Here is a 95665-nt window from a genome sequence, read left to right as displayed (position 1 = left end):
CCGATCGCGAGTTGTTCACGCTGTTCTGCCAGGGCGGCGCCGGTGACGCCATCGAAGTTAACGGCGAATACTGACACCCCCGGGAGGGTATCGAGTAGATTTAACTCGGGTATTTCCTCCCGACAGGGAGTGCACCAGATCGCCCAGTAGTTGACCAGACGCCATTCTCCCGGGTTGGGGATCGGGGAGACATCAGCACCGCACCCCATGAAAACCGTGAGCACCGCTGTCAGTACTGCCCATCTGTGGTGGGAGCGGCGGGCTTGGAAGCTCCCGGTCACGATTTGATTGAAAACAAATCATGCAGGCTGATGTTAAGCGTTTCCTGCTGGTCGTTTCGCTGCTCCCGAAGCAAATCATAGGCACGCTCCTGCCAGGGCGCGACAGGACTGTTTTCCGCGGCCACCAGGTCCAACTCGGTATCGATCATTTCCTTGAGTCGAAACAGGGGAACTTCATGAAGATCCCGCGCCAGCAAATACCGTCCCCGACTGTTTTGGGTGATAAGCTTGCGAGTCATCAGTCGGTCCCGGATGGTGCGCCAACTTTCACTGTCAAGGCCACCCACAACCACATCCCGATTTCGCATCAACTGGAGTTCGCTCATGGCCTGCCCCCTTCGCTGGGCGCGCCAGAGTAAAAACAGCACATCCAGGGACTTGAGCAATAAAGGTCGTCCCGCCTGTTCTTCGCTTTGGTAGGCGGACAGGCTGTGCACGACGATTCCCCCCATGAGCACAATATTCCAGGTGACATAAAGCCAAAGCAGGAAAAGCGGAACGGCGGCAAAGGCACCGTAGACCAGCGTGTAGCTCGAGTTGGCCATGACCGTCGTGAACAACACGCGGGCCACGGAAAACGCGCCGGCGGCGAATACCCCTCCCACGAGGGCGTGTTTAAAAGGAACCTGTGAATTGGGCACGGCAAGATAAAGCAAACTGAGCCCAAGGGTGCTGAGCGAAAACGGTACCAGTGGCAACAGCAGTCGTGAAACACCGAGCACATCGAAATCGGCGAGGGACTTGGCGGCGGCGAACAGGAACGCATGGACACCGAATACGAGCCCCATCATTACCGGGGCCATACTCAGCACGGCCCAGTAGAGCAGAAAGCTCGAAATGGCGCCGCGGTTTTCGCTGTTGCGCCAGATATTATTCAGCGCGCGCTCGATGTTACGCAGCATCAGTACGGCAGTGACGAACAGTATGCCAATGCCGACGCCTGTCAGGTTCTTCGCCTGGCTGGAAAAATCGGTGAGATAATCGGCGACTTCGGTAGAACTTTCGGGCACCAGTTTTTCGACCAGAAAATCCTGTATCTGGTTTTCCGCACCGCTGAAGGTCGGAATGGCGGAGGCGACTGAAAAAAGCACCGTCAACAGCGGCACCAGCGCGAACAAGCTCATGTAAACCAGCGCGGCGGCAATCTCTGAACAGCGATCGTCGCGATATCTTGCCGCCAGATACTGCGCGCCTCGCTGCGCTTTCTGTATCATCAGGTTGAATTGTGTCATCCGTTGGCCTTTGCTGTGGGGCAACCGGGGGTTGTCTTCCCGAGTTTAGTGCACAAGAGCGCCAATCACATCCCGGACTTTATCTGATGAGAGCCGTTTAAATGAACGACATGCCGTATGTACTCGTACTTTATTACAGCCGAACCGGTGCCACCGCGGCCATGGCGTCACAGATAGCGCGAGGAGTCCAGCTGGAGTCCGGTGTCGAGGCGCGAGTCCGTACGGTCCCCGCGGTAACCGCTGAAACTGTGACACCGGCTGAGGATATTCCGGCCGAAGGGCCGCTGTATTGCGACGAGGAAGACCTGCGCCGCTGCTCGGGACTGGTCCTGGGCAGCCCGACCCGTTTTGGCAATATGGCGGCGCCTATGAAGCATTTTATCGACCAGACTTCGGGCCTTTGGCTCTCCGGGGCACTGGTTGACAAGCCCGCCGCTGTTTTTACCTCGACCAGTTCGCTGCATGGCGGGCAGGAGTCGACCCTGCTGACCATGGCGTTGCCGCTACTGCACCACGGCATGATTCTGATGGGTTTGCCCTACAGCGAAAAAGGGCTAACCGCTACAACCAGTGGCGGTACGCCCTATGGTGCGAGCCATTGGGCTGGCGAAGGCGGTGACCGACCTGTTGACGCCACCGAGTCCGAATTGTGCCGGGCCCTCGGCAAGCGCGTTGCCCGTTGGGTGAAGCGCGATGTCTGAGTATCGTCGCGGCAAACTCACCGCCTCGCTATGGGCGCTGTTGTGGGTGCTCTGGTTATTGTTAGCACTCCAGCAGGTCTGGGATGTCGCCCGTTTTGACGCGCCCTGGCCCCTGTGGGTGTTGCGTCTACTACCCTTGGTGCTGTTTATGCCGGGGGTGGGGCGGGACAGCCTGAGATCCGTGGTCTGGTTGAGTTTCGTGCTGCTGTTCTACTTTGTCTCAGCGGTGGAGAGCATCTTTGCTCAACCCAAAGCGCCCACGGCGATCCTTGGTATCACCACGGTGGTACTGCTGTTCTGCGTGGCAACGCTATACATTCGCTTTCGCGGACGCGAAAAGCGAGCTTTGGATCAAGACAATGCCGAAGGGCAGGGGCACGATTAGATGGGACTATTTCGTAGCATCGGTAGGGGATTCGGTTGGCTCTGGCGCCTCATTTCAGGGTTTAGCCGCTTTATCGCCGTCATGGTGCCGCTGGTTACGCTGGGCGCGCTCATTTATATGCTCAGTATTGTCTTCGACCAGGCCAGGCCGATGCCGATTGAGGACAACAGTGTGCTTTTGCTGCAACCGGTGGGTGTTGTGGTGGAGGATCTGGATCCGCTCGAGCCCTTACAGGCCCTGCTTCAGCAGGATGTCGCCTCCGAGGTGTTGTTGTCCGACCTCGTGGACGCCATTGATGCGGCGAGCGAGGATCCGAGAATCAGCGCAATGGTGATAGACCTCGCCGATACCGTTGGCCCGGGACTCAGCCAGACCCTGGACCTGATCACTGCGATTGATCGCTTCAAGGCCCGGGGTAAGCCCGTGATCGCCGTCGGTGATTTTTACACCCAGGGCCATTACCTCGTAGCCTCTCAGGCAGACGAAGTCCTGCTGCACCCCAAGGGTTCCTTGTCCCTCACGGGTTTTGGTGCCTACAACTACTACCTGGTCCGATTGCTCGACAAGATCAAACTCACCGTGCATGTGTTTCGTGCCGGCGACAATAAGTCGGCGGTAGAGCCTTTTTTACGCGACGACATGTCGTCGACGGAACGCCGCGTAGTGGCCCGGTGGCTGGGCAGTCTCTGGCAGGATTATACGGCGGTGATCGAACGAGGCCGGGGACTGCCGTCCGGATCGATCGATCGTATGATTGCTGACTTTCCGGCGCTACTCGGGCAGTACGGGGGCGATGTTGCCCAGATGTCATTGGCCCTCGGTCTCATCGATGGTCTCGCCAATGATGCGGCGATGGAGGCGCGGATAGCCGAGGTGGCGGGTGCGGGACGCGATGAGGTCGCGGGCGTATTTTATGACGATTACCTCAATACGCTGGCCGTGGAGGCGATGGGTAAGCTACCCGTGGCTGGTGCGGATCAGCCAGCCCTTGTCGCGGTGGTCCCTATTGAGGGTGAGCTGGTGCCGGGCGAAAGTATTGACGGTTTTGCGGGTAGTGAGACCGTACTCGAGCGCTTGCGGCGCACGGCAGAGCTGCCCGGGCTCGAAGCGGTAGTGCTGAGAATTAATACACCCGGTGGCAGCGTTTTTGCGGCCGATGTCATTCGGGAAGGCGTTCAGGAATTGAGAGCACAGGGACTGACCGTGGTGGTATCGATGGCGGCCTTGGCGACCTCGGGAGGCTACTATATTGCAGCCGAAACAGACCATATTGTGGCGCAGCCGACAACACTGACCGGCAGTATCGGTGTATTTGCCGCGTTCCCTACGTTTGAGCGGCTGTTCGATTACGCGGGTGTCTCTGTCGACGGTGTCGGTACCACGGCCATGGCCGATGCATTTCGCGCTGATCGGCCCCTCAGTGAGGGAAGCGCTTCGGTGATCCGGCAGGTGATAGCGGGCACCTACGTGGATTTTCTGCATATCGTCGCCGAGGGCCGTGGCATGAACGTTGAGCAGGTAGCACCGATCGCCGAGGGCATAGTGTGGACCGGAAGCGATGCGCTGGAGATCGGTCTGGTCGACTCCATGGGCGGCCTCGAAGAGGCGATTAACATTGCTGCCGGTTTGGCTGGTCTTGATCGCTGGGAGGTGCAGCGCATGGGTACTGCAATGTCGCCAGAGCAGCGTCTGTTGCAGCATATTGGTCGAAGCATTGGTATGGCAGGGGTATTTAGCGCGGGCCCGATTGCCGATATGGTTGATGCTCTGCGACCACCGTTGCGCCTGGTGGAAAGTTTCAAGGATCCTCAGGGGGTGTATATGCGCTGTATCTCCTGTGCCAATGTACTGTAAGGACAAGCAATGCTCGAGTTTCAGGATAAGGTAGCGACGCCGCTCCCCGCTGCAACGGTGATTTTGTGTCGCGACACCAGTGCTGGCCTTGAAACCCTGCTCCTGCAGCGTAACCCCGAGATCAAAAATATGGGTGGTACCTGGGTTTTTCCCGGCGGAAAGGTCGAGGCGAGTGACCCGGGTGAAACAGAGGTCGCCCGTGCCCGATTAGCGGCTGTGCGCGAAACCGAGGAAGAGACGGGACTTTCCCTGACGCCCGAGGCTTTGCAGGAATTCTCCCACTGGCTGACACCCGAGGTCATCAAGCGTCGTTTCAGCACCTGGTTTTTTCTGGTGACCGACCCTGTTGATGAGCCGGTGCGGGTGGATGGTAGTGAGATTGTGGATCATCGTTGGGTGCGCCCCCACAAGGCGCTTGCGGAACAGGAGGCAGGGAGGCTCAAGCTGCCGCCACCGACACTGGTCAGCCTGCACGATTTGAATCGCTTCTCCGGGGGGGGCAGTCTGCGGGAAACTATCTCCCGGCGTACACCGCCCCGATTTTTCCCCCGCATCGTCCGGCGCACCGATGAAATGGTGATGTTATACCCCGATGATGTGGGCTACGACACGGCCGACCCGGACCGCCCGGGACCCATGCATCGAACCTACAATCGGAATAACCGTTTTTACTACGTGGACACCCGCGGCCAGTAAATGGGGCCCTAGCGCCAGCGCGCTCCGGGTAATAACGGCTTGGTTTTTGATACCGCCTCGGCATAAATCGACGCAATGGGGCGCTGGCTTCCTGCCTCCCAGCGTTTCGAGATCATGGTGACAGGGTAGAGAAAAATCTCCCGGTCACGATAGCGCAGGGCTCTCGACCGGCCCGCACGGTCCCGGTAAACCACCCAGTCCATGTCCAGGGTTGACCCGAGCAGGTCGCCCAGCACAATACCCATCGCTTGCAGCGTCAGGGTATCGTCCCTGGCGACGAGGCCACGGTCCAGGATGGCTTGCAGGGTATCGATATCCCGGTCAGGATCGCCGGTAAGTTGACGACCCTGTTGGTTCGCCAATGCTTCTATAGTCTGGCGCTGCCCTGCCATGAACTGTCGATCAATCGCCGAAAGGGGGTCGATTCGCCGCTCTATCTTGGAACCCTGAGCCGCTGTTGGCATAGAAACCATCATCAGCACACACATCAACGGCAGTGAAACTTTCGACCATAATGGAACTAGCGGTTGTTTCTGCGGGCGCGAAGTGGATAATTGCGCGATCATGACGACCTACCTCCCTAAACCTGTTTACCCTCTCGGAGAGCACTGATGATAACCGGAAGCATTGTCGCACTGGTGACGCCTATGCAGCCCGACGGTAGCATCGATTGGACGGCTCTCGAGCGACTGCTCGAGCACCATGTTGCCGCGGGGACCAAAGCGCTGGGCGTCACCGGGACCACCGGTGAGAGCGCCACGCTTACGGTGCCCGAACATTGCGATGTTATTCGCTTTTCTGTCGCGCAGGCGGCCGGTCGCATACCGGTAATCGCGGGAACCGGTTCGAATTCGACCCACGAGGCCATCGAGCTCACCGTTGCTGCTGCTGAGGCGGGGGCCGATGCCTCGCTGCTGGTCACCCCTTACTACAATCGACCAACGCAGGAAGGGCTCTACCAGCACTTCGTCACGGTTGCTGCGGCCGTCAACCTGCCCATTATCCTTTACAACGTACCCGGTCGGACCGCGGTGGATTTATCCAACGACACTGTGCTTCGTCTCACCGACGTCGACAATATTGTTGGCCTGAAAGATGCCACAGGCAATGTGGAGCGTGGCGCTGACCTGATCGCTCGTGCCCCGGACAGTTTCGCTGTCTATTCCGGCGATGACCCGACCGCGCTTGAGCTGATGAAGCGCGGAGGTAAAGGCAATGTGTCGGTAACCGCCAATGTGGCGGCTGAGGTGATGGCAAAAATGTGCGATCTTGCTCTGGCTGGCGATTTTGACGCCGCTACAGCGCTGGATGAGCGGATGAGGGCCTTGCATCAGGCTTTGTTTGTGGAAGCAAACCCTATCCCGGTGAAGTGGGCGCTGCTGGAACAGGGGCTGATCAGCAGTGGCATTCGCCTACCGTTGGTGCCATTGTCCGAGGAATACCATGACGCCGTCAGAGACGCGCTGGAGAAACTTAACGCGTGAAGCCATTATTCGTAGCCTCCTTACTCTGCCTATCACTGTCCGGCTGTAGCTGGTTGTTCGGCGAGGATGGGTTGTTTCCAGACAATTCAGGTCGCTATCAGTCAGCGAGTGAAATGGAAAACCTGACGCTGCCCGAAGGCCTCCAGTCCGAGTCCATTCAGCCCATGTATCCGATTCCCCCGATTGCCAATCGCGTGGCTCTCGAGACCGAATTTGAAGTACCCCGGCCAACGCCACTGACCGCGGGTTCGCAGATGGACCAGGTGCGTATCCAGCGCCTCGGTGATGCCAGTTGGGCACTCGTGGCAGTAGCGCCAGGCCAGCTCTGGCCTCAGGTCAGGGCGTTTTTGTCCCAGTCGGGAATGGGGCTGGCAGCGACCAATGCCGAAGCGGGGATGATTGACACGCAATGGCTTGAGTTATTGGATTCCCCGCTACCCTCGCGCTTTCGTTTCCGGGTAGACAGCGGCATTCAGCGCAACACGGCGGAGCTGCATGTATTGCAACAGACCAAGGGTGCCAAGCTTGAGCCCTGGCCCGCGCAATCCGACGATCTGGAGCTAGAGCGCGATATGTTACGAAACGTGGCGCAGTTCATTGCCAATAATGCGGACGCCGCACCGGTCTCCATGATCGCTGACCGTTCCATCGGTGATAGTGGTCGAATTGTCATCGAGGACGGCGACGTTGATACCCGCCTGCGGCTCAGTCTTCCTTTTGATCGATCCTGGGCTTCGACCGGAAAGGCGCTGGATGTTTCAGGATTCAAAATTGACGATCGAAACCGCAGTGAGGGTATTTACTACGTGACCTTTATCGGACCACAGTCCGAGGACGATTCGGGCTTTTTCGACTGGCTGTGGGGCGGTGAAGAGGAGCATCCACTCAAGGGTACCAAGCTTCGCGTTCTCGTCGAATCGATCGAGGAAGAGCTGGTCTATATCCGTGTGGTTTCCGAGGATGGCAGCGCGCTTGAGCGTCGCGATCAGCAGGGACTCCTGACCCTCCTCAAGGGCAATATCAGTTGATCAAAACGCGCCGGTGTTGCCGGTGCCGAGCCATCTATTGGGGAGGCGCATGCGCCTGAGTTCGCTGGGCAGTGGCAGTAAAGGCAATGGCACCCTGGTGGCCAGCGACTCCACGACTTTGCTCATCGACTGTGGCTTTCCCCGACGCGAGGCGGAACGGCGCATCGCGCGTCGAGGGATTGCTCCCTCGAATATCGACGCCATCCTGGTGACCCATGAGCACGCGGATCATGCGGCAGGTGTGGCCGCAATCTCGCGCGCTCACGGCATTCCCGTTTATTTAACCCATGGCACCGCTGCCACCGGTCGGATCACAGGCGCCCACCGGCTGCATCGGTTCAATTCGGATGACTCATTTGTCGTTGGCGATATCGCGGTCACTTCGGTAACCGTGCCCCACGATGCCAGGGAGCCGGTCCAGTATCGGTTGGCGTCGGGAGATTGTGGTGTCGGCGTTCTCACCGACCTGGGAAGCAGTACCAGCCACGTCGTTGACGCGTTTTCCGGCTGTTCAGCACTGCTGCTTGAATTCAATCACGAACTCGCTCTATTGCAGTCCGGCCCCTATCCAGCGAGCTTGAAGCGACGTGTCGCCGGTGACTTTGGTCACCTCAATAACCAGCAGGCACTGGATTTACTGGAAGCGCTGGATTCGCCTCGTCTGCAAGACGTTATCGTGGCGCACATCAGCGAACAAAATAATTCTATGGAGCGCGTCACCGCTGCCCTTTCCGCGTTTCGTGGGCACGCTGCGGTTCGGTTTGCGTGTCAGTCCGAGGGCTTTGACTGGATTTCAGTCGCTGCCAGTACCTCGCCGCCTGAATCGTTATCCGCCTCCGCCTGAGGCGGGTCTAGCTTCCAGCGGCGATTGCTCCACAGGTAGCTGGAGGGGTCAGCTTTGACGGCCAGCTCAGCAAGTCGGACGTATCGTTCTATGATGTCGTCTTCGGAGGCTTTTTTGGGCTCGGCGCTTACTTCGTGAAAGGTGAGGGTGTAGAAGCCGCGGCGCTGCCTTTCGCATTGGGCGAAGATCACAGGAAATCCCGTGAGTCGCGCAATAGCGGCCGCGCCGGTGAAAAACGCGGTGGGCTGGTTTAAAAAGTCGGTCCAATAAGCCCGCTCTCGCTGCCCCGGCGACTGGTCCGCGACCATGATGAAAACGCGCGGTGTGCGTCGATGTTTCAGTATATTTCTTGCAGCATCGGCCATTAACACAGGGGTTGCGCCAAACTGGCTTCGCGACTCGAGCGCAAAACGGTCTGCGCCAGGGCTGTGAAGCCTTTTGTAGACGGGCGCCATGTCATAGCCGAAGTGTGCAGTGGCGCTATGCAGCATCCACTCCCAGTTACCCTGGTGAATAGTCATGACGATCGCGGATTGAGAGCCACCGGCGGTTGCCCTCTCCATAACCTCGGGATTGGCTATAACCATCCGTTTCTCAAATTGCGCCAGCGACATGCGTCTGCTGTGGATGATCTCCATCGCCGTTTGCGCCAGCTGGTTGTAAAAGGCCTTGATAGTCTGTCGATGCCACCCTTCGGATTGATCGGGAAAGCTTGCCCGGATATTGCGTTCTACCGTGGCGCGTCGATACCGGAACAGATGGAATAGTAACCAGGCGCCAGCGCTCGCCAATGCGTATTTCACCCTGAGCGGCAGCGTAGCAACGAGGCAGTAGAGGCGATAAATCATGGTGTTGTGCAGTGCGCCGGCAGCGTGACTTCAACACCCGGCGGGAACAGCGATTGCTCCGGACATTGCAGCGAATCATTGCCCCGCAAATCAAGCGTTTGCAAACGCTTCAGTGCGCGCAGGGGTACCGGGTCAACCACTTGATTATTGTCCAGCCACAGGTGGGTCAGTAGGGTGAGTCGCTCGAGTTCGACCAGATTACGTAATGGGTTGTCGCTCAATTTGACCGCTTGCAGTCCCGAAAACAGGCGCAGCCCATCGAGCTTCATCACTCCGGCGTTACTGCAGTTCAATTGGGTCAGCTGCTCAATGCGAGTGACGTTTTGATCGCTGATGGCTTGGGCGACGCACTCGCTGAGTGCGATATCACTGATGTCATAGTCTGCAAACAGCTTGTCCGGTTCATAGACCATCGTGTCGTTAATACTGACGTCGTACTGGCTGCAACCTCCCAGGAACGAGAGTAACAGCAGGATACCAATGCGCCGAACCATACATCTCCCAGGGCTTAGCCGTAGTATACTGTGGCCCCAACGTGTCAGGGGGCTCGCATGCAGACAACCGATCAGGACCCCTTCTCCGGGGCGGTGACCGATACCCGACATGGAGCACTGTCGGGGGTCGCCGCGGCGCGTCTGCAAAATCTTGAAACGACACTGCGTAAGCAGTGGCGTCTGGGTCAGAATATCATTCTCTGTTGGGCGCCTGATCCGCGCGGGTTGTTGACCATCGCTGTGCCGCATTACTTCCTCGGCAACTTTACCGCAGAAGCCGGAGCGGAGGGAGACCGGGAGGAGTTCATCCGAACCATCATCAGCGCGCCCAGCTTATCTTCCAGTGCGGAGATATCCGAAGTTGCGGAGCAGCTTGGCGTTTCAACCAGCTTTATACGGCTTGATGAGTCAATTATTGGCGACAAGGCGCAACTTGATGCTGTTGGTGCCATTATTGCCCGATACGGAATCGGCTTCGTTAACCGACGTGCCGTACTGCTGTTTGATATTGCCAATTTTTCGCTATTCACGCCCTTTGAGCAGGCGAGCCAGCTCAACAGTCTCTCTTACTCCATGAATTCGGCGTACATCAAGCTACAAAGGCAGGGTGTCGACGTAAATTTCGCGCGCACCACGACCGGGGATGGTTACTACGTATGGAATCGGGATATCGGCGCGTATCCCGATCTCGATTTGTTGTCGTTTCTCCTGCTGGTGCTCATTGACAATGCGGTGGCGCAGGAGCAGGCCAGCGGCAATACGGTACCTGTCATTCGCTCCGCATTTCACGTGGGAAGCCATTACGAATTATTTCAGGCGGAGGGGGTCAACCCCACGGTGCTGTCCTATATCGTTGGCGATGTGACCATTAAGTTGGCGCGAATGTTGGCTTCTGCCGATGCCGGTCAGGTATTGATTGGTGATTTCGCAGCCCCTTTACCGAATTCTGAAGGCGTGGTCGACGGATCCGCCTATCTTCAGCGCGCTCTCGAGGAACTTCGGGATTTGACCGACTTGAAGGTCGCAGGCCAGACACTGGAAAGTATTGTCTGCAATCGGGGAAGCTGCGGTGGTCGGGATCCTGCTGTTCTTACGATTACGGATAAGCATGGTCTGACGCAGCGGGCAATGAATACACACTTGCAGGTCGTTTTGGGAGGCAAAACGCTGTCACTGGGTCTTCCGGTCGCGTGACCGCGGCCTGCGCTGTGCTCGCCGCCAGCCCGGAAAGCCAGGGCCGAGCAGCGATGGTGGCGGAGGCGCTGGGCTTACCGCAGGTCAATACGGCGGCGGACGGTGCTTATCCGGTCGCGCTGGTCGTTGACGCTGATGACCAGTGGCTTCAACTCATCGGTCGCGGCGTGCCGGGTCCGGTGCGGGTCGACTTCGGTGATCCAGCGATGCGTCATCGTCGCAAGGGTGGCCACAATGAGCTTCTGGGCCGGGCGGTGGGTATCAAGGGCGACAAGCGCCCCTCGGTTTTTGATGCCACAGCAGGTCTCGGTCGCGATGCGTTTGTGCTTGCCGATCTGGGCTGCAGGGTAACCTTGTGCGAGCGATCGCTGGTGTTGCACTGGCTGTTGCAGGCTGCCGTCAATGCTGCGAGTTACTGTCGCTTCGATGAGGTCAGGGCGGCGTCTTCAAAAATGAAGGTCATCGGTGGCGATTGCCTGGAACACGAGGTAACGGACTCACAAGTCATTTATCTGGATCCCATGTTTCCTGAGCGACGATCTCGCGCGGCGGTAAAAAAGGAACTCTCCCTGCTGCAGGTCTTACTGGCGCATGATCCCCCCGTGCCCGATGACGCACTCCTCGACTGGGCCATGACCCGGGGGGCGGATCGAGTAGTGGTCAAGCGACCACTCAAGGCGCGACAGCTGGCGCTTCGTACACCTTCGTACGCACTGAAAGGTAAAGCCGTGCGTTTTGATGTTTATATCTGCTGACGGGAGTTTTTATGATTACCGCATTGATCTCCGACGTCTCGGGTGATCAGGGGCTGAGTTGGTGCGAGGCGCTGGCTTCGGTATGCGATCGGATCATTGTCATTGTGCTGGGTCCGGAGGTCGGCACTCGACTACCTGAACTCAAGAAACTGGAAGCGCAGGCCGAGTTAATCAGCGTCGATGCAGATCTGGCAACCGTCGAGGGTCAGGCGCGAGTTGCGGACTGTATTCGGCAAATGGGCCCATTGACGTTTCTTGTCCACAACCCGTCACGTTCCTCCCTGTTCACCGATCAACCACCTGGTCTCGATAGTGAGCTCGGCTTTATCCGCTTTCAGATCGACGGCTTGCTTACCCTGGTAAGGGCGGCAACCGCAGGAATGCAGGAACGGGGTGTCGGTTATGTGGTGGTCGGGCCGCTACTCGACGGCGTCGATAGGGCGCCCCATGTGGCGGGCAGCCGCGCTTTTGTCGAAGCCTATCTGGATTCGCTGTCGACGATGGTAGCCGACTCCGGTATCGGGATCGTGTCGGCCGCGGCACCCATGCCCTCCGCCGAGCTGGCCCGCTGGGCGGATACCGCTAAGCGGCGAGCAAGCGCACCATAATACCGTGGTAGATCTTGGTCAGGCGCGCGATGTCGGCCACGTTGACATGCTCATTGACCTGGTGGATCGACCGGTTAACGGGCCCCAGTTCCACGATCTGGGTACCGAGGGCGGCGATGAAGCGGCCATCAGACGTCCCACCGGAGGTGGATAGCGTTGGCGTTTCTCCCGTGATCTCGGCCACGCTGGCGCTTGTGGCATCAACCAGAACCCCCGGTTCAGTAAGAAACGGTTGGCCGCTCAATGTCCACTCGATGTCAAATTTGAGATTGTGCCGGCCGAGTATTTCTTCGCATCGATGTCGCAGGTAGATATCGGTGACCTCGGTACTGAAGCGGATGTTGAACTGGGCGGTCAGGTCACCCGGTATGACATTGGTGGCACCGGTGCCTGATTGCAGATTGGAAAACTGAAGTGACGTTGGCATAAAAAACTCATTGCCGTCATCCCAGTGTTCTTTTGTGAGGGCGTCAAACGCCGCAAACGCTGCGTGCATCGGGTTGTCTGCCAGGTGGGGGTAGGCGATGTGTCCCTGAATACCGTGTACCGTGACCACCGCCCCCAGCGAACCTCGGCGACCATTTTTTATGGTATCTCCGAGTCGTTCACTGCTTGAGGGCTCGCCGACAATACACCAGTCGATGGTTTCATTGCGCGCCTGCAGCGCCTCAACCACCCTGACCGTGCCATCGGTCGCAGGGCCCTCTTCATCAGAGGTGATAAGAAAGGCCAAACGCCCTCGATGTTCGGGATGCTCGGCTATGAAAGCTTCGCCGGCAACCACCATCGCCGCGAGGCTGGCCTTCATATCCGCTGCACCTCGGCCGAATAGTTCACCGTCGATCTCGGTGGGCGCAAACGGCGGCGTATGCCAGTTATCCAGTTGCCCCACAGGGACCACATCCGTGTGGCCGGCGAAGGCCAGCGTCGGACCCTGGTCCCCGCGAGTGGCCCAGAAGTTGCTCACGCCGTTGGCATCGAATATCTCAAATGTGAACCCCAGGGCTTCCAGTCGGCTCATCATCAGCGCCTGGCAGCCGGCGTCCTCGGGAGTCACCGATTCCCGCTGGATGAGTTGCCGACACAGGTCGACAGCCGCTTTTCCGTACTTAGTTGTTGGCATGCAGGCTCTCGTTAAGCTCAATCGCCGAGCGATTGGTCAGGCATTCCACCGTACCCGAGGTCGAATTTCTTCGAAACAGCATGTCAGAGCGGTTGGCGAGGTCCTTAGCTGACACGGTTTCAACCGGCTTTCGGGCACCGTCGAGCATGGTTACCTTGGTTCCAGCGGTAATAAACAGCCCCGCTTCGATGGTGCAGCGATCGCCCAGTGGTATCCCCACTCCGGCGTTGGCGCCAATAAGACACTCTTTGCCCACTGAAATAATGATATTGCCACCGCCCGAAAGTGTGCCCATTGTTGAACAGCCGCCGCCGAGATCGGAGCCGGACCCGACCCACACTCCCGCGGAGATACGGCCTTCCACCATGCCGGGGCCTTCGGTACCCGCATTGAAGTTGATGAACCCCTCATGCATTACCGTAGTGCCTTCTCCGAGATAGGCGCCCAGGCGAACACGTGCGGTGTGCGCAATACGAACCCCCTGCGGGACCACGTAATTCGTCATCTTGGGGAACTTATCGACACTGGAAACCTCGAGCACGCGACCCTTTAGTCGCGCGTCGAGCTGACGCCCTGGAAGTTCATCCAGATCGACGGCACCCTCATCGGTCCAGGCCACATTGGGCAGCAGCGCGAACAGGCCTTCGAGATTGGTCGCATGGGGCTTGATCAGACGATGCGAGAGGAGATGCAGTTTCAGGTAGGCATCGGCGACACTTTCCGGTGCGCTGTCTGCCTCTTTACAGACGGCCACAACCGGCTTTTCGGCATCGGCCAATTGCAGTGCCACGGCAGCCTGTTTATTCGCGCCTACGCGCTCCAGATCCGCCGCGAGCGATTTCAATGTGGCGGCGTCCATTTCACCGCTAACGCCTTTGACAGCGGCGGCGAGGTCGCCGCTCAAGTTGGATAGTGGACGTGGAAAAAACGCGTCCAGCGCCTCGTTTTTTTGATTCGATGTGACAATGCCGAGACCAAAACTGTGGATTGCGCTCATTGTGTACTCTCCTTTTTTAGACGCCGAACTCGGCGGCATAGTCTGCGGTCTTGAATCCAACCAACAGGGTTGTGTTTGTTATTAGCACCGGTCGTTTTATCAGTGTGGGCTGTCGCTGTAGGACCGCTGCTGCATTGCCGCTTTCGATAAGCTCACGTTCACCGGCATCCAGCTGCTTCCAGGTGGTACTGCGCCGATTAATTACGCGGTCGGAACCCGCACGATCAAGCCACTCTTCAATCATCGCGGTATCGGGAGCGCTGCTCTTGAAGTCAATAAACTGATACGCAATGTCATGCTGTGACAGCCACTGACGTGCTTTACGCACCGTGTCGCAGTTGGGTATGCCATAGAGAACGGGGGTCATCGTACTTCACCTCGAATTGACAAGACATGCTAACAAAAACAGCGCGGAGATTACGCTTTGTGGAGCCGTTTTGGATGTTTCCGATTGGGGTAGCAGGTACGGCATATCTCGCAGACCCTGCCGTCGCACCCGCGGGCCGTGCAGAACTCCCTGCCATAATAAATTATTTGCAGGTGTAAATCGTTCCACCGGTGTATCGGGAATGCGCGCTTGAGATCCCGCTCGGTCTCGGTCACGTTTCGCCCCCGGGTCAAACCCCAGCGCTGGGCAAGGCGATGGATGTGTGTATCCACGGGAAATGTCGGGACACCAAACGCCTGCGCCATCACGACGCTGGCGGTCTTGTGCCCCACACCGGGCAGGGCCTCAAGGTGCTCAAAATCTCGCGGTACCGCGCCCTGATGCTGCTCCAGCAGGATTTCACTGAGTCGATGAATGGCCTTGGATTTTTGCGGTGACAGACCGCAGGGACGGATAATCTGGCGGATATCTTCAGGGCTGAGCGTCACCATGGCCGAGGGGGTGCTGGCCAGAGCGAATAGCTCGGGTGTTACCTGATTCACCCTTTCATCGGTGCATTGGGCGCTGAGCAGCACGGCGATCAGCAGCGTATAGGGATCGATGTGGTTGAGCGGAATGGGCGGAGTACCGTAGAGCGCCTCGAGTCGTTGGTCGATAAAAGCGATGCGCTCCGCTTTGCCAAGTGCGGTTGGAGCCACGGTCACCCCCGACACAGGCAGTCTGCGATGCGGTGGGCGGCTTCAACACACTGCTCGAGTTCGGCGACCAACGCCAGCCGCGCGCGACCGGCCCCTGGATTGACTCCATCGACGTCGCGACCCAGATAACGCCCCGGCAACACTGAAACATTGCACTGCTCGAGTAAATGAACCGCAAAGGCCTCGTCGTCACCCGCGGTTTCTGGCCACAGGTAAAATCCTGCCTCTGGCCGCGCTACCGCCAGCACCGGCTCGAGAATCGGTAGTACCCGATCAAATTTTTCTCGATACAGCGCACGATTTGCCACGACATGGGTCTCATCCGACCAGGCATGGATGCTGGCTACCTGATGATGCGGTGGCATGGCACAGCCATGGTAGGTGCGATAGCGAAGAAACTGTTTCAGTACATCGGCATCACCGGCGACAAAGCCCGAGCGCAGACCGGGCAAGCTGGATCGTTTCGACAGACTATGAAACGCGAGGCAGTGTTTGAAATCGGTGTTACCCATCGCGTGTGCGGCCTGAAGAATGCCCACCGGTGGTTGGGCCTCGTCGGGATAGATCTCGCTGTAACACTCGTCGCTGGCGATCATGAAATCGTACTCTTCCGCCAGTCGGATCAACGCTTGCAGTTGGGCCTCGGGTATTACGGCGCCCGCGGGGTTGCCGGGCGTACAGAGGTAGAGTAACTCGCATGCCTGCCAGTCGTCGGCGGTCAGTGCGGAGAAATCCGGTAGGAAACCGTTTTCAGCCGATACCCCGACGAACCGTGGTTTGGTGCCTGCAAGAAGCGCTGCACCTTCATAAATTTGATAAAACGGATTGGGCGCGATGACCTGCCCCGGCGACCCCGGGCTGACCAGTACCTGAGCAATGGCAAATAATGCTTCGCGAGTGCCATTCACCGGTAAAACCTGCGCGCTGGAGTCGACATGCTCCAGCCCGAAGCGCGCTTCCAGCCACCGGGCGATCGCGCCCCGTAACGCATCACTCGACGCGGTAAGGGGGTAACGACTCACGCCATCCAGCGCCCGCGATAGCGCTTCGATGACGTCAGGTGGTGGTGCGTGCTGCGGCTCGCCGATCGTCAGTGTTAACGGTGAGACGTCTGCGCGGCTGACGTTTGCAGTCAATGCGCGAAGGCGTTCAAACGGGTAGGGTTGTAATGCGGCGAGACCTGGATTCATTGTTGCTTCATCTCGCCATCGAGTGTCTCACGGATCGCTGTCTGCAAATGCTCGAGCGTCGTGTTGTTGGTCAGCGCCCGACCCTGCATGTCAGTCACAAAGAACACATCCTCGACGCGCTCGCCCAGGGTTTGGATTTTTGCACTCTGCAAGGCCACACCGTGGTCGATGAAAAGAGCGCCCAGCCGCGCGAGTAACCCGGGCCTGTCCGGTGTGGCCACTTCAAGTATGGTCCAGCCACGATCAAGATCCTGACGAATATGGGTCTCGGTGGGCATGACGAAGGACTTTAGTTGTCGCGGGGTACGCCGGGTGCTCGACCGGGATTTATTACTCGCGAGCCCCGTCTCGATTGAGCTGCGGATATAGTCAAGATTCGCCTCGTCGCTGGCGATCGGTGATCCGTCGGAATTCAGTACGTAAAACGTGTTGAGAGTTGCGCCGTCGGTGCCCGTGTAGATGCGTGCGTCATGGATGCTGAGATGCAGGAGCTCGAGCTCTATACAGATTCGAACCAATAACTCGGGCTTGTCCTGAGCATGGACGAAAATTTGCGTGGTGTTGGCAACGGGCGAATCAAGGGGGTGGCGCACCAGTACCAGGGGTGCCTCAATATTCTCATGATCGGCGATCGCCTCGGTATGCCAGGCGATATCCTCGGCACGCTCGCGAAGAAAATAGTCTTCGCCCCTAAGCTCCCAGATGGCCTCGAGATCGTCACCAAAAAAGCCGCGATATTCGAGTAGTTTGGCGGCTTCGCGCTTGGTTTGCTCGATCACCTGGTTGCGTCCGAGGGGATTGGAAAGCCCGCGGTCGAGTGCTCGTCGGGTTTCGGTGTAGAGCTGTCGCAGCAGTGAGCCCCGCCAGGCATTCCAAAGCTCGGGGTTGGTACCGTTAATGTCGGCCACGGTCAGAGTATATAAATAGTCCAGCCGTTCTTCACTGCCACAGAATTCAGCAAACCGCTGTATTTCCTCGGGATCCGAGATGTCTTTGCGCTGTGCCACACTGCTCATTAGCAGGTGGTTTTTAACCAGCCAGACGATGAGTTCAGTATCGTGCTCGTTAATGCTGTGGCGTTCACAAAAGTCCCGCGCATCCACTGCTCCCAGTTCGGAGTGATCGCCGCCTCGACCTTTGCCGATATCGTGGTAGAGCGCGGCAATATACAAAAGTGCGGGTCGTCGCAGTCGTTGGGCGATGCGGGTTGATACCGGGAATTTATCGGTAAAATCGGCGCGATAAAATCGGCGGGTGTAGGCGAGCACCTCCAGTGTGTGCGCATCGACGGTGTAGGTGTGGAAGAGGTCGAACTGCATCTGGCCGATAACCTTGCCGAATTCGGGAGATATCTTCCAAGGACGTCATTGCGCGCCATGGTTCTGAGATGGCGAGTCAGCCCGTAGGGAGACTCCAGCAGTTGCATGAAAGCGCTCTATTTCCGGGTCTTCGCGGAAGCGATCATCGATAAGATGGTCGAGTCCCGGAGCAGGCGCTGGGTCTCGGCGTCCAGTCGAATGATGTCCTCGTGCGTCGCGAGGAGGACAAAGGCGCGCAGTAAATTGCCGGGCGAGCGCTCAAAAACTTTGTCGTTAAGCGCTGTGAGGTGTCCGCCGCAGACCTCGAAATCGTCGTCCAGCGTTGTGCGTTGCGCGCTTTCTTCGGTGGCCAGGATGCTACGTTCAAAGATCTGCATCAGGTGATCATTGAGCTGGGACAGTGATTGTGCCCAGCGATAATAGACCTGCATAAATTGCTCTACGGCCAGTTTGTCACCGTCTTCGAAACCCCACTCTGCCGCTAGTTTGCGCTGGAAATCAAACAGCAAACGATTTTCATCCCGTCCGGATAGTACATGCAGAGCAAAACGGACCTGACCAATAAAGTTGCGCCCGTTGTCGAGCATCTCCTGCTCGGCGTCATTGAGAAACGCTTCATCGCGTAAATGCTCTATGGCACTTCCGTAGTGGCGGTGGGCCACCCAGCCGATGAGCTGGATATCACGCAGGCCACCGGGTGATGTTTTGACGTTGGGCTCGAGCCGATATTCTGAATTCGCGTATTTGGTATGGCGTGCCCGCTGTTCGTCTAGTTTGGCCGCAAAAAATTGATCGGAAGGCCACATATTTTCGGGCGCGATGAGTGCGGCGAGCTGAGGTGCAAGGTTCGCATTACCAGCGATGGTACGGGCCTCCATCATGGTGGTGATAATGGTCAGGTCGTCCCGGGCCAACGATTCACACTCTTTAAGAGTGCGCACACTGTGACCGACCTGCAACCCAATATCCCAGGCCAGGGTGATCAGTTCTGAGATGGCGCTGCAAAAGTCCTCTGACGGCTGAGCCTCCAGGAGAATGAGCAGATCGATATCGGAGGCTGGGTACAGCTCACCACGACCGTATCCACCCACGGCAAGCAGCGCAGCGCCCGGGGCATCGGGCATAAAGGCCTGCCACAGTTTCCCCATCACGGTATCGATTGCCTGGGAGCGACCGTGGAGCAGGGGGTTTATCTGGATTAATGGCGTGAACGCCGCTTTCAGCCCCGCATCCACCCGTTCAAGGTACTCGATAGCATCATTCTTAAGCGCCCCGGTATCGTTCCAGCTTTCGATGAGCGTGGTGAGATCGGAGTCAGCGGGGCCTTCAGACAGCATTGGTCAGATCACTCCGTCGGGGAAGATTTCGTTGGAGCGACGGGTGAACACCTCACAGCCATTGTCGGTGACGGCGAGCGTATGTTCCCATTGCGCGGAAAGTCGTCCGTCCCGCGTGGTGACCGTCCAGCCGTCTTTGGCATTGAGTTTGGTGTGCCGCCTGCCGGCGTTGATCATGGGTTCGATGGTAAATGTCATGCCGGGCTCGAGAACGAGTCCTGTTCCTGGTTTCCCGTAGTGCAGGACCTGCGGTTCTTCGTGAAATACTTTGCCGATGCCATGGCCACAATACTCGCGAACCACCGAGTAATAATTGCCCTCGGCGTGCTCCTGAATCACGTGCCCGATATCGCCGAGAGTGGCGCCGGGCTTTACCAGGGCAAGTGCCCGGTAGAGACACTCCTGGGTAATCTGCACCAGGCGTTCGGCGTGGGGGGCGATGTCGCCAACCCCGACCATGATGCTCGTATCGCCATGCCAGCCGTCTTTGATGACCGTGACGTCAATATTGATGATGTCACCGTTTTTCAGTCTTTTCCGCTCAGAGGGAATGCCATGGCAGATAACATCGTTGACTGACGTGCAGATCGATTTCGGGAATCCGTTGTAATTGAGGGGCGCTGGAATCGCGTTTTGGACGTTGACGATGTGGTCGTGGCAGATCGCGTCAAGGTCGGCTGTGGTCATTCCCGCCTCGACTTTGGGTTCGATCATCTCCAGAACCTCGGCTGCCAGCCGGCCTGCGATGCGCATCCCCTCCAGATCTTCCGGGGTTTTGGGTGTTACCGGCATGGGAAATATCCGTGTGTATTGAAATCAGGCGGCAGATTCTACAGGTTTTGGTGATCTTATGCGCCTTTGCTTCATATTTGGGTGTCGCTGTGGTATAACGCGCGCCTCGCGAGCTGAGAGCTCACGAGGCAGTTGCCGCCGGCAGCTCGCACTTAATGACACACGTGCATCGATAACCCTGAGCCGGGTGCTGGATTTTCCAGTTGGTCTCGCGGGATGTGCGGAGGAAAAACCCAAACAGGAAATGATTATGTCGCAAGTAAGCATGCGCGATCTGCTTCAGGCAGGCGCACACTTCGGTCACCAGACCCGCTTCTGGAATCCAAAGATGGATCAATACATCTTTGGAGCACGCAACAAGATCCACATTATCAACCTCGAGCACACGGTTCCCGCGTTTAACGATGCGCTTAACCACGTAAAAAAGCTCGCGGGTAACAAGAATCAGATTCTTTTTGTCGGCACCAAGCGCGCTGCCGGAAAGATTATCGAAGAGAACGCCACCCGTTGCGGTATGCCTTATGTCAGCCATCGTTGGTTGGGGGGAATGCTCACCAACTACAAGACCATCCGTTCCTCCATCAAGCGTTACCGCGATCTTGAAGAGCAGGAAAAGGATGGCACGCTTGAGAAGCTGACCAAGAAAGAAGCGCTGATGCGCACCCGGACCAAGGACAAGCTCGAGCGTTCTATTGGCGGTATCAAGGACATGGGCGGACTCCCGGATGCGCTGTTCGTGATTGACGTGGACCATGAGCGTATTGCCATTACCGAAGCCAACAAGCTCGGTATTCCCGTCATTGGCATCGTTGACACCAACAGCAACCCCGATGGCGTCGATTACGTCATCCCCGGTAACGATGACGCCATTCGCGCCATCAAGCTGTACGTCAAAGCGGTCGCCGATGCCGTGATTGAGGGTAAAGGCGAGTCTGGCGAAGCGGCTCCCGTGGTCGATGAGTTTGTCGAGGTATCCGAGGCCGAAGAGGCAGCGGTCGAAGCGCCCGCGGCGCCTGCGGCGGCCGATCCTGCCTGATCCTTGCGGCCCTGGGTTAGGGCCGTTCATTTTTCCCGGTTGTGCGCTGGATCCTGGCATCCGGCGAACGCCATTATTGATTACGACCTCGCAGGGCCGGGGTCAACAACGAGGTAGAGAATCATGTCTGCATCACAGGTAAAAGAACTGCGAGAGCGCACCGGACTGGGTCTGCTCGAGTGCAAAAAGGCACTCACTGCAGCCAATGGTGATATCGACGCGGCGATTGAAGAACTGCGCAAATCCAGTGGTATGAAAGCGGCCAAAAAGGCGGGCCGCACAGCTGCAGACGGTGTGGTTGCTACCCGCATTGCTGACGATGGCAGTTACGGCGTTATCGTTGAGGTCAACAGCGAAACCGATTTTGTTGCTCGCGATGACAGCTTTCTGGCGTTTGTAGGGCAAGTAGTCGAGAAGTCTTTTTCGCAGAAGCTCGACGACGTCGAGGCGCTTGCCGGCGGTGAGATCGAGGAGACGCGTCAGGCGCTGGTCCAGAAAATTGGCGAAAATATCAGTGTGCGACGGGCGGCGCTGGTGTCAGGCGACGCCGGGGTCATTGGCGGGTACGTGCACGGTAACAACCGAATCGCTGTTCTGGTCGAGCTCAAGGGCGGTGATCAGGATTTAGCTCGTGATGTAGCCATGCATGTGGCTGCGGTCAGCCCGCAGGTCGTTTCCCCGGAGCAGATGCCCGAGGACGTGGTTGCCAAAGAACGCGAAATCTTTGCCGCTCAAGCCGCGGAGTCGGGCAAGCCACCGGAGATCATCGAGAAGATGATCGATGGTCGTATTCGGAAGTTCCTGGCAGAAAACAGCCTGACCGAGCAGCCCTTCGTCAAGGATCCCGACACCACCGTTGGCAAGTTGGTCAAAGCGGCGGGCGCTGAAGTGGCGTCATTTACCCGTTTTGAGGTCGGCGAAGGGATTGAGGTTGAAAAGGTCGATTTTGCCGATGAGGTCGCGGCGCAGCTTAACGGTTAAATCGCCACCGAGCGGAGACAGTATGCAATAGCGGGGCTTTAGGCCCCGTTTTTGTTTCTGATGCCGCTATCGAGCCAATATTTACATCCCCGTGTCCTGCCTTCGGCCGCGGATCTCCGGTAAGATACCGCGTCGGGCGATAAAGGGTGCAGTGGTGGCGAAGGAAAAAGTCTACAAGCGGATTTTGCTGAAGCTGTCCGGTGAGGCACTGACCGGGCAGGAAGCGTTTGGTATTGACCCCAGGGTGCTCGATCATTTGGCGTTGGAAATAGGCCAGTTGGTGGGTATCGGCGTGCAAATAGGCTTGGTCGTTGGCGGCGGTAACTTGTTCCGCGGTGCTGCCCTGCAAACCGCAGGCCTCGATAGGGTGACCGGCGACCACATGGGCATGTTGGCAACGGTTATGAACGCGCTTGCGTTGCGCGATGCGCTTGAGCGCTCCAATATTGCGACACAGGTGATGTCATCCATTCCAATGAGTGGTGTCGTCGACCACTATGACCGTCGCAAGGCGATTCGTGCTCTCAGTAATGGCGATGTCGTCATCTTTTCTGCGGGCACTGGGAATCCTTTTTTCACCACCGACTCCTCGGCATGCCTGCGCGGGATCGAAGTTGATGCCGACGTCGTACTCAAGGCAACCAAGGTTGATGGTGTCTACGATACCGACCCCATGAAAAACCCGGAGGCGATCAAGTTTGACCAGCTTACCTACGACGAAGTCCTCGACAAAAAGCTGGAAGTCATGGATCTGACCGCCATCTGTCTCTGCCGCGATCACGACATGCCGGTACGGGTGTTTGATATGGCAGAGCGGGGTGCGCTGTTGAGTATTGTCCGCGGTGGCACCGAGGGCACTCTGATTCAATGAGAACGATCGACGCCGTGACGCCCACCCCATTTAACGCATTTTTCGGAGATGATTCTCATGCTTGACGATATTCAAAGCGACGCCGAAGAGCGCATGGAAAAGTCGCTGGAGGCCCTCGACCATAATTTCAACAAGATCCGGACGGGCCGCGCGCATCCGAGTCTGCTCGACAGCATCCGGATTGAGTATTACGGCGCAGATACACCGTTGATTCAGTTGGCTAACATCAATGTTGAGGATGCACGAACGCTTACCGTTGTCGCCTTTGACAAGTCGACCACGCCAGATATTGAGAAAGCGATCATGCGCTCGGATCTTGGTCTCAATCCGTCGTCGGCGGGGGATGTGATTCGTATTCCCATGCCAATGCTGACCGAGGAGACCCGTAGGGGCTACATCAAACAGGCTCGCAGCGAGGCAGAGTCTGCCCGGGTTTCCGTGCGCAATGCCCGTCGCGACGCCATGGCAATGCTCAAGGAGCTCGAGAAGGAAAAGGAAATTTCTGAGGATGAGCAACGCCGCGGCGAAGAGCAGATCCAGAAGCTGACCGACGGTTTTGTCGCCAAAATTGAGAAAAAACTGTCCGAGAAAGAATCGGATCTCATGGAAATCTGAGGCGGCAGGCTGCCCAGAGACCTCTTTAGCGTGAATTCCCCCATACAGGCTCCCTCGATCCCCAGGCATATTGCCATCATTATGGATGGCAATAACCGTTGGGCGGTCCGTCAGGGAATTGCCGGTCATCTCGGCCATCGCGCTGGTGTCGAAGTCGTGCGCGCGGTAATGGAGGCCTGCGAGAAGAAAGGCGTGGAGGTGTTGACACTGTTCGCCTTCAGTAGCGAGAACTGGGGCCGGCCGGAGGCCGAGGTCAGGGCGCTAATGGCGCTGCTCTATCGTTACCTGCGCTCGGAGTTGGAGAAACTTCAGCGCGATGGTATCCGACTGCGTATTGTGGGTCGTCGAGACCGTTTTAGCCCGCGTTTGCGACGTCTTTTTGAGGTGACTGAGGCGGCGACCGCCGACAATACCAATGCGACGTTGGTGCTGGCACTGGATTATGGCGGCCGCTGGGATATTGCCAGTGCCGCCCGCCAGCTCGCTGAGAGTGTTCAGGCAGGGAGCCTGCAGCCCGACCAGATCAACGAGGAAACGCTGGAGTCCCAGTTGTCCCTGTCCGATCTGCCACCGCCGGATCTATGCATCAGAACCGCCGGTGAGCAGCGAATGTCGAACTTCCTGCTGTGGCATCTGGCCTATTCCGAATTCTTTTTCACCGATACGCTGTGGCCAGATTTTGATGAAACAACCCTCGACGCGGCGATCGCCGATTACCAGCGTCGCGAGCGTCGTTTTGGGGTGCGAAAGAACGCTGATGGTCACGATGGGCGTCGACTGGGAGATAGCCACCGTGCTTAGGAAACGCGTACTCACTGCGCTGGTGCTGGTAGCCCTTTTTCTCTCAGCCGTCATCTATTTGCCGCTGCCATTGCTGGCGCTCTTCTTCGCACTGGTCGCGGCAGCCGGCGCCTGGGAGTGGGCGGCCCTGGCCGGCTGGACCCGTCCGATGTTGCGCACGTTTTATAGTGTATTGCTGCTCATGCTGACCGTGAGCCTTTGGTTTTGGGTCGATCTCGGTGGGAAACCCACGGCCAGCGATGTGCAGCCCTTCCTCGGGAGCGCGGGGCTGATGTGGTGTGTTTATCTGCTGTTCGTCGAGAGTTTTCCTGGAACCGCACGCTTCTGGCGGCACCCGGCTGTTCGGACGTTGATGGGGTGGGCGGTACTGGGCTTCGCGTGGCTGGCCGTCGTCTATTTAATGACGCTTCAACACGGGGCGATTTTGCTCGTGCTAATGGTCATTGTCGTTGCCTCGGCGGATATAGGCGCCTTTTTTACAGGCCGATCATTTGGCAAGCACAAGCTGGCACCGTCGGTGAGTCCCGGCAAAACCTGGGAAGGCCTCTGGGGAGGGCTTGCCTGCGTGATTGTGGTGGCCGTCGTCGTCGCGCTGAACCTGCCCAAGGCGTATACCCATATCGGTATCGAATCGATCATTATTATTGGATTGGCCACCGCAGGAGCCTCAGTATTAGGTGATCTGACGGTCAGTATGGTGAAACGCGAATGCGCGGTGAAGGACTCCGGAACCCTGCTCCCCGGTCACGGTGGGCTGCTCGATCGCCTCGACAGCATTTGCGGGGCCGCCCCGATATTTGCGCTCTCGCTGGTTCTTGTGGGCTTTTAGATGGTGCAAAACGTCGTTCTTTTGGGAGCAACAGGCTCCATCGGTTCCAGCACCCTCGACGTTCTGGGCAGGCATCCTGACCGCTATCGTCTGTATGCAGTGACGGCCAATACCTCGGTCGAGGCCATGATCGGTATCTGTACGCAGTACGAGCCGCGCTTTGCGGTTATGGCCGACAGTGACTCCGCCTCAAGGCTGCAGACGGCCTTGCATGGCGTGAGTGATACCACGGTGTATGCCGGCATCGAGGCGATGGTAACGCTGTGCGCCGACCCCGAAGTGGACTCGGTCATGGCAGCGATTGTCGGCTTCTCGGGTCTCAGGCCTGCACTTGCCGCGGCGCGAGCGGGTAAACGTTTACTGCTGGCGAATAAAGAGGCGCTGGTTGCTGCCGGTGCCGTGTTCATGCGCGCCGTGCGGGATGGGGGCGCTGCGCTGCTGCCTATCGACAGTGAGCATAACGCCATGTTCCAGTGTTTGCCCGCGGATCCCCTGGCCCGGACCAATGTGCAATCGGTGGAAAAGATACTGCTGACCGCGTCGGGTGGTCCCTTCCGTGGTTGGTCTCGTGAGCAATTAACCAGCGTCACTCCCGATCAGGCCTGCGCCCATCCCAACTGGTCGATGGGTCGAAAGATTTCGGTGGATTCTGCAACGCTGATGAATAAGGGGCTGGAACTGGCGGAAGCCTGTTGGCTTTTTGATCGTTCGCCCGAGCAAATCGAGGTCGTGGTGCACCCCCAGAGCGTGATTCACTCGCTGATTCGCTATCGCGATGGATCAGTGCTGGCGCAATTGGGTAATCCTGACATGCGAACACCCATCGCCTACGGTTTGTCCTGGCCGGACCGGATCGACGCGGGGGTTCAGTCCCTGGATCTTGTGTCCGTAGGCCAGCTTGACTTTGAGGCGCCCGATACCTCTGCTTTCCCCTGCCTGCGCCTGGCTCAGGAGGCCATTAAGGTACCGGGGGGAATGTGCGTGCTCAACGCGGCCAACGAGGTGGCGGTAAGTTCGTTCCTGGAGGGAGGGATTCGTTTTACTGACATCGACCGGGTAATCGAGGTCTGTCTCGAGGCCATCACGGCGGACGAGCCCGATTCGCTTGATGCGGTCGAGGTCCTGAATGGACGTGCGAGAGACGCGGCTTCGGATGTAGTGGGTGAGATGCTCGCGAGAACCGATCGTCGAGCGGCGGGACGTTGATGGAACTGTTACAGACAATCGCCATTGCACTGGTGACCCTCGGCGTTCTGGTGTCTTTCCACGAGTTCGGCCACTTTTGGGTGGCTCGCCGCTGCGGTGTTCGTGTCCTTCGCTTCTCCGTGGGATTTGGTTTCCCGTTATTCAAAACCCGTGATGCCAGTGGTACCGAGTACACACTCAGCGTGATTCCACTCGGTGGCTATGTGCGCATGCTCGATGAACGGGAGGGTGACGTACCCGCTGATCAGTTGAGCGAAGCGTTCAACCGCCAGTCGGTCTGGGCGCGCATCGCTATTGTTGCCGCGGGCCCTATTGCCAATTTTTTACTCGCTATCGCGGTGTTCTGGTTTCTGTTTCTGCGCGGCGAAACTGGCCTGGTGCCGCTTATCGCCGACGTCGAGCCCGACTCGCCTGCGTTTTATGCGGGAGTCGAAGTGGGCCAGGAGATTGTTGCGATTGATGGGCGCGAAACCCCAACCGCCGCTGCGCTTACGATGCGGCTTCTCGATCGACTGGGGGATTCCGGAGATATACGGATTGCCGCGAAGTACCCCGATTCGGATGTGGTTTATGAATCCTCGGCTGAGCTGGACCGTTGGCTCGTCGGTAGCGAGGCGCCCGACCCGGTTGCCGGACTGGGCTTAACCCTGGCGCGGCCCACCGTGGTGCCATTGATCGATGAGGTGATTGTGGGGGGCGCTGCCGAGACCGCGGGATTCATCTCCGGCGATCTCGTGATTCGTGCCGACGGCACTCCCATGCCGACCTGGTCTGAATGGGTCGATTATGTTCGCAGCAGGCCCGGCGAACGAATAGCGGTTGATGTCATCCGCGAGGGTATTGAAGTTGCTGTGGTTGTGACGCCCGAAACCAAGCAGGTCGATGGGCAGACGATGGGCTCTGTAGGTATGTCGGTGGTGGTCCCGACGCTTCCGGAATCGATGGTGCGGGTCTTTGATCGCGGCCCGATAGAGGCCCTCTGGGCGGCACTGGGTCGGACTTCGGATCTGACCCTTTTTACCTTTGAGTCCATTGGAAAAATGCTTCAGGGTTTGATTTCACCCAAGAACCTGTCGGGGCCCATTACCATTGCCCAGGTCGCCGCAAGCACCGCCGAATCGGGCCTGGATTCCTGGCTGGGGTTTCTGGCGTTGTTGTCTATTTCCCTGGGAGCACTGAACTTGCTGCCGATCCCGGTGCTTGATGGCGGGCATTTGCTTTTTTATGGCATCGAGGCGTTACTGGGCCGACCGGTTCCCGAGCGTATTCAGGCGGCGGGCTATCAGGTGGGACTGGCAATGGTGCTGAGCCTGATGGTGTTTGCGTTGTATAATGACGTGGTGCGGTTATGAGGCACTCTGTGACCCGGGTCGAGGCCCTCCGCCCATTACTCTGGTGTCGGTGCGACTTGCCCTCAGCGCCGGTAAACCGAGACCACCCAATGACGGCTCGCTTGTCCTGCGGAGATTATTTCTGATCATGCGAATGGCACCTATAAAAGGCGTATCGGTTTGTTCAACGGTGTTTACGCTGCTGTTATTGGCACTACTGACCGTCCTGTCTCCCGGAGCGCGTGCCCAGGCTTCACCGTTTACGGTCGCGGATATTCGCGTTGAGGGTTTGCAGCGTATATCCCCGGGGAGTGTCTTCGCTGTGCTGCCGGTGGGCGTGGGGGATGTTGTTGATGGTCTGGCGGTCCGCGCAGCCGCCAAAAATCTGTTTGCTACCGGTAACTTCGATGACATCAGTATCGGACGTGATGGTGATGTTTTGGTGGTCTCCGTTGTGGAGCGGCCCAGCATCAGCGAAATCAATATCGATGGGAACAAGGCCATTGAGACCGAGGCGCTGCTCGATGGCCTCAAAGGCGCGGGCTTGGCCATTGGCCAGGTGTTCCAGCGCTCAACCCTTGAGGGTATGCAGTTAGAATTGCAGCGGCAGTACGTGCTGCAGGGGCGTTACGACGCCACCATCGACACCGAAGTGATTCCGGAGCCGAGGAACCGCGTTTCCATCGCTATCGATGTGAACGAGGGCACGGTGGCGTCAATCAGCCATATTAATGTGGTCGGTAATTCGATCTTCGATGATGAGGAACTCGCGGAGATTTTTGTTCTGAAGACGACCGGCTGGCTGTCGTTTTTCACCAGCGATGATAAATATTCCAAGGAAAAGTTGACCTCTGACCTGGAGGCACTCACTTCGTATTATCTCGACCGGGGCTATCTGGAGTTCAGCATCGATTCGACTCAGGTGGCCGTATCGCCCAATAAGGAAGAGGTCTTTATTACGGCCAACATCAGCGAAGGTGAGCAGTTTACGATTACGGATGTGGGCTTATCCGGCGATCTGGTGTTGCCAGAGGAGGATCTGCGTCGTTACCTGCTGATTCGTGAAGGCATGATTTATTCCCAGGCATTGGTAACCACCACAGAAGATTATTTGACCCGCAGGTTGGGTAATGAGGGCTATAACTTTGCCAAGGTGACCGGTATTCCCGAAATCGGCGAAGAAGGGTCCACAGTGGCTATTAAATTTTTCGTGGACCCCGGTAAGCGCACCTACGTTCGCCGTATTAATTTCACCGGAAATATGCGCACCGCCGACGATGTCCTGCGACGTGAAATGCGTCAGATGGAGGCGTCTCCCGCGTCAGCGGCTGACATAGAACAGTCGCGGATCCGACTCGAACGACTCGGCTTTTTCAAGACGGCTACGGTTGAAACCAAGGAAGTACCCGGTACCGATGACTTGATTGATGTCGATTTTACAGTGGAGGAACAGTCTTTCGGGAGCATTGGCGGTAGTGTTGGTTTCGCCCAGGACGCGGGTCTGATTCTTGGTTTGAACCTCACGCAGAATAATTTTTTGGGTTCCGGCCGGCGCGTGGGTGTGAATATCAACTCCTCTCGATTTCAGGACTCGGCCTCGTTTAATTACACCAATCCCTACTTTACCGAAGACGGGGTAAGCCGCGGTTTCAGTGTGTTCTTTCGCAAGACGGACCTGTCTGAAATCAATGTCGCGAGCTACACCACCGATACCTTCGGCGCGTCTCTGAACTTTGGTTATCCGATCAGCGAGACACAGCGTCTCGGCTTCTCCTTCGGCGCATCGGACACCAAGATCACGACCGGTGACTTCGCCGTACAGGAGATTCGAGCAAGCCCAAGGCTGCAGGACGGGGTGTTCGATTTCTACGAGTCACAGCGGCTTGCGGACGGTACCTATTCGGCAGCGGAGTTCCTGTTGCCACTGGAGGAACTCTCTCCGTCCGCGTTGTCGCCGCCCCCGGAGCCCGGCTTCCTCGATGAAAACGGAGACCAATTCCTCAACTGGACGGCGACAGGCTCCTGGCTGCAGTCAACACTGAACCGCGGTCAGCTTGCGACGCGAGGCGCCTCCCAGTCGTTGGCTCTGGAGGTTTCAGTGCCCGCGTTGTCAGATCTGGAGTTTTTCAAGCTGACTTACCGGGGGGAGGTTTATTTCCCGATCTACGGTCCCTTTACCCTTCATCTGAGAACGGAGTTGGGTTACGGCGATGGCTATGGCGACACCACGACACTGCCGTTCTTCCAGCACTTCTTCGCCGGTGGGTTTGGTTCGGTGAGGGGGTTTGAGGTCAATACGCTTGGTCCGAGGAGCACGCCGCCGATCAACTATATTGTTGATCGACCGATCACTGAAATTGATGAAAATGGAGTGCCCCTTGAGCAGGGAGGGCCCAACGGTGATCAGTTCGGTTACGTGGTTGATCCCGAAACCGGCAAGATCGTGGTGCAGGAAGTCAACCAGCGCAGACCGCAGCCCTTCGGCGGTAACGTGCTGATGGAGGGTAGTGCTGAGATTCTGTTCCCATTACCGTTTATCAAGGATCAGCGGTCGCTCCGCTCCGCCTTGTTCCTCGATGCCGGTAACGTGTTCAACACCAATTGCACTGTGAATCAAGTTAACTGTTTCGATGTAGATGTGGCTGAGCTGCGTTACTCTGTCGGTATTGGTGTGACCTGGCTATCAGGCTTTGGGCCCATGACATTTAGTCTGGCCAAGCCGCTCAATGCCAGTGAGATTGACCGGCGTGAGACATTTCAGTTTACGCTCGGACGTGGATTTTAAAATCATATAACTGGGAGGTTATTGTGAAGACGATGAACAAACTGGCGGCCGCCGCCTTACTGTGTTGCCTGCCCGTGATTGCTGTAGCGCAGGGAAAAGTGGCCGTGGTCAACCTCGAAGAGGCCATTTTGCAGACGGATTATGCGCAGCAGCGGCTAGCCGAGTTTGAAAGTAATGAGGACTTCATGTCGGACAAGCAGGAGTTTGATTCGCTGAAGAAGGAGCTCGATGAATTGGTCGCAAACTTCCAGCGCGATCAGGAGGCGATGAGTGAGGACCAGCGGGTGGCTGCACGGCAGAAACTGGCGAGCAAGCAATCGGACATCGAATATGTGGCCAAGAAGCTGCAGGCCATGCAGCAGCAAAATGCCCAGCGCGTGTTTCAGGAATTGGCGCCGAGTGCTCGCGAGGTACTGCGCACCATTATCGAGACCGAGCAGATCGGACTCCTGCTTCAGCAGCAGACGGTAATCCACGCTGACCTCAGTTACAGCATCACGGCCAAGGTAACCGATAAGCTCAACCAGTTACCGCCCCAGTAGGCGTGACAGCTCTGCGCGACATCGCGGCGCGGCTCGAGCTCGACTTCAGGGGAGACGCCGATCGAGAAATTGACGGATTGGCCCCTCTGGATCGTGCGGGACCCCGCCACATCAGTTTTGTTGCGCAAAAGAAGTTTCTGGACCAGCTGAATACCACCGAGGCCGGGGTTGTGATTATTCATCCGGACTGGCTCGATGCCTGGTCGGGCGATGCGGTGCTCAGCGATAATCCTTACCTGAGTTTTTCCCGCGCCAGCTGGCTCTTTGATAATCGTCCCGTACCGTCAGGCGATATTGATCCCGGTGCCACGGTCTCATCCTCGGCGACGCTGGGTCGCAATGTGACCATCGATGCCGGCAGCGTGATTGATGCCGATGTGCAATTGGGTGACGACGTATGGATAGGTGCCAATTGCGTGGTGGGTCCGGGGGTGACTCTGGGTGCGGGTACCCAGCTGCGTCCCGGTGTCGTGCTGCATCATCACGTCACCATTGGCGAATGTTGCCTTGTACAGTCCAACGCCGTTATCGGATCCGATGGATTCGGCTTTGCCCCCAGTCCGGATGGCTGGCAGAAGATTCTGCAGTTGGCCTCGGTTCGGATCGGCGATCGCGTTGAAATAGGTGCCTGTACCGCGATCGATCGCGGTGCCTTACACGACACGGAGATCGCCGATGGGGTCATTATTGACAACCAGGTACATATCGCCCACGGCGTGCGGATTGGCAGGAATACGGCGATTGCCGCCTGCGTGGGTATTGCCGGCAGTACGGTTATCGGCGAAAACTGCACCCTGGCGGGGCAGGTTGGGGTCGGAGATCACGTAGAGCTAGTCGACAATGTGCATATCGGGGGCCAGGGTCGGGTGACCCGATCGGTAACGGAGCCTGGGCATTACGGCTCCGGAACGAGTTTGCAGCCCCTGAAACAATGGTCGAGAAGTGCGCTTCGCCTTGAGCAGCTCGACGCACTCGCAAAGCGCGTGGCGGAGCTTGAAAAGTTGGTTCCGTTACAAGAGCCCCCGTGTAAAAAATCCAAGGAGTGAGATCGATGATCATGGACATAGGCGAAATTCGGGAGCATCTGCCGCATCGATACCCCTTCCTTTTGGTTGACAGAGTAGTCGCTCTGGAACCGGGAGTATCGATCGAAGCCTATAAGAATTTGTCGATCAATGAGCCCTTTTTCGACGGGCACTTCCCGGATGAGCCGGTCTTCCCGGGCGTTTTACTCGTCGAGGCGATGGCGCAGGCGGCGGGTATTCTGGGTTTCAAAACCATGGGTAAAACCCCTGCGGACGGCTCCATCTACTATTTTGTCGGCGCGGATAAACTTCGCTTCAAGCGCCCCTGTGTTCCCGGGGACAGGGTGCATCTGTTTGCCAAGGTTCTGGGTGAGCGCCGGGGGATTTGGAAGTTCGAAGTGGAATCGCGGGTCGACGGCGCGCTGTGCGCGTCGGCAACCATTTTATGCGCGGACCGCTGATCGGTGATTCACCCGACCGCCATTGTCGATCCTACCGCGGAGATCGCTGACTCGGTTGAGGTGGGCCCCTGGAGCTTTATCGGCCCCGGGGTGATCATCGACGAGGGCACGATTATAGAGCCCCATGTGGTGGTGCGCGGTCCCACGCGAATCGGCAAGCGCAACCATATTTACCAGTTCTCCACTGTGGGTGAGGCCACCCCTGATCTCAAGTATCGCAACGAGCCTACTGAACTGCATATTGGTGATGACAATGTCATCCGCGAGAACGTCACCATTCACCGCGGTACGGTGCAGGATAAATCGCTAACCCTGATCGGTAATAAAAACCTGATTATGGCCTACGTCCATATCGGCCATGACAGTGTGGTGGGCGACAATACCATTCTCGTCAACAACGCGGCGCTGGCCGGGCATGTCGTGGTCGGCGATTGGGCGATCCTGAGCGGCTACACCCTGGTGCACCAGTTCTGCAAGCTGGGAGCCCATAGTTTCAGTGGCATGGGTACCGCTATTGGTAAGGATGTTCCCGCTTACGTGACGGTTGCCGGTAGTCCTGCACAAGCCAAGACCATAAATCTGGAGGGTTTGCGCCGGCGCGGGTTTGGCAGTCATGCCATCAATGAAATTCGCCGCGCCTACAAGATTATCTATCGTCAGGGCCTCACACTGGACGTGGCTATTGAGCGGCTGGAAAACATGGTCTCCCAGACGCCCGAGATACAGTTGCTTATCGATTCTCTGCGCAACTCAGAGCGCGGCATCGTTCGCTAGTGCCGGAGGGGGCACTCAATATCGGCGTGCTGGCCGGTGAAGCCTCAGGCGACATTCTCGGTGCCGCCGTCTTGCAGGAACTGGCGCAGCGACATACTCAGATGGCAGTGAGCGGTATTGGCGGAGATTTAATGGCGGCCCAGGGGCTTCATTCGCTGGTGCCCATGGATCGTCTGTCGGTGATGGGTCTGATAGAGCCACTCAAACGTCTACCTGAACTGTTGCGCATCCGTCAGGCCGTCTACAACCAGCAAATTGCCCTCCGGCCCGATCTGTTTTTGGGTATCGATAGCCCGGATTTCAATCTAACTCTCGAGCGCAAATTGCGTCGATCCGGGATGACTACCGCCCATCTGGTCAGCCCGTCGGTGTGGGCGTGGCGCCCGGGGCGGATTCGGCGTATCGCGGAAGCCGTCGATCTGATGCTGTGCCTTCTCCCCTTTGAGGTCCCCATTTACGAGCAGGCCGGTATCCCTGCAGTCTGTGTGGGTCATCCACTGATTGAGGAACTCCCGCTATTACCCGATAAGGCGACCGCCCGAATTCGTCTCGGTTTTGCCGATAACGATACGGTAGTTGCGGTGATGCCCGGCAGCCGCGCCGCCGAGGTGCGAATGCTCATGCCCTTGTTTAAAGAGGCCATGCTGCGCCTGGTACAGGTCAATCCTGCGCTTCGCTTCGTCATTCCAGCGGCGAGCCCCCATCGGCGCGAGCAGATCATGGCGGTGCTGGAAGGTGTTGATCTTCCTGTAGAGGTCATTGAAGCCCAGGGTCGACTGGCGATGGTGGCTGCCGATTCGGTGCTGCTGGCGTCGGGGACGGCAACACTCGAGGCCATGCTGCTTCGACGACCCATGGTGATTGCCTATCGATTAGGTGCGGTGTCCTGGCAGGTCTTGTCCCGTATGGCGATTACTCGATTTGTTGGCTTGCCGAATATTCTTGCCGACCGGGAAATCGTCCCTGAGTTATTACAGGATGCGGCGACGCCGTCGGCGATAGCGGACGCCATCATGGGTATTCTGGCGGAGGGCGACCAAACCCAGGTGCCTGTTTTTGAGGAGCTGGCAGAGCGGATTGGCGCTGATTTTGCGCCTCGTGCCGCCGATGCTCTGGAGGGTTTGCTGAGTCGATGAAGGTTGCGAACCTGTTTGATGAGCGATCGGGGCAGAGGGTGGCCGGTGTTGATGAGGTGGGTCGAGGTCCACTGGCGGGCGATGTTGTCGCGGCAGCCGTGATTCTGGGTGATGTATCCCCGGCAGGCATTACCGATTCAAAAAAACTGTCCCCTAAACGTCGGGCACAACTGGCTGTACAGATCAAAGCTGAAGCCTGTTGCTGGAGTATCGGTCGTGCCTCTGTCGACGAAATTGACCGGCTGAATATTCTCGAGGCATCCCTGTTGGCGATGACTCGAGCCGTCGAGGGTTTGTCGCTGAGGCCTGATTTTATTCTGGTTGATGGTAACCGGCTTCCACGCTGGGACTATCGATCCGAACCCGTGGTGGGTGGCGATGGTATTGAGCCCGCCATCGGGGCTGCCTCGATTATTGCCAAAGTACAGCGGGATGAGGAGTTGATCGCGCTGGATGAGCAGTATCCGGGCTATGGTTTCGCGCAGCACAAGGGGTATCCCACTCGCGCCCACCTCGAGGCTCTGGCGAGCTTGGGGGTAACGCCCATCCATCGCCGTAGCTTTGCGCCGGTGCGGCGCTTGCTCGACCTGTCCGCAGACGCTAGCGTATAACCATGACGTCGTTTGTTCACCTCAGGTTGCACACCGAGTATTCGCTGGTCGATGGTCTTGTAAAAATCAAGCCATTAATGAGTGCGCTGGCCGCCGCTAAAATGCCTGCGGTCGCGATAACTGATCTCACTAATTTCTATGGGCTAATAAAAGCCTATAAGGCGGCGGCCAGCGCCGGTATAAAATTGATAGTCGGCGCGGATTTTTGGGTTGTTGATCCGGATGATCCCGATCGACACCACAGTCTCTGCTTACTCGCGCAGGATGAGACCGGCTATCAAAACCTGACGACCCTGATTACCCGGGCGTGGCGCGATGGGCAGCATCATGGTCGGGCTTCGGTACAGCGCGCCTGGTTGGGTGATCACGCCGAGGGCCTGATCGCGCTGTCAGGAGGGCGGCTGGGCCATGTCGGGCAGTTGCTACTGCTTCAGCATCCCGAAGAAGCCCGGCAGGCGCTGATCGATTATCAGCGCGACTTTCCTGATCGGTTCTATATCGAACTGCAGCGTACGGGAAGACCTGGAGAGGAGGATTATATCCATGCGGCGGTAGCGCTCGCCGCCGAGCTGGACTGCCCCGTGGTGGCAACCAACGACGTTCGCTTCCTGACGCCTTCTGAGTTCGAGGCCCATGAAGCGCGGGTGTGCATTGGCGAGGGGCGAACTCTCGACGATCCCCGGCGTCCTCGTGACTACTCCGAAAAGCAGTTTTTACGCAGCGCCGAGGAAATGGCGGCGCTGTTCTCTGATATTCCGGAAGCCATTGAGAATACGGTAGAGATTGCACGCCGTTGCTCGGTGAGTATCCGCCTGGGAGAGCCGTTTCTACCCAATTTCCCGGTTCCGGAAGAACACTCCACCGAGAGTTTTCTCGCCCACCTCGCTAACGAAGGTCTGGCGGTACGGCTTCGCGCCCTGGGCAACCCGGATCCGGCACCCTATCAGGAGCGGCTCGATTTTGAGCTCAAGATCATCAATGAGATGGGTTTCCCCGGTTATTTCCTGGTGGTGATGGATTTTATTCGTTGGGCCAAGCAGCAGGGGATTCCCGTGGGCCCGGGTCGAGGATCGGGCGCCGGGTCGCTGGTGGCCTATGCACTGGAGATTACCGATCTTGATCCACTGACCTATGATTTACTGTTTGAGCGCTTTCTGAACCCGCAGCGGGTATCCATGCCCGACTTCGATGTTGATTTCTGCATGGACCGCCGGGATGAGGTGATCGATTACGTCGCGGATATGTACGGTCGCGAAGCGGTTTCCCAGATCATCACATTTGGCACCATGGCCGCCAAGGCGGTCGTTCGAGACGTGGCTCGCGTGCAGGATAAGCCTTTTGGTCTCGCTGACAAGATGTCCAAGCTCATCCCCTTTGAGGTGGGCATGACGCTGGAAAAGGCGTTGCGGCAGGAAGATGCCATAAAGGATCTGCTTCGTGAGGATAGCGCCGCCCAGGAAATCTGGGACATGGCCGTGCAACTCGAGGGGGCGACCCGCAACGTCGGTAAGCACGCCGGTGGTGTAGTCATCGCCCCATCGCGGTTGACCGACTTCTCTCCGCTGTACTGCGATGAGGAGGGCGGCGGAGTCGTTACCCAATACGACAAGAATGACGTCGAAGAGGCGGGCCTGGTGAAGTTTGACTTCCTCGGCCTGCGGACGCTGACCATCATCGACTGGGCCGTCCGCATGATCGATGAGCGGCGGGCGCGCGAGGGTGAAGCCAAGCTTGATATTTCGACCCTGCCACTAGATGACCCCGCGGTTTTCAAGGTCCTGCAACAGGCTGAAACCACCGCGGTATTTCAATTGGAAAGTCGCGGTATGAAGGAGCTGATCAAGCGCCTGAAACCCGATTGTTTCGAAGACATCATTGCGCTGGTGGCGCTGTTTCGTCCGGGGCCCCTGCAATCGGGCATGGTCGATAATTTTATTGATCGCAAGCACGGGCGCGAACAGGTGTCTTACCCTGACGCGCAATACCAGCACCCGGTGTTGCAGCCGATACTGGAACCCACGTACGGCATTATTCTGTATCAGGAACAGGTCATGCAGATCGCCCAGGAGCTGGCCGGGTATACGCTGGGCGGCGCTGACCTGCTTCGACGCGCGATGGGTAAGAAAAAGCTCGAGGAGATGGCGAAGCAGCGATCGGTCTTCGCCGAGGGAGCCAGCCGAAAGGGTATTGACCCTGATCTGGCGACACGCATCTTTGATCTGGTAGAAAAGTTTGCGGGCTATGGATTCAACAAGTCCCACTCAGCGGCATATGCGTTGGTGTCCTATCAAACCGCCTGGCTCAAAGCCCATTATCCCGCGGAATTCATGGCAGCGGTTATGAGTTCCGAGCTTGATAATACAGACAAGCTGATTACGCTCCGGGACGAATGTAAGCAGTTGGGCATTACCGTTCGCCCCCCCGATGCGAATGAAGGTGAGTACGCTTTTTCCGTCAACGACCGCGGAGAAATCATTTACGGTCTCGGTGCCATCAAGGGGCTGGGCGAGGGCCCCGTAGAGAGCATTCTTGCGGCGCGTAACGCGGGCCCCTTTGTTGACCTGTTTGAATTTTGCGACCGCACTGACCCACGCAAAGTCAATCGACGCGCCATCGAAGCGCTGATTAACAGTGGCGCACTCGATGGGTTAGGGGTCGAGCGCTGGATAATGATGTCTGCGGTCGAGGACGCCCTGCGAGCGGCCGAGCAGGCGGCGAATAATACCGCGGCGGGTATGGGTGATTTGTTCGGCGATGTACTCGCTGCAGGCCATCGACACGATCCCTACGAGCACCATCGCAATGCCCGTCCGTGGTCATCCAAACGACTACTGAACGGTGAAAAAGAAAGTATTGGCAGCTTTCTAAGCGGGCACCCTATGGAGGAATACGAGGCCGAGGTGCGAAAATTTGCCAGTCGCCGTATTCGTGATTTACAGGCGGATAACAGCGCCACGGTGGCAGGGCTTATTGTTTCGGTGCGTACGATCCGCACCCAGCGGGGGGTTTTGGCTGTACTGGGGATCGACGATGGATCAGGGCAGATCGAAGCCACCGTTTTTGCCGATATTTACAGCGAAAATCGCGAATTGCTTGAGAAGGATCGAATTGTCCTGCTGGAGGGGCGCCTGCAGACCGATGAGTTCAGTGGTGGTCTCAATTTGCGCGTGAAATCGGTTCGATCGTTGGAGCAGGCCCGAGAGGGGCGTATCACTGCCATGCTGGTTCGAATGGATCGGGCGCAGCTCGACAGCGGTTTGCGTCAGTCGCTGAGAGAGCTACTGCTCAAATACAGAGGCGGTGAGTGTCCGATTTGCATCGACTATCAGCAACCCCTGGGGCAGGCCCGAATTCGACTCGGTTCTCAATGGCAGGTCACTCCCACCGATTCATTACTCGATGATTTGCGGGGAACGCTGGGTAACGACAATGTAGAATTACTCTATGAGAACTAGCCTTTTGGTGCTGCTGGCCCTGTTAATGGTGGGTTGTACATCAATGCCGCCCTGCCACTTTTCGGGAAAAGCCAACGCGGCGCCCAGTGCCGGATGCCTCGTGGTCGCCGAGCAGGGTGTGCTATTGATCTCAAGTAAGAATGTGGGTTTTGGTCCTCCGGGGGGGAGCGTCGATCCCGGTGAGTCGGCCCAGTGTGGTGCTGAGCGCGAAACCTGGGAGGAGGCCGGTATCGAGGTCGTCGCGGGCGAACTGAGCCAGCGCTTCGATAATGGCTTTCACCTGTACTGGTGCGATCCCATCGATGAGCAAAATGCAACACCGAAGGTGCTGCGTGCGCAGGAAATAGACAGTGCGGGCTGGTATTCGCCGCATCAATTCAGTGATCTGGCCTGGCGTTTTCCGGGGCAGGAGAAGATCATTGAACAATTGATAGCCGAGCGCTATCCAGACCGTACAGAGGAGATCGACAATGAGTGATCAACAGGCTATCGAAGCACAGGTTTTTCGGCGTTTGCTCGACCATTTGGACAGTCGAAAGGACGTACAGAATATCGACCTAATGAATCTGGCCGGATTCTGCCGCAACTGCCTGTCTAAATGGTATGTGGCCGCTGCCGAAGAGCACGGCCAGTCGGTGACTTACGACGACGCCCGAGAACGGGTTTATGGAATGCCTTACGAGGAATGGAAGGCCAAATACCAGACCGAGGCGACGCCGGAGCAACAAGCGGCTTTCGAGCAATCGAAGCACTGACTGTTCCGGCGCGGGAGCTCCAGCCCGGTCCACTGCGGGCAGTGGCTCAGGCGGCCGATTGCCGCAGCGCAGCCAGCGCTTCCAGCGTTTTTGACAGGGATAGCACGTCGGCGTATTTCGCATTCATGTCGTAGAGATTAGCCGCATGGGCGTCAGGATTCCGGTCGCCCACCGCCTCCTCGGGGACAACAACGCGATAATTGTTTTGCAGCCCGTCGACGACGGTGGCGCGAACACAGCCACTGGTCGTCAGTCCTGTGACCACCAGTGAGTCGACGCCCCGGGCGCGCAGCTGCTTATCCAGATCGGTGCCATGGAATCCGCTGGCGTGCACTTTTTCTATCGAGATGTCGGTTTCGGCAATCGGTAATCGAGGATCGTATTCAACCCAATGCGAGTCGGGAGTCAGGCACTCCAGAGCGGGTAGTCGCGCCCTGAAGACCTGTGCCTGGTCGGGACTTCGGTAAATAACGGTGGTGAGAAAGACCGGCAAGTTGGCATCGTGGAAGGCGTTCATCAATGCCACATTGGCGTCGACGACCGTATCCGCCTTCGCGCCCAGGGGGCATTGTTCATCGGTAAAGCCATTCACCACGTCGATCACCACCAGCGCCGGTTTGGCACCCAATCCCTGATCACTTCGCTCCAGCGTTCTCATAAAATGCGACCCCTCTTCGAATCCAAAGGTCGATAGTAGGCATATCAAGCGATGAATACTACGTAAGCGCGGTCGCCACGAATCGCTTTTCAAATGGAAAAACCGACGGTCTCCCATACGACTGTTGCCGGACTCAAGGCACTTCAATGATTAAGGGCATACACCACATTAACCTGCTGGTCCGCGACCTGGATGACGCGGTTGCGCGGTATCGGGCACAGCTTGGACTGCCAGAGCCCGAATACGAACGCCTTCCGGGAAGAGGCGTTGAAACGGCGCGTTTCCGAATCGGTGAATCCTATCTGGTGCTGGTAATGCCCACCGCCGAAGGCGAGCCTGCGCGGGTTTTGGCCGAGCAGGGCGAGGGGCTGTTCCTGTTATCGTTGACGACCGATGACATCGAGGAGTCCATGAAGCAGGTGGTCAGCGGTGGCGGCGCGCTGACCTCTGAGGCGCCACGCGCGGGCGTCTCCGATTGGCGAATTATCGATCTCGAGCCCGAAAAAATCGCCGGTGGACGCATTCAGCTGGCCAATTCCCGCGCTTAAACACGACTTCAATCATGAATTTTTCAATAGTTCATCGGGTACACTATGGCTCGTTTTTTGCCAAGCAATCCGGCGTAGTGTCCCTTTAGGGCCCCGGGAGGAATGTATGACTGAGCGGATTATTATCAAGGAAGTGTCGGCCAGAGACGGGCTTCAGGCGCAGCCCAAGCACCTGAGCGTTGAGCAGCGGCAGCGGCTGATTGCGTCGTTGGTCAAGACCGGTGTCCCCGAGATCGAAATCGGGAGCTTTGTTTCACCCAAGGCGGTGCCGCAGATGGCCGGGACCGATCAGATCGCTGCAGCGCTTCCAGAGACGGCCGCCGAGTACTCAGCGCTGGTGCCCAACATGAAGGGGTATGAGCTGGCCCTCAAGGCCGGTATACGAACCCATGCGATTGCTATTTCTGCTACCGAGCAGATGAACCAGAACAACATCCGCAAAAGTCTCGCCGAGACCTTCACCATGGCGGAGGATATTTTGGTTCGCGCCCGCGAGGATGGCGTTGCCATCCATGTCTATCTCGCGGTCGCTTTTGAATGCCCCTACGAGGGCAAGGTATCACCGGCAACGGTGCTGGAGCAGGCAGCCCAGTTGATGCGCAATGAACCGGCGCGGCTCGTGATCGCCGATACCATCGGTGCCGCGGATCCGGCGTCGGTACGCAGTCTGATGAATGAATGTGTGGCGCAGTTTGGCACGGATGTTCTGGGTTGCCATTTTCACGATACCCGCGCCATGGCGCTGGCAAATGTTTATGCGGGGATCGAGAGCGGTATCCGCCAGTTCGACAGCTCCGCCGGTGGACTCGGCGGCTGCCCCTTTGCCCCGGGAGCGAAGGGCAATGTGGCCACTGAAGACGTGGTTTCCATGTGCGAGCAAATGGGTCTCGATACCGGTGTGGATATCCCCGCCTTGCTGGAGTCGGTGAAGGTACTCAGTGAGCTGATGGAGTCGCCACAGGGTGGTCGATCTCATTATTGGCTCAACAACAATTGGCAGAAAATCAGTCGCGACCACGCGGCCTAGCAGGAGACAGGAAATGAGTTATCGATTGGGTGTGGACGTCGGCGGTACGTTTACCGACTTTTTGTTGTTGAACGAACAAAGCGGCGAGACGTTTACCGCCAAGGTGCCGTCAACACCCGAGGACCAGTCGATAGGTGTTCTCAACGGTGTGGCTCGTGTCTGCGAGCAGACGGGTATTACCCCCAGTGACATCAAGCTGGTCATGCACGGCACGACCGTTGCAACCAATGCGGTGTTGACGGGTCGCGGTGCGACGGTGGGTCTGATTACCACGGCGGGTTACGAGGATACGCTGCAGGTAGCGCGCTCGTTCTGCCCGGGTGGTTTGGGTGGCTGGGTGAGCTATGTCAAGAAGCCGCTGCTGGCGCCGCTGGAGCTGACCATTGGCGCAACCGAGCGCCTTGCGGCCGACGGCTCGGTGGTGACTCCGCTTGACGAAGATGCCCTGCGTCGTGATCTGAAGGAACTGCGCGCCAAGGGCGGCATCCAGGCGCTGACCATCTGCTTTATCAATGCGTACATGAACGGCGAGCACGAAGCCCGCGCCCGTGATATCGCCCTCGAGATTTTTGACGACGTACCGATTTCGATCTCCAGCGAAGTCGTCCCCGAGATGCAGGAATACGAGCGTACCGAGACCACGGTGGTGAACTCCTACGTGCGTCCGGAAGTGCAGATTTATGTGGATAACCTGCAGAACGCCCTGGAAGAGCGCCTGGGCAAGGACACGCATCTGTCGATTCTGCGTTCCGATGGCGGTCTGGCGTCCAGCCGTGCCGCAGCGGACTCACCGGTTAACCTGTTGATGTCAGGCCCCGCCGGTGGCGTGACTGGCGCGCTGTTCTTCTGCGAGCAGGCCGGGTTCAGAAATATTCTGACTTTTGATATGGGTGGCACTTCGACCGACGTGGCACTGATCCAGAACGCGCGGGCTCGAGTCCGGCGTGAGACCTTTGTCGGTGATGTGCGCGTGCGTGCGCCATCGGTAGACGTGCGCACCGTAGGTGCGGGCGGCGGCTCGATTGCCTTTGTTCCCGAACTGACCAAAGCGCTGCGCGTAGGTCCTGAATCCGCAGGCGCCGTCCCCGGTCCTGCCTGTTACATGAAGGGCGGTGAAGAGCCGACGGTGTGTGACGCTAACGTGGTACTGGGTTACCTGCCCTCCGACGTACAGCTCGGCGGCGCGATGGAGATCAACCGCGATGCCTCCGAGAAGGCCGTGCAGAAAGTGGCGGACGCCATGGGTATCTCAGTCATGGAGGCTGCTGAAGGTATTGTAAAGATCGCCAACGAGGCGATGTTCGGTGCGCTGCGCCTGGTGTCGGTGGAGCAGGGCTATGACCCTCGCGACTTCGCCCTGGTCGGATTCGGCGGAGCCGGTCCCCTGCACGCCAACGCCCTGGGCAGGCTCAGTGGCGCCTGGCCGGTGATTGTACCGCCGGGCCCCGGCGTACTGTGTGCCTACGGTGATGCCACGACCCGGGTACAGGATGAAGCGACCCGTACCTACATCACGATGGCCGAAGCCATCAGTACCGATCAGCTCGAAGCGGACCTCAAGGAACTCAAGGCACGCGCCAGCGAATCCTTGATGGCGGATGGCATTGATCCTGAGCGTCTGGAAACAACGTACCAGGCGGATCTGCGCTATCAGGGTCAGGCGTTCCAGATCACGGTGGAGTTCACCGCCGAAGAGCTGCACGAGAAAGGCCTGGCGTTGATTACCGACCAGTTCGATGACGAGCACGAGCAGCTGTTTACGTTCAAGCTCGGCGACGGTCACGAGATTCTGATGATCCGCGCGGTGGTCTCCGCCCGCAGCAGCCTCGAAGCCGATGTCACGATTGCCGAGGCGCAGGGTGACATCGCCGATGCCAAGATCCACGACACCCGATTTTACGCCGAGGGCGAGTGGTACGACGCGAAGATCTACGATCGCGGCCGACTCGGTGCGGGCCACGTCGTGCCCGGCCCATCGATTGTCAGTGAGATGGATTCAACCACCGTCATCCTGCCGGGCTACGCGGGCAGGGTCGATAAAGTGGGCAATCTGCTCATAGAACCGGTTTGAGGAGTTAATGATGAGCGCGCGAATTATTGAAACGAACCACGAGCCCCTCAACACGATTGATGTGGACGGTATTACCGTTGACCTCATTGAGAACGCGCTGCGCAACGCGCGTGAGGAAATGGATGCGGTACTGTTCCGCACAGCGATGTCACCGGGTATTCGGGAGCAGGGTGACTGCTTCCCGATGATTGCGAACAAGGACGGCAAGATGGTGGTGGGGCAGTTTGGCTCCTTCATCGGTCCGTTCCTGAGCGCCTATGACGCGGATATCGAAGAAGGCGACATTATTATCACCAACGATCCGTACATGTGTAACGGTGCGGTGTCGCACCTGCCCGATTGGGTCGTGCTGGTGCCCATCTTCCGCAACGGTCGGCACATCGCCTGGTCGGCGATGTTCGGTCACATGTCCGATAACGGCGGCATGGTGCCTGGCTCGATTCCGATTGAGGCGACCACGATCTACCAGGAAGGCATTCGCATCCCGCCGACCAAGCTGTACAAGAAGGGCGTGCTGCAGGAAGACTTGCTGGAGCTGATCCTGCACAACGTGCGCACCCCCCAGTGGAACCGCTTTGACCTCAATGCTCTGGTCGCCGCGTGCAACACCGCATCGCGCCGGGTAGTGGAGCTCGCCGAGCGCTTTGATGACGACACCCTGACCTCAACCATGGGCATCATGCTGGAGCGTAACCTCAGTGCCATGAAGCACGTCATTGAGATGATTATCCCGGAAGAGCCCCGGGTGTTCGAGGACTATCTGTGTGATGACGGCATGGGCATGGGTCCCTACAAGATGCGCTGCAAGATGTGGCGCGAGGGCTCCAAGGCGATCTTTGATTTTGACGGCACCGATCCGCAGGCCCAGAGCTCGGTGAATTTCTTCCTCAACGAGAACATGTTCAAGATGTTCTTCGGTTCCTTCACCATCAACGTGGTCGATCCGCAGATTGTGTTCAATGACGGATTCTACGACCTGGTCGATGTGCGTATCCCCGAGGGTACGCTGTTAAAGCCCAAGTTCCCGGCGGCGCTATCGGGTCGCACCCACGCCCTGGGCCGGCTGTTCGATATTCTCGGTGCGCTGATTGGTATGGGTGCACCGGAGCAGATGCTGAGTGCCGCCGGGTTCTCGGATTCACCGCACCTGTTCTACAGCGGCTATGACAAGAACAACGAATGGTTCCAGCTGTTCCAGATCGGCTTTGGCGGCATTCCCGGGCGTCCGGTCGGTGACGGCCCCGATGGCCACAGCCTGTGGCCGGGCTTTACCAATGTGCCCAACGAGTTTATCGAGTCCTACTTCCCGCTGCGCATTGAGCGCTACGAGACCATTCCGGATTCCGGCGGTGCCGGGCTGCACCGCGGGGGTAACGGCCTGAGTGTGGCGTATCGGTTCCTCGCCGACGGCGAGATCGGTATTCACGACGATCGCTGGCTGATTCACCCCTGGGGTGTCCTCGGCGGTGAAACCGGCACCCGTTCCACCAAGCGCATGGTGCGCACCGACGGTTCTGAGGAATGGTTGGGGTCCAAGGTGGAAGGGATCAAGGTCAAGGCCGGCGATGTGCTCTACTTCAACACCTGGGGTGGCGGTGGCTGGGGTGATCCCTACGACCGCGATCCGGAGCTGGTGCGTACCGATATCAACCGGCGCCTGGTCACGGTTGAGGGTGCGCGTCGCTACGGTGTGGTCATGGCCGACGACGGTACGGTCGACACTGCAGCCACCGAGGCGCTGCGCGCCGAGCTGCGTGCTACCCGGGGCGAGATCACGGAGGTGTTCAACCACGGTGGCAGCATTGACGAGCTCAAGGCCCGCTGTCTCGAAGATACCGGGCTCGAACCCCCCGTATCGCCGAGTTTCCAGAAATCGGCGTAGTTTTCTTGCGCACTAACAAAAGCCACCCATGGGGTGGCTTTTTTTTGGGTTCAACGCGGGTTAGCGGGATCAAGGCGTGCACTGCGCCGGCCAGGTACCACATCAGGCACGACGTTGTACGCAAAGTACATGCGGGGTCATAGGCGATCCCTAAATACGCAAGGAACCTCTTTTAGCGGGCCGCAAACCGGCTATTGGTCTCTCAGGCGGTGACACCCGAAGCCTTGAGTTCGGCGAGTTCGTCTGCCGATAAGTTCAACAGGTCGCCAAGCACTTCGTCGTTGTGACTGCCAATGCGTCCGCCAGGCCATTGGGTAGCCCCCGGTGTTTGCGATAGCTTCGGCATGATTGCCGGAATTTTCAGTGGCTTTCCGTCAATCTCGACGGACTCGAACATGCCCCTGGCCTGATAGTGCGGATCGTCCATCATGTCGGCGACGCTGTAGATGGGACCGACGGGCACCCGAACGTCTTCGAGGCGTTGGATAACCTCGGTCGAGTCGATACCGGCGCACCAGTCAGCCAAGGCCTGATCGAGACGGTCCTGGTGCACCACCCGACCGGCATTGTGTTCGAGCTCTGGGTCTTCGGCCATATCGGGCCTGCCCACTTCAATCATCAGTCGCTTGAAAATGGAGTCGCCATTGCCGCCAATGATCACATACTTGCCGTCTTTACACAGATAGGTGTTGGTGGGCACGATGCCGGTGATGGTTGTCCCTGAAGGCTCCCGCACCACGTTGGCACCGTCGTACTCAGGGACGATTCCCTCGAGCAGATTAAAGATCGATTCGTAAAGCGCCACGTCAACGACCTGTCCAGCGCCCGATTTGCTCCGCTCGATGACCGCGAGGGCGACACCGAGCGCGGCATGGATTGCTGACAGGGTGTCGCCGATGGATATGTTGGGTCTGACCGGTGTTTTACCGGGCTCACCATTGATGTAACGCAATCCACCATAGCCCTCGGTCACCGATGCGTAGCCCGGTTTCGCGGCAAAGGGTCCGTCCTGGCCGTAGCCCGATATGCGGGTATAAATGATACCCGGGTTTTCTGGCTTTATGTCGTCGGGACCGAGCCCCCAGCTCTCCATCGCGCCCGGCCGAAAGTTCTCGACCACGATATCGGCCATGAGCAGGAGTTGCTTGGCAAGTTCGCGCCCACGATCGGTCTTGAGATCCAGGGTGACGCTTTTTTTATTGCGACCCAACGAGTGATACCAGAGCGAGGTGCCGTTTCGCACTTCTCGCCAGCCGCGAATCGGATCGCCGGTTGGTGGCTCGACCTTGATCACCTCGGCACCGAAATAGCCGAGAATCGTACCGGTAAATGGTCCCGCCAGTAGTTGCCCCATCTCGATAACGCGGAGCCCTTCCAGTGGACGCGATTGACTCATGATAATGCCCTCACCCTGTGAGCCGTGAGTATACTTCAGAGATTCATATCCGAGTCTGTGTTGCTACGAATACGGTCACTGTCTGTGGGCGCACGATCAGGCTGTGGCGTGTTTCGTTATCACGGGCCGTTGTTTGCGTAGTGCATTGGCCAAGGTCCAGCGACCAGAATGTCTGGTGTGGGAGTTTTAGAAAAAGCGATGCGTTTGCCGCCGACGTTCAAGCCGTCTACCGACCTTGCACAGTACTGACCGAGGTACGTATAGAGCGCCCTTGGTAGCATAAGATCAGCTTGTGCTCGAGCCGTTCGTTCCGGAGGTCATATCGAAATCCCGATTTTACTCAGTAGCACTTTCTTCCTGCCAGACCTCCATGCCGGGGCAGGCACAGAACAGGTTGCGGTCGCCGTAGACGTTATCCACCCGGGAAACCGGTGCCCAGTATTTGTCCTGTCGTAACGACGCCACCGGATAGGCCGCCTGCTGACGGGTGTAGCTGTGGGGCCAGTTATCTGAAGTCACCAGTGAGAGGGTGTGTGGCGCATTCTTCAGTGGATTATCCTCCGCATCGAGGGCGCCACTTTCGACTCGTCGGATCTCTTCACGGATGGCAATCATGGCGTCGCAGAAGCGGTCGAGTTCGGCGAGTGATTCCGATTCGGTGGGCTCGATCATGAGCGTTCCTGCCACAGGGAAGGACATGGTGGGGGCGTGGAAGCCGAAGTCCACCAGGCGTTTGGCGACGTCCTCTTCGGAAATGCCGGTAGCGGCTTTAAGAGGGCGGATGTCGACGATGCATTCGTGTGCCACGGTGCCCGCACTGCCGGTGTAGAGAATATCGAAATGCCGCTGCAGGCGATGCGCCACATAGTTGGCATTCAATATCGCGACCTCGCTCGCCCGGGTAAGGCCCTCGGCCCCCATCAGGGCGATATACGTCCAGGAGATGGGCAGTATCGAGGCGCTTCCGTAGGGTGCCGAGGAGACCGTATCATTTTCCGCGGGCAGTCCCGGTATTGGCGCAACCGTTGAGTTGGGCAGGTAGTCGGCGAGATGCCCGCGAACACCGATGGGGCCCATGCCGGGACCACCACCCCCGTGAGGGATACAGAATGTTTTGTGCAGATTGAGGTGTGAAACATCGGCGCCAAAATGGCCCGGTGCCGCGAGTCCAATCAGCGCATTGAGGTTGGCACCGTCGACATACACCTGCCCGCCGTGGTCGTGAATCAAGGCGCAGAGATCGACAATGGATTCTTCGAACACGCCGTGGGTCGATGGGTAAGTCACCATAATCGCGGCGAGGCGTTCGCTGTGCTGGGTGACCTTGTCCCTTAAGTCGCTCATATCGACGTTGCCCTGGGTATCGCAGGCGACAATGACCACCTGCATCCCGGCCATGACCGCGCTGGCGGGATTGGTTCCGTGGGCCGATGAGGGAATCAGGCAGATATCCCGCTGGTGATCGCCCCGGGCCTGGTGATAACGACGAATCGCCAGCAGCCCGGCGTACTCACCCTGGGAGCCGGCATTGGGCTGCAGCGACATAGCGTCATAGCCGGTGCATTCGCACAGCCACGCCTCGAGTTCCTTGAACAGGGCCTGATAACCCCGACACTGGTCCATGGGTGCGAAGGGGTGAAGGCGTGCGAATTCAGGCCAGGTAACCGGTAGCATCTCGGTGGTGGCATTGAGCTTCATGGTGCAGCTGCCCAATGGAATCATTGCCCGGGTCAGCGAAATATCCTTGTTTTCCAGACGTTTGAGGTAGCGCAGCATCGCCGTCTCAGAATGAAAATCGTTGAATAGGGGATGCTGCAGGTAGTCGACCTCCCGCCGGAGGGCTTCGGGGATTCCTGATGGGGCCAGTTGTTCGTCTACCGCCGATGGCGGGATATCGGCACCCAGCAGCGTGGCTAACTGGGCGACTTCCGAAAACGTGGTCGTCTCATCGAGGGCGATACCGACGGCGTCGTGGCCGACCACCCGTAGATTGAAACCCGAATCGAGTGCTGCCTCGATCAATGTGGATTGCGCCTCACCGACCTCGACCGTCAGCGTGTCAAACCAGTGCTCGTTGCGCACCGTGATACCGGCATCAGCCAGTGCCTGTCGCAGTAGGGACGTCAGTCCATGAACACGCTCGCCGATTCGGCGCAGACCCCGGGGCCCGTGGTACATCGCGTAGAGCGCGGCCATAATGGCCAGTAGCGCCTGGGCAGTGCAAATATTACTCGTCGCTTTTTCACGTCGGATATGTTGCTCGCGGGTTTGCATGGCCATACGCAGAGCGCTGTTGCCGTGACGGTCCACCGATACGCCGATGATGCGTCCGGGGGTGGACCGTTTGTACGCCTCTCGGGTGGCGAAGAAGGCGGCGTGGGGCCCGCCAAAACCCATCGGCACGCCGAAGCGCTGGGTATTGCCGACAACGACATCCACACCCTGCGCGCCGGGGGATTCCAGTAGGGTGAGTGCCAGCAGGTCGCTGGCCGCGACCACCAGGGTATTGCGCGCATGGCCTGCTTCCGTGATGGCTTTGAGATCAACGACGTTGCCGTAGGTGCCCGGGTATTGAACCAGCAGGCCGAAGGCCTCCCCGGGATCCAGCAGTTCGTCGGGGTTTGCGACATCAACCATAAGACCCAGCGGCTCCGCCCGAGAGCGGAGCAGGGCAATGGTTTGGGGGTGGCAGTCACCGGCAACCACAAAACGCTTGCTCCGGTTCTTCTTGTTCACCCGCTGCACCAGCGTCATGGCTTCCGCCGCCGCCGTTCCCTCATCGAGTAGCGAGGCATTGGCGAGGTCCATGCCAGTGAGGTCCATGACCATCTGCTGAAAAGTGAGCAGGACTTCGAGTCGGCCCTGGGAAATTTCAGGTTGATAGGGCGTGTAAGCCGTGTACCAACCGGGGTTTTCCAATACGTTGCGTTGAATGACAGCGGGGGTGAAGGTGTCGTGGTAGCCCATGCCAATGACGCTGCGTTTCACGACATTTTGATCCGCGTAGTGTTGCAAATACTCCAGCACCTGTTGCTCGCTGCGGGGCCCCTCAAGGTTCATGGGCGCGGCGCGCCGAATCTGCTCGGGCAGTGTGGCGTCGATGAGGGCCTCGAGTGACGGATAGCCAATAGCCTGGGCCATCTCCGCTTGTTGGGTGGGTGTAGGACCAATGTGACGTGGCAGGAATGCCTTGTCGTCGGTCAGTTGCGCGAGGGAGGTGGCGCACTCGGGGTTTGTCATTGCGGTTCCGGCTGGGGCCCTGGCAGGCAGAGATGTGGTGACAGAAGGCATGCTAACAATCGCCGCTCCCGGCAACAATCCAGGAGGGTGTTGGAATCGGCAAATTCCCTTGCTTTGACGTGGTAATTGGCGATAAATTTTCACTCATATCACTTGCAAATGATAATGGTTCGCATTATTGTTTTCGCTGAAGTGTTTGAAGTTCGAAGATTGGAGCCGTTTGTTATGTCATCACTGTTTACTCCTGCGCCGCTTGCCGTTTCCCTGGCCGCTGTGCTGGCTGCGCCGGTTATTGCCGACGAAGCCTCGGTGGGTCTCCTTGAAGAAATGACCATTATTGGTTCTCGCGATAACGTCCGTGATCTTGCAGGAACCGGTGCGTTGATTGACTCGCAACAGTTGTCGATCGAGGTGGCTACCGATATCAACCAGCTGTTGCGCACGGTCCCGGGGCTGTATATCCGCGAGGAGGACGGCTTTGGTTTGCGGCCGAATATTGGAATCCGTGGTGCAACCTCCGAGCGTTCGGCCAAGGTGACGCTGATGGAGGATGGAATCCTGATGGCGCCCGCACCCTACGCCGCCCCCGCCGCCTATTATTTTCCGACGACCGCCAGAATGCACAGTATCGAAGTGCTCAAAGGCGCCTCCTTACTGCGGCATGGGCCGCAAACCACCGGTGGTGTGGTGAATATGGTATCCACCCCGATTCCCGAGCAGGCCGGCGGACGCCTCCGTTTGAGTTATGGCCAGGATAATCAGGGTGATTTGCTGGCCAACTATGGAATGCGCATGGGTAATTTTTCGGCGCTGGTGGAGACCACCCAGCGGCATTCGGATGGCTTCAAGTCTATCGACCGCTCGGGCAATGACACCGGGTACCGTATCGAAGATTATCTGGTGAAGCTTGGCTGGGAAGGCGAGCGACAGTCACTGCTGGTCAAGGCCCAGCATTCCATCGAGGAGTCGGATGAGACGTACCTGGGCCTCACCGATGTCGATTTTGCAGCCGATGAAGAGCGTCGCTACGGTCTGTCGATACTCGATGAAATGGATACCCGGCACACGGGCCTGAGTGTCAATTATCAGCTTGCCCTCAGTGAACAGGCCACACTGACCGCCTCTGTTTACCGCAATGAGTTCAGCCGTGACTGGTTCAAGCTCGATAATGGCGGCCAGTGGTTAGAGGCGGCCAACGCCGGCGATGCAACGGCGCAGGGAATTCTCGACGGTACGGTGGATGTGGCCGATGTCCGGGTGAAACACAACAACCGATCCTATGTCTCCGAGGGTGTCCAGGCTAATGTCGATTGGGTCCTCAACAATCACTCGCTGGCGCTGGGTGCGCGGGTGCACCGGGACGATGTAGATCGCTTTCAGCCGGTCGAGGTCTATGACCAGATCGATGGTGAGCTGGTTTACCGGGATGTGGTTGCCCCCACGGGTAGCAATAACCGGCTTGAAGGTGCGGATGCCGAAGCATTCTGGTTGACCGATCAGTGGCGGGTCACCGACGCACTCAGAGTCGATTTGGCGCTGCGCTACGAGACCATTGATTCCAGGCAGCGGCGTTTTGCCGATCCCGAGCGCTCCACCGTGTCGGCGCAACGCAGCAATAGCAACAGTGAATGGTTGCCCGGTATTTCCGCGCGCTATCAGTGGAATGACAACCTGCAGCTTATTGCCGGCGTTCATCGCGGCTTTTCACCGCTGGGTTCGGGTGCAACCGAATCGGAGGATCCCGAGACCAGTATCAACTGGGAGGCCGGTTTCCGATGGGACTCGGACGTGTTTGTCGAAGCGGTGGGCTTTTACAGTGACTTCTCCGACAAGGCCGAGAACTGCTCCAACGCCGATCCCTGCTCCAATGGCGCGACCTCGGGCAGTTTTACCACGGGGGAGGCCGTGATCTCTGGCCTTGAGGTTCAGGCGGGCACTATTTTTGACTGGGGTAGCACCACTATTCCACTGACCCTGATGTACACCCATACGATCGCCGAAGCCGATGGCGACAACCCGGTTTCCGGGGTGCGGGATGGCGATACTTTGGCGTCGATCCCGGAAAACACGCTGAGCCTGCGTACGGGCATTGAAACCACCATGGGCTGGGACAGCTACGCCGTGGTTAAATTCAGCGACAACATGTGCGTGGATATCGGCTGCAATCGTTCCGACTCGCGTTTTTCAGAGACCGACAGCTATCTCGTGGTTGACCTTGTCAGTCGCTACGCTATTCGCGATGGTCTGATTGGTTTTGCCAAGATTGAGAATGTCTTTGACGAGCGCGCCGTGGTGTCGCGCCAGCCCGACGGCCCCCGCCCCAATAAGCCGTTTACCGCCTCGGTAGGCGCCGAGTGGCAGTTCTGAGCGCTGCAAAAGACAGCTGACGCTATCGGCTATCAGCTATCGGCTCAGGCCGGTGGCTGGTAGCGTACATCCAAAAGATACCAGTACTGGTCCCCCGAAGGACTGTCGATAGTGATCTCGCTATCAATCGGTTTGCCGAGTAGCGCGCGTCCCAGTGGCGAATCGCAGCTGAGCTTTCCCGCCTGAAGGTCGAACTCGTCGGGCCCGACCACTCGCCAGGTCACCCGCTCCCCGTCGGGATTTTCCAGATCCACCCAGGCGCCAAAATAGGCTTTGCCGCGATCGCTGGGCGGGTCGCGTACGACGGTCAATTCCTCAAGTCGCTTGCGCAGAAAACGGACGCGGGAATCGATTTCCCGCAAACGCTTCTTGCCGTAGATATAATCCCCGTTTTCGGACCGATCGCCATTGCCAGCGGCGGCCTGAACCGCGGCGGTGACTACCGGGCGCTCCTCCTTCCAGAGTGCCTGTAACTCGGCTCGAAGTGCGGCCTCACCTTCGGGGGTGATATACGGCGAGCCCTTGGCTCTCGGTGGTCGATAACGTCCCATGGGAGCAGTGTAGGAAATCTTTGCGCGGCGTGTTAGTACAATAATTGCGGTCAGGGCATAGTAAGGATTGGTGGGGAAAGGATTTATGGTTTGTCGACAGGGACGGCTTTTCTGTTCGCTAATGGTGGTAACGCTACTGACCGCCAGTCTGGCTCGGGCGCAGGAGTGCGCCGACATCGGCTCCAGTACTCAACAGGGTGGATTGCTCTGGGGTCGTGTTCTGCCTGGCAGTGAGGTGCGTCTCGATGAAACGGTCGTACCGGTGCTGCCCGATGGTCTATTCCTGTTGGGTTTTGGTCGCGATGCGGCGCCCCACTACACGTTAAATGTCGTGAGCGCGAGCGGCGATTGCGCACAGTCAATTACGGTAAAGGCTCGTGAGTACAACATCCAGCGCGTGGAAGGGGTGCCCCAGCGCACCGTTGAGCCGCCCCAGGAGCAACTGGAACGGATTGCGCGGGAGCGCGCGATTGTCCGCGCCGCCAAGACCCGGCGGATAATCCGGCCGGATCTTCTCGATGCCGCCCGCGACGGGTTTTCATGGCCCGCGGTGGGTCCAATATCGGGGGTTTACGGCAGCCAGCGGTTTTACAATGGCAAGCCCGGCTCTCCCCATTACGGTGTGGATGTGGCCGTACCGACCGGCAGTCCGGTGGTCGCTCCGGCACCGGGCATCGTCACGCTGGCGGAACCCGACCTGTTTTATTCGGGCGGCACAGTGATTCTCGATCACGGTTATGGGCTGTCCTCTTCGTTTTTGCACATGAGCCGCGTCGATGTTGCAGTGGGCGATGAGCTTGCTGTGGGTGACCCCATTGGCGCTGTCGGTGCCACGGGGCGTGCGACCGGCGCCCATCTCGACTGGCGTATGAGCTGGATGAACGAGCGCATCGACCCGCAGCTGCTCGTCCCGGCGATGCCTGAATCGCAATAACGCCGTATACTGCCCCCCACAAAAAAGCAGGAGTTGCTTGTGCTTGATCGAAAATTACTGGAAATCCTCGTCTGTCCGGTGAGCAAGGCGCCGCTGGAATACGATGAAGAAAAGCAGGAGCTCATTTGTCGGGCCAGTGGGCTTGCGTATCCCATCCGTGATGATATTCCCGCCATGCTGGAAAGCGAGGCGCGACTGCTGACCGCCGACGAAAAGCTGCGTTAACGGGAGTCGGAGAATGTCGGACACCATTTTTGGCAAGATCACCCGTGGCGAAATTCCCTCGGACTTTCTCTACGAGGACGACCAGTGTGTGGTTATTCGCGATATCAGTCCGCAGGCGCCTACCCATGTATTGGTTATCCCCCGGACCCCGATTCCGCGATTGGTTGATGCCGATGTTGAGCATCAGGCGTTGCTGGGGCATCTGATGCTGGTGGTGGGCAGGGTGGCGCAGCAACTCGGTGTGGGCGATGGCTTTCGTCTGGTCGTTAACAACGGTGAAGACGGCGGGCAAACCGTGTTTCACCTTCATCTACATATCCTTGCCGGACAACCTATGGACGAGGCGGATACCGCCGGTGATCTTTAACGCCCCTTACTTTTTGAGAACTACTGCATGAAAACCGCTGAAATTCGCGAAGCGTTCCTGTCTTACTTCGAGTCGCAGCAGCATACCCGTGTTGCCTCCAGCTCACTGGTGCCCCACGACGATCCGACGCTGCTATTTACCAATGCGGGAATGAATCAATTCAAGGAAACCTTTTTAGGCCTTGAGGTGCGCGATTACACCCGCGCCACCAGTTCACAGCGCTGCGTTCGCGCCGGTGGCAAGCATAACGACCTGGAAAACGTGGGGTATACCGCTCGGCACCACACCTTTTTTGAAATGCTGGGTAACTTCAGTTTTGGTGATTATTTCAAGCGCGAGGCTATTCAGTTCGCCTGGACATTTTTGACGGAAGTATTGGGACTGCCCAAGGCTCGTCTGTGGATTACGGTACATATCAGTGACGATGAGGCGGCGGCGATCTGGATCGACGAGATCGGTATCGATCCCAATCGACTGTCCCGGCTCGATGAGGACAACTTCTGGCAAATGGGGGATACCGGTCCCTGCGGCCCGAGCTCGGAAATTTTTTACGACCACGGCGCCGACGTGCCCGGGGGGCCGCCGGGCTCCGAAGACGATGACCTCGATCGTTACATCGAGATCTGGAATCTGGTGTTCATGCAATTCAACCGTGATGCTGATGGCACGCTTCACCCGCTGCCCGCGCCTTCTGTAGACACGGGGATGGGTCTTGAGCGTATCGCCGCGGTCCTGCAGGGCGTTCACTCCAATTATGAAATCGATCTCTTCCAGGCGCTTATTGCGGCCACCGCGGCGCGCCTGGGTGTCACCGATCTCGAACACAAATCGCTGCGCGTGATCGCTGACCATTTACGCTCCTGTTGTTTTCTTGTGGCCGATGGCGTGCTGCCGGGTAACGAAGGGCGTGGCTATGTCCTGCGGCGAATTATTCGCCGCGCGATTCGACATGGCAGCAAGTTGGGCGCGGATGGCCCGTTCTTCAGCGCGCTGGTTCCCGAACTGGTGGCGCAAATGGGCGACGCCTACCCCGAACTCCGCGACAGTGAATCGCGGATAGCCTCGGCGCTGGCCAACGAAGAGGACCAGTTCGCGCGCACCCTCGATAACGGACTCTCGATACTCGATGGTGAGTTGGCCGCACTGTCGGGCACCGTGATTCCAGGCGAGCTGGTATTCCGCCTCTACGACACTTACGGCTTCCCGGTGGATCTGACCAACGATATTGCCCGGGAGCGCGGTTTCACCCTCGACCTCGACGGCTACGAAGCGGCCATGGATGAGCAGCGCAAACGTTCCCAGGAGGGCGGCAGTTTTAAAGTTGACTACAGCAACACGGTGGCGCTTGAGGGCGAAACCGAGTTTACCGGCTATGACAGCGGGGTCAGTGAGGCGACCGTGATGGCTTTGCTCAAGGATGGGGACGCGGTATCGACACTTGAAGAAGGCGATGACGGCATTGTGGTGCTTAATCGTACCCCGTTCTACGGTGAGAGCGGTGGCCAGGTCGGGGATACGGGTTTTCTCAGTGCCAATGACGTTAAGGCAGAGGTTCGCGATACCACCAAAGCTCAGGGTCACCACCTGCATCACGTCAAAATCCTGTCGGGTACGCTGGCCACAGATGCCTCTGTGCGTGCTGAAATCGACGTGTCGGTGCGCCAGCAGATTCGACTCAACCACTCGGCAACCCATCTGCTGCACGCCGCATTGCGGCAGGTACTTGGCGAGCACGTGACCCAGAAAGGCTCCTTGGTCGATTCTCAACGCCTGCGGTTTGATTTTTCGAATGAAAAGCCGGTGAGCAAGACAGAACTGTCAACGATTAGCGATATCGTCAACGAGCAGATCCGCGGAAATACCCCGGTTACCACCGAAAACATGTCGATGGACGCGGCGATGGACGCCGGCGCCATGGCTCTGTTCGGTGAAAAATACGGCGATTCGGTCCGGGTTCTGACAATGGGCAACGACCGTTTTTCAGTGGAGCTCTGTGGTGGCACTCACGTTGAAAGAACCGGCGACATCGGTGTGCTCAAGATCGTTGCCGAGTCGGGTGTAGCCGCAGGGGTGCGGCGCATTGAGGCTGTGACTGGTGCCCGGGCACTGGCGGCATTTGCTGCCGGCGAGTCCCAACTCGATGCGGTGTGCGAGGCGCTCAAGACGCGCGCCGATACTGTGGTCGATAAGGTAACCGCGCTGCGCAGCGAGGCCCGGGATCTTGAAAAGGAGGTCGCTCGTCTCAAGCAGAAGTTGGCCAGCGCTTCCGGCGGTGATCTCACCGCGGATGCGGTGGATGTCGGTGGTATCAAGGTGCTGGCGGCGACTATCGACGGCGCCGATGTCGCCACACTTCGAGAGACCCTCGATCAATGCAAAAACAAACTTGGCGATGCCGTGGTGTTACTCGCCGCTGTCGAGGGCGAAAAAATATCGCTGGTTGCCGGTGTGAGTAAGGCGTTGACGAAACAGGTCAAAGCCGGTGATTTGATGCGCGAATTCGCCGGTCGGCTGGGTGGGAAGGGCGGTGGACGCCCCGATATGGCCCAGGGTGGTGGCAGCGATGTCGCGGCTTTGCCCGCGGTGCTTGCAGATCTTCCCAATTGGGTGCAATCACAGCTGTGACGATTGACGCCGCTTTTCATTAAGGGGTAGCTGTAACACTGTAGGCTGTTCGCTGACTTTTTGTCCGCAGACGGTACGGACACGATGGTGACTGTATGAAAGGAGATCCAGCGCCACCAATGGCCGTGTGTAGGCCCACTGTTCAGACGCCTCCGAAACTCTCTATGGAGAATCCATGACGCGTACTTTATTGGTTATTTGCACTGTGTTGTCACTGCTCTCCGGTTGCGGCACGGATAGTTTCCCGCCGGCGTCGGTGATTCCTGAGCATCAGCAGAACAACCCCTGGTATCGGCAAGGCCGGGATGAGATCGGTACCCGCGGCGCGCCGACCGGCGTGGCAAAGAACGTGGTGCTGTTTGTTGGTGACGGCATGGGTATATCAACGGTGACCGCGGCGCGTATTCTTGCCGGCCAACGCGCGGGTATGAGCGGCGAGGAACACCAGCTGTCCTTTGAGCGTTTTCCGTTCACTGGATTGGCCAAGACGTATAATGTGGATGCGCAGACGCCGGACTCGGCAGGCACCATGAGCGCAATGATGACCGGTGTGAAAACCGACTTTGGTGTCTTTGGTATCGACGAGGATGTACGCCGCGGTGATTGCGGTAGTGCAGAGGGTAATGGCCTGGTGACGGCGCTTGAACTTGCCGAAATTGCCGGCAAGTCGACGGGTTTAGTCTCTACTGCCCGACTGACCCACGCCACGCCGGCGGCAACCTATGCCCACTCGGTAGAGCGGGATTGGGAGGATGACAGCACATTACCCGCCGAGGCGCTTGCGGCGGGTTGCAGCGACATCGCCCGACAGTTTGTGGATTTTCGGCAACGACTGGCGAGACGTTATCCGGAGGCGCGCATAGATGGCATTGACATCGCGCTCGGTGGGGGGCGCGCCAATTTCCTACCGGTTGAGGGCTCTGAGCGCGGCAGCGGTCGCCGTGGCGACGCGGATCTGGTTGGTCTCTGGCTGGAGGAAAACCCTGATGGGCACTATGTATCCGACCGGGAAACGCTGCTTGCGGCGCCACCGACCGGTCCGCTGTTTGGTCTCTTTAGTGATTCTCACATGAACTACGAAGGTGATCGGCCCGATGCGCAGCCTTCGCTGACGGACATGACGTTGGCTGCGCTGGAGCGTCTTGTGAAAAATACGAACGGCTTCTTTCTGATGGTGGAGGGGGGTCGAATTGATCATGCCCATCATGCGGGTAATGCCGCTGGTGCACTGGGTGAAACCATCGAGTTGGCTCGGGCGGTGAAAGCGGCTGTCGAGCGTTTGGACCCTGCCAATACTCTGATCATTGTTACCGCAGACCACAGCCATACGCTAACCATGGGCGGTTATCCCCGTCGCGGCAATCCTATTCTCGGGAAGGTGGTACTGCCCGGGGAGGAACAACCCGCGCTCGCGGAAGACGGCCTACCGTACACAACCCTCGGGTATCGCGACGGATTGGGCTTTCGTAATTTTGGTGGTGAAACCAATTCCGACGTTGCCTACGAGCAGCCGCCGTCTACCGGACGTGTGGATCTTACGGATGTGGATACCACCGCTCCCGGATTCCATCAGACTGCGCTGGTGCCCACGGAGGCTGAAACTCACGGGGGCGAAGATGTCGCCGTTTATGCCATTGGCCCCGGTGCGGCCGCGGTCTCGGGCGTGCAGGAACAGAGTAATATATTCCACGTCGTCAATGCGGCGGTGGGCCTCGACATTGCAGCCAGTGCGGCGCTCGCGGACCGTTGATTGATCAGGCGGGGTACAAACCGGAGCGGTGCTTTACGTTTCGAAATAAAGACCACGCCTGCGTTCGGATAAATTCGACCGCAGTGTTCTCATAGGTGGCTTTTGTCACCTTTTTTTATCGTCGGGTATCGTGTTAAATACGCCGCTTCTTAATTCCGAACCCCCTGTTCTTACATGGCTTTAATCGTACAGAAATTTGGCGGGACGTCGGTGGGCTCCACCGAACGTATCGACAATGTTGCCGAGAAAGTGGCGGGTTTCCGCCGCGACGGTCACGACGTGGTTGTTGTGGTCTCGGCGATGTCGGGGGAAACCAACCGGCTGATTGAGCTCGCCAACGCGATTCAGGAGCAGCCCACCCCCCGGGAAATGGATGTGCTGGTGTCCACCGGTGAGCAGGTGACGACAGCGCTGCTGTCGATGGCGCTGCACAAGCGTGGCATCGACGCCAAGTCCTACAACGGTAGTCAGGTGCGAATTCTTACCGACGACGCGCACACCAAGGCTCGCATTCGCAGTATCGATGACGCCCGTATTCACGCCGACCTCAACGCCGGGCGCGTGGTGGTGGTGGCGGGTTTCCAGGGCACCGATGAGCACGGCAATATCACAACCCTCGGTCGGGGTGGCTCGGACACCACCGCGGTGGCACTCGCCGCTGCGCTCAAGGCCGACGAATGCCAGATATACACCGATGTCGACGGCGTTTACACCACGGACCCCCGTATCGTCGACGGTGCGCGACGACTGGAAAAAATCACTTTTGAAGAAATGCTGGAAATGGCCAGTATGGGGTCCAAGGTCCTGCAGATTCGTGCGGTTGAATTCGCGGGGAAATATTCGGTGCCGCTGCGAGTACTGAGCAGTTTCGAAGCGGGTCCGGGCACCCTGATCACGATGGAGGATGAGTTAGACGTGGAAGCGCCAACAATTGCAGGTATTGCGTTTAATCGTGATGAAGCCAAGCTGACCGTATTGGGTGTACCCGATACGCCGGGTGTTGCCTATCAAATACTCGGTCCCATTGGCGAGGCCAACATCGAAGTGGATGTCATACTTCAGAACATCGGTGAAGAGGGTAAGACCGATTTTACCTTTACGGTAGGCCGCGGTGATCTGCCCAGGGCCAGTGCGATCCTGGAGCGAACCGTCGAAGAGCTCGGTGCCGCGGAGCTGCGGGTTGATCCCAAAATCGCGAAGGTTTCAGTGGTCGGCGTGGGCATGCGCTCTCATGCTGGAGTGGCCTCGATCATGTTCAAGGCGCTGGCTGAGGTCGGTGTTAACATACAGATGATCAGTACCTCGGAAATCAAAATCTCGGTTATTATCGAGGAGAAGTTTCTTGAGCTGGCGGTGCGCACCCTGCACTCGGCCTTTGAACTGGATGCCGACCCTGAATTGGCTGGATACGCCAACGCCTGACGGCAGAACGCATACCGACGGATTGGCAGTCTGACCGCAGCCAGTAGCGGATAGACAGCCCCGAACATCGACACCGAACATCGACACAAGGACGCGCGCGATGTTGATACTGACAAGAAAAGTGGGCGAGTCTCTGATGATCGGCGATGACGTCACGATTACCGTGTTGGGCGTCAAGGGAAACCAGGTGCGAATCGGCGTTAAGGCACCCCGAGACGTGGCGGTACACCGCGAGGAAATTCTTAACCGAATTCAGGACGCCGAAGCCGACACCGACCCCGAGCAAAATTCTTCTGACTGACTGCACAACGGCGGTTTTGCATCGCGTTTTGGTGTGGTAGCCTACGCGACCTCTGGAGAAGTGGCCGAGTGGCTGAAGGCGCGCCCCTGCTAAGGGCGTATACGTTAATAGCGTATCGAGGGTTCGAATCCCTCCTTCTCCGCCAGACACAAAAATGGCCCCAACGGGGCCTTTTTTGTGTCTGCTGATAAGGCGGTGTGGACGAAGCCTCCGGTTCGACAAAACGCGACCAAAGGAGCGTTTTGGACGGCGGAGCCTGCGACGCCGCCCCCAAGGCTGTTCGAATATATCCCTCGGCTCTCCGGCTCTCCCCACTTAAAGGGGGATGCACCGATATTCACTAAACCCTGTTGATGATGAAGAGTCCGGTTTGCTCAATGGGCGCCGTTGGCTATTGTGTTGACAACCCGGCCCGCGAAACCTTCTTTGGCGTGCTGAAACGGGAGCGCACTCACCACACAAAATATCGGACGTTGGATATCGTTAGAGCCGATATATTTGACTAGATCGAGCGGTTCGATAATCCTCGTATGCGAAGAAGAGTGGCTAGACAAGACCTGAAGTTTTCAGGCGTTTTAAACCCGCCATGGAAATGGGGTAGAACTAGGGCGTCACAATGAATGGTAGGAAGCGGGAGAGCCGATGATGAAGAGCCATAACATCTATTCAGTGGAGCTTGAGCAGAACAGAGCTAACTACGCACCGCTCTCTCCATTGAGCTTCCTCGCCCGCTCTGCTGAGGTCTATCCTGATAAAACGGCGATAGTCCACCAGAGTCTTCGCCGCACCTGGGCGGAAGTCTATCTTCGCTGTTGCCGGCTTGCGGGCGCGCTGAGCTCACGGGGTATTGGAGGAGGGGATACGGTAGCCCTCATGGCGCCAAATCTTCCTGAAACGTTTGAAGCGCACTTCGGGGTGCCCATGGCGGGCGCGGTGCTCAACGCAATCAACGTCCGCCTCGATGCCGAAACAGTGAGTTTCATTCTTAAACATGGCGAAGCCAAGGCGGTGCTGGTGGACCGCGAGTTCTCGGAAGTGGTTCAGCGTGCCCTGAGCGGCCTAGATCAAAAACCGCTCGTAATTGATATCGATGATCCCTTTTTCGAAGGTGGAGAACTCATCGGCGAGAAAGATTACGAAGCGCTGCTCAGTGAAGGCGACCCGAACTTTGCCTGGCAGATGCCAGAAGATGAATGGGAAGCGATTACGCTGAACTATACGTCCGGTACCACCGGCGATCCGAAAGGGGTGGTCTACCACCACCGGGGCGCTTACCTGAATGCTATCAGCAATCTGGTGTGCTGGGATATGGGTCATCACCCCGTATACCTTTGGACCCTTCCCATGTTCCACTGCAATGGCTGGTGTTTTCCCTGGACGCTGGCGGCATCGGCCGGTACTAGTGTCTGCCTGCGTCATGTGCGCTCGGACCATATCTTCGATGCAATACGCCGGGAAAGGGTGGATCATTTTTGCGCTGCTCCCATCGTGCTCAATTTGCTCAACAACGCTGTCAGCGACATGAAGTCGGGCATAGACCATGAGGTCAAGGTGATGACTGCCGGTGCCGCTCCGCCCGCCTCAGTGATAGCGGGCATGGAGCAGATGGGCTTTCAAGTGACGCACGTTTATGGGCTCACGGAGACCTATGGTCCAAGCGTTGTTTGCGCCTGGCAGGATAATTGGGATGAAAAAAGTGCGGCAGAAAAGGCTCGCCTTAAATCGCGGCAAGGGGTACGCGCGCCCATGCAGGAAGGGCTGATGGTGGTTGATCCTGAGACGCTCGAGCCTGTGCCCAGAGATGGCGAGACTTTGGGCGAAGTGGTGATGCGCGGCAACCTAGTCATGAAAGGTTATCTCAAAAATCCCGACACGACCGCAAAGTCCTTTTCCGGTGGTTGGTTTCACTCGGGGGACCTCGCTGTTTGGCACCCAGATGGCTACATCGAAATCAAGGACCGTTCCAAAGATATCATCATTTCCGGGGGTGAGAATATTTCTTCTATCGAGGTGGAGGACGTGCTCTTTCGTCATCCGTCTGTGCTGGAAGCTGCAGTCGTTGCGATGCAGGATGGGAAGTGGGGCGAGGTTCCCTGTGCTTTCATAACCTTAAAGTCTGACAAGGAAGAGGTTACTGAACAGAACATTATCGACTTCTGCCGAGACAAGCTTGCATCTTTCAAGATGCCGAAAAAGGTGATTTTCACAGACCTGCCGAAGACATCAACGGGCAAGATTCAAAAGTATGTCCTACGCCAGCTAGCGAATGGTAAATAATGCAGGCCATCAACTCGTTGGCAGGTTAGGGCGCCCCTTAAAGGGAGAGGGCACATCGAACGACAGGCACGCAACGTAAGGATCTCCCGTTTGGCATTTTTGAGCTCTGCATCCAATTCAGCGGATTTATCGGGTTTTGCCGCTTTGACCCACTTATGTGGCCGTGGGCAGATACACCGAGACGCTCGCTGACTTCAGCGACTGAATAGTCGCGCTCCAGGACCTGGTAAACGGCTTCGTCTTTGAATTCCGGTGTTTATCGCTGGTTGCTCATGGTGTTCCCATCTCTACTCATAGAATAGGCTAGAAATCTCCACAAACCAGGGGAGGTCCAAACAACCGACGTCGGCCCAGCTCCTCAACGAAAGTTAAGTTGGCAGTGCCCTCTTTACTCAAAAATGGAACTACTCTTCTGAACGTCGCCGGAGGCGATCCACTGCGCTCCTGGCGAGAAACAAGATCATCAGTGCCAGGTACACGAATGAAAAGGGGATCGACACGGAGATCGCGAGTTCCTGCATGGCAGTGATGCCGGATTGGGCTGACACCACGGTTACGGTCGTTCCCAGGGCAACGCCCCAAAGGAGTATCGTACCCCGGGAAGGCGTTGTGACCGATTCGTACATGAATTCTGCAAGCACGTAGATCATTGGCGCGCCTGTTGTGATTAAAAATAGTGCCGATAGCAGAAGTACAAACCCTGCAAATGCATCGCCTGCGGGCAGTTGATGCAAGAAGGTGTACACCGCCTGAGACGCGCTGAGATCCTCGAACAGCTGTGGCGCCTGCTCGAGGATTGCGGCTGCAGCATTACCCATGACCCCAAACCAAATGGTGATCAGCGCCGTGGGGACTACCGTGATGACCAGCAGAACCTCGCGGACAGTTCGTCCGTAGCTAATTTTGGCGAAGTAGGCGCTAATGATTACGCTCATGCCCAGCCACCAGAGCATGTAAGACGCGGGCCAGACCAGCCGGAACGCCCTCACTGCTTCATCTTGTGCGCCTGTCAGAATGAAAGGGAGCGTGAATAGGAGTTTGCCGTAGGCGACGACGGAAGAAACCAGGCCCCAAAGTAATTCAATGGGGTTACACAGCAGGAACACGGTTGCGAGGAACAGGTGCGCAAGTATGAAGTTGTAGCGGCTGAGTCGTCCGATGCCGGATTTCAGGCCGGTCAGCGCTACGGCGACAAAACAGGCCGCCATAACCACCGAGACGATGGGCGCAAACACTTTTGTGGTTGCACCGAGTTGAAAGCTATCAATCAGTCCACCGGCGACCTGTTGAGTTATCAGTGCCAGACCCACGGAACTGCTGAACCAGCATGACACGATGCCAGCGTAGTCGCTGATACCGGCGAGGAAAGTTCGGGACTTCGGATACGGGGCAGGTATCACCACATCGGCAATGCCCTTGAAGCCGAAGGCGTCGCTGCGGTTGTAACTGGCGTAGGCGAACGCGGCAGCAAGGAGACTCCAGGGCCCCCAGCCGTGAAAGCCCCACATATAGATGGCTAGCGCATTCGCGGTTGCCTGCTCGTTCGCGCCGCCCTCGAAGAGTAGCCGCACGTGTTGGAGATGCTCCAGGGGTTGGTACACACTGAAGCCGATCAGACTGCCGCCCATCGCGCCGCTGAAAATCATTCCAATCCACGTTGTTCGCGAGAACTCTGTGACGGCGTCTGCGCCACCGATTCTTATCCGGCCCAGAGGCGAAAATGCAATAGCAAATACGGCAACCACGAGAATGCTAAACGTGTTTACGTACACCACATCCCAGCGGGCCATGAAGCGCGTGCTGAAACTCCGCGCTGCAGCGGTCATCGTGTCGGGGGCAATGAGTGCCATCGCCGTAATCAGCACGGCAGTGACCGCGATCGGCACGAAGGCCGGGTTGAAAACTCTAGGTTGTACGTTTTTGATGTTCATCATGTGGCGCCCACAAGCAATGCCTTCCTCGATGATTCAAGCCTGAGATCCCTGCGCTTAACACGCCCGATCGTGGCGTTCTCCGTAAGGATATCCTCGACGGCGCCTCGAAGCTCTATCGGCGCTTGCGATGACATTTCCGGAGTGTGGATCAAAAAGGTGTGCTCATTTGCGTTATTAACGCCAGTACTTGCGTCGGTAAGCCCTGGCAGATCGATAATTTCGGCATGTGGAACGGCGCTGAAGGCGAGTTCACCTGAGGCGACGTGCCGTATCTGTTGGTCGTAATGTGTCATGCGCTCATTGCTCCCCATCCGAGTTTTCTTGCTTCGGCGCGTTCACAATCGAGGTGCGCTACGCCTGTGAGTACACATCCCTGATTCATGCACCCTATTACTAAAAAGTGAATAAATAAACAAAAAAACACACTAATATGATAATCAGCCTTGACTATTATTAAATGTGTGCCATACGATCATGCAAAGTATGGATTAAAGCAATTCGGTTGCGTGAATACGCGCTAATCCTGTAGGTACCAAAACACAAGACTCACAAGACTAAGCCCCAAAGGTAGTCGCTCAAGGAGACAACGGAATGATAATTGAGAAGAATCGTTTGAGCTCGCACGTCAGGCTTGCAATTAGCGCAACGTTAGCGGCGGGAGTAGCGGGTGGAGGTGCCAATGCGGTGCACGCCCAGAAACTCGAGGAAGTTGTGGTCACAGCCCAGAAGCGCGAATCTTCGCTGCAGGACACGCCGATCTCTCTTAACGTACTGACGGAATCGACACTTTCCGATCAAAATATTGCGAACTTCGACGATTACGTACAACTTCTCCCGAACGTTTCGTTTGCCTCCAAGGGGCCTGGTGCGTCCAATGTGTATATGCGCGGCGTGGCCGCAGCTAACCAGCGGGAGATTGCCAACCAGTCTGGCAGCGTCCCGACGGTAGCCATATATTTGGACGAACAGCCGGTGACCACAATCAACCGGAATCTCGATGTGCACATTTACGACGTTGCGCGTATCGAGGTGCTGAGTGGTCCTCAGGGCACGCTTTTCGGCTCCAGTTCCATGGCCGGCGCCTTGCGTATCATTACCAATAAGCCGGATCCCACCGGATTCGACGGCGGATTTGAGGGGCGGCTGTCCTCCACCAAGGACGGAGAGCTTAACAACCTGACGCAGGGTTTTATCAACGTGCCGATCTCTGATCGAGCGGCGATACGCGCCGTCGTCTACAACCTCCAGGACGGGGGTTATATCGATAACGAGTTCGGCACAAATGACCACCCGGTCACGATTGGACCTGGGTACACCCTGACTCAGGGGCCCAACACTGCGTATGCCGGGGATGACTTCAATGATGTCAGCAAGGTCGGATACAGGCTGTCTGGTCTTTACAATATCTCGGACGATTGGTCTGTTGAAGGCGCCGTAATTGGCCAAACCCTTGAGACAGACGGAGTATTTGATTATGAGGATCGCCTCGGTGAGCTGTCAGTTAGACGCTTTAACGACGACCGGTCCGAAGATGAATTCCAGCAGTATAGCCTGACTGTAGAAGGCCGCGTTGGATCGCTTGATGTGCTCTATGCGGGCTCGTTTCTCGACAGGGAGACCGACTTCGCCACTGACTACACCGGCTACGGGCAGGCGGGTCCGTTTATGGATTTCTACACGTGCAGCTATAACTCCAGTTATTCAGACTTGATTATACCTGGCGAGGTGATGGCTTCCTGCTCACAGCAGGACTACTACTCTCAAGGGTCTGTTCGTGAAGATCGTGTAACCCATGAATTGCGTGTGTCGACGTCTTCTGATCGTCGACTATCAGCGGTTGCCGGGGTCTTCTATCAGGATTCTGATGTGGAGAATAAAGCGAGCTGGCTGCTGAATGACGTCTTTGCCATTGCCGGGGACAATAACCCTGGGTTCAGCGATGTCGCGATCGCAGATGGCGGGGGCGGGGTGCTTGGGCAGCTTGGCAGTACATTCCTGATCAATACTGATCGCACCGAAGAACAGCTTGCGCTGTTCGGTGAAGTCACCTTCCAGGTGATAGAAGACCTGCTTGCAGTTACAGGCGGTGTGCGCTGGTTTGACATTGATTCCGGCCTGGGTGGGAATGTCGGTGGTCAGTTCGGCCCGAGCGGTCCGCCTCTGGATAAGTCTCGTACCGACAGGGATGAAATTTACAAACTTTCGGTCAGTTTCACGCCTACCGAGGATTCACTCTACTACGCGACGTTTTCACAGGGCTTCCGGCCCGGTTTCTTCAATCGTGTGTCAGGTCCTGCCGGGCAAGGCGTGGTTATCCCCGAAGGATTCGAGCCCGATATTCTCGACAACTATGAACTGGGATGGAAGCTTTCCTTTTTGGATCAGCGTTTTCAGTTCAACGGCGCGGCATATTTCATGGAATGGGGAGATTTGCAGCAAACCTTTAGCGACTCGCAGGTTTCAGCTTTTGCATTCATGACGAACACAGCCGATGCTGAGATCTATGGCATAGAAGGGGACTTCGCATTCGCCGTAAGCGAGGCATTGACCCTAACAGGTGCCTACTCTTGGCTGAATGCTGAACTCACAAGTGACTTCGAAGCCCCCGGCGTCAGCGACGTTTTCGTCGCGGAAAAGGGGACTCCGCTGCCGTTTGCGCCAGAGTTCTCTGGCAACTTGACGCTGCGCTATGAAGCGCCATTTACGGAATCGCTGACCGGGTATTTTCAGGGAACCGCAGCGTATACGGGCGAGCAGGAAAACGCACTGCTCGACACGGTAACGGGTCCAGTCCAGACGATGGATGCGTATACGCTGGTGAACGCAGCTGCCGGTGTGATTTCCGGTCAATGGCAAGTCGAACTGTTCGCGACCAACCTTACGGATGAGCGTGCCGAACTGTTTATCAACGACTTTGATTATAACCGGCGAATTACTACGAACCGTCCTCGAACTATCGGCGCGCGCATTATGTACGACTTTTGATTGATGAGGTCACCGTGTTTCGGGAGAGCGCTCATTACAAGCCGGGGGCTCGGGACTCGCGCAGAGCCGTCGGCGGAATAATCAACCGAGTGTGGAGATGCATTGCAGCACTTTCTCTGGCGCTGATTAGTCCGATAGGCGTTGCCGATGACCGGCCGAATATCATTCTCATCGTAACGGACAACCAGAGCGACAAGCTGTTAGGTGTCTATGGGAATGAGGATGTCAGGACACCAAATATTGACGCCCTTGCCTCACAGGGCACGCGCTTCACCCGAGCGTTCGCCGCAAGCGGCGTTTGCTCACCGACGCGCGCGTCCTTGTTGACCGGACTAATGCCGTCGCAGCATGGTGTCCATAACGGTTTGCCGAGTGTCTTCGATCTGGAAGACTACTCAGCCATCGAAGAGTTTCGCAGCATGCCCCAAACGCTGTCCGAAGCGGGTTACCGAACTGCGATGATTGGAAAATACCATCTTGGCGTTCCGGACTCGCCGCAAATCGGTTTCGACTACTGGGTCGTGCTGCCCTCGGGACACACGACCACGTTTTATGACCTTGAGGTAATCGACAACGGACAGCGATACCGTGTAAAAGATGAGCATTTGACAGATTTCTGGACACGGCGTGCGGTGGATTTCATTGAGGAGCAGGATTCCAATGCTCCTTTCTTCCTGTACCTTGCCTATAATGGCCCCTATGGCCTCGCGCCAGTAGTCACCCGCAAGCCGGATAATCGCCACGCGGACTATTATCGGAGGCACGTACCCAGCTTTCCACAGGAACCCGTGCACCCCTTTCTGCGCAATTACGCGATTGAGGCAAGCAGCGGGGATCACATCCTTGTTGAGCAGGCCGCAAATAGGGATTGGCTGATTGAGGACCCGATGGAACTCGGTGATCTGGGGGCGAAGATCGAATTTTCCTACGCGTGGCAGACTATCCACGCGCTTAATAACAACGAAGCAATGATCAACCTGGCGTCACAAGTGACCATGATTGATGACGGCGTCGCTGCCGTGGCGGAGGCTTTACAAAAGAAGGGCCTGAATGAGAACACCGTTATCGTTTTTACTGCAGACCAGGGTGCTGCATTCGGTCAGCATGGTTTGTGGGGCAACAGTTCAGCAGCGAGCCCTTTCACTGCTCAAAGAGAGCATTTGCAGGTGCCCCTCATTGTTAACGACCCGAGGGTCGCTGAAGGGCCTGAAACCTCAGCGAACATCATCAATCAGGTCGATATTTTCCCAACGGTGTTGGAGCTGGCTGGTCTTGGAGATATAGAAATCGCCAACAGTCCGGGGCGAAGTTTCGCACCACTGCTGCGCGGCGAGTCACCGGAGTGGGACGATGCTGCGTATTTCGAATACATTACCACCCGAGCCATCGTAACCTCCGAGTGGAAGTACGTTAAGCGGATCTTTGGCCAGCCATCAGAACTTTACCACCTTGCGTCTGACCCTGGAGAACGTCACAACATCATCAATGACCCCGATAAGGCGGCGACGCTGGTGTGGCTCGATGGTCGGCTTACCGATTTCTTTTCTGAGTTCAGTAACGAGAAGTACGACCCCTGGAGGGGCGGCACCGCCAAGGCTTTGATGATGTACTGGGATTACAATGAAGACTTTGAGAGTACTTTCACGGACTGGAGGCCGCCTTTTGTGGAGAGGCAAGAACGGTTTTCCGATTTACCCCGCTAGCACTTTATAGGGGACGCTACAAGCGAGTAGCCCAGTGGATACAGGCGCGCATTGCTACTTTTGCCGGCCAAAGCGAATCATAGGAGCGAAAGCGCCCGTCGCCGTTGCGGGCCGATTGATTTCCGATCCATGACGACCTGAGCGAGTCGCCATCCGCCTTTTTTGCAGGTCGGCAGAGCTTCTCCTTAACGAGTACCACTAACGAGTGTCACTACATTACGCATACCGCAAACGATCGCCCGGGAGCGACCAGTACGTAGAACGCTCATCTTTTTGACTGTCAGGGCAACCGCAAAGTTCTTAGTCTATGATCTTCGAAACCGTCGGCGGCGGGACGTTGTAGCTCTGCGTCGCCGGGCACGCGAGCATCAATTACTGCCCTTCGGGCAATGGAGCCGATAGCGATTTTACCGGAGCAAGTAAACCTATGAATCAAGTGAACTTATGAATAGTAAGCTGCTACAACAACTTCCGACCATCGACGACTGTCGTGCACGTGCACGTAGGCGCCTACCGCGATTCCTATTCGATTTTCTTGACGGCGGGACGGATGGTGAGCGTGCCCCCACAAGAAATACATCGGCTTTTTCAGACGTGCTTTTGCCGGCCCGGGTCGGCCGGTCGGTCGATCACCCGGACCTGAGTGTAGAACTGTTCGGTCGACAGTGGGCGCTACCTTTTGGCGTCTCCCCGTGTGGCTATGTCGATCTTGTGGATCCGGGCACGGAAGTAGAAACAGCCCGTGCGGCCGAAGCCCGTGGGGCGCCCTTTATACTGTCGATGTCATCCCTGGCGACGCTGGAGGAGTGCGCGGCAGTAGCGCCGAACAGCACCTGGATGCAGGTGGTCCAGTCTCGCAATCCCGACATTGTGCTGGACATTATCCGGCGAGCCGGCGAGAGCGGCATCAAGGTTCTCGTCGTGACGATGGATGTTCCCAAATCATCGAAACGTAACCGGGATTTGCGCAATGGATTCACGCTGCCGCTGAAACCCAGCCTGAGGCTGCTTTGGGACCTGATGCGGTCACCCTCCTGGGTGGCGTCGACGCTGAAGCGCCCACGTCCCCTGCCGGGGAACTTCATGCCCTATATTCCCAAGGGCGCATCCGTGGCCGGGGCCGCGGCCCGGCTTGAGCACGAGGCAGACTACATCACAACGTGGGAGGATTTCGCGAGTTTTCGCGCAGCCTGGTCTGGCCAAATTGTGGCCAAGGGAATCCAGACGCCTGACGATGCGGCGCGGGCTGTTGAACTCGGTGCAGACGGAATTATTGTTTCCAATCACGGTGGCCGGCAGTTTGATGCCGCGCGCCCGACGATTTCCTGTCTGCCGGCAATCGTCGACAGGGTCCAGGGTGCCGTACCAGTCATGCTGGATAGTGGTGTGCGTAGCGGGCTGGATGTGCTGCGAGCAATTACCCTGGGCGCGCCCATGGTGTTCTCAGGTCGAGCCTTTTACTATGCTGCGGGGGCAATTGGCCGGTATGGCAGTGCGCATGCGTTCGATATTCTGCAATTGGAATTGGAGATAGCCATGCGACAATACGGTACGGCAACGGTCAGTGAGGTATGCCAAAGCCAGCGACCGAACGTCGAGCCGGTAGCAACGTCGACATACACTTATCCTAGCGAGTAGTATCGCAGCGGAGTTTCCTGATGACGCAAACTGCATCCGAACAGCTCAGCAAAGCAAAGGAGCGTCTACGAGCCGGCGACTTTGCCGCTGCCTACGCTTCGGCTGAGGAAGTGCGGTTGGGCGATGAGGGGAATGCCGAGGGCTGGTATCTGTCAGCGGTAGCGTTGCGCCTACAGCGCTCCTATGAAGAGGCGCTTGTACGGCTTCATGAGTTGCAACACCGGTTTCCCAATTTTACGCTGGCACTACAGGAGCGGGGGCATTTGTCTCGTGATCGTGGAGAACAGCCCCATGCCGCGCTGGATTGCTACCTTGAGGCCGTCAGACGTAATCCGACGCTGCGCGCAGCCTGGCAGTCGGTGCTCCGCCTCGCCGTTCAGCTTGGTGATGATGTGCTCAGTGCGCGGGCAAGCGCTCAGCTAACGGAACTAGACGGTATGCCGGTGCCTCTACGGCGCGCAAGGCACGCACTTGCGGAGCGCGATATGGACCGCGCCGAAGTCATCTGCCGCGAGTACCTCCGAGCAAATCCCTTGGATGTCTCCGCAATGCGCCTGCTGGCAGCAATCGGGGTTGAGCGTCAGGTCTATGACGATGCCGAGTATCTACTCGAGAGTGCCCTTGAGGTCGAGCCGGATAATCTCGAAGCGCGCATGGAATACGCTGGGGTGCTGTTCAAGAGACATCGCTACCAGCGCGTGGCCAGTGAACTGAGTAGGCTTCTGACCCTGCAACCCGAACACCTCGCCGCGCTGCTGCTGCGCGGGCATCTGCGCACGGCGACGGGTCGCTATACGGAGGCGTTGCAGGACTATCGTCGTATTGAGCCACGCCTGCAGTCCGATGAGACTTTTCAAGTCGCTATCGGACATGCACTGAAAACCGTGGGTCAGAGCGATGATGCCATCGCCCGATATCGCCGCGCCTACGAACTGCGCCGCGACTTTGGCGACGCGTACTGGAGCCTCGCGAACCTCAAGACCTACCGTTTTACGCCGGACGAGGTAGCGGCAATGGAAGAAGCGCTAGCGAACCCGGGGCTGCGCGATACTGACAGGATCCATCTGAGTTTTTCCCTGGGCAAAGCCCACGAAGACGCGGAACGTTTCGAAAAGGCCTTTCAACACTACGACCGGGGAAATGCTCTGCGCCGCAGGCAAAGCCGCTTTTCAGCGGAGAAATTCGAGAATGGCATGCGCGCCTGCCGGGATGTCTACGCGCCTGGGCTTTTCGAGCGGCTCGCCGGCAGTGGTTCTGCTAACGATGCGCCGATCTTTATCGTCGGCTTACCGCGTTCCGGTTCCACACTCCTCGAACAGATCCTGTCGGCACATTCACAGGTTGAGGGAACCAAGGAATTGGCACACATACCCGGAATTGTACATGAGCTGTCGCGGGGCGTTGGTGATGTCGCCTATCCCGACAATGTTGTAAAGATGGCGGCCGATGAGTTTGCGAGACTCGGTGAGCATTATCTGGAGTCCGCCGCTCAGCAGCGACAGACTTCAGCACCTTACTTCATTGATAAAATGCCCAATAACTTTCGACACGTCGGGCTTATACACTTGATGCTGCCAAATTCCAAAATTATTGACATACGACGCCATCCTACAGCGTGTTGCTTCAGCAATTACAAGCAATTTTTTGCCGAGGGTCAGGAATTCAGTTATAGCTTCGAAGACATCGGGAACTACTATCTTAGTTACCTCGACATCATGGCGCACTGGGATGCAGTGCTTCCGGGCAGGGTCTTGCGCGTTAACTATGAAGCGTTGGTTGGGGACCTCGAGGGCGAACTGCGCCGTGTCCTTGAATATTGTGGTCTGCCCTTCGAAGAGTCCTGTCTCGAGTATCACGCGCAGCAGCGTGCCGTGCGCACCGCCAGTTCCGAACAGGTTCGCCAACCGATCTATCATTCCGGACTCAATGCCTGGCGTTCCTTCGAACCTTTCCTGGGTGACCTCATAAGGATCCTTCAGCCGGCGATAGAGGCTCATCATTCTGAGGTCGCGGAGAACTAGCGAAAAGCGGGGCCGCTGCTGCTTCCATAAGGACCAAGCCCCACCTTCGGTCTGATGCTAGCGTGTTCGTCGCGAGCAGAAATCGAAAAAGCCGGCAATATGCCTTTTTGGGGAGAAGGTCATAGCCTGGTCCGCTCGCTGCCGAGCAGTAGGCGTCCCGTACCGTTTTATCTTGGCGCACAGGCTGCGCGTCGTCATGCTCAGTCCACTGGACAGATACACCGCGCGGTAGCCGCAATCGGTGATCTGGCGAACCGTTGCTCTCTTGAATTTCCGGGGTGACGTTTGTGACTTACTAACACCTCTCTGATAGCCCTTCTGTATGGTCGAAGGATGTAAAGCCAACAGGGGGGTGATTCAATTCTCGAAACTGAGGAATTTGAGATTTACAACGTTGTTGTTTCAGGGGCGATCTTGCGAAGCCCCTATCAATAGTGAATAATAACAATAATAAATACACAGTCGTGAATAAATGTGTCGTTATGGTTGTTTGTAAATTTACTCCGTGAGCTCGTTTTTACCCGACGCCCTATCATTTTTCCGAGGGACTGCTATGACCACTAGTAATGAATTTGAAAGATTGAGCGGTAAGTTATTTATCGACGGACAGACGATAGACGGTGCCAGTCCCGATGAGATCGAAGTCGCTTCCCCCGTAACGGAGGAACGTTTGTGTGGACTTGCCGGTGCAACTGCCGACGAGGTTGAGCGGTGCATCAACATTGCCAACGAGCGCCAAAGAGTATGGGCGGCAGAGAGCTCTCTGGACAGGACTAAGGTACTTCACAAAATCGCGTCTGCGTTCGAAGAAAACGTACCCCATCTTGGGGAGATGATGACCCGTGAAATGGGCAAGCCGATCAAGGAGGCGTGCGACGAAGTCGGCTGGACGGTCACCGCGTTTCGTTATTTTGCCGAGATCGCGCGGCATGAGTACGGACGAGTTCACGGCCCGGTCGTGGCAAACCACTTAAACTACTCGTATCGGGAGCCGCTCGGCGTGGCCGTCATAATTTTACCCTATAACTATCCGGCTGTGCTGATGGCGTGGAGCATGGCCGCCGCCCTCGCCACAGGAAACACGGTGATCGTGAAGCCATCGGAATATGCATCGATTACGACATTGCGGATGGCTGAGGTAGTGGAAGCGGTCGCTCCGGGGCTGGTGCAAGTAGTAACTGGATCAGTTCCGACCGTGCAGGCCCTTGTGAAGAGCCCCAACACCCACATCGTATCCTTCACGGGCAGCGTAAACGGCGCCCGTGCCATCAACGAAATGTGTGCGAGCCAATTCAAGCGCTGTTTGTTAGAAGCCTCGGGCAGCGATCCATTTATTGTGATGCCCAGTTGCGACATGGAATTTGCTGTGCGCGCTGCGACTTTCGCGTCATTCATGAACTGCGGGCAAATCTGCACCTCTACAGAGCGAATGTATGTTCACGAGAGCATCTACACTGAATTCGTGGAGCGGCTCGCAGTGGGCGCGTCGGGACTCAGGATAGGAGACGGCATGGAGCAGACCACGGATGTCGGCCCCATGGCGAATCGTCGCGAGGTCGAAAGAGTAGCGGAGGTGGTAAAGACCGCAGTGAGCGAGGGGGCGGAACTGGTAGCCGGAGGGGCTCGCCCTGATGGTTTTGAGCGAGGCTGGTTTTATCGTCCAACAGTCCTCGCTAACGCTTCACACCAGATGTCAATAATGCGCAATGAAATATTCGGACCCGCGGTGGCGGTGACTAAAGTATCGAGCCTGGACGAGGCCATTCGCCTTGCCAACGATAGTCCTCTCGCGCTCGGTAGCAACGTTTACAGTCAGGACTTGGCTGAGGTCCATGAGTCGATCAGGCGCCTGGAGTCTGGGATGGTCTGGGTAAACGCGCCCCTATTCGACAACGATGCAGGTCCATTCGGTGGCAATAAATCCACGGGTGGCGGACGTGTACTGGGGATCGATGGCCTGCACAGCTTTACCAAGAACAAGTTGGCCTGGATCGACCCGGACCCGAAGTCCGGTCCAATACCAGATTGGTGGTTTCCCTACTGATTACCTTTTCTCGAGCTGGCCCCGGGCTCTCTTTTGTCGCTGTCCGGTCTAGCGAGCCCCATAGCTACGGTTGCCTAAACGGCGCTGTCGCGGGTCTTTACTGCAATGGGCGGTCGAGATTTTGTTGTTTTCCAGCCGCGGCGGTCAGGTAATGTGTTTTTTGGGAAAGAAGATAAACCAAGTGCGACATCGCTAAACCTTTACGTCGACTTAAACCAAGACTGGACTCAGAGGAGTCAATAATGGCCGAACTGTTGTTCGAAACTGGAGGGCGCGTGCGCCATGATACCCCCGCTAAAGGATAAATCGCTTCTTAGGGAGCGCATGCTTGTCAATGGCGCCTGGCGCTCGGCTCACGGCGGAGCCGCTACCGCTGTCTGTGATCCTGCAACCGGTAAAAAGGTGGCGCAGGTGCCCCAAGGAGACGACCGTGATGCACGCGATGCCGTTGATGCGGCCGCAGCAGCGCTGCGGTCCTGGCGCACGTGCTCCGCGAAGGACCGCGGGCAGATCTTGCGCCGTTGGTACGACTTGGTGATGGCTGCGCGCGAAGACCTCGCGCAAATTCTGACACTGGAGCAGGGCAAGCCAATCGCTGAGGCGCGTGCGGAGGTGGCCTCTGCCGCTTCGTTCATTGATTGGTTTGCCGAGGAGGGACGACGAGTTTATGGAGAAACCATTCCGGCGCCGTCGACAGATCAGCGCCTTGTTGTCTGTAAGCAGCCTGTGGGTGTTTGTGCGGCAATAACGCCATGGAATTTTCCTTCGGCTATGGTGACTCGCAAGGTTGCGCCCGCACTCGCCGCTGGCTGTACCATCGTCGTCAAGCCGGCAGAGCAGACGCCGCTCTCGGCGCTTGCCCTGGGGGCACTCGCGGAGCAGGCAGGTCTTCCTGCGGGTGTTTTGAACATTGTGACTGGTGATCCCGTCGCTATAGGAGGCGTTCTCACCGGGGACCCCAATGTCCGCAAGCTCTCTTTTACAGGCTCGACAAAGACAGGAAGGTTGCTGATGGAACAGTGTGCACCGACGCTGAAGCGACTGTCGATGGAGCTTGGTGGCAATGCCCCCTTTATCGTTTTTGAGGACGCCGATCTCGATGCCGCAGTGCAGGGTGCCCTGGCGGCCAAATATCGCAATTCGGGCCAGACCTGTATTTGTGTCAATCGATTTCTGGTTCACGAACAAGTGGCGCAGGCATTTGCGGCCCGAATGGCGAAAGCAGCGGAAGCCTTGCGAGTCGGGCACGGCTGCGAGGAGTCTGTCGAACAGGGCCCGCTCATCGACGCCCAGGCGCTAGCGAAAATGGAGTCAATGATCCTTGATGCTACGGACCGAGGGGCCCGTCTACTCTGCGGTGGAAAGCTCCATGCCATGGGAGGCACCTTCTTTCAGCCCACGGTGATAACAGATGTGACCCCGGATATGGCGCTGAGCCGAGAGGAAATCTTTGGGCCTATCGCTTCAATCGCCACTTTCCGTAATGAAGAAGAAGCCATTGCGATGGCAAATGCGACCGAATACGGGCTTGCCGCTTATTTTTATTCCCGTGATATGGCGCGTCTGTGGCGCGTGGGTAATGCACTCGAGTACGGTATGGTGGGTATTAATACAGGACTCATCGCGAACGAAACAGCGCCTTTTGGAGGTGTAAAGCAGTCTGGCTTCGGTCGCGAAGGATCACGTTACGGTATCGAGGAGTATCTGGATATTCAGTATCTCTGCGTTGGCGGTATAGATTCTTGAGTGCAAACGACTCTGGAGTGCGCCTAAGAGGAAGTAGCGCTGGTGCAGGCTAAATCCGGGAAAGCACGGGAATACGCAGCTTTATAGGTACCGTATGTGGGCGCTAGTAGGCATGGAGAATCCCGTCGAAAAACGTACTAGATATTTACACTGTGCGTGGGGGGTGGCGCCACGAGAAAACAAAGAGGCTGACCTGTCAGCGTGAGGTCACCGCAAGGAACGCAATGGACTCTTCTAGGAGGCAGCGCGGCTGTGACGCCTCTAGCGTAAATTCTCCGCCCGGAACGTCTAATAACTTGGAGGTGTGATCGTCCAGATCACCACGGTTTCGACATCCTCGAGATTGGCGTAGCGATGGGATTTGCTGCTGGCAAAAGCAAAGCTGTCCCCCTCTTCGAGCACGATGTGTGTGTCCTCGATCCACAGATTCAGCTTCCCGCTCAGGATGATACCCGCTTCTTCTCCCTGATGCGTGTAGGGGACATCGCCACTGGAAGTGCCGGGTGGAAAGGTACACTTGAGCATCTCGATTTGCCGGCTGAGATTCGGGGAGAGCAACTCGTCTACGATGCCAGTATTAAAGGTCAGTTTCCTGCGATTGCCACTACGGACGACCCAAGCTCGCATGGCCGGATCTTCCCCTGTTACCTGATTCTGAAAAAACCAGCTGATCGTAACGCCCAGTGCCCGACTGATTGAATGCAGCGCCTTAATGGAAGGCACAGAAATTCCCCGCTCGACCTGGCTCAGATAGCCCTGGGACAACTCGGAGATCTTGCTCAGTTCAGACAGTGTCATGCCGCGCGCCTTCCGCAGATCACGGATATCAAGGCCGAGCGAGCGGTCTGTTTTCGCTAGTTTGTTGGCATCCACCCAGTCGCCCGCATCCGCGATACCTTTGGAATTTGACGGGCGCAAGATGCGTGGAAGAGACTGCTTCTCGGACATGCTACTCAAAGCTCCTTCTGTGATTCTGGCGTTATAGCTTTACTGTGAGTTCGACGCCGTGTTTGGCCCCTTTTCGAGCAGTCCTCGCTCCATTTAGCGCCAACGGTGACCCAATCCGTGAGGAAATTCAACTTAATTGCCCCGGCGCTTTAAAAAATTCACTGCTATCGGTCTTAGATTTGTTGTTCGGTAAAAACAAAAGTGAATATATGCATTTTTATATTCACTATGTTGGCGTCCTTTGCTACCATCAATTGCGTCAAGGGATTTAGGAGAAGAGCACATGACAGGCAAAGCTACTCGGGCGGAGGATTTGGGGATTGATGTGGCGGAGGTAGAGGACGCGCTGCAGCGCAACCGCGGTCTACCGCCGCACACCTATTATGACCCCAATGTGTATGAGTTCGAGGCGAAAGCGATTTTCTCCAATTCATGGCAATACTTTGCGCCGCTGGACCAGTTATCGACTGAGGGTGATGTTGTTGCAGGTTTAGTCGGGAATTCATCGGTCGTCGTGACCCGCGCTAAGGACGGCGAACTGCACGGTTTTCTAAATATTTGCCGTCACCGCGGTTATCCTGTGGTCGAGAAGGAGCAAAGCCGTTGTCGAGTGCTGCGTTGTGCCTATCATTCGTGGTCTTACGATCTTACGGGTAATCTGGTAGGGGCACCGGACACGGAGTCCGAGACGCATTTCGATAAGTCGGACTCTTCCCTTTTCCCCGTTGCCGTCGACACCTGGGGCTCCCTGGTTTTTGTCAATCCTGACCCGAATGCCGCGCCACTGCGTGTCACACACCCGCATATGACGCAGTGGGTTGCCGAGGAGGGGCTTGATGATAGTTCGGACCGGTACACGTATCGAGTAGGGTTGGAAGTAAATCAGGGCTCAAACTGGAAGCTCTGGCAGGATAATAATTACGAATGCTACCACTGCTTAACTTTACACAGCGAGTCCCTTTCTAAGGCATTCGCCACCAAAGACGGCGATTACAGTCTTCGCTATACGGACAGAATGACAATCTCGCACTACAAGGGTTTTGAGCCGGAGAATAGCGATGACCTAAGCGGTGGTGATCAGTTGGTTCTGCATTTTTTTCCCGGGTGTTCAATCGTTCAGCAGAACGATCTGATGTTGGTGCTTCAGGTTATTCCCACGGGCCCGGAGTCCTGCTGCGTGCGCCAGCACTATTTCATCGACAAAGGGGTTCCGGAAGATCGGTTCAATCGTTGGGTTGACCTTTACAAGCAAACCTTTAACGAAGACGGTGAAGCCGCAGAAAAGCAGCAGCGCAACTTGCGTACCAACGTCGGAGGTTTCCAGTTCGTATACAAGCGTGAAGAACACTCGGTACGCATGCTTGCCTACACATGGAATGCCTACAAGGCGGCGTTGGCCTAATTGTTTCGAACTTCATTGGCTGGTTGGCTTTTTCATCGTTGCGACGAAGGCAAGGTCGTATTGGTACAATTTTAGAGCTCCAACTAAAACAAGCAATACACACGCGGGAATGGTACTAGTATGACAGATGAGAGGAAGACACCCTTAGCGGGCGGAATGGAAGGTTGGACGAACGCCGAGACACCCGCTGCTGCTGACGCGTTGGATCGCCTCGGGAAAAGTGGTCAGGTGCTTGATCCAACTGTACGCGCTCTGGACGGGAGCGGTGTGCTTGTTGGGCGAGCCCGGACTATGCAATTCGCTCCGGGTGAGACGGCTCAGGATTACGATGAGCTAATGGAGCGCTTGATTGCATTTATTGAGTCCCTGCAGCCTGGTGATGTGCCGGTCGTGGCCTGTGGGTGGCCCAATCGGTACACGATTATCGGCGAGATTATTGCTACCGCCGCTCAGATGCGCGGTTCGCCAGGCTGGGTAACGGACGGCTGGATCAGAGATTCGCAGGGTATCCGAGGTATCGGCTATCAGGTGTTCTGCTCTGGATTTTCTCCTTTGAGTTTCATTAAAAGGGCGAGGATTGTCTCTGTAGATATGCCAGTTATTTGTGCCGGAACGTTGGTCGAGACCAATGACATTGTGCTGGGCGATGGCGATGGGTGTGTGGTAGTACCGAATTCATATAGCGCGGAGGTCCAGGAAATGCTTAACGCCGACGTTGAGTCTGACGTCGTCATGCGTCAAGCACTGCGCGATGGTAAATCATTTAGCCAAGTGCTTGCCGAGACCCATTGAAGAAGCGCTGCGCTTTAACTGAACGGCGTTGACGTTTCTGAATCGGTCGAAGATTGCGCGGCCGATAAAAGTAGCTGTTCAACCGAAAAACACAATGGAAAAAGGGATCGACACGGACATTCATGGTGCTCGGATGCCGTGTTACTGAGCTGGGCAAAGACCATCTTCACGGTCGCGCCTACCTCCAATAGCAGAGCAGCTGCATGGGGTTGCAAAGCACGAAGACGAACAGCACGAGAACGCTGGTTGTGTACCTGTATAGTGCTGCATACCAGCGCTCTATGAATTCGCGCTAAACCCGCTAGCTTCGGAGGTTGTTGCGCTCGGTACGATTACCGGAAGAGCTATAATCACGGCAACCATCATAGCGGTCGCCACGACGCCGTTAGTTATCAAGATGCGCTCGCCAGGAGCGCTTCCTTGCTTGATTCATCCATAATCCAATGTGTGAGGCTACCTCGCTTAACGCGCCCGGTAGTGGCAGTTGCGGTCAGAATTCCGTCCTTCGGATAGTGGAGCTCCAAGGGTGCCTGGGAGGGGATCTCAGGCGTATAGATGAGACCCGCGAGGTCGCCGGATCGGACGTTGTTTCCCGGTTCGTGCATGGCGAGCAGCACACCGTTGTTTGGCGCATAAATCATACCGCCCTGTGTTCCGGTGATCCAACGCGACTCCAGCGTGCCGGACCACTGCTCGTCCAGGGGTAGAACTTTAATGTGATCGAGCAAGCGGTAAATCGCCCGCTCGGAGTGCCACAGCATGTTTGACTGCAGATGGGAGCAGCCACCCATTTCGCTGCCGAAGTAGGTCACTCCATGTTCAACCGCCACCCATTCTGAGAATGGCCCGTCAAGGACTGGCTGACCCCAAGACAGCGGTGAATTGATGTATTCCAAGGTGTCCAGGGCTGCCATGTCTTTAGCTCGATCGCCGGTAAGAGACACATAGGCGGCGGGGTAGTGATTTGCGCAGCTGCCGGCTGTGTGGCTGTCAAAACAGTAGTCACACAGCGGGAATATCACGTCGCTCAGATATCGCGCGATTCGGACTGTCGGCGAATCGGTGGCCGTTGGACTAAAAGAACGATTGAGATTACCGCCATCGAGCGGTGATGAACGTGTCCCAGCCAGTACGGCTGGGAGGTTTACGGCCGGCATAACAATAAGTCTGCCGCTCAGCCGCTCGAGGTCGATCTCGGCCAGAAGTCTGGTCAAAGCCACTGGCCCTTCGTATTCATCACCATGGACACCGCCCAAGAGCAGCACCGTAGGACCGCTACCGTTGTTGAGGACGGAAATAGGAATCTGGATAATATCCAACCCAATATCTGCGTGTTCCATACACAGAAAGGAATCCTGCCTACCGCGGTGGTCCCAGTCGATGTCGGTCCAAATGGGAGAAAAGGTCATTTTGGCGTCTTCCTTTTTGTATTAGCAGCCGCGGCTAGTGTTCCGATGATTTCGGATCGATGGATTCGTGGGAACCCTCTTTCCTTGTCGTGTCCAGAAAAGAGGCTACGGCGTACAATGATCTTGCTCAATAGCGGCGGTTACCATTACCTCAACACGATACTGTGGGCCCGCTAGGCCTGCTTGGACGCACGCGCGTGCCGGCCTTGGGCTGTTCCCCAGCCATTCGACCCACGCGCGGTTCATGGTGTTGAAATCGCTCATATCGGCGAGCCAGATCTGCACCTGTAGCAGGCGGCGACGGTTTGAGCCATAGAGCTTCAGGTATCGGTCTACGTTGTCGAGAATGATACGAGTTTGTTCGTAGGCGTCGTGGTTGTGATTATCAGTACTCTCGTCGGTCAGCCCTGAAAAATACAGAACGCCATCATAGATTACTCCAGTAGAAACTAGATCTGCCGATTCGATATGCTGGATGTCCTCATCGGGCAACGCCATATGATGGCTCCATTAGCTGTTTGTCATTACCGCTTGAGGTCCGATAGTAGTGAAAAAAATGAATAAATGAAATAAAATATTCACAAAATAACAGTAAGCACGTGTGCATTTCCTCTGATCTGAGACGTCGTTAGTTGGGTGTTACACACCCATCTAAGGCATCAACTTACCGGGACAAATAGAAGCCTCGTCGCCCAAATCTTTACAGGCGTCACCCAAGGTAAGCTCGCCTGTTGACGATCATAGGAATCATGAAAGAGATACAGGCCACCAGAAAAATCAAACTTCCGGTTAAAAATATAGGATCTCCGCCTTTCCAACTCCCGTAGGTGTAGACAATGGAACACACCAGAAACAGCAGCCATCCTGCGAAATCAAAAAAATAAACCCAACGCTTTCCCATTGCTTCACTCCTTAAACAATCCGTGGAATATTAGCGAGGGATAAACAATCCCAAGCCTGAATGTGAAATCTACGTCTTTTTCGAGGCGGTTGTCTGTCAAAATGACTAACGAAGGCTCGCTCCAGACCAGCGGGGTGGACTTGCCCTAATTTGCGGGAAGTCCAGCGCTGTCAATGTGGTGGGGAGGCTTGCTAGCGTCTTTCTGGCTTTGCTTCCCTACCCATTCGAAGAAGCTATGGTTCACAATCGAGATGCGACGTCCCGCTACTCGAGCCAAGACCATATTGACGTCAATCCGCGGGACAATAGGGATCGCCCTTAAGTCCGTTTCTTCCTCGGCAACTAGTCCTACTCCGACCGTAGCCCCGACGCCTTTGCGTACCATGCTGAGAATCAACGGTAGAAAATTCGTGGTCACTCGGATATCGGGCGAAAATGTCTGTGCCGCGAACAGTTGATCAAGAACATCGCGAACAAAGTAGCCGGGTTCATATACAACGAGTGGTTGATCTCGGAGATCGGATAAACGGAGGTAGGCTCGCTTAGCGAACGGGTGCAATTCCGTCACGATAAGGCACAAACGTTCCTGCTTCAGCGGCAGGCTCTCAAGCAACCCCGGAGCGCAACGCTCAGCGACGATTACTCCCAGCTCAGTTTCGCCGTCGAGCAGTGCCTTCTGAGTGTCTTCTGTGCCCACTTGAGTTACCGAGGCTGTCACGCCGGGGTGGGCATCCAGGAACGTCGAGAGTAACTCGGGCAGGTAGTAGGTCGCCAACATCGAGGGGCTGGAAATACTGACGGTACCGCTCATTAGTTCCTTGCGAGCCGCAATCTGCTGTTCGACTGTAGCGGCGTGATTCATCAGCTCCCGTCCGCGAGCTTCTAGGAGTAGTCCTTCCTCGGTGAGTCTTGTCGCGCGTCGATCGCGGTTGACCAGCACTATGCCCAGCTCGTGTTCTAGTTTACGCACGGCAATGCTTACAGCGGACTGCGCAATGTTCAGGCGCTGGGCTGCACCGACAAAGCTGCCTTCATCGGCAAGGCACAGGAAAATTTGAAGTTTACGAAAATCCATAGAATATAATTATTATATCAATTTAATATTTTAAATATATTTTTAATATCATAAGCGCACTGCTAACCTAACTGCAACATCCTAAAAAATGAGGCTAACTCAGTGGCGGCATTTGGTAACTCATGGGCAAAATTAGACTGGACCGATCCTTTTCTTCTTGAGCAACAGCTCACCGATGAGCAGCGCATGGTCAGGGATTCGGCTCATCAATACGCTCAGGCAAAACTGTTGCCTCGGGTAAGAGATGCCTTCCAGAAGGAGCAGACCGACCCTGAGATCTTCCGGGAAATGGGCGAGCTGGGCCTGCTCGGCAGCACCATCGATGGCTACGGCTGCCCCGGCGTTGATTACGTTTCTTACGGGCTGGTCGCACGGGAGGTCGAGCGGGTCGATTCGGGCTATCGCTCCATGCTGAGCGTGCAGTCGTCGCTGGTGATGTACCCCATCCATGCCTTCGGCAGTGAAGCCCAGCGGGAAAAGTATCTGCCCAAGCTGGCCACTGGTGAGTGGATTGGCTGCTTTGGTCTCACCGAACCCGATTACGGCTCCGACCCCGGCGGAATGGTGACCCGCGCTCGTACCGTTGAGGGTGGCTACTCCCTGACCGGCGCCAAGATGTGGATCAGCAACAGCCCCATCGCCGATGTCTTTGTGGTCTGGGCCAAGACCGACGACGGCGTCATTCGCGGTTTTGTATTGGAAAAGGGTATGCCCGGATTGTCGGCACCCAAAATCGAGGGCAAATTATCGCTGCGCGCCTCGATCACCGGTGAAATTGTTATGGAAGACGTGGTGGTCGGTGAAGACGCGATGTTGCCGGGCGTCGAGGGTCTCAAGGGGCCGTTCAGCTGTCTCAATAATGCCCGCTACGGTATCGCCTGGGGTGCTCTCGGTGCGGCGGAGACCTGCTGGCACGCCGCGCGTGACTACACCATGGAGCGCAAACAGTTTAATCGTCCGCTGGCGGCCAACCAGTTGATCCAGCTCAAGCTCGCCGATATGCAGACCGAGATCTCCCTCGGGCTTCAGGGTTGTCATCGCGCCGGCGTACTGATGGATGCCGGCCAAATTGCCCCGGAGCTGATCTCGCTGATCAAGCGTAATTCCTGTGGCAAGTCGCTGGAGGTGGCGCGCAAAGCTCGGGACATGCTCGGTGGCAACGGTATCTCCGACGAATACCCGGTGATGCGCCATATGATGAACCTCGAGGTGGTGAACACCTATGAAGGCACCCATGACATCCATGCGCTGATATTGGGCCGTACGCAGACCGACATCCCCGCGTTTTGAGTATGGGAGTAATTATTGGAAGCCAACGTGCGGGGTCTCCTACAAGGTCTCGTCGGTCGAGTCGTCGTCCCGCCATTCCAGGAGCCGAGGCGGACGATGCCGCTGCAGCAGTCTACCCGAGTCCCGCAGAGAAAGAGCAGCGAACCTAAGCCATGAGTGACGCCAATCAACTGAACGACAAGCTGCGCCGGCGCATGCAGGCGGGAGACTATGCAGTCGGGGATGTGGGCCGCGCCGGTCTCACGAACGCTGCCGCCATCGGAATTTTTCGCGCGCAATGTATGTCGCGCCACCTGGATAGAATTGCCAGAAATTTGCAGAAAAATGGTAAGAGCTTCTATACCATCGGTTCTTCTGGGCACGAAAACATGGCCGCAGTCGCCGAGTCACTTCGTGATGACGACATGGCATTTTTGCATTATCGAGATGCAGCCTTTCAGATCCGCCGGGCGATGCGCGTTCCGGGAAGCACACCCCTCCAAGACATGTTATTGAGCTTCACGTGCTCTTCCGAAGACCCCATATCCGGCGGCAGGCACAAGGTCCTCGGCTCGCGATCGCTCGCGATTCCGCCGCAGACTTCAACCATCGCCAGTCACCTCCCGAAGGCGGTCGGCGCGGCGTATTCCATTGACATGCCTCGGGGGGTAAACCGAGGTCTCCACCCCCTCCGTCGCGACAGTATCGTCGCGTGCACGTTCGGTGATGCCTCCGCCAACCACTCGACCGCGCAGGGTGCAATCAACACGGCAGCCTGGATGGGCTACCGTGGCCTGCGGCTTCCAATCCTTTTCGTCTGCGAAGACAACGGTATTGGCATTTCGGTGCCGACACCGGAAGGCTGGATTGCCAGCAGCTTCCAGCATCGTCCGGGATTGCGCTATTTTTACGCTGATGGTTTGAATGCCTATGACGCGTACGCCGTAGCGCGGGAGGCCGTCGAGCACGTGCGCGAGCAGCGCCAACCCGCCTTCCTTCATTTGTCGATGGTGCGCTTACTTGGCCATGCCGGTTCCGACCCTGAAATTAGCTATCGCTCAAGCGAAGACATCGCGTCCGACGAACAGCAGGATCCAATTTTGCATACTGCGCGGCTTATTGCTGATCGAGGAATACTTGACGGGTCTGCACTGTTGGCTATTTACGATCAGGTTGGAGCTCAATGTGAAGCGATTGCCGCGCAGGCTGCCGTCAGGCCCCACTTGGCGAGCGCTACCGATGTGATGCGCAGTATTGTGCCACCGAGACGTGCCGTCGCTCCGGCGTCTATCGTAAGTCCTGACGAGCGCCGCAAAGCCTTTGGTCGAGAATGGAATAACATAGAACAGCCTCAGCCAATGGCGAAGCTTCTCAATTGGTGTCTGCTAGACCTTCTTTTAGAGCATCAGGAAATTTTTCTTGTCGGGCAAGATATTGGTAAGAAAGGCGGAGTATACGGTGTAACTCAGAAGCTACAGCAGCGGTTCAGAGCAGGTCGTGTCATGGACTCGTTGCTTGATGAACAGTCTATCCTTGGGCTTGCTATAGGCGCCGCTCACAATGGATTCCTGCCAATACCGGAAATTCAGTTTCTCGCCTATATACATAATGCGGAGGATCAGCTCCGAGGTGAGGCGGCAACGCTATCATTCTTTTCGAATGGCCAGTTTACAAATCCTATGGTTGTACGTGTCGCTGGGCTTGCTTACCAGCGAGGCTTTGGCGGCCATTTCCACAATGACAACTCCCTGGGCGTGCTTCGAGATATCCCAGGATTAATAGTCGCCTGTCCCTCCAGTGGACGCGATGCTGTCGCTATGTTGCGCGAGTCGGTACGGCTTGCGCGCGAGGAACAACGTATCGTGGTTTTTCTCGAGCCTATCGCTTTATACAATACCCGCGACCTTCATGAAGACGGCGATAACGCTTGGAGCAGCGCCTATCCGGAGGCGACTTACACGGCGCCTTTTGGGGAGGTCGCCCAGCGCGGTAACGGCCCTCTGGCCATTGTCAGTTACGGTAATGGCTACTACCTCGCCAACCAGGCTTCTCGCACGCTGGAGCGTGAGTATGGCATCGACACTTGTCTCATTGATCTCCGTTGGCTTGCACCGTTACCCGTGGATTCTCTCATCAAAGCCATAGGCAGTTCGGAGCATGTCTTGGTGGTTGACGAGTGCCGCCGGTCGGGCAATGTATCCGAGGCTATTATGGCTCACCTGCATGAGGCGGGGTTGCAGCGGATTGCGCGGCTTACGGCAGAGGACTGCTTCATTCCTACGGGCCCTGCCTATGCGGCAACGCTGCCATCTTGCGCCGCGATAGTCGAGACAGCGCTTGCTCTGTTGGGAAAAGAATCATGACTAGGAGAGCGGTCTTGGTCTGCCCGGGGCGGGGCACCTATAACCGGGATGAGCTTGGCAGTTTGAAACGAACCAGAGGTGTTTGTGAAGAGCTGGTCGAGCGTTTCGACGATATCCGACGGCGAGAGCAGCAACCAACAGTTAGCCAACTAGATGACTCGGAGCGGTTCTCTAGTCGTCTGCATATGCGTAGCGACAACGCTTCGGCACTGATCTACGCCTGTAGTTATACCGACTACCTCAATATAGATAATCAGGACTTAGACATCGTGGCAGTCACGGGCAACTCGATGGGGTGGTACACCGCGCTTGCCTGTGCCGGGGCGCTGAATCCCGAGGATGGATTTGAGCTGGTAAATACTATGGGCAGTCTTATGCAGGCGAGCGGAGTCGGCGGTCAGCTTATCTATCCGTGCACAGATATCGACTGGATTGCCAACCCGCAACGTGAAAGAGAGATTCTGGATCGAGTGACGGAGATAAATGGGTCCGAAGATCGGGTGCTCAAGGTGTCCATCAGGCTAGGCAGCATGATTGTGCTCGCCGGAAACGAGGCGGGGCTGCGTGCATTTGAGGAAGCAGTGCCGGTGATAGGCGACCGCTTTCCAATGCGCCTGCCGAATCATGCCGCTTTCCACACCTCTTTACTGTCGCCAGTAGCAGCCGAAGCCCGATTACAGCTTGCAAATTTACCGCTTCAGCCGGCCTCGTTACCTCTTGTCGATGGACATGGCTCGTTGTGGTACCCGCACTGCTATGAACGTGACCAGCTCTGGGACTACACGCTGGGTCGACAGGTCACAGAGACCTACGATTTCACCAAAGCGCTACGCATAGCAGCTTTCGAGTTCGAGCCCGACATGTTTGTGGTTCTCGGACCGGGTAGGACGCTACGCCAATCGGTGGCCCAATGCCTGGTTGCCGCAGGTTGGCGTGGCCTTGAAGACCGTACGGCATTCGAGAAACGGCAGGCGGAGGAGGCGATTGTTGTCGGTGCGGATTTGGTCAGCTGAAGTAAACCACGGTAGCGGATCAGAAATAAGGCCAAGGTGCCGCTGAAACAATGTGTGGGCATCTCCCTGTTTTATTACCCTGAGAGACTCAAACATTTTTCGAGGAGAAAGCGACGTTTTGTCGTCAACCATCAAGATGGGGTTCGATATCAGTCATGCACTTAATGCCAATGTGGCACGAATTCCAAGGAAATGAAAACAGTCCTGGTGATGGCCTGCTATGGCCCGATCCATGAATCTCCACGCCTATTTTTTGCCCGGAAGTCGAAGATTCTCTACTAATTACTCGGGCAATTAGTCGGTCAGGGATCCCTGGGCGTACTTTAGTGCGCAGCGCAGAATCCTCGGGTTCTGCTGCTCAAAGCCACGGTGCGCAGTTCGAAATTGAAATTGATTGTTTATGGAAAGCCGGCAGGCCGATGACAGCGTCAAGTGCCCGAGCACCCTTTAGCATAAGCCCCGTGATCCCGGCCCCGTCCCTGCAGTTGCTGTTTCGTGTGTAACCCTACCGCCTTACTGCCCAAGTGAGCAGCTTAGACCTCTGCTTCCTAAGCGAGTTGCAGAGCTCCGATTTACGTGGAAGGCGTCCTGGCCTGAATCGAGCACTAAGGCGTGTTGCGGCATCTAATATGCCCGAGCGGCATATATTTCCCAAAAACTGATCAACTTCCCCTTGTTTATAAGTGAAAATAATGAGATAAAATTTCACTTAAGAAGCACTTGGCGTCACGCCGCACTTATTACGCATCAGACTTTTAGGGGGCATTTCATGTCCAAGCCAATTCCCGGTAGCGCAAACGTGGTCATCATCGGCGGCGGTATCATTGGCTGCAGCGTCGCCTATCACCTTACGAAGTTAGGAGTGAAGGACGTTGTCTTGTTTGAACGCAGACAACTTACCTGTGGAACCACATGGCATGCCGCAGGGCTTATCACCACACTGCGCGCCACGGAGAACCAAACTTGGTTGGCTAAATATACACGCGATCTTTATGAGCGTCTGGAGGAGGAAACAGGGCAGGCCACTGGATTTTCGCCGATCGGGTCCATTCAAGTGGCCTCCACCGCTGAAAAGGTCGAGGAGATGCGACGCGGCTGTGATGTCGCGGCGTCGTTCGGCGTTGAATCTATGGAAATCTCACCCTCGGAGGTCAAGAACCTCTGGCCATTGGCCAATGTTGATGACGTACTTGCCGGTTTCCATTTCCCACACGATGGTCGCGCAAACCCTACCGATACGACACAAGCGCTGGCTCGGGGAGCCCGTCTGGGAGGCGCCAAAATTTTTGAAAACACCTGCGTCGGCGACGTCCTCCTTGAGAACGGGCGGGTAGTTGGCGTCAAGGTCGCAGGTAATAAGATTACAGCAGATGTGGTTGTCAACTGTACTGGCATGTGGGCGCGTGAAGTGGGTTTGCAAAGCGGTGTCGCCATCCCCCTTCAGGCGGCAGAACACTATTACCTGGTTACCGACTCGATTGAGGGTATTAGTACTGAGCTGCCCATTCTGAGAGATCCCGGAAAGCAATCCTATTATCGCGAGGAAACCGGAAAATTGATGATTGGCCTGTTTGAAGACAAGGCTGCGGCTTGGGATGTTCCAAAGATTCCTGAGGAATTTTGTTTCGACGACCTGCCGCCGGATTGGGAACGACTGATGCCTTATCTGGAAACGGCAATGGAGCGCGTGCCCATTTCCATGGATTCTGGAATCCAGTTATTTTTCTGTGGGCCTGAGAGCTTTACACCGGATCACAACTACATCATGGGGCAGGCCCCGAATGTTGATGGTTATTTTGTTGCCGCAGGTTTCAACTCTCTCGGGATCCTCTCTGCAGGTGGCGCCGGTAAAGCATTGGCAGACTGGATAGTGAGTGGTTATAGCCCGAGGGATTTTTTCGATAGCGATATTCGTCGTTTCCTGCCGCACCAGAATAATTCGAAATATTTGAAAGACCGGGTGGTGGAGTCGCTAGGTATCGGATATCAGTATCATTGGCCCTACCGCCAATGGGAGACAGCCAGAGGCGCAAAACGACTGTTGCTACACGACAAACTCATAGAAAAAAATGCCTGTATGGGAGAAGGGGCTGGCTGGGAGCGACCTAATTGGTACGCCCCCGACGGTGAGGAGCCAAAATATGAGTACAGTTACGGCCGTCAGAACTGGTTCGACTTTTCTGCAGAAGAGCATAGGGCCGTTCGTGAATCAGTAGGTGTCTTTGAGCTTTCATCGTTCAGTAAGTTTCTCGTTCAGGGGCGAGACGCTGCAAAATACCTCAACTGGATCTGCACCAATGAGGTCGACGTGCCGAATGGTCGCTCAGTTTATACCCAATGGCTGAACGAGCGAGGCACTATAGAGGCTGACCTAACCGTTACTCGGCTGGAAGAAGATAGCTTTTTAGTTGTAACGGCGGCTTTTACTTACACACATGTTTTCTACTGGCTTAAGCAGAATATACGTGACGGTGAGTTCGTAACGGTTACTGATGTCACTACGACGTACGGCGTGCTAAGTGTTCAGGGGCCTTCAAGTAGGGCTCTTCTGGAGAAGATGAGCGGGAGTCCGCTGAGCAATGAGATACACCCGTTCGGATGGATGCGCGATATCGATATTGGGTATGCGACAGTAAAAGCGCTCCGGATTTCCTACGTCGGAGAATTGGGCTGGGAGCTTTACATACCCTCCGAGTACCTCGCCTATATTTTTGATGAATTGATGGAGGCTGGCGACGAATTCGGTCTGCGGCTGTGCGGATATCATGCGCTTAACTCATTACGACTAGAGAAGGCATTTCGCGAATGGGGACACGATATTGGATCGGATGATGATCAGCGCGAATCCGGACTTATGTTTGCGGCGAAGCTTGAAAAGGCCGGAGGCTTTCTCGGCGCCGAAGCCCTTCAGCAGAGAAGAAATAATGACCAGAAACTGACCAAGCGATTGGTTCAGTTTTTAATGAAGTCCCCCGAACCGTTGCTCTATCACAACGAGCCGATTCTGTGTAACGGCGAGCGCGTGGGATATACGTCGTCTGCGGCTTACGGTCATACGCTTGGTGGTAGTGTAGCACTTGGCTATGTCCGCCATGACGCCGGTGTCGATGGAGATCTTATTAGTCAGAGTAAGTTCGAAATTGTTGTCGCGGGGGTAAGACATGAAGCTCATGCTTCACTGAAACCCATGTATGACCCTTCGTCCCTTAGAACAAAGGGTTAAAGGAAAATAAATAAAATTAGAAAAACATATAAACGGAGATCCTGGGCCCATGAGTGAGCCTCAAACATCGCACTACGTTTTACGAATTTCGTGTGAAGACCAAGTGGGTATCGTTTCGGCGGTGGCTAAATTTTTCGCAGACCGCGAGTTCTCAATAGTCGAGTCGTCGCAGCATACGGAGCCAAGCAGTCGGCAATTTTTCATGCGTACATTGTTGAGCGGCAAGCCGATGAATGCCGAAATGATGGATGAGATAACTACGGCTTTTGATGCGATCGCCCGATCTTTCGAGATGTCCTGGTCGTTCCGATCAACTGAAGACAAATTGAAAACTGTTATTGCGGTATCAAAATGGGATCATTGTTTGAAAGATCTTCTCCACGCATGGAAGACCGGAGATCTCCCGCTCGATATCGTTGCGGTGGTATCTAATCACGATGATCTTAATTCTATGGCGACATGGTATGGAGTCCCGTTCTACCATTTGCCAGTAACCCCCGATACCAAGCCTCAGCAAGAGGCCCAAATGTTGAAAGTGATGGAGGATACGGGCTCTGAACTGATGCTATTGGCACGCTATATGCAAATTCTCTCTGACGATCTCTGCAAAAAGTTGCAGGGGCGTGCAATTAATATTCATCACTCATTTCTTCCCGGGTTTAAAGGCGCGAAGCCTTACCACCAGGCGTATGAAAAGGGCGTAAAACTCGTTGGCGCAACCGCACATTACGTGACTGCTGATTTGGATGAAGGGCCCATTATTGAACAGGATGTTTTTCGGGTGGCGCATTCAGACGATGTCGATGTTCTCGTAACAGCGGGTCGTCAGGTCGAATCCCGTGTCTTGATGCGTGCCGCTAAATGGCATGCCGAAGGTCGCGTCATGATGACTAGTAGTCGCCGTACGGTTGTTTTCGACCGCTAGTCAGCAGCGAAACTGAAGTTTAGGGATATCACAATAAATGCAATTAATTGATGGAAAGCTCAAAGCCGCTGAGATACTGGAGCAGGTAAAAGCCGGAGTTGAAGGGCAGGTAAAAGCAGATGGTGCGCGGCCTGGCCTCACGGTGGTGCTTGTTGGCGAAGATCCAGCAAGTCAGGTTTATGTCCGGAATAAGGAAAAGCGAGCGGAAGAGGCCGGCTTTAACGGGCAGCTTATTCGCTTACCCAGTACAACGTCAGAATCAGACCTGCTAGCAGTGATCGATAAATTAAATACAGATAAATCTGTTCATGGAATCCTGGTCCAACTGCCTCTGCCTGAGCAGATAAACGAGCAGGCGGTAATCGGCGCTATCGCGCCGGAGAAGGATGTTGATGGCTTCCACGAGGTTAATGGTGGGCGGTTACTTAACGGTGATTCCAGAGCGATGGTTCCCTGCACTCCGCTCGGTTGTTTGCACCTTATTGAGACGGTGATTCCGGATTTGAAAGGCATGCACGCGGTAATAATCGGACGATCGAATATCGTCGGCAAGCCATTGAGCATGCTGCTGTTACAGAAAAGCTGCACGGTCACGATAACTCACTCCAAAACGAGGGACCTTCCGAATGTGTGCGCTGGCGCCGATATTTTAATCGCCGCTGTAGGCGTGCCCGAGCTTGTTAAGGCGGATTGGGTCAAACCGGGAGCGGTTGTAATCGATGTCGGAATTAATCGGGTTGCTCGCGATGGAAAGCAGGTTTTGGTGGGTGATGTCGATTTTGATGCTGTCAGGGATATTGCATCTGCCATCACTCCTGTACCAGGGGGGGTAGGCCCAATGACGATTGCCTGTCTTTTGAGCAATACTCTTGCCGCGTCCCGATAAATAACCAGTGTATTTACGGGACGTTCTGCACGTGCTGTCCACTTCCCTTAATCCGATACACCGTTAACTGGAGTTTTCTGTGACAATGAGCACAGGAAGCTGCAATGAAGCAGTCACGATTTACCCAAAGCTGGATCGTTGGTGTGTTGAAGCAGGTGTATGCGGGCACAGGGTCGGCCGCTGCGACCGTCAATTGATGGGCAGAGCAGTCTCAAGCTTCAGTTCGCGCAAAGCGATATGAGAGCGAACCTGGGCTATTTGCGGTAGCGCGAATAGGCACTCTTCCAGGAACCTATCGAGAGACTGAATACCTTCCGTAACCACGCGAAGGATAAAATCAGCATCTCCGGTCGTTGCGAAACACTCGAGTACTTCCGGTCGTTGCAAGATTGCTTCTTCAAACGAAGTGGTGCTCTCTTTGACGTGCCTTGCCAGTGAGATATGCACGAAGGCGCAGAGACTGAGATTAAGCTTTTCCCTGTTCAGGTGCGCCGAATAGCCAGTAATGAGGTTCTCATCTTCGAGCGCCCGAACTCGGCGCCAGCAGGCAGCCGGCGAAAGCCCCACCTGGTCAGCGAGGGCTTGGTTGCTAATTCGACCGTCCTGTTGCAGCGCCTTAAGTATCTTTTTATCCGTTTTGTCCACACCAACCTCCCTAGCCGCGAAAGAATGTTCGAGAAATGCATAAATAAACCCGACTTTTATCATTAATTGCCTTTATTGCCCATTATAAAGAAAGCACATTGTCTAAATATTGAAATAGGGTAAACATCCTTGTGGAAATAGGATGCTGGCAGTGGATGTATCAAGTCGTGACTTGCCTTTAGACGATTACGCTCTTCTTGACCGGTACACGCGCGAAACGGGGCGTGTATTTTTGACTGGCACCCAGGCGCTTGTGCGACTTCCAATGTTGCAGCGGGACATGGACAGACGCAGAGGGCTAAACACGGCCGGATTCGTTTCCGGTTATCGAGGATCTCCCCTTGGCGCCTATGATCAAGAGCTCTGGCGCGGGCGTAGTTTCTTGGAAAGCAAAGATATTCAGTTTTTGCCTGCTATCAATGAAGACCTTGCCGCGACCGCCGTCCTCGGTACCCAGCAGGTGGAGAGTGAGAAAGAACGTGAAGTGGATGGCGTGTTCTCTATCTGGTATGGAAAAGGCCCGGGTGTGGATCGGGCCGGAGATGCGCTGAAGCATGGCAACGCCTACGGTAGCTCGCCTCATGGCGGTGTGTTGGTTGTGGCTGGAGATGATCATGGTTGCGTATCTTCAAGTATGTCGCATCAGTCCGATGTGGCGTTCATGGCTTATTTCATGCCCACGCTGAACCCCGCCAGTGTTTCAGAATATATCGAATACGGTTTGTACGGTTTTGCTTTGTCCAGGTATTCAGGTACCTGGGTGGGATTTAAAGCGATTTCAGAAACGGTTGAGAGCGCAGCCTCGGTAGAACTTGGATCCCTTCGCGAATACACAGCACCGACCGATTACCAGGCGCCAAGCTATGGCTTGCACTACCGCTGGCCAGATTTGCCCGGTCCTCAGGTGGAGGCACGTATGGTGGCAAAGCTGGACGCGGTGCGGGCTTTCGCCAGGGCAAACCCGATTGATCGAGCTATTTACGGTATCCCGGATGCAAAACTCGGCATCATCACCACCGGTAAGGGGCACCTGGATCTGATGCAGGCCTTGCGCCTACTCGGCGTTGATGAAGCGCGCTGCAGGGAGTTGGGCATTGATATTTATAAAGTGGGTATGGTCTGGCCGCTGGAAACGGAAGGTGCTCGAGCATTCCTGCGCGGCAAAGATGAAGTACTGGTGGTGGAGGAGAAGCGCGGGATTATAGAAAGCGAGTTAAAGGAGGCCCTTTACGATTACCAGAGTGACAAGCCAAGCCGGATGGTAGGCAAGTACGATGAAGTTGGGTCACCTCTAATCCCCTGGACGGGCGAGTTGTCACCGGGGATTCTCGCGCCGATCGTTGCGGCACGTATAAAACACGTGTTTCCGTCCGTCAGTTTTGACCACGAGCTCGCCGAGCTTACCTCCACCCAAGTGCAAATTGATGTTCCCACTGACGTTAAGCGCACGCCTTACTTTTGCGCGGGTTGTCCTCACAACACGTCCACCAAAGTGCCGGAGGGAAGTAAAGCTCTGGCGGGAATTGGCTGCCATTTTATGGCCTCATGGATGGATCGTAATACTGAATCCCTGATCCAGATGGGTGGCGAGGGTGTTAACTGGGTTGGAAAATCGCCTTACATCGGCAACCAGCATATTT

Annotated in this window: 80 protein-coding genes, 1 tRNA gene and 3 pseudogenes; 58 read left to right on the top strand and 26 right to left on the bottom strand. The window is 56.7% G+C overall.

Annotation, left to right across the window (positions count from 1 at the left end; genetic code table 11):
- Together NOR51B_RS15485 and NOR51B_RS00760 are read right to left on the bottom strand one after the other, a co-directional pair.
- On the bottom strand, window positions 1-209 hold a 209-nt coding region (locus NOR51B_RS15485; RefSeq protein ID WP_407635201.1), incomplete at its 3' end, for a TlpA family protein disulfide reductase.
- A gap of 68 nt (window positions 210-277) precedes the next feature.
- Entirely contained in the window at window positions 278-1513 is a 1236-nt protein-coding gene (locus tag NOR51B_RS00760; RefSeq protein WP_009019248.1) for a YihY family inner membrane protein, read from the bottom strand.
- 101 nt (window positions 1514-1614) lie between these two features.
- Between NOR51B_RS00760 and wrbA the strand changes: the two genes are divergently transcribed.
- Genes wrbA through NOR51B_RS00740 form a run of 4 tightly spaced genes read left to right on the top strand, consistent with a single transcriptional unit; the run spans window position 1615 to window position 5149 of the window.
- The gene (gene wrbA / locus NOR51B_RS00755) at window positions 1615-2214 is read left to right on the top strand and encodes an NAD(P)H:quinone oxidoreductase (protein WP_040481476.1); all 600 of its coding nucleotides are present in this window, start codon (window positions 1615-1617) and stop codon (window positions 2212-2214) included.
- A complete protein-coding gene (locus tag NOR51B_RS00750) occupies window positions 2207-2599 on the top strand; it encodes a DUF2069 domain-containing protein (protein WP_009020328.1) in 393 nt (130 codons plus the stop codon). The genes wrbA and NOR51B_RS00750 overlap by 8 nt, the downstream gene beginning before the upstream one ends.
- Entirely contained in the window at window positions 2600-4453 is a 1854-nt protein-coding gene (gene sppA / locus NOR51B_RS00745) for a signal peptide peptidase SppA (RefSeq protein ID WP_050759379.1), read from the top strand.
- Between the two features lie 9 nt (window positions 4454-4462).
- A complete protein-coding gene (locus NOR51B_RS00740; RefSeq protein ID WP_009021285.1) occupies window positions 4463-5149 on the top strand; it encodes an NUDIX hydrolase in 687 nt (228 codons plus the stop codon).
- An 8-nt stretch (window positions 5150-5157) separates the two neighbouring features.
- On the opposite strand, the gene NOR51B_RS00735 is transcribed toward NOR51B_RS00740, so the two are convergent.
- The gene (locus NOR51B_RS00735) at window positions 5158-5625 is read right to left on the bottom strand and encodes a DUF3806 domain-containing protein (protein WP_230198371.1); all 468 of its coding nucleotides are present in this window, start codon (window positions 5623-5625) and stop codon (window positions 5158-5160) included.
- 135 nt (window positions 5626-5760) lie between these two features.
- Between NOR51B_RS00735 and dapA the strand changes: the two genes are divergently transcribed.
- From dapA to NOR51B_RS00720, 3 genes are read left to right on the top strand one after another with little or no spacing between them, the layout of a single operon-like run.
- The gene (gene dapA / locus NOR51B_RS00730) at window positions 5761-6633 is read left to right on the top strand and encodes a 4-hydroxy-tetrahydrodipicolinate synthase (RefSeq protein ID WP_009019206.1); all 873 of its coding nucleotides are present in this window, start codon (window positions 5761-5763) and stop codon (window positions 6631-6633) included.
- Window positions 6630-7661, top strand: coding sequence for an outer membrane protein assembly factor BamC (bamC, locus tag NOR51B_RS00725; protein WP_040481473.1), 1032 nt, complete (start codon window positions 6630-6632; stop codon window positions 7659-7661). Before dapA ends, bamC begins: the two co-directional genes overlap by 4 nt.
- Window positions 7662-7710: 49 nt before the next feature.
- A complete protein-coding gene (locus NOR51B_RS00720; protein ID WP_009021149.1) occupies window positions 7711-8505 on the top strand; it encodes an MBL fold metallo-hydrolase in 795 nt (264 codons plus the stop codon).
- Here the strand turns inward: NOR51B_RS00720 and NOR51B_RS00715 are convergent.
- Window positions 8430-9353, bottom strand: coding sequence for a lysophospholipid acyltransferase family protein (locus NOR51B_RS00715; RefSeq protein WP_040481471.1), 924 nt, complete (start codon window positions 9351-9353; stop codon window positions 8430-8432). The genes NOR51B_RS00720 and NOR51B_RS00715 overlap by 76 nt on opposite strands.
- Window positions 9350-9847 carry a leucine-rich repeat domain-containing protein gene (locus NOR51B_RS00710; RefSeq protein WP_009021004.1) on the bottom strand — a complete coding sequence of 166 codons (498 nt, stop codon included), beginning with the start codon at window positions 9845-9847 and terminating at the stop codon, window positions 9350-9352. Before NOR51B_RS00710 ends, NOR51B_RS00715 begins: the two co-directional genes overlap by 4 nt.
- Before the next feature lie 57 nt (window positions 9848-9904).
- On the opposite strand from NOR51B_RS00710, the gene NOR51B_RS00705 reads away from it, so the two are divergent.
- Genes NOR51B_RS00705 through NOR51B_RS00695 form a run of 3 tightly spaced genes read left to right on the top strand, consistent with a single transcriptional unit; the run spans window position 9905 to window position 12404 of the window.
- On the top strand, window positions 9905-11041 hold the full coding sequence (locus tag NOR51B_RS00705; RefSeq protein WP_230198370.1) for a hypothetical protein: 1137 nt from the start codon (window positions 9905-9907) through the stop codon (window positions 11039-11041).
- The gene (locus NOR51B_RS00700; RefSeq protein ID WP_009020262.1) at window positions 11038-11796 is read left to right on the top strand and encodes a class I SAM-dependent methyltransferase; all 759 of its coding nucleotides are present in this window, start codon (window positions 11038-11040) and stop codon (window positions 11794-11796) included. The genes NOR51B_RS00705 and NOR51B_RS00700 overlap by 4 nt, the downstream gene beginning before the upstream one ends.
- Window positions 11797-11807: 11 nt before the next feature.
- Window positions 11808-12404 (top strand): SDR family oxidoreductase, encoded by a 597-nt coding sequence (locus NOR51B_RS00695; protein WP_009021226.1) that lies wholly within the window; start codon window positions 11808-11810, stop codon window positions 12402-12404.
- Here the strand turns inward: NOR51B_RS00695 and dapE are convergent.
- The 8 genes from dapE to map form a co-directional block, all read right to left on the bottom strand.
- The gene (gene dapE, locus NOR51B_RS00690) at window positions 12379-13527 is read right to left on the bottom strand and encodes a succinyl-diaminopimelate desuccinylase (RefSeq protein WP_040481470.1); all 1149 of its coding nucleotides are present in this window, start codon (window positions 13525-13527) and stop codon (window positions 12379-12381) included. The genes NOR51B_RS00695 and dapE overlap by 26 nt on opposite strands.
- The gene (gene dapD / locus NOR51B_RS00685; protein WP_009021347.1) at window positions 13514-14524 is read right to left on the bottom strand and encodes a 2,3,4,5-tetrahydropyridine-2,6-dicarboxylate N-succinyltransferase; all 1011 of its coding nucleotides are present in this window, start codon (window positions 14522-14524) and stop codon (window positions 13514-13516) included. Before dapD ends, dapE begins: the two co-directional genes overlap by 14 nt.
- Window positions 14525-14540: 16 nt before the next feature.
- Window positions 14541-14891 carry a Spx/MgsR family RNA polymerase-binding regulatory protein gene (locus NOR51B_RS00680; RefSeq protein WP_009021442.1) on the bottom strand — a complete coding sequence of 117 codons (351 nt, stop codon included), beginning with the start codon at window positions 14889-14891 and terminating at the stop codon, window positions 14541-14543.
- A gap of 50 nt (window positions 14892-14941) precedes the next feature.
- Window positions 14942-15616: an endonuclease III gene (gene nth / locus NOR51B_RS00675; RefSeq protein WP_009020121.1), complete on the bottom strand. Its 675-nt coding sequence runs from the start codon at window positions 15614-15616 to the stop codon at window positions 14942-14944.
- Window positions 15613-16800 carry a succinyldiaminopimelate transaminase gene (gene dapC / locus NOR51B_RS00670; protein WP_009019215.1) on the bottom strand — a complete coding sequence of 396 codons (1188 nt, stop codon included), beginning with the start codon at window positions 16798-16800 and terminating at the stop codon, window positions 15613-15615. The genes nth and dapC overlap by 4 nt, the downstream gene beginning before the upstream one ends.
- Window positions 16797-18119, bottom strand: coding sequence for an HD domain-containing protein (locus tag NOR51B_RS15335; RefSeq protein WP_009019607.1), 1323 nt, complete (start codon window positions 18117-18119; stop codon window positions 16797-16799). The genes dapC and NOR51B_RS15335 overlap by 4 nt, the downstream gene beginning before the upstream one ends.
- Window positions 18120-18235: 116 nt before the next feature.
- Complete coding sequence (locus tag NOR51B_RS15330; RefSeq protein WP_009019737.1) at window positions 18236-19456, bottom strand: [protein-PII] uridylyltransferase family protein; 1221 nt, start codon at window positions 19454-19456, stop codon at window positions 18236-18238.
- Between the two features lie 3 nt (window positions 19457-19459).
- Entirely contained in the window at window positions 19460-20248 is a 789-nt protein-coding gene (gene map, locus NOR51B_RS00660; RefSeq protein ID WP_009020145.1) for a type I methionyl aminopeptidase, read from the bottom strand.
- A gap of 250 nt (window positions 20249-20498) precedes the next feature.
- On the opposite strand from map, the gene rpsB reads away from it, so the two are divergent.
- From rpsB to NOR51B_RS00570, 18 genes are all read left to right on the top strand, one after another.
- On the top strand, window positions 20499-21284 hold the full coding sequence (gene rpsB, locus NOR51B_RS00655) for a 30S ribosomal protein S2 (protein WP_040482215.1): 786 nt from the start codon (window positions 20499-20501) through the stop codon (window positions 21282-21284).
- A 123-nt stretch (window positions 21285-21407) separates the two neighbouring features.
- Window positions 21408-22265 (top strand): translation elongation factor Ts, encoded by an 858-nt coding sequence (gene tsf / locus NOR51B_RS00650; protein ID WP_009020748.1) that lies wholly within the window; start codon window positions 21408-21410, stop codon window positions 22263-22265.
- A 154-nt stretch (window positions 22266-22419) separates the two neighbouring features.
- Entirely contained in the window at window positions 22420-23136 is a 717-nt protein-coding gene (gene pyrH, locus NOR51B_RS00645) for a UMP kinase (RefSeq protein WP_040481468.1), read from the top strand.
- A 57-nt stretch (window positions 23137-23193) separates the two neighbouring features.
- Complete coding sequence (frr, locus tag NOR51B_RS00640) at window positions 23194-23751, top strand: ribosome recycling factor (protein ID WP_040481466.1); 558 nt, start codon at window positions 23194-23196, stop codon at window positions 23749-23751.
- A gap of 30 nt (window positions 23752-23781) precedes the next feature.
- Complete coding sequence (gene uppS / locus NOR51B_RS00635; protein WP_081443854.1) at window positions 23782-24552, top strand: polyprenyl diphosphate synthase; 771 nt, start codon at window positions 23782-23784, stop codon at window positions 24550-24552.
- Window positions 24545-25381, top strand: a complete 837-nt coding sequence (locus tag NOR51B_RS00630) for a phosphatidate cytidylyltransferase (protein ID WP_040482214.1) — start codon at window positions 24545-24547, stop codon at window positions 25379-25381. Before uppS ends, NOR51B_RS00630 begins: the two co-directional genes overlap by 8 nt.
- Window positions 25382-26587: a 1-deoxy-D-xylulose-5-phosphate reductoisomerase gene (gene ispC, locus NOR51B_RS00625; RefSeq protein ID WP_040481464.1), complete on the top strand. Its 1206-nt coding sequence runs from the start codon at window positions 25382-25384 to the stop codon at window positions 26585-26587.
- Complete coding sequence (gene rseP, locus NOR51B_RS00620; RefSeq protein WP_009021156.1) at window positions 26587-27939, top strand: RIP metalloprotease RseP; 1353 nt, start codon at window positions 26587-26589, stop codon at window positions 27937-27939. The genes ispC and rseP overlap by 1 nt, the downstream gene beginning before the upstream one ends.
- A 127-nt stretch (window positions 27940-28066) precedes the next feature.
- Window positions 28067-30703 (top strand): outer membrane protein assembly factor BamA, encoded by a 2637-nt coding sequence (gene bamA / locus NOR51B_RS00615; protein WP_009019240.1) that lies wholly within the window; start codon window positions 28067-28069, stop codon window positions 30701-30703.
- Window positions 30704-30735: 32 nt separating this feature from the next.
- The gene (locus NOR51B_RS00610; RefSeq protein WP_009021192.1) at window positions 30736-31245 is read left to right on the top strand and encodes an OmpH family outer membrane protein; all 510 of its coding nucleotides are present in this window, start codon (window positions 30736-30738) and stop codon (window positions 31243-31245) included.
- A gap of 2 nt (window positions 31246-31247) precedes the next feature.
- Window positions 31248-32291: a UDP-3-O-(3-hydroxymyristoyl)glucosamine N-acyltransferase gene (lpxD, locus tag NOR51B_RS00605; RefSeq protein WP_009020664.1), complete on the top strand. Its 1044-nt coding sequence runs from the start codon at window positions 31248-31250 to the stop codon at window positions 32289-32291.
- Window positions 32292-32299: 8 nt separating this feature from the next.
- On the top strand, window positions 32300-32731 hold the full coding sequence (gene fabZ / locus NOR51B_RS00600) for a 3-hydroxyacyl-ACP dehydratase FabZ (RefSeq protein ID WP_040482212.1): 432 nt from the start codon (window positions 32300-32302) through the stop codon (window positions 32729-32731).
- Window positions 32732-32734: 3 nt separating this feature from the next.
- Complete coding sequence (lpxA, locus tag NOR51B_RS00595; RefSeq protein ID WP_009021558.1) at window positions 32735-33505, top strand: acyl-ACP--UDP-N-acetylglucosamine O-acyltransferase; 771 nt, start codon at window positions 32735-32737, stop codon at window positions 33503-33505.
- Window positions 33505-34641 carry a lipid-A-disaccharide synthase gene (gene lpxB / locus NOR51B_RS00590; RefSeq protein ID WP_009020526.1) on the top strand — a complete coding sequence of 379 codons (1137 nt, stop codon included), beginning with the start codon at window positions 33505-33507 and terminating at the stop codon, window positions 34639-34641. Before lpxA ends, lpxB begins: the two co-directional genes overlap by 1 nt.
- Window positions 34638-35252, top strand: coding sequence for a ribonuclease HII (rnhB, locus tag NOR51B_RS00585; protein WP_009020085.1), 615 nt, complete (start codon window positions 34638-34640; stop codon window positions 35250-35252). Before lpxB ends, rnhB begins: the two co-directional genes overlap by 4 nt.
- Before the next feature lie 2 nt (window positions 35253-35254).
- Complete coding sequence (dnaE, locus tag NOR51B_RS00580) at window positions 35255-38707, top strand: DNA polymerase III subunit alpha (protein WP_040481462.1); 3453 nt, start codon at window positions 35255-35257, stop codon at window positions 38705-38707.
- The gene (locus NOR51B_RS00575; RefSeq protein WP_081443853.1) at window positions 38697-39185 is read left to right on the top strand and encodes an NUDIX hydrolase; all 489 of its coding nucleotides are present in this window, start codon (window positions 38697-38699) and stop codon (window positions 39183-39185) included. Before dnaE ends, NOR51B_RS00575 begins: the two co-directional genes overlap by 11 nt.
- The gene (locus tag NOR51B_RS00570; protein ID WP_009021617.1) at window positions 39178-39462 is read left to right on the top strand and encodes a DUF1244 domain-containing protein; all 285 of its coding nucleotides are present in this window, start codon (window positions 39178-39180) and stop codon (window positions 39460-39462) included. The genes NOR51B_RS00575 and NOR51B_RS00570 overlap by 8 nt, the downstream gene beginning before the upstream one ends.
- A gap of 46 nt (window positions 39463-39508) precedes the next feature.
- On the opposite strand, the gene NOR51B_RS00565 is transcribed toward NOR51B_RS00570, so the two are convergent.
- Window positions 39509-40120, bottom strand: coding sequence for an isochorismatase family protein (locus NOR51B_RS00565; protein WP_009019396.1), 612 nt, complete (start codon window positions 40118-40120; stop codon window positions 39509-39511).
- 146 nt (window positions 40121-40266) lie between these two features.
- Between NOR51B_RS00565 and NOR51B_RS00560 the strand changes: the two genes are divergently transcribed.
- From NOR51B_RS00560 to NOR51B_RS00545, 4 genes are all read left to right on the top strand, one after another.
- Entirely contained in the window at window positions 40267-40668 is a 402-nt protein-coding gene (locus tag NOR51B_RS00560) for a VOC family protein (RefSeq protein ID WP_009019492.1), read from the top strand.
- Window positions 40669-40774: 106 nt separating this feature from the next.
- On the top strand, window positions 40775-41695 hold the full coding sequence (locus NOR51B_RS00555; RefSeq protein WP_009020018.1) for a hydroxymethylglutaryl-CoA lyase: 921 nt from the start codon (window positions 40775-40777) through the stop codon (window positions 41693-41695).
- Between the two features lie 13 nt (window positions 41696-41708).
- Window positions 41709-43766, top strand: a complete 2058-nt coding sequence (locus tag NOR51B_RS00550; RefSeq protein ID WP_009019192.1) for a hydantoinase/oxoprolinase family protein — start codon at window positions 41709-41711, stop codon at window positions 43764-43766.
- Window positions 43767-43776: 10 nt separating this feature from the next.
- On the top strand, window positions 43777-45648 hold the full coding sequence (locus NOR51B_RS00545; RefSeq protein ID WP_040481456.1) for a hydantoinase B/oxoprolinase family protein: 1872 nt from the start codon (window positions 43777-43779) through the stop codon (window positions 45646-45648).
- Between the two features lie 202 nt (window positions 45649-45850).
- On the opposite strand, the gene NOR51B_RS00540 is transcribed toward NOR51B_RS00545, so the two are convergent.
- Window positions 45851-47044 carry a CaiB/BaiF CoA transferase family protein gene (locus tag NOR51B_RS00540; protein WP_009020974.1) on the bottom strand — a complete coding sequence of 398 codons (1194 nt, stop codon included), beginning with the start codon at window positions 47042-47044 and terminating at the stop codon, window positions 45851-45853.
- Window positions 47045-47380: 336 nt separating this feature from the next.
- Window positions 47381-50284: an aminomethyl-transferring glycine dehydrogenase gene (gene gcvP / locus NOR51B_RS00535; protein WP_009020068.1), complete on the bottom strand. Its 2904-nt coding sequence runs from the start codon at window positions 50282-50284 to the stop codon at window positions 47381-47383.
- Between the two features lie 225 nt (window positions 50285-50509).
- On the opposite strand from gcvP, the gene NOR51B_RS00530 reads away from it, so the two are divergent.
- Window positions 50510-52651, top strand: a complete 2142-nt coding sequence (locus NOR51B_RS00530) for a TonB-dependent receptor family protein (protein ID WP_040482210.1) — start codon at window positions 50510-50512, stop codon at window positions 52649-52651.
- Between the two features lie 44 nt (window positions 52652-52695).
- Here the strand turns inward: NOR51B_RS00530 and greB are convergent, their stop codons facing one another.
- The gene (gene greB / locus NOR51B_RS00525; protein WP_009020731.1) at window positions 52696-53202 is read right to left on the bottom strand and encodes a transcription elongation factor GreB; all 507 of its coding nucleotides are present in this window, start codon (window positions 53200-53202) and stop codon (window positions 52696-52698) included.
- Between the two features lie 85 nt (window positions 53203-53287).
- Here greB and NOR51B_RS00520 point away from each other — a divergent pair, with 85 nt between their 5' ends.
- The 10 genes and pseudogenes from NOR51B_RS00520 (at window position 53288) to NOR51B_RS00480 (ending at window position 63103) form a co-directional block, all read left to right on the top strand.
- Complete coding sequence (locus NOR51B_RS00520; protein WP_195891456.1) at window positions 53288-54136, top strand: M23 family metallopeptidase; 849 nt, start codon at window positions 53288-53290, stop codon at window positions 54134-54136.
- A 39-nt stretch (window positions 54137-54175) separates the two neighbouring features.
- Complete coding sequence (locus NOR51B_RS00515; protein WP_009021135.1) at window positions 54176-54361, top strand: Trm112 family protein; 186 nt, start codon at window positions 54176-54178, stop codon at window positions 54359-54361.
- Window positions 54362-54374: 13 nt separating this feature from the next.
- On the top strand, window positions 54375-54728 hold the full coding sequence (locus tag NOR51B_RS00510) for a histidine triad nucleotide-binding protein (RefSeq protein WP_009018970.1): 354 nt from the start codon (window positions 54375-54377) through the stop codon (window positions 54726-54728).
- Between the two features lie 27 nt (window positions 54729-54755).
- A complete protein-coding gene (gene alaS, locus NOR51B_RS00505) occupies window positions 54756-57353 on the top strand; it encodes an alanine--tRNA ligase (RefSeq protein WP_009021130.1) in 2598 nt (865 codons plus the stop codon).
- A 175-nt stretch (window positions 57354-57528) separates the two neighbouring features.
- A complete protein-coding gene (locus NOR51B_RS00500; protein WP_040481452.1) occupies window positions 57529-59103 on the top strand; it encodes an alkaline phosphatase in 1575 nt (524 codons plus the stop codon).
- Between the two features lie 174 nt (window positions 59104-59277).
- Complete coding sequence (locus tag NOR51B_RS00495) at window positions 59278-60525, top strand: aspartate kinase (protein WP_009020272.1); 1248 nt, start codon at window positions 59278-59280, stop codon at window positions 60523-60525.
- Between the two features lie 100 nt (window positions 60526-60625).
- A complete protein-coding gene (gene csrA, locus NOR51B_RS00490; RefSeq protein WP_009019416.1) occupies window positions 60626-60826 on the top strand; it encodes a carbon storage regulator CsrA in 201 nt (66 codons plus the stop codon).
- 54 nt (window positions 60827-60880) lie between these two features.
- Window positions 60881-60971 (top strand) — tRNA-Ser (locus NOR51B_RS00485).
- 223 nt (window positions 60972-61194) lie between these two features.
- A pseudogene (locus NOR51B_RS15600) lies at window positions 61195-61446 on the top strand (IS3 family transposase); the annotation flags it as partial.
- 22 nt (window positions 61447-61468) lie between these two features.
- Complete coding sequence (locus tag NOR51B_RS00480; protein ID WP_009019882.1) at window positions 61469-63103, top strand: acyl-CoA synthetase; 1635 nt, start codon at window positions 61469-61471, stop codon at window positions 63101-63103.
- A 65-nt stretch (window positions 63104-63168) separates the two neighbouring features.
- On the opposite strand, the pseudogene NOR51B_RS15875 reads toward NOR51B_RS00480, so the two are convergent.
- From NOR51B_RS15875 to NOR51B_RS00470, 3 genes and pseudogenes are all read right to left on the bottom strand, one after another.
- Window positions 63169-63323 (bottom strand): annotated as a pseudogene (locus tag NOR51B_RS15875) (transposase); the annotation flags it as partial.
- Window positions 63324-63507: 184 nt separating this feature from the next.
- Window positions 63508-65037, bottom strand: a complete 1530-nt coding sequence (locus NOR51B_RS00475) for a BCCT family transporter (RefSeq protein WP_040481449.1) — start codon at window positions 65035-65037, stop codon at window positions 63508-63510.
- Window positions 65034-65330, bottom strand: coding sequence for a hypothetical protein (locus tag NOR51B_RS00470; protein WP_154647564.1), 297 nt, complete (start codon window positions 65328-65330; stop codon window positions 65034-65036). The genes NOR51B_RS00475 and NOR51B_RS00470 overlap by 4 nt, the downstream gene beginning before the upstream one ends.
- A gap of 418 nt (window positions 65331-65748) precedes the next feature.
- On the opposite strand from NOR51B_RS00470, the gene NOR51B_RS00465 reads away from it, so the two are divergent.
- From NOR51B_RS00465 to NOR51B_RS00440, 6 genes are all read left to right on the top strand, one after another.
- Entirely contained in the window at window positions 65749-68022 is a 2274-nt protein-coding gene (locus NOR51B_RS00465) for a TonB-dependent receptor (RefSeq protein WP_195891455.1), read from the top strand.
- 89 nt (window positions 68023-68111) lie between these two features.
- Window positions 68112-69725, top strand: coding sequence for a sulfatase-like hydrolase/transferase (locus NOR51B_RS00460; protein ID WP_009020597.1), 1614 nt, complete (start codon window positions 68112-68114; stop codon window positions 69723-69725).
- Between the two features lie 444 nt (window positions 69726-70169).
- On the top strand, window positions 70170-71363 hold the full coding sequence (locus tag NOR51B_RS00455; RefSeq protein WP_050759377.1) for an alpha-hydroxy acid oxidase: 1194 nt from the start codon (window positions 70170-70172) through the stop codon (window positions 71361-71363).
- Between the two features lie 20 nt (window positions 71364-71383).
- Window positions 71384-73384 carry a tetratricopeptide repeat-containing sulfotransferase family protein gene (locus NOR51B_RS00450; protein ID WP_009018944.1) on the top strand — a complete coding sequence of 667 codons (2001 nt, stop codon included), beginning with the start codon at window positions 71384-71386 and terminating at the stop codon, window positions 73382-73384.
- A gap of 553 nt (window positions 73385-73937) precedes the next feature.
- Entirely contained in the window at window positions 73938-75428 is a 1491-nt protein-coding gene (locus NOR51B_RS00445) for an aldehyde dehydrogenase family protein (protein ID WP_040481443.1), read from the top strand.
- A 282-nt stretch (window positions 75429-75710) separates the two neighbouring features.
- A complete protein-coding gene (locus NOR51B_RS00440; protein ID WP_040481441.1) occupies window positions 75711-77174 on the top strand; it encodes an NAD-dependent succinate-semialdehyde dehydrogenase in 1464 nt (487 codons plus the stop codon).
- 288 nt (window positions 77175-77462) lie between these two features.
- On the opposite strand, the gene NOR51B_RS00435 is transcribed toward NOR51B_RS00440, so the two are convergent.
- Window positions 77463-78122, bottom strand: coding sequence for a helix-turn-helix domain-containing protein (locus NOR51B_RS00435; protein ID WP_009021349.1), 660 nt, complete (start codon window positions 78120-78122; stop codon window positions 77463-77465).
- A 283-nt stretch (window positions 78123-78405) separates the two neighbouring features.
- On the opposite strand from NOR51B_RS00435, the gene NOR51B_RS00430 reads away from it, so the two are divergent.
- Both NOR51B_RS00430 and NOR51B_RS00425 read left to right on the top strand, forming a co-directional pair.
- Window positions 78406-79524 carry an aromatic ring-hydroxylating oxygenase subunit alpha gene (locus NOR51B_RS00430; RefSeq protein ID WP_009019919.1) on the top strand — a complete coding sequence of 373 codons (1119 nt, stop codon included), beginning with the start codon at window positions 78406-78408 and terminating at the stop codon, window positions 79522-79524.
- Between the two features lie 120 nt (window positions 79525-79644).
- Window positions 79645-80316, top strand: coding sequence for an RraA family protein (locus NOR51B_RS00425; RefSeq protein WP_081443852.1), 672 nt, complete (start codon window positions 79645-79647; stop codon window positions 80314-80316).
- A gap of 392 nt (window positions 80317-80708) precedes the next feature.
- Here NOR51B_RS00425 and NOR51B_RS00420 read toward each other — a convergent pair whose 3' ends face one another.
- The 4 genes from NOR51B_RS00420 to NOR51B_RS00405 form a co-directional block, all read right to left on the bottom strand.
- Window positions 80709-81656: a succinylglutamate desuccinylase/aspartoacylase family protein gene (locus NOR51B_RS00420; protein ID WP_195891454.1), complete on the bottom strand. Its 948-nt coding sequence runs from the start codon at window positions 81654-81656 to the stop codon at window positions 80709-80711.
- A 174-nt stretch (window positions 81657-81830) separates the two neighbouring features.
- Window positions 81831-82223 carry a RidA family protein gene (locus NOR51B_RS00415; RefSeq protein ID WP_009020366.1) on the bottom strand — a complete coding sequence of 131 codons (393 nt, stop codon included), beginning with the start codon at window positions 82221-82223 and terminating at the stop codon, window positions 81831-81833.
- A 211-nt stretch (window positions 82224-82434) separates the two neighbouring features.
- A complete protein-coding gene (locus NOR51B_RS00410) occupies window positions 82435-82626 on the bottom strand; it encodes a hypothetical protein (RefSeq protein ID WP_009019411.1) in 192 nt (63 codons plus the stop codon).
- Window positions 82627-82771: 145 nt separating this feature from the next.
- Complete coding sequence (locus tag NOR51B_RS00405) at window positions 82772-83701, bottom strand: LysR family transcriptional regulator (protein WP_009020426.1); 930 nt, start codon at window positions 83699-83701, stop codon at window positions 82772-82774.
- Window positions 83702-83803: 102 nt separating this feature from the next.
- Between NOR51B_RS00405 and NOR51B_RS00400 the strand changes: the two genes are divergently transcribed.
- From NOR51B_RS00400 to NOR51B_RS00375, 6 genes are all read left to right on the top strand, one after another.
- Window positions 83804-84991: an acyl-CoA dehydrogenase gene (locus NOR51B_RS00400; RefSeq protein ID WP_009021383.1), complete on the top strand. Its 1188-nt coding sequence runs from the start codon at window positions 83804-83806 to the stop codon at window positions 84989-84991.
- A 152-nt stretch (window positions 84992-85143) separates the two neighbouring features.
- Entirely contained in the window at window positions 85144-87333 is a 2190-nt protein-coding gene (locus tag NOR51B_RS00395) for a dehydrogenase E1 component subunit alpha/beta (protein WP_009019371.1), read from the top strand.
- Complete coding sequence (locus tag NOR51B_RS00390; RefSeq protein ID WP_009018931.1) at window positions 87330-88346, top strand: ACP S-malonyltransferase; 1017 nt, start codon at window positions 87330-87332, stop codon at window positions 88344-88346. The genes NOR51B_RS00395 and NOR51B_RS00390 overlap by 4 nt, the downstream gene beginning before the upstream one ends.
- Window positions 88347-89115: 769 nt before the next feature.
- Complete coding sequence (locus NOR51B_RS00385; protein WP_009020402.1) at window positions 89116-91569, top strand: GcvT family protein; 2454 nt, start codon at window positions 89116-89118, stop codon at window positions 91567-91569.
- Between the two features lie 49 nt (window positions 91570-91618).
- Complete coding sequence (gene purU / locus NOR51B_RS00380) at window positions 91619-92494, top strand: formyltetrahydrofolate deformylase (RefSeq protein ID WP_040481438.1); 876 nt, start codon at window positions 91619-91621, stop codon at window positions 92492-92494.
- 37 nt (window positions 92495-92531) lie between these two features.
- The gene (locus NOR51B_RS00375) at window positions 92532-93380 is read left to right on the top strand and encodes a bifunctional 5,10-methylenetetrahydrofolate dehydrogenase/5,10-methenyltetrahydrofolate cyclohydrolase (RefSeq protein ID WP_009019075.1); all 849 of its coding nucleotides are present in this window, start codon (window positions 92532-92534) and stop codon (window positions 93378-93380) included.
- A 189-nt stretch (window positions 93381-93569) separates the two neighbouring features.
- On the opposite strand, the gene NOR51B_RS00370 is transcribed toward NOR51B_RS00375, so the two are convergent.
- Window positions 93570-94088, bottom strand: a complete 519-nt coding sequence (locus tag NOR51B_RS00370; protein WP_050759375.1) for an Lrp/AsnC family transcriptional regulator — start codon at window positions 94086-94088, stop codon at window positions 93570-93572.
- Window positions 94089-94167: 79 nt separating this feature from the next.
- On the opposite strand from NOR51B_RS00370, the pseudogene NOR51B_RS15480 reads away from it, so the two are divergent.
- Window positions 94168-95665: pseudogene (locus NOR51B_RS15480) on the top strand (indolepyruvate ferredoxin oxidoreductase family protein); the annotation flags it as partial.

This window comes from Luminiphilus syltensis NOR5-1B, assembly GCF_000158175.1.
Taxonomy (GTDB): Bacteria; Pseudomonadota; Gammaproteobacteria; order Pseudomonadales; family Halieaceae; genus Luminiphilus; species Luminiphilus syltensis.
This window is presented reverse-complemented; position numbering and strand designations above follow the sequence as displayed.

Coding starts and splice junctions, on each gene's coding strand:
- NOR51B_RS00680 (WP_009021442.1), bottom strand. CDS start 14,891: ATGACCCCCGTTCTCTATGGCATACCCAACTGCGACACGGTGCGTAAA.
- wrbA (WP_040481476.1), top strand. CDS start 1,615: ATGAACGACATGCCGTATGTACTCGTACTTTATTACAGCCGAACCGGT.
- sppA (WP_050759379.1), top strand. CDS start 2,600: ATGGGACTATTTCGTAGCATCGGTAGGGGATTCGGTTGGCTCTGGCGC.
- NOR51B_RS00555 (WP_009020018.1), top strand. CDS start 40,775: ATGACTGAGCGGATTATTATCAAGGAAGTGTCGGCCAGAGACGGGCTT.
- NOR51B_RS00370 (WP_050759375.1), bottom strand. CDS start 94,088: ATGATAAAAGTCGGGTTTATTTATGCATTTCTCGAACATTCTTTCGCG.
- NOR51B_RS00415 (WP_009020366.1), bottom strand. CDS start 82,223: ATGGCGTTGCCCGATGAGGACATCCAGCATATCGAATCGGCAGATCTA.
- NOR51B_RS00570 (WP_009021617.1), top strand. CDS start 39,178: ATGAGTGATCAACAGGCTATCGAAGCACAGGTTTTTCGGCGTTTGCTC.
- NOR51B_RS00705 (WP_230198370.1), top strand. CDS start 9,905: ATGCAGACAACCGATCAGGACCCCTTCTCCGGGGCGGTGACCGATACC.
- NOR51B_RS00695 (WP_009021226.1), top strand. CDS start 11,808: ATGATTACCGCATTGATCTCCGACGTCTCGGGTGATCAGGGGCTGAGT.
- NOR51B_RS00575 (WP_081443853.1), top strand. CDS start 38,697: ATGAGAACTAGCCTTTTGGTGCTGCTGGCCCTGTTAATGGTGGGTTGT.
- NOR51B_RS00435 (WP_009021349.1), bottom strand. CDS start 78,122: ATGTCCGAGAAGCAGTCTCTTCCACGCATCTTGCGCCCGTCAAATTCC.
- NOR51B_RS00510 (WP_009018970.1), top strand. CDS start 54,375: ATGTCGGACACCATTTTTGGCAAGATCACCCGTGGCGAAATTCCCTCG.
- tsf (WP_009020748.1), top strand. CDS start 21,408: ATGTCTGCATCACAGGTAAAAGAACTGCGAGAGCGCACCGGACTGGGT.
- NOR51B_RS00740 (WP_009021285.1), top strand. CDS start 4,463: ATGCTCGAGTTTCAGGATAAGGTAGCGACGCCGCTCCCCGCTGCAACG.
- dapD (WP_009021347.1), bottom strand. CDS start 14,524: ATGAGCGCAATCCACAGTTTTGGTCTCGGCATTGTCACATCGAATCAA.
- gcvP (WP_009020068.1), bottom strand. CDS start 50,284: ATGACAAACCCCGAGTGCGCCACCTCCCTCGCGCAACTGACCGACGAC.
- NOR51B_RS00390 (WP_009018931.1), top strand. CDS start 87,330: ATGACTAGGAGAGCGGTCTTGGTCTGCCCGGGGCGGGGCACCTATAAC.
- NOR51B_RS00720 (WP_009021149.1), top strand. CDS start 7,711: ATGCGCCTGAGTTCGCTGGGCAGTGGCAGTAAAGGCAATGGCACCCTG.
- NOR51B_RS00760 (WP_009019248.1), bottom strand. CDS start 1,513: ATGACACAATTCAACCTGATGATACAGAAAGCGCAGCGAGGCGCGCAG.
- rnhB (WP_009020085.1), top strand. CDS start 34,638: ATGAAGGTTGCGAACCTGTTTGATGAGCGATCGGGGCAGAGGGTGGCC.
- purU (WP_040481438.1), top strand. CDS start 91,619: ATGAGTGAGCCTCAAACATCGCACTACGTTTTACGAATTTCGTGTGAA.
- NOR51B_RS00425 (WP_081443852.1), top strand. CDS start 79,645: ATGACAGATGAGAGGAAGACACCCTTAGCGGGCGGAATGGAAGGTTGG.
- NOR51B_RS00750 (WP_009020328.1), top strand. CDS start 2,207: ATGTCTGAGTATCGTCGCGGCAAACTCACCGCCTCGCTATGGGCGCTG.
- NOR51B_RS00610 (WP_009021192.1), top strand. CDS start 30,736: ATGAACAAACTGGCGGCCGCCGCCTTACTGTGTTGCCTGCCCGTGATT.
- dapC (WP_009019215.1), bottom strand. CDS start 16,800: ATGAATCCAGGTCTCGCCGCATTACAACCCTACCCGTTTGAACGCCTT.
- frr (WP_040481466.1), top strand. CDS start 23,194: ATGCTTGACGATATTCAAAGCGACGCCGAAGAGCGCATGGAAAAGTCG.
- NOR51B_RS00475 (WP_040481449.1), bottom strand. CDS start 65,037: ATGATGAACATCAAAAACGTACAACCTAGAGTTTTCAACCCGGCCTTC.
- greB (WP_009020731.1), bottom strand. CDS start 53,202: ATGGGACGTTATCGACCACCGAGAGCCAAGGGCTCGCCGTATATCACC.
- NOR51B_RS00565 (WP_009019396.1), bottom strand. CDS start 40,120: ATGAGAACGCTGGAGCGAAGTGATCAGGGATTGGGTGCCAAACCGGCG.
- ispC (WP_040481464.1), top strand. CDS start 25,382: ATGGTGCAAAACGTCGTTCTTTTGGGAGCAACAGGCTCCATCGGTTCC.
- dapA (WP_009019206.1), top strand. CDS start 5,761: ATGATAACCGGAAGCATTGTCGCACTGGTGACGCCTATGCAGCCCGAC.
- csrA (WP_009019416.1), top strand. CDS start 60,626: ATGTTGATACTGACAAGAAAAGTGGGCGAGTCTCTGATGATCGGCGAT.
- NOR51B_RS00440 (WP_040481441.1), top strand. CDS start 75,711: ATGATACCCCCGCTAAAGGATAAATCGCTTCTTAGGGAGCGCATGCTT.
- dapE (WP_040481470.1), bottom strand. CDS start 13,527: ATGCCAACAACTAAGTACGGAAAAGCGGCTGTCGACCTGTGTCGGCAA.
- NOR51B_RS00550 (WP_009019192.1), top strand. CDS start 41,709: ATGAGTTATCGATTGGGTGTGGACGTCGGCGGTACGTTTACCGACTTT.
- dnaE (WP_040481462.1), top strand. CDS start 35,255: ATGACGTCGTTTGTTCACCTCAGGTTGCACACCGAGTATTCGCTGGTC.
- NOR51B_RS00495 (WP_009020272.1), top strand. CDS start 59,278: ATGGCTTTAATCGTACAGAAATTTGGCGGGACGTCGGTGGGCTCCACC.
- NOR51B_RS00540 (WP_009020974.1), bottom strand. CDS start 47,044: ATGAGTCAATCGCGTCCACTGGAAGGGCTCCGCGTTATCGAGATGGGG.
- NOR51B_RS00710 (WP_009021004.1), bottom strand. CDS start 9,847: ATGGTTCGGCGCATTGGTATCCTGCTGTTACTCTCGTTCCTGGGAGGT.
- bamA (WP_009019240.1), top strand. CDS start 28,067: ATGCGAATGGCACCTATAAAAGGCGTATCGGTTTGTTCAACGGTGTTT.
- NOR51B_RS00735 (WP_230198371.1), bottom strand. CDS start 5,625: ATGATGGTTTCTATGCCAACAGCGGCTCAGGGTTCCAAGATAGAGCGG.
- rseP (WP_009021156.1), top strand. CDS start 26,587: ATGGAACTGTTACAGACAATCGCCATTGCACTGGTGACCCTCGGCGTT.
- NOR51B_RS00445 (WP_040481443.1), top strand. CDS start 73,938: ATGACCACTAGTAATGAATTTGAAAGATTGAGCGGTAAGTTATTTATC.
- NOR51B_RS00450 (WP_009018944.1), top strand. CDS start 71,384: ATGACGCAAACTGCATCCGAACAGCTCAGCAAAGCAAAGGAGCGTCTA.
- NOR51B_RS00395 (WP_009019371.1), top strand. CDS start 85,144: ATGAGTGACGCCAATCAACTGAACGACAAGCTGCGCCGGCGCATGCAG.
- alaS (WP_009021130.1), top strand. CDS start 54,756: ATGAAAACCGCTGAAATTCGCGAAGCGTTCCTGTCTTACTTCGAGTCG.
- NOR51B_RS00500 (WP_040481452.1), top strand. CDS start 57,529: ATGACGCGTACTTTATTGGTTATTTGCACTGTGTTGTCACTGCTCTCC.
- NOR51B_RS00410 (WP_009019411.1), bottom strand. CDS start 82,626: ATGGGAAAGCGTTGGGTTTATTTTTTTGATTTCGCAGGATGGCTGCTG.
- NOR51B_RS15330 (WP_009019737.1), bottom strand. CDS start 19,456: ATGCTGTCTGAAGGCCCCGCTGACTCCGATCTCACCACGCTCATCGAA.
- NOR51B_RS00480 (WP_009019882.1), top strand. CDS start 61,469: ATGATGAAGAGCCATAACATCTATTCAGTGGAGCTTGAGCAGAACAGA.
- rpsB (WP_040482215.1), top strand. CDS start 20,499: ATGTCGCAAGTAAGCATGCGCGATCTGCTTCAGGCAGGCGCACACTTC.
- map (WP_009020145.1), bottom strand. CDS start 20,248: ATGCCGGTAACACCCAAAACCCCGGAAGATCTGGAGGGGATGCGCATC.
- NOR51B_RS00455 (WP_050759377.1), top strand. CDS start 70,170: ATGAATAGTAAGCTGCTACAACAACTTCCGACCATCGACGACTGTCGT.
- NOR51B_RS00405 (WP_009020426.1), bottom strand. CDS start 83,701: ATGGATTTTCGTAAACTTCAAATTTTCCTGTGCCTTGCCGATGAAGGC.
- NOR51B_RS00470 (WP_154647564.1), bottom strand. CDS start 65,330: ATGACACATTACGACCAACAGATACGGCACGTCGCCTCAGGTGAACTC.
- NOR51B_RS00385 (WP_009020402.1), top strand. CDS start 89,116: ATGTCCAAGCCAATTCCCGGTAGCGCAAACGTGGTCATCATCGGCGGC.
- NOR51B_RS00375 (WP_009019075.1), top strand. CDS start 92,532: ATGCAATTAATTGATGGAAAGCTCAAAGCCGCTGAGATACTGGAGCAG.
- NOR51B_RS00430 (WP_009019919.1), top strand. CDS start 78,406: ATGACAGGCAAAGCTACTCGGGCGGAGGATTTGGGGATTGATGTGGCG.
- NOR51B_RS00545 (WP_040481456.1), top strand. CDS start 43,777: ATGAGCGCGCGAATTATTGAAACGAACCACGAGCCCCTCAACACGATT.
- NOR51B_RS15335 (WP_009019607.1), bottom strand. CDS start 18,119: ATGCAGTTCGACCTCTTCCACACCTACACCGTCGATGCGCACACACTG.
- NOR51B_RS00520 (WP_195891456.1), top strand. CDS start 53,288: ATGGTTTGTCGACAGGGACGGCTTTTCTGTTCGCTAATGGTGGTAACG.
- NOR51B_RS00715 (WP_040481471.1), bottom strand. CDS start 9,353: ATGATTTATCGCCTCTACTGCCTCGTTGCTACGCTGCCGCTCAGGGTG.
- NOR51B_RS00560 (WP_009019492.1), top strand. CDS start 40,267: ATGATTAAGGGCATACACCACATTAACCTGCTGGTCCGCGACCTGGAT.
- NOR51B_RS00530 (WP_040482210.1), top strand. CDS start 50,510: ATGTCATCACTGTTTACTCCTGCGCCGCTTGCCGTTTCCCTGGCCGCT.
- NOR51B_RS00420 (WP_195891454.1), bottom strand. CDS start 81,656: ATGGAACACGCAGATATTGGGTTGGATATTATCCAGATTCCTATTTCC.